Source organism: Embleya sp. AB8, assembly GCF_049739465.1.
Classification (GTDB): domain Bacteria; phylum Actinomycetota; class Actinomycetes; order Streptomycetales; family Streptomycetaceae; genus Embleya.
Map to the genome: position 1 here is coordinate 1 of NZ_JBMHHY010000027.1, position 115,343 is coordinate 115,343.

Annotated in this window: 50 protein-coding genes and 1 pseudogene (1 of these 51 running past the window's edge); 31 read left to right on the top strand and 20 right to left on the bottom strand. The window is 71.7% G+C overall.

Annotated features, from left to right (window positions below; translation table 11 throughout):
• Positions 1-578 precede the first annotated feature (578 nt).
• The 3 genes from ABIA38_RS33935 to ABIA38_RS33945 all read left to right on the top strand — a co-directional run bounded on the left by ABIA38_RS33935 (position 579) and on the right by ABIA38_RS33945 (position 3,695).
• Entirely contained in the window at positions 579-2,135 is a 1,557-nt protein-coding gene (locus ABIA38_RS33935; protein ID WP_424642760.1) for an FAD-dependent monooxygenase, read from the top strand.
• An 88-nt stretch (positions 2,136-2,223) separates the two neighbouring features.
• On the top strand, positions 2,224-3,477 hold the full coding sequence (locus ABIA38_RS33940) for a cytochrome P450 (RefSeq protein ID WP_424642761.1): 1,254 nt from the start codon (positions 2,224-2,226) through the stop codon (positions 3,475-3,477).
• A 5-nt stretch (positions 3,478-3,482) separates the two neighbouring features.
• The gene (locus ABIA38_RS33945; protein WP_424642762.1) at positions 3,483-3,695 is read left to right on the top strand and encodes a ferredoxin; all 213 of its coding nucleotides are present in this window, start codon (positions 3,483-3,485) and stop codon (positions 3,693-3,695) included.
• Between the two features lie 46 nt (positions 3,696-3,741).
• Here ABIA38_RS33945 and ABIA38_RS33950 read toward each other — a convergent pair whose 3' ends face one another.
• The 3 genes from ABIA38_RS33950 to ABIA38_RS33960 all read right to left on the bottom strand — a co-directional run bounded on the left by ABIA38_RS33950 (position 3,742) and on the right by ABIA38_RS33960 (position 10,510).
• Positions 3,742-4,518 carry an AfsR/SARP family transcriptional regulator gene (locus tag ABIA38_RS33950; protein WP_424642763.1) on the bottom strand — a complete coding sequence of 259 codons (777 nt, stop codon included), beginning with the start codon at positions 4,516-4,518 and terminating at the stop codon, positions 3,742-3,744.
• A 475-nt stretch (positions 4,519-4,993) separates the two neighbouring features.
• Positions 4,994-8,473: an AAA family ATPase gene (locus ABIA38_RS33955; protein WP_424642764.1), complete on the bottom strand. Its 3,480-nt coding sequence runs from the start codon at positions 8,471-8,473 to the stop codon at positions 4,994-4,996.
• 786 nt (positions 8,474-9,259) lie between these two features.
• Positions 9,260-10,510 carry an acyltransferase family protein gene (locus ABIA38_RS33960; RefSeq protein ID WP_424642765.1) on the bottom strand — a complete coding sequence of 417 codons (1,251 nt, stop codon included), beginning with the start codon at positions 10,508-10,510 and terminating at the stop codon, positions 9,260-9,262.
• 317 nt (positions 10,511-10,827) lie between these two features.
• On the opposite strand from ABIA38_RS33960, the gene ABIA38_RS33965 reads away from it, so the two are divergent.
• Positions 10,828-11,448 carry a TetR/AcrR family transcriptional regulator gene (locus ABIA38_RS33965; RefSeq protein ID WP_424642766.1) on the top strand — a complete coding sequence of 207 codons (621 nt, stop codon included), beginning with the start codon at positions 10,828-10,830 and terminating at the stop codon, positions 11,446-11,448.
• A gap of 366 nt (positions 11,449-11,814) precedes the next feature.
• On the opposite strand, the pseudogene ABIA38_RS33970 reads toward ABIA38_RS33965, so the two are convergent.
• From ABIA38_RS33970 to ABIA38_RS34015, 10 genes and pseudogenes are all read right to left on the bottom strand, one after another.
• A pseudogene (locus ABIA38_RS33970) lies at positions 11,815-16,374 on the bottom strand (type I polyketide synthase); the annotation flags it as partial.
• A 54-nt stretch (positions 16,375-16,428) separates the two neighbouring features.
• Positions 16,429-28,437, bottom strand: coding sequence for an SDR family NAD(P)-dependent oxidoreductase (locus ABIA38_RS33975; RefSeq protein ID WP_424642767.1), 12,009 nt, complete (start codon positions 28,435-28,437; stop codon positions 16,429-16,431).
• 93 nt (positions 28,438-28,530) lie between these two features.
• Complete coding sequence (locus ABIA38_RS33980) at positions 28,531-40,422, bottom strand: SDR family NAD(P)-dependent oxidoreductase (RefSeq protein WP_424642768.1); 11,892 nt, start codon at positions 40,420-40,422, stop codon at positions 28,531-28,533.
• A 54-nt stretch (positions 40,423-40,476) separates the two neighbouring features.
• Complete coding sequence (locus ABIA38_RS33985; RefSeq protein ID WP_424642769.1) at positions 40,477-54,462, bottom strand: SDR family NAD(P)-dependent oxidoreductase; 13,986 nt, start codon at positions 54,460-54,462, stop codon at positions 40,477-40,479.
• 240 nt (positions 54,463-54,702) lie between these two features.
• Entirely contained in the window at positions 54,703-55,578 is an 876-nt protein-coding gene (locus tag ABIA38_RS33990) for a thioesterase II family protein (RefSeq protein WP_424642770.1), read from the bottom strand.
• Positions 55,575-56,684, bottom strand: coding sequence for an alpha/beta hydrolase (locus tag ABIA38_RS33995; protein WP_424642771.1), 1,110 nt, complete (start codon positions 56,682-56,684; stop codon positions 55,575-55,577). The genes ABIA38_RS33990 and ABIA38_RS33995 overlap by 4 nt, the downstream gene beginning before the upstream one ends.
• Positions 56,681-57,622 carry a 2-oxo acid dehydrogenase subunit E2 gene (locus ABIA38_RS34000; RefSeq protein WP_424642772.1) on the bottom strand — a complete coding sequence of 314 codons (942 nt, stop codon included), beginning with the start codon at positions 57,620-57,622 and terminating at the stop codon, positions 56,681-56,683. Before ABIA38_RS34000 ends, ABIA38_RS33995 begins: the two co-directional genes overlap by 4 nt.
• Complete coding sequence (locus ABIA38_RS34005; protein WP_424642773.1) at positions 57,619-57,855, bottom strand: acyl carrier protein; 237 nt, start codon at positions 57,853-57,855, stop codon at positions 57,619-57,621. Before ABIA38_RS34005 ends, ABIA38_RS34000 begins: the two co-directional genes overlap by 4 nt.
• The gene (locus ABIA38_RS34010; RefSeq protein ID WP_424642774.1) at positions 57,852-59,777 is read right to left on the bottom strand and encodes an HAD-IIIC family phosphatase; all 1,926 of its coding nucleotides are present in this window, start codon (positions 59,775-59,777) and stop codon (positions 57,852-57,854) included. Before ABIA38_RS34010 ends, ABIA38_RS34005 begins: the two co-directional genes overlap by 4 nt.
• On the bottom strand, positions 59,774-60,805 hold the full coding sequence (locus ABIA38_RS34015; protein WP_424642775.1) for a 3-oxoacyl-ACP synthase III family protein: 1,032 nt from the start codon (positions 60,803-60,805) through the stop codon (positions 59,774-59,776). The genes ABIA38_RS34010 and ABIA38_RS34015 overlap by 4 nt, the downstream gene beginning before the upstream one ends.
• Positions 60,806-61,125: 320 nt before the next feature.
• Here ABIA38_RS34015 and ABIA38_RS34020 point away from each other — a divergent pair, with 320 nt between their 5' ends.
• The 5 genes from ABIA38_RS34020 to ABIA38_RS34040 are packed head-to-tail and all read left to right on the top strand — an operon-like array spanning position 61,126 to position 67,786.
• Complete coding sequence (locus tag ABIA38_RS34020) at positions 61,126-62,781, top strand: ABC transporter substrate-binding protein (protein WP_424642776.1); 1,656 nt, start codon at positions 61,126-61,128, stop codon at positions 62,779-62,781.
• Positions 62,782-62,783: 2 nt separating this feature from the next.
• Entirely contained in the window at positions 62,784-63,722 is a 939-nt protein-coding gene (locus ABIA38_RS34025) for an ABC transporter permease (RefSeq protein ID WP_424642777.1), read from the top strand.
• Positions 63,719-65,026 carry an amidohydrolase family protein gene (locus tag ABIA38_RS34030; RefSeq protein WP_424642778.1) on the top strand — a complete coding sequence of 436 codons (1,308 nt, stop codon included), beginning with the start codon at positions 63,719-63,721 and terminating at the stop codon, positions 65,024-65,026. The genes ABIA38_RS34025 and ABIA38_RS34030 overlap by 4 nt, the downstream gene beginning before the upstream one ends.
• Entirely contained in the window at positions 65,023-65,916 is an 894-nt protein-coding gene (locus ABIA38_RS34035; RefSeq protein ID WP_424642779.1) for an ABC transporter permease, read from the top strand. Before ABIA38_RS34030 ends, ABIA38_RS34035 begins: the two co-directional genes overlap by 4 nt.
• Positions 65,903-67,786, top strand: coding sequence for a dipeptide ABC transporter ATP-binding protein (locus ABIA38_RS34040; RefSeq protein ID WP_424642780.1), 1,884 nt, complete (start codon positions 65,903-65,905; stop codon positions 67,784-67,786). Before ABIA38_RS34035 ends, ABIA38_RS34040 begins: the two co-directional genes overlap by 14 nt.
• 75 nt (positions 67,787-67,861) lie before the next feature.
• Here the strand turns inward: ABIA38_RS34040 and ABIA38_RS34045 are convergent, their stop codons facing one another.
• The gene (locus ABIA38_RS34045) at positions 67,862-68,983 is read right to left on the bottom strand and encodes a glycerophosphodiester phosphodiesterase (RefSeq protein WP_424642781.1); all 1,122 of its coding nucleotides are present in this window, start codon (positions 68,981-68,983) and stop codon (positions 67,862-67,864) included.
• A gap of 235 nt (positions 68,984-69,218) precedes the next feature.
• Between ABIA38_RS34045 and ABIA38_RS34050 the strand changes: the two genes are divergently transcribed.
• Positions 69,219-69,371: a hypothetical protein gene (locus ABIA38_RS34050; protein ID WP_424642782.1), complete on the top strand. Its 153-nt coding sequence runs from the start codon at positions 69,219-69,221 to the stop codon at positions 69,369-69,371.
• A gap of 492 nt (positions 69,372-69,863) precedes the next feature.
• Entirely contained in the window at positions 69,864-70,403 is a 540-nt protein-coding gene (locus tag ABIA38_RS34055) for an RICIN domain-containing protein (protein ID WP_424642783.1), read from the top strand.
• A 124-nt stretch (positions 70,404-70,527) separates the two neighbouring features.
• Here ABIA38_RS34055 and ABIA38_RS34060 read toward each other — a convergent pair whose 3' ends face one another.
• Together ABIA38_RS34060 and ABIA38_RS34065 are read right to left on the bottom strand one after the other, a co-directional pair.
• Positions 70,528-70,992 (bottom strand): DUF397 domain-containing protein, encoded by a 465-nt coding sequence (locus ABIA38_RS34060; protein ID WP_424642784.1) that lies wholly within the window; start codon positions 70,990-70,992, stop codon positions 70,528-70,530.
• The gene (locus ABIA38_RS34065) at positions 70,989-71,774 is read right to left on the bottom strand and encodes a helix-turn-helix domain-containing protein (RefSeq protein WP_424642831.1); all 786 of its coding nucleotides are present in this window, start codon (positions 71,772-71,774) and stop codon (positions 70,989-70,991) included. Before ABIA38_RS34065 ends, ABIA38_RS34060 begins: the two co-directional genes overlap by 4 nt.
• A gap of 239 nt (positions 71,775-72,013) precedes the next feature.
• Here ABIA38_RS34065 and ABIA38_RS34070 point away from each other — a divergent pair, with 239 nt between their 5' ends.
• Together ABIA38_RS34070 and ABIA38_RS34075 are read left to right on the top strand one after the other, a co-directional pair.
• A complete protein-coding gene (locus ABIA38_RS34070; RefSeq protein ID WP_424642785.1) occupies positions 72,014-72,517 on the top strand; it encodes an ATP-binding protein in 504 nt (167 codons plus the stop codon).
• A gap of 259 nt (positions 72,518-72,776) precedes the next feature.
• A complete protein-coding gene (locus ABIA38_RS34075; protein ID WP_424642786.1) occupies positions 72,777-74,186 on the top strand; it encodes a M1 family metallopeptidase in 1,410 nt (469 codons plus the stop codon).
• Between the two features lie 20 nt (positions 74,187-74,206).
• Here the strand turns inward: ABIA38_RS34075 and ABIA38_RS34080 are convergent, their stop codons facing one another.
• Positions 74,207-75,130, bottom strand: a complete 924-nt coding sequence (locus ABIA38_RS34080; protein WP_424642787.1) for a LysR family transcriptional regulator — start codon at positions 75,128-75,130, stop codon at positions 74,207-74,209.
• A gap of 178 nt (positions 75,131-75,308) precedes the next feature.
• Between ABIA38_RS34080 and ABIA38_RS34085 the strand changes: the two genes are divergently transcribed.
• Positions 75,309-76,028: an SDR family oxidoreductase gene (locus ABIA38_RS34085; protein ID WP_424642788.1), complete on the top strand. Its 720-nt coding sequence runs from the start codon at positions 75,309-75,311 to the stop codon at positions 76,026-76,028.
• Between the two features lie 118 nt (positions 76,029-76,146).
• On the opposite strand, the gene ABIA38_RS34090 is transcribed toward ABIA38_RS34085, so the two are convergent.
• Entirely contained in the window at positions 76,147-76,368 is a 222-nt protein-coding gene (locus ABIA38_RS34090; protein WP_424642789.1) for an MbtH family protein, read from the bottom strand.
• Positions 76,369-76,662: 294 nt separating this feature from the next.
• On the bottom strand, positions 76,663-77,343 hold the full coding sequence (locus tag ABIA38_RS34095; protein WP_424642790.1) for a hypothetical protein: 681 nt from the start codon (positions 77,341-77,343) through the stop codon (positions 76,663-76,665).
• A gap of 67 nt (positions 77,344-77,410) precedes the next feature.
• Here ABIA38_RS34095 and ABIA38_RS34100 point away from each other — a divergent pair, with 67 nt between their 5' ends.
• Positions 77,411-77,899, top strand: coding sequence for a CGNR zinc finger domain-containing protein (locus tag ABIA38_RS34100; RefSeq protein WP_424642832.1), 489 nt, complete (start codon positions 77,411-77,413; stop codon positions 77,897-77,899).
• Between the two features lie 193 nt (positions 77,900-78,092).
• Here ABIA38_RS34100 and ABIA38_RS34105 read toward each other — a convergent pair whose 3' ends face one another.
• Positions 78,093-78,710: a TetR/AcrR family transcriptional regulator gene (locus ABIA38_RS34105; RefSeq protein ID WP_424642791.1), complete on the bottom strand. Its 618-nt coding sequence runs from the start codon at positions 78,708-78,710 to the stop codon at positions 78,093-78,095.
• A 71-nt stretch (positions 78,711-78,781) separates the two neighbouring features.
• Here ABIA38_RS34105 and ABIA38_RS34110 point away from each other — a divergent pair, with 71 nt between their 5' ends.
• The 16 genes from ABIA38_RS34110 to ABIA38_RS34185 form a co-directional block, all read left to right on the top strand.
• Positions 78,782-79,258 (top strand): DUF1453 domain-containing protein, encoded by a 477-nt coding sequence (locus tag ABIA38_RS34110; protein ID WP_424642793.1) that lies wholly within the window; start codon positions 78,782-78,784, stop codon positions 79,256-79,258.
• Positions 79,259-79,373: 115 nt separating this feature from the next.
• Entirely contained in the window at positions 79,374-80,216 is an 843-nt protein-coding gene (prcB, locus tag ABIA38_RS34115; protein WP_424642794.1) for a proteasome subunit beta, read from the top strand.
• Between the two features lie 129 nt (positions 80,217-80,345).
• A complete protein-coding gene (locus ABIA38_RS34120) occupies positions 80,346-80,855 on the top strand; it encodes a flavin reductase family protein (RefSeq protein WP_424642795.1) in 510 nt (169 codons plus the stop codon).
• 202 nt (positions 80,856-81,057) lie between these two features.
• A complete protein-coding gene (locus ABIA38_RS34125; protein ID WP_424642796.1) occupies positions 81,058-82,044 on the top strand; it encodes a LuxR C-terminal-related transcriptional regulator in 987 nt (328 codons plus the stop codon).
• A 518-nt stretch (positions 82,045-82,562) separates the two neighbouring features.
• Positions 82,563-83,423 (top strand): 3-hydroxyacyl-CoA dehydrogenase family protein, encoded by an 861-nt coding sequence (locus tag ABIA38_RS34130; protein WP_424642797.1) that lies wholly within the window; start codon positions 82,563-82,565, stop codon positions 83,421-83,423.
• Positions 83,423-84,094 carry an O-methyltransferase gene (locus ABIA38_RS34135; protein WP_424642798.1) on the top strand — a complete coding sequence of 224 codons (672 nt, stop codon included), beginning with the start codon at positions 83,423-83,425 and terminating at the stop codon, positions 84,092-84,094. The genes ABIA38_RS34130 and ABIA38_RS34135 overlap by 1 nt, the downstream gene beginning before the upstream one ends.
• Positions 84,095-84,107: 13 nt before the next feature.
• A complete protein-coding gene (locus ABIA38_RS34140) occupies positions 84,108-84,383 on the top strand; it encodes an acyl carrier protein (RefSeq protein ID WP_424642799.1) in 276 nt (91 codons plus the stop codon).
• Complete coding sequence (locus ABIA38_RS34145) at positions 84,367-85,476, top strand: acyl-CoA dehydrogenase family protein (RefSeq protein ID WP_424642800.1); 1,110 nt, start codon at positions 84,367-84,369, stop codon at positions 85,474-85,476. The genes ABIA38_RS34140 and ABIA38_RS34145 overlap by 17 nt, the downstream gene beginning before the upstream one ends.
• A gap of 26 nt (positions 85,477-85,502) precedes the next feature.
• Complete coding sequence (locus ABIA38_RS34150; protein ID WP_424642801.1) at positions 85,503-86,594, top strand: HAD-IIIC family phosphatase; 1,092 nt, start codon at positions 85,503-85,505, stop codon at positions 86,592-86,594.
• Between the two features lie 55 nt (positions 86,595-86,649).
• Positions 86,650-88,638 (top strand): BTAD domain-containing putative transcriptional regulator, encoded by a 1,989-nt coding sequence (locus tag ABIA38_RS34155; RefSeq protein WP_424642802.1) that lies wholly within the window; start codon positions 86,650-86,652, stop codon positions 88,636-88,638.
• 40 nt (positions 88,639-88,678) lie between these two features.
• Positions 88,679-94,987 carry an SDR family NAD(P)-dependent oxidoreductase gene (locus ABIA38_RS34160; protein WP_424642803.1) on the top strand — a complete coding sequence of 2,103 codons (6,309 nt, stop codon included), beginning with the start codon at positions 88,679-88,681 and terminating at the stop codon, positions 94,985-94,987.
• A gap of 34 nt (positions 94,988-95,021) precedes the next feature.
• Positions 95,022-104,498: an SDR family NAD(P)-dependent oxidoreductase gene (locus ABIA38_RS34165; RefSeq protein WP_424642804.1), complete on the top strand. Its 9,477-nt coding sequence runs from the start codon at positions 95,022-95,024 to the stop codon at positions 104,496-104,498.
• A gap of 21 nt (positions 104,499-104,519) precedes the next feature.
• A complete protein-coding gene (locus tag ABIA38_RS34170; protein ID WP_424642805.1) occupies positions 104,520-107,381 on the top strand; it encodes an aminotransferase class III-fold pyridoxal phosphate-dependent enzyme in 2,862 nt (953 codons plus the stop codon).
• 68 nt (positions 107,382-107,449) lie between these two features.
• Entirely contained in the window at positions 107,450-108,961 is a 1,512-nt protein-coding gene (locus ABIA38_RS34175; RefSeq protein WP_424642806.1) for an MFS transporter, read from the top strand.
• 193 nt (positions 108,962-109,154) lie between these two features.
• Positions 109,155-110,348, top strand: a complete 1,194-nt coding sequence (locus ABIA38_RS34180; RefSeq protein WP_424642807.1) for an acyl-CoA dehydrogenase family protein — start codon at positions 109,155-109,157, stop codon at positions 110,346-110,348.
• Between the two features lie 204 nt (positions 110,349-110,552).
• A protein-coding gene (locus ABIA38_RS34185) for an SDR family NAD(P)-dependent oxidoreductase (RefSeq protein WP_424642808.1) crosses the window boundary here: on the top strand, positions 110,553-115,343 show its 5' portion. The gene runs 3,507 nt beyond the window's last position; the window shows 4,791 of its 8,298 coding nt (coding positions 1-4,791); its start codon is at positions 110,553-110,555; its stop codon lies off the right edge, out of view.

The window sequence follows — 115,343 nt, forward strand, 5'->3', positions numbered from 1 at the left end:
CCGGACGGGCTGGATTGGCTGGGCGGCGGTGGCTGCGGTGGGGTGTTGGGTTGCGTTCGGGTGTCCTCAAGCGCCGGACGGGCTGGAGTTGGTTGCGCAGCGAGGTGGTGGCTGCGTTTGGGCGTTGGGTTGCCTTCGGGCGTCCTCAAACGCCGGACGGGATGGATTGGCTGCCATGGGCTTGGAGGTTGCGGCTTGTCTGGTGTGTTGCGTGGGCAGGTCGATGTGGTTGCGGGTGGGCGTTGGGCTGCGTTTGGGAGTTCTCAAGCGCCGGATGGGCCGGGTTGCTTGTCCTGGGCTCTGGGGTTGCCGCTTGCCTGGTGGTTCGTGGTTCGTGGCCGATGAGTCCGAGGGCGGCTGGAATCAGCCCGTCCGGCGTTTGAGGACGGTCGGAGGGACCGGGTGGCGGGCCGTTGCTGTCGGTTCGGGGGATTCGGGCGCGAGGCACGCTGATCCAGCCCGTCCGGCGTTTGAGGACCGCCAGGAGGCCCGCCGCCCCCGGAGGCCTTAAGCCCTGCCTTAGGGGGTGCGCGGAGGCTCTGGGCCGATGGTCGATGTCCAGCGCGGAGGAGAAGAGTATGAGCCGCACCGTCGTGATTGCCGGGGGAGGGCCCACCGGACTGCTGCTCGGGTGTGAACTCGCCCTGGCCGGCGCCGAACCCGTCGTGGTCGAACCCCGCACCGACGACCCCGAGTTCTCCCCGGGCATGGCCGTCCACGGCCGCACCCTGGAGATCCTGGAGCAGCGCGGGCTGGCCGACCGCATCCAGGAGCACGAGATGTTCGCCTGGCCGCGCACGCCGTTCGCCTTCCACTGGCTCGACCTCGGTTCGGTCGGCCCCACCGAGTACACCTACGCCTACCCGCAATGGCGCCTGGAACGGCTGCTCCGCGCCCGGGCCGCCGAGTTGGGTGTGCAGTTGCGCCGCGGCAGCACGGTCGTCGACTACACCCAGGACGCGGACGGCGTCGAGGTGCGGGTCCGGGCCGGGGACGGCGCCGAGGAGACCGTACGGGCCGCCTACCTCGTCGGCGCCGACGGCGCGGACAGCACCGTACGTCGCCTCGCCGGCATCGACTTCGTCGCGTCCGGCAAGGAGTACGCCGGTGTCCTGGGCGACGTGGAGCTCGAGGAAGGGGAGCACGACAACTTCGACGGCGGCCTCTACCCGGCGGGCGTGTTCGGCGCCCTGCCGCTGCAGCCGGGCCGACTGAGGCTGATGACCATCGAGTTCGGCGCCCGACCGCCGGGCCCGGACGTCCCCGTCACCACCGACGAACTCCTGGACAGCGTACGGCGCGTGCTCGGCAAGGCGCCGCGCGTGGCCAGGACGCACTACCTCGCCCGCTACGGCGGCCCCACCCGGCTGGCCGAACGTTACCGCGACGGACGGGTGTTCCTGGCCGGCGACGCCGCCCACGTGCTGTTCATCTCCGGCACCCAGGGCGTCAACACCGGTCTGCACGACGCGCTGAACCTGGGCTGGAAGCTGGCCGCCGCGCTCGACGGCCACGCCCGACCGGGCCTGCTCGACACCTACGAGAGCGAACGCCGCCCGGTCGGCGAGCGGGTCGCACTGCACTCGCGGGCCCAGATGGCGCTGATGCACCCGCTGGCCGAGATCACCCCGCTGCGCGACATGGTCGCGGAGCTCACCGCGATCGAAAGCGTCAACCGACACCTCCTGGAGATGACCACGGCGGTCGGCTACCCGCCGCCGGCCGACGCCGAGCCGGAACTCGACCCGCACCCCCTGGTCGGCCGCCGAGTCCCGGCGGTGGTACTCACCACCGGCGCGGGGGAGACCAACCTGCTGGAATTCCTGCGCACCGGCCGCGGCCTGTTGCTCGACCTCGGCAGCGGCCCGGATGCCGGCAACGACACCGCCGCCGAGGCCCTCGCCTGGGCCGACCGGGTCGACCTCGTCACCGCCGGGTCCGCCGACCCGGACCCGGCCGCGACGCGGATCCTGGTCCGCCCGGACGGCTTCGTCGCCTGGGCCGACGACGCGGCGGGCGCCCGGGCCAAGGGCCTCACCGCCGCGCTGACCACCTGGTTCGGCGACCCCGACCCGGCGGCCGAACCCGATCCGGCGCCCGCGCCCGCGCCCGAGCCCGCACCGGCCGCCGGGTGACGGCCGGCCGAGGCCGCCGCGAGTCGACGCACACCCGCCGAAGCCGCCCACCGGGCCGGCCGATCCATGACACGAGGGAGCCCACGACATGACCGACACCACCCAGACCCCGGCGCCCCCGGCGCCACCCGCGGCACCGGCCACCGTCGAGGAACGCACCCGGCAGTGGAGCCTCTACCAGCCCTGGCTCCAGCAGGACCCGATCCCCTACTGGAAGCAGATGCGCGAATCGGCGCCGATCGTGCGCTCCGAGGAAGCCGGCGGCTTTTGGATCCTCACCCGCTACGAGGACATCGAATGGGCCGCGCGCAGCCCCGAGTTGTTCTCCAACGCCGAACTGGTCATCCCACACCGGCAGATCTTCCCGACCAAGCAGATCCCGATCCAGCTCGACGGCGAAGACCACCGCAATTGGCGGCTGACGCTGGCCAGTTTGTTCAACCCCGGCGTGGTCAACCACTTCGCGCCGCGGATCCGCGAGGCCGCAGTGGATGCGATCGAGCCGATCGTGGCCGCCGGCCGCGCCGAGTTCCTGACCGACTTCGGCATCCAACTGCCCGCCGAGACCTTCCTGATCAGCTTCGGCATCGGCCGCGAACACCTGCGTACGCTGCTCGACCACAAGACCTGGCTGCGCCGCGAGGGCATCCCCAACGCGCGTACCGACGAGGACCTGCGACTGGCCAACAAGCCGCTGTGGGACTTCTTCGGCGAGGCGATCGACCAGCGCCGCGCCGAGGGGGTCGAGGGCCGGCGGGACGTGATCAGCCAGCTCGTCCAGGGCCGGTTCGACGGCCGCGAGTTGACCCGCGACGAGATGATCAACGCCGCGTTCGTCACCATGCTGGCCAGCCTGGACAGCACCACCGCGCAACTGGGCCTGATCTTCCTCTACTTGGCCCGCCACCCCGAGGTACAGGAGCTGATCAACGCGGACCCCGGGCGGATCCCGGCGGTGGTCGAGGAACTCATCCGGCACGAACCGGTTTCCTCCACCGGGCGATTGGTCACCCAGGATGTCGAACGGCACGGCGTGACGCTGCGCAAGGGCGACCGTGTACTGCTGTCCTGGGGCCTGTCGGGCCTGGACCCGGACGCGTTCGAGAACCCCGACGAGGTCGACTTCGAGCGCAACGCGACCCGGCAACTGGCCTTCGGTACCGGGCCGCACCGCTGCCTGGGCATGCACCTGGCCCGCCGGATCATCGGTATCGCGGTCGAGGAATGGCACAAGCGCATCCCGCAGTACCGCGTCGCCGAGGGCACTGTCCCGCTGCACCACTACTCGCCCGGTCGCGGTCTGCACAACCTCGATCTGGTGCTCGGCCCGGCGAAGGGGTGAGCACGATGCGGGTGCACGTGAACGGCGAGGGCTGCATGGGGCATTCCATGTGCAGCGCGCTGGCCTCGGAGGTGTACACCGTCACCGACGAGGGCTTCAACGAGATGGGCGAGTTCGAGGTCGACCCGACCCGGCGGGCCGCCGCGCTGCGCGGCGCCCGGGCCTGCCCGGAGAAGGCGATCACGATCGTGGCCGACCCGACCGACCCGGCCGAGTGACCCCGCCGTCCGTCGGCGACCCGCACGGGCCGCCGACGGACGGGGCTCAACTGGCCAGCCGGGTGTGCAACTGCTCGTCCGCGCTCAGGATCGCCACCTGCAACTCGCGCAGCGCCCGCCCCGGTTCCAGGCCCAACTCGCCGTTGAGCGTTTCCCGGGCCTGCTGATACACCCGCAGCGCGTCCGCCTGCCGCTCGGAGCGGTACAGCGCCAGCATCAACTGCCGATGGAACACCTCGCGCAGCGGATGCTCGGTGGTCAGCGCGTACAACGGCCCCACCAACTCGCGGTGCAACCCCAGCTTCAGATCCGACTCGACCAGCAACTCGACGCATTCGAGCCGGGCTTCCTCCAGCCAGGTCATGAATCCCCGGATCAGCGGCCCCTGGCCGTACGGCTCACCCAGCGCCGGCCCCCGCCACAGCGCCTGTGCGGCCCGCAACGACTCGGACGCCTGCCGATGTGCGCCCACCCGCAGATGCGCCCGCCCCTGCTGTACCTGTCGCTGGAAAATCCACAGGTCCAGGTCGTCGGGGGCCATCCGCAACAGATATCCCGGCGCCACGGTCACGATCGGGCCTTGGGGATCGTCGGGACGGCCGATCAATCGCCTGAGTTGGGACACATACACATGCAGTGCCGCGGTCACCCGGCGCGGCGGATTCTCCCCCCATATCTCGTCGATCAACTGATCTATGGACACCACCTGGTTGCCCCGGATCACCAACGCCGCCAGCAGCGTGCGCATCTTGGGCGCGCCGATCGGGGCCCCGTTGCCCGCTTCGTCGATGACGTGCAGCGGGCCCAGAATCGAATATCGCATGACGACTCCCAGTGGTTTCGGTCGAGACGGATCGGCGGGACGGGGTCGCCGCCCCGGCCCGCGCTCGGCGCGACGTCGGATGGTCGGGGCACCACGCGCCATCGGGCGACGCCCCGTCGAGATCTCGGGCACCTGCCGGACGGATGCCGGCGGCGTCTCGCGAGCTCTCGTCACGATTGTGTCGCGCCCGGTGGGGCGTCAGGGCCCCCGGGCACCCCAGCATGCCCCCAGCTCTCGGCCCAGGGGGTGCGATCGGGCCGGGGCGGCGCGGGGTCGGGGTCCGGGTCGGGTCGGCACGCCGGGAGATGGTGGCAGGCAGGCGGTGCGGGTCGGGCCGGTGCGGGCCCGGGTGGTGCGCGCCCACGCGACGGCGGCGGGCAGGACTGTGCCCCCGGCGCGCGGCGGTACGCCGAACGGCGGTCCGGGGGCCCGGTCTTCGGGACCCCCGGCCGCCGGGGAACGAGGCGCGGCCCGGTCAGGCGGTCTCGGTGCCGCCCGTCTCCAGGCTGTCCGCCAACTCGGCCCGCGAGTTGATGCCGAGCTTGCGGTAGACCTGACTCAGGTGCCACTCCACGGTCTTGACGGTGACGAACAAGGTGTGTGCGATCTCCTGATTGCGGTATCCGCTCGCGGCCAGATCGGCGACCCGGCGCTCCTGCGGGGTCAACCCGCTCTGCCCGGTCCGCCGCGGGCGACCCGTCCGCGTCCGCGTGGTGATCGCGTCCAACTCCTCCTGGGCCCGCTTGACCAGCGCGGTCGCCCCGCAACCCTCGGCCAGGTCGATCGCCTCGCGCAACCGGCAACGAGCCTGCATGCGCTGGTCGTTGAGGCGATGCGCGACGCCCAGCTCGATCAGGGTCGACGCGTGATCGAGCACCGCCGGGGTGGTCCGGACGTACTGCAGAGCCTCCTCCAGAAGCGCGACCCGCTCGGTGTCGCGCGCGGTCGACGCGCTCGCCCGCAGCGCGCCGGCGATGGTGCGCGGCGCGCCGAACGCCCGCCCGGCGGGCAGTTGGGCCGACGCCAACGCCCGGGCCTCGTCGGTGCGCCCGAGCCGGACCAGCGCGGCGACCGCGTCGATCGTGGGCAGGAACGCCGCCGGGGTCGGCGCCGTCCAGCGGTGGAACTGCGCCCTGGCGTGCAGGATGTCGTCCAACGCGTTCTCCGACTGCCCCTGGGCCAACCGCACCTGACCCCGAATCACCAACAGCGGCAACAGGGTCAACGTCTGCGGGGTGTCCAGGTCCGGCGCGTGCGCCAACAACGCCGCCGCGCCCGGCAGATCGCCCCGCACCGCCAGCGTCGCCGCCAACGCGGCGGTGGCCAGGCACAACACGCTGCCCGGGGGCGGCGGCGCATCCGCCGCGGCGTCCGGATGGATCACCCGCAACGCCGTGCGCGCGTCGGCCTCGGCCTCGGTCGACATGCCGCGCTGCAACCGCACCCACGCCCGAGTGGCCCGCGCGGCATCCGCGGCCAGCGTGAGATTCTGGTCGCGGGCGTCGGCCAGGATCCGGGTGAGCAGCGTGTCGGCCTCGGTCAACCGGCCGCAGTGGGCCAATACGGCGGCCAGCATCAGGATGGGATGCAACTCGCCGTCCGGCCCGGTGACCAACCGGCCGTACGCGAAGCAGCCCCGGTCGAGCGCGTGTTGCACCCGATCGACCACCTGCTGCGCGGGCGTACCGTCGCTCAACGCCAGCACGGTATCCGCCGAGGTCAACACCCGACGGATGTCGGCGCACACACAATCGGGCCCCCACCGGGTGGTCGGCACCGGATTGGTGGCCGAGTCGTCGCACTGGTGCTCACCCGCCCACTCGGCCAGCCCGGCCAGCTCGCGCGCGGCGACATGCCGGGTGGCGGGCATCAGTTGGGCGATCACCGTCAACGCCATGCACACCCGCAGGAAACCCTCGCCGGCCGGATCCGAACCGTCCGTCGGCAACTCCGCGGCGAGTTCCTCGCGCAACTCCTGAAGCAGGGTGAGCGCCTCGTCGTGCCGGCACGCCGCCACGAGCGCCGCGGCCAGATCGACACCCACCCGGGCCCGGGCCTCCGGGCCGGGCGCGGCGTCCAGCGCCAGCGCCAGCCGCCGGCAGGCCTGCCCGCCCCGCGCGCGCAACTCGGCCCGGCCCAGGGCCGCGGACAGCGCCGGCACCGCCCCGGCCGGCGCCGGCTCGTGCAGCGCGCGACGCAGATAGCGCACCGCCGTACCCGGATCGCCGTGCGCGAGGGCGCTGCGCCCGGCCACCGCGAGCACCTCGGCCACCCAGGCGTCACCGGCCGGCGGCACCTCCATCAGATGGTCCGCGGCCTCGCCGGCCGCCTCGCCCCGGAGGGTGCCCGCGCCGCCGGTGAGCGCCTTGGCGGCGCGTACATGGGTGCGGTGCCGCAGCCGCGGCGGCAGGTCCCGGTACAACGTCTCGCGCACGATCGGCTGGACGAAGCGCAGCGGCGAACCGGCCTGCACCATGCCCAGTTCGACCAGTACGCCGACCGCCTCGGTCGCCTCGGCCCGGCTCAACCCGGCCACCTGGCCCACCAACACCGGATCCGCGCTCAGCCCGAGCACCGCCATCGCCTCGGCGAACACCGCCACCGGCCCCGGGGACAACCGCAACCGGCGCACCACACTGCGCGAGACACTGCCCGGCGCCAACCGGGACACCCGCGCCACCACGTCCCCGCAGCGCACCGGCGCGCCACCGGCCTCGTCCCGACCGCCCGCGGCACGGCCCGGCCGCAGCGGGTCGATCGCGGCGCACACCTCGTCCGCGGCCGGCCCCGCGAAGGCCGACGCGGCGCCGCCCGGCCGAGCCGGCGGGAAGGCCGCGCCGACCCGGGCCACGAACGACGCGCCGTGCGCGCCGGCGCCACCCCCCTCGGTACGCGCCGCCGAACCCACCTCGACCAGCGTGCCGGGCGGCCGGTCCGAGCCGCCGAACCCCGACTCGGCGGCCCGCACACTCCGCGCCTCGACCGCCCGGCCGAACGACATCGCCTCCACCGCGCCGCGCCGCGCGTCCACCGGCACCGACACACACCGCCCGTCGCCGACCCGGGACAACGCCCGGACCGGATCGCCCTCGGCGGGCGCCGCCGGCTCGGCCGCCTTCGCCGCACCGGCCGCCGCCGGCGTCGCCGGCCGCCCGGTCGGCACCACCCCGTCCGCCTGCAACTCACCCAGCAACTCGCGCAGGAAGAACGGATTCCCACCGGTGGCCTCGTGGCACAACCGGGCGAACCCGGTGCCCTGATCGGCGCCCACCACACGCACCACCAACTCGCGTACACCGGTCTCGGTCAGCGGCTCCGCGCGCATCACCCGGGTCAGCGGCGAGGACGACATCGCGCGCACCACGTCCGCCTGCGCCCCCCAGCGCACCGACTCGGTGGCCACCGCCACCACCACCGGCAACTCGTCCAGCCGGGTGGCCAGATAGTGCAGGAAGCGCAACGACGCCTCGTCGCCCCATTGCACATCGTCGACCACGACCAGCAACGGCTCGCGCTCGGCGACATTCACACACAACCAATACAGCCCATGGAACAACGCCTGCCGCCGACCCGCCCCTTCGCCGTCGTCGGCGGCACCCGGCGACAACAGGCCGCCGGCGTAATCGAACAGCGGCGCCGACAATTCCGCCGCACCCGACCAGATCGCCGCGCGCTGCTCCGCCGACGCGGCGGCCAGGAAAGGCTCGAACAATTGGCGCACGATCCCGAACGGAAAACCCTCCTCGAACCGCGAACCCCGGGCCTGGAGAATTCGGAATCCACCCGCCGCGGCCTCCTCGCGCAGGCCGAGCAGAAGTGCCGATTTCCCTGCCCCGGCCGCACCCTCCACCACCAACAATCGGCCCCGACGCGCCCGGCAGGCGGTCAGCAACTCACCGAATATCGCCAACTCGCGCCCACGTTCCACCAATCCGACCCGATCCCCGTGCAGCACGGCACAACTCCATTCCCCCGCACACACCGATTACCCCGGCACCTGGCTCCGGGAAGGATTTGCCGACCTCGCCGACGTCGCGCACGGCCGCACGTTCGAACACACCCGACCCGGGTGTGGACGAATGCGACGTCGAAATACCGCGATCCGCTGCCCCGCGGGGTGTCGCCGGCCGCCAGGGCGGGCGGGTATGGGCGACTCCGGCGGATGCGGACGCGAACGAATGGCCCTACGAGCGCGGACAGCGCTCCGGACAGAAGCGGTCGGAGCCGGTGCCTACCTGGATCGCTGAGCTGGAGCGGTGTCGAATGAAGCACATCACGATGACCCCTCGAGTGCTGTCAACATCCTCGGCTGTGGGCCCTGGGCGGGCCTGTTCCGCACGGTTCGAGTGCGGGATCAGGCTAACCCGACACTCTCTCCGTTTAGCCGCGCGGTCCACCCCGGGCACGATATTCGGCCGATGACCAACGGCTCGGCCTGCTGCGCCGGGCCCGGGCGAGCCCGACATCCGGGCCGACCCGCGCACCCGGGACGACGCACTACCCGGGCACCACAAGGGCCGTTACCCAACAGGTCGTGAACGGTCACCGAGTGCAGATCTTGTCTGAAAACCGGCGCCGGCGCCATCGGCGGACCGAATGGCGGACACCCGCGGGAAACCGGACGGAAACACAAAACGCCCTCCCCGGTCGCCCGTTGCCCGCACGGGGCGACGAACGAACGAGGAGGGCGAGCGATCGATCCCGCCGACGGCGGTGGATGTGGGGCGGAAGTGACGCAGGGTCAGTCAACGGTGGACGGCTCGCCCCGAGCGGGCGCCGCGTTCGCGGCGGGCGCCGCCGTACGGTCCTCGCGTACCTCGCCGGCCCGTTCGAGGCGCGGGTCCGCCGGCGGGCCGACCGCCTCCGGACGCCGACGCGGGCGGGCCAGCCGCGCCATCGCGGGCTGCTCGACCAGCGTGTGCAACACCGCGCTCAGCACCAGGGCGACCAGGAGCAGGCCGGCCAACACCGCGAAGGCCGCCGGCGTACTCCAGGTGCGATGCAGGCCCAACCAGCGATGCCCGTAGGACAGTACGAGCTGATGCAGCAGGTAGAACGCGAACGAGATCTCACCGAGCCGGACCACGAACGTGCTGCCCAGCCACGAGCGGGCCCCGCGTACATCCGCAGCGGCCACCGAGGCGATCAGCAGCGCGATCGGCACCACCATGACCGCAACGATCGCGAACAGCGTAGGCGCATGCTTGAGCCCGACGAACGCGCCGATCGCGATCACCAGCGCGGGCAGTCGACCCAGCGGGATCCACCGGCCGGTCAGCACGATCCGCGCCATCAGCATGCCAAGCACGAACTCCAGCATCCGCACCGGCGGGAACGCGTACACGAACCAGAACCGCGGGAACGACACCGACACCGGCGGCGGGAACATCACCCCGCCCTGGATCAGCCGGGCCACCAGCGGCAACACCGCGACCAGCGCCACCACGGCCGCCGCCGTCGGCCACAGATAGCGGCCCGGGATGCGCTTGATGCCGACCAGGAGCAGCGGGAAGCAGAGATAGAAGAACAACTCGCAGGCCAGCGACCAGGTCGGCGGGTTCACCCCGAGGAAGACCTCGAGGTCGGGAATCCAGGACTGGATCAACAGCAGGTTCGGCACCAACACCCGGGTCTTGAGCGCCTGATCCGTGGTGGTCACCAACAGCGCGGCGAGCAGCACCGCGACCACGGTATTCGGATAGACCTTCGCCGCCCGACGGCGCCAGAACGCCCGCGCGGTGTCGCCGGCCCGGGCCGACCAGGTCAATACGAAACCGCTGAGTACGAAGAAGAACGCCACCCCGACATAACCGGAACCGCGCACCACGTCATTGAAGTCGGCGCTGAACCCGGCATCCCGGAAGAAGCGCTGATCCGAGGCGTGCGCGAGGAAGACAAGGAATGCGGCGAAGAACCGCATACCGGTGAGGGACGGCAGCGTACTCCGTCTTTCGAGCGGGCTCTGCTTCTGGTCGGAATCGATTCCGGTCATGGATCGCCATTCCTGTCGGCGGCCCGGCAACGGCGGGCGGTACGGGCGGGGAGCCGATCGACCGCACCGAAGGCGCCCGGCCGAGCCGGTACCACGCGGCGGTCGGTTCGAGCGTGCGGTTGTCGGCTTAAGCCGTTCTTTGCTCGCGCTAATCCCGCTTTTGGGACTCGACAATCGGCCGAAAAGCGCGCCCGCCGGCCTGCGCCGGGACCCGCCGGGCCGAGCGCCGGGTACCGTGTGCAAAGGCCGTTCGGCCCGGCGTACCCTGGACGTTCCGTTTCCAGGATTTCGGCAACCGTGTAACCAGGGGATCGGCGATGACGACTGAGCAGCCCCCGGCACGTGCGATGCGCGCGGATGCCCGGCGCAACTACGAACGGCTGATCGTCGCGGCCGGCGAAGCCTTTTCCGAACACGGACCGGACGCACCCCTGGACGACATCGTGCGCCGCGCCGGAGTCAGCCCCGGCACGCTCTACCGCAACTTCCCGACCCGACACGCGCTCCTGGAGGCGGTCTTCCACGACGGCGTCGAAGGACTGTGCGCCGAGGCACAGGCGTTGCTCGGCGCGCCGGTACCCGAGGAGGCGCTGGCCACGTGGCTGCGCTCGGTGATCGCGTACGCGACCACCTACCGGGGGCTCGCCGCGTCGTTGATGGCGACCATGCTGGAGCAGGAGTCCACCGCGTCGTCGTGTCACACCCGAATGCGTTCGGCGGGCGCCGCACTGCTGTTGCGCGCCCAGCGGGCGGGCACGGTACGCAAGGACGCGGACATCTCGGACCTGCTCAAGATCGCCAACGGGATCGCGTGGGCGATCGAACAGGCGCCCAGCGACGCGGGTCAGACGGACCGCCTGCTCGAACTGACGATGGGCGGCCTTCGGGTGCATGCGGCTGCGCCGGTGCATGCGGCTGGGCCGGTGCGGGCGGGTTGAGCGAGGTGGGCGCGGTGGGGTGGGTGGGCTGCGGTTGGGTGCTGGTTGGGTTGCGGTGTCCTCAAACGCCGGACGGGCTGGAATTGGCTGCGGTGTCGTGTCGGCGGCCTGGCCGGGTTGTCCTCAAACGCCGGACGGGCTGGATTTGACTGCCGTCGTGCGGGTTGGGTGCGGATCGGGTGGACGGGCTGCGGTTGGGTGTCGGTTGCGTTGGGGTGTCCTCAAACGCCGGACGGGCTGAAAGTGACTTGCCGTAGTGCGAGTTGGGTGCGGATCGGGTGGGCGGGCTGCGGTCCGGTGTTGGTTGGCTCATACCGCGGCGGGTTCCGGGTCCGGGTCGGTGATTTCGGTGTGTAGGAAGTGGGCGAGGGCGGTTGGGGTTGGGTTGTCGAATACGGCGACCGTGTCCAGTTCCACGCCGATCGTCGTGCTCAGCAGGTTGCGCAACTCCAGGGCGGTGAACGAGGAGAAGCCCAGCGCGACGAAGTTCTCGTCGGCGTCGATCGCTGCGCCGGACGCGTGCCCGAGCAGTGCCGCCGCGTGGTCGAGCACGATGTCCAGCAGGATCGCCTCTCGTTCGGCGTTGTCCGAAGCCGCCGCTATCCGCTGTCGCAGCTCGACCGACTGCTCACCGGTCGCCGGCGGCGTCTGGGTGGCCTCGGCCGGGATCAGGTCGCGGATCAGCGCTCCCGCCGCCGGGAAGCGAGCGGCCAGCCGATCCCATGCGACGTCGGCGACCGCCACGCATACGTCGTCCTGGGGGAGCGTGTCGAACAGGGCCGCCAATGCGGGCTGCACCGCCACCGGCCGTACCCCGTCGACCTCGACCGCCCTCGCGTCGGTCGACTCCCACGGACCCCACGCCACCACGCCGGCGGGCAACCCGCGCTGCCGGCGGGACCGGGCGAGTGCTTCGAGGTAGGCATGGGCACCGGCGGCGGCCGGGTCGGTCGCGGTGCCGAGCAGGCCGGACAGGGACGAGAAGAGCACGAAGGCCGAGAGGTGTAGGTGCTCGGTCGCCCGGGAGAGGTTCGCGGCGGCCAGGGGCGCGCCGGGCGTCGTGTGGATCACTGCGTTCAAGGGAAGCTCGGCGGGGACCCGGGCGAGGAGCCGCGCCGTGGCGGTCGCGTCGGACGGGTCGCAGACCGCCACTGTCACCAGGGCGCCCAGATCGGTCAGTTCCGTTGCCAGGGCCGTGGTGTCGGTCGGCGTGCTCTCGGTGAGCAGGAGGTGGTCGGCGCCGCGCCGGGCCAGCAGGCGGGCGGTCTGGGCGCCGAGGGACGTGGTGCCCTCGGTGATCAGCGTGGTGCCGGGCATCTTCCGGTCGACGTCGGCGGCTTCGTGACGGGCGGCGCGGACCAGGCGGCGGACGTATCCGCCGGTGGCCCGGATCGCCACCTGGTCCTCGGCGGTGCTGATGTCCGCGAGTACGCCGGGCAGCCGGGCCGTGGCTCGCTCGTCCGGGAGTTCGGGCAGGTCGATCAGGCGGACGGCGGTGCGGTCCTCGGGCCCGGTCGCCGTACGGGCCGCGCCCCACGCGAGCGCGCTTTCCGGTTGCGTGGACGGATCGTCGGCCCGTACGGCGAGCGCGCCACTCGTCACCAGCCACAGCGGCGTCGCGATCCGGCTTGCTGCCAGGATCCGGGCGAGCGGCTCCGCCGCGGCGGGCGCCAACACCAGTACGCCGGCCGGGTGGTGATGACTCGTCAGCAGGTCCGGCAGCGCGTCGAGGTCCGCCGGGAGGTCCACCCGGACGGGCTGCGCGCCGTGCCGCCGCAGTGCCGCGAACACTTCGGCGGCGGCCGGGTGTTCCGCCGGAGCCACCACGAGCCATGGGCCCGACGGCACTGCGCCCGACGGCTCGGGGAGTGGCTGCCAGACCACCCGATGCCACCAACCGCGCTGCCGACGCCAGGCACTCAGCGCCGGGAGTACCGCTCGCAGTGCGGACTGCGCGTCCTCGTTCACCACGTGCAGCGCATCGGCCAAGCCGGCGAGATCGCCGTCCTCGATCGCCGCCCAGAACCGCGCCTCGGCCGGCGCCTCCGCCGTACCGCCGAACTCCCGGCCAGTGGCCGCCTCTTCGGGTACGTCCAGCCACAACCGCTGCCGCTGGTAGGCGTAGGTGGGCAGGTCCACCACGGGCGGTGCGCCGCTCGGACCGGTGAGCACCGACGCCCAGTCGACGGACACCCCGTGCAGGTGTGCCGTGGCCAACGCCGTGGCCACGCTCCGGACCTGGGGCCGGTGGCCGCGCAGCAGCGGAATGAATACGGCCCCACCCCGGTCGCGGGGTTCGTCGCGACGGAGGTGGTGGACCGTCTCCTGGGCGAGCGTGGTGAGCGTGGTGTCGGGGCCCAACTCCAGGTAGGTGGTCACGTTTTCGTGGTGGAGTGTGGTGATGCCGTCGTGGAAGTGGACGGTGCCTCGGATGTGGTCGGTCCAGTAGGCGGGGTCGGTGAGTTGTTCGGTGGTGGCGATGGTGCCGGTGGTGTTGGAGATGAGTGGGGTGTGTGGTGCGTGGTAGGTGAGTGATGCGGCGATGGTGTGGAACTCGTCGAGGATGGGGTCCATGTGGGGTGAGTGGAAGGCGTGGCTGACGGTGAGTTCCTTGGTCTTGTGACCGGCCGCGCGGGCCTGCTCGGCGATTGCTCGGCATACTTCCCGGTCGCCGGAGATCACCGTCGCGCGCGGCGCGTTGTGGGCTGCGATCGACACCGAGTCCGGGTGTCCGGCGAGGAGTTCGGCGAGTTCCTCGGGCGCGCTGCCGATGGCGATCATCGTGCCGCCGGTGGGGGCGGTCTGCATGAGTCGGGCGCGGGCGGTGACCAGGGTTGCGGCGTCGGGGAGGGAGAGTACGCCGGCCAGGTGTGCGGCGGTGACTTCGCCGATGGAGTGGCCGATCAGGTAGTCCGGTGTGATGCCGTGGTGGGCCAGCAGGTGGTGTAGCGCGGTTTGCAGGGCGAAGAGTGCGGGTTGGGTGTAGCGGGTCTGGTTGAGCAGGTCGGGATGGTGGTCGATCACCTCGCGTAGCGGCTTCTCCAGGTGCGGATCCAACCGGGCGCAGGCCGCGTCGAAAGCCTCGGCGAACACCGGGTGGGCCGAGCGCAGTTGGGCGCCCATCCCGGCACGCTGGCTGCCCTGGCCGGTGTACATGAAGGCCACCCGACCGGCGGCGGGCGTGTGGTGATGCCGGATCGCGGTGGTGCCGACATCGCCCCGGGCCAGCGCGGCGAGCCCCGCCAGGAAGTCCTCGTGCCGGTCCGCGATCACCGCCGCGCGGTGGTCGAACACGGTTCGCCGGGTGGCCAGGGTATGCGCGACCGCAGCCGGGTCCAGTCCGGGACGCGCCTCGATGTGGGCGCGTAGGCGCTGCGCCTGGTCGCGGAGCGCCTGTGGGGTGCGCGCGGAGAGCAACCACGGGACGGCATGCGGGACGGCGTCCGTTTCGGCGTCCGTCCCGTTGTCCGTTGCCGCGTCCGTCCCGCTGTCCGTTCCGGCGTCCGGCTCGTCGGCTCCGGCAGCGGGCGGTGCCTCGATGATCAGATGGGCGTTCGTACCGCTGATCCCGAACGACGAGATGCCCGCCCGCCGGGGGTGGTCGGTCTCCGGCCACGGCCGGGCGTCGGTGAGCAACTCGACCGCACCCGTCGTCCAGTCGACGTGCGGGGACGGTTCGTCCACGTGCAGCGTCTTGGGTAGTACGCCGTGCCGCATGGCCAGGACCATCTTGATCACGCCCGCCACCCCGGCGGCGGCCTGGGTGTGGCCGATGTTGGACTTCAACGAGCCCAGGTAGAGCGGCCGTCGGCCGGGTCGTTCCTGTCCGTAGGTGGCCAGCAGGGCCTGGGCCTCGATCGGGTCGCCGAGTGTGGTCCCGGTCCCGTGCGCCTCGACCGCGTCGACCTGATCGGCCGTTAGCCCGGCGCCGGCGAGTGCCTGTCTGATCACCCGCTGCTGGGACGGGCCGTTGGGGGCGGTCAGGCCGTTGCTGGCGCCGTCCTGGTTGACCGCCGAGCCACGCAGCACGGCGAGTACCGGATGCCCGTTGCGTTCCGCGTCGGACAGCCGCTCCAGCAGCAACAGCCCCGCGCCCTCCGCGAATCCGGCGCCGTCCGCCGCCGCGGCGAACGACTTGCACCGGCCGTCGGGCGCGAGCCCGCGTTGCCGGCTGAACTCGACGAACAGACCCGGACCGGCCAGCACGGTGACCCCGCCGGCCAGGGCGAGCGTGCACTCGCCCTGACGCAGCGCGTGGGCCGCGAGATGGATCGCCACCAGGGACGACGAGCAGGCCGTGTCGATGGTCACCGCAGGGCCTTCGAGGCCGAACGTGTAGGACAACCGACCCGAAGCGATGCTGCCCGCACTGCCGTTGCCGATATAGCCCTCGAACTCCTCGGCGGCGTGCGCCTGAAGCCGCGAGCCGTAGTCGCTGTACATCACCCCGGCGAACACCCCGGTCCGGCTGCCGCGCAGCGAGGTCGGCTCGATCCCGGCCCGCTCGAAGGTCTCCCACGCGGTTTCCAGGAGCAGCCGATGTTGCGGGTCGGTGGCGATCGCCTCACGCGGGCCGATCCCGAAGAACTCGGGGTCGAAGTGGTGGGCGTCGTGCAGGAATCCGCCGTCCCTGGTGTACGAGCCGCCGAGCCGGTCCGGATCGGGGTCGTACAACTCCTCGACCCGCCACCCTCGATCGGTCGGGAACCCGCCGATCGCGTCGGTGCCCTCGGCGACCAGCCGCCACAGGTCCTCGGGCGTACGGACACCGCCCGGGTAGCGGCAGCTCATCGCGACGATCGCGATCGGCTCCCGACCCCGGTCGGCCGCCTTGGCCTCGACCTCCTGAAGCCGGCGGCGGGTCTGGTGCAGATCGTTGGTCACCCACTTGAGGTAGTCGACGAGCTTCTCTTCGTTCGTGGTCATCGGGACTTCTCCTCGACAGGGGGCGCGATCAGGGGCGGAGCGGGCGGGAGGTGGTCACTGGCCGGAGCGGCCGAGTTCGTTGTCGATGAAGCTGAAGATGTCGTCGGTGGTCGCGGTGTCGATCCGCTCCGCGGTGTCCACGTCGGCGGCGGCGTCGCCGGCCGCGGTCCAGCGGGTGAGGAGGGCCTGGAGGCGCTGGGCGATCCGGGCCCGGGTGTCCGCGTCGTCCTCGCCCTCCACCTGGGCCAGACTCGCTTCGAGGCGCTCCAGATCGGCGAGCGCGGGTACGGTCGGCGACCGACGCGGCGCCAGCCCGTCCCGCAGGTAGCCGGTCAGCGCGAGCGGCGTCGGATAGTCGAAGACCAGCGTTGCGGGCAGCCGCAATCCGGTGGCCCGATTGAGCCGATTGCGCAACTCGACGGCGGTCAGCGAGTCGAAGCCGAGATCGTTGAAACCCTGCTCGGCGATCACCGCGTCGGCACTCGCATGGCCCAGCACGGCGGCCACCTGCCCCCGGACCAGATCGAGCAGGATCTCGATCTGCTCCGCGTCCGACCGGCCGGCCAACCGCTCGGCGAGCGAGTCGGCACCGCCGCCCGTCGAGCGCCGGGCGGGCAGCCGAACCAGGTCGCGCAGGATCACCGGCAGCGTGCCGGCCGCCGCCTGTGCGCGCAGCGCGGCCGGATCGAGTCGGGCGGGCAACAACGTCGCCGCATCCAGACCGAGCGCCGCGTCGAGCAGATCGAGCCCCTCCCGGGTGCCCAGCGGGAGCAGCCCGCCCCGGGCCACCCTGGCCCGATCGGCGGGATCCAGACCGCCGGTCAGCGCACTGGTCTGGGCCCACAACCCCCACGCGAGCGACGTTCCCGGCAGGCCGAGCGCCCGACGCTGCCCGGCAAGGGCGTCGAGGAACGTGTTCGCGGCGGCGTAGTTGGCCTGTCCGGGATTGCCGAACGAGCCCGCCGCCGACGAGTACAGGACGAAGTGGCTGAGTTCGTGGTTGCGGGTCAGCTCGTGCAGATGCCAGGCCGCGTCGACCTTGGGCCGCAACACGGCGTCCAGATGTTCCCCGGTCAGACCGGTCAGCACGGAATCGCGCAGCAGGCCGGCGGTGTGGATGACGGCGGTCAAGGGGTGTGCGGCCGGGATGGCGTCCAGCACGTCGGCCAGGGCCGCCCGGTCGGCCGCATCGCACGCGGCGATCGTGACCTCGGCGCCGAGCGCGGTGAGTTCGTCGAAGAGCGCACCGGCGCCCTCGGCGGCCGGACCGCGTCGCCCGGTCAACAACACGTGCCGTGCGCCGTGTTCGGTGACCAGATGCCGGGCGGCGAGGCGACCCAGGGTGCCGGTACCGCCGGTGATCAGGACGGTGCCCTGCGGATCGAGGGCCCGGGCAGCCGACTCGGCCGAGCCGACCCTGGCCAGCCGCGGAACCAGTATCTCCCCGGCCCGCAGGGCCAGTTGCGGCTCACCGCTCCCGAGCGCGATCGGCAGCGCCCGCGTCGACTCGGCGCTGCCGTCGGTGTCGACCAGGACGAATCGTTCGGGATTCTCCGTCTGGGCCGAGCGCAGCAGACCCCACAGCGCGGCGCCGGGCAGATCGGTGCCGCCGCCATCGCCCCCGGCCGGCACGGCCCGGTTCGTCACCACCACCAGGCGCGTTTCGGCAAGTCGTTCATCCGCCAGCCACTCCTGGAGCAGGGCGAGTCCGTCGCCGACGAGCGTACGGACGGCCTTCGGCGTGTCCACGCCGGCCGACGCGGACCCGAACGGCGCGAGCACCACACTCGGGAGCACGCCCGGCGACTCGGCCAACGCCTGGCGCAGCGTGCCGAGATCGGCGTACGAGACGCCTCCGATGGCGGCGTCCGCGCCGAGGGTGACCCACGTGCCCGCCGCGACGCCCGCCTTGGCGTCGACGCGCAGTGGTGTCCAGTCCAGCCGGAACAGCGAGTCCGGACCGGAATCGCCGCGTGCCGAGGCGAGTTGCGCGCGGGAGAGCGGCCGTACGGTCAACGATTCGACGGTCACCACGGGAGCGCCGGAGCGATCGGCGACTTCGAGCGCCACGGCATTCTCCCCGACGGGGGTCAGCCGGACCCGGACCGCGGTCGACTCGGTGCGGTGCAGCCGCACGCCGTTCCAGGAGAACGGGAGCACCACCGATCGAGCCCCCTGCGCCTGCTCCTGCTCCGCGTCCCGAGTCGGGATCGTGCTCAGTCCCAGGGGGTGCAGCGCGGCGTCGAGGAGTGCGGGATGCAGGCCGAAGCGGGTGACGTCGGTGTCCTCGGGCAGGTCGACCTCGGCGTACAGCTCGTCGCCGAGCTGCCAGGCCGCCCGAAGCCCCTGGAACACCGGCCCGTAGCCGAGGCCGTGTACGGCCAACCGGTCGTAGTGATCGGACACATCCAACTCGGTGGCCCCGCCCGGTGGCCAACTGGTCGCATCGAAAGCGCGGACCGTGGCGGCGATTTCGTCGCCGGAGAGCGTCCCCGTCGCATGCCGGGTCCAGGGCTGCTCGTGGTCCGGCGTCTCGATCCGGGAATGGATGGTGATGACCCGTCGTCCGGCGTCGTCCGGCGCGGTGAGCGCGACCTGGAGTTGCACGGCACCCGTGGCGGGGATGACGAGAGGCTGCTCCAGGGTGAGTTCCTCCAGGACACGCGAGTCGGTCGACTCGACCGCGTGCAGCGCCAGATCCAGGAACGCGGTACCGGGCAACAGGATCGTGTCCAGGACGGCGTGGTCGGCCAGCCACGGGTGGGTGCGTACCGAGATCCGCCCGGTGAGCAAGTGAGTTCCCGCACCGGCCAGTTCGACGGCGGCGGTGAGCAGCGGATGCTCTACCGGGTGCAGCCCAAGGCCGGCCGCGTTGCCCTCCGAGGGGAGCGATTCGAGCCAGTAGGACTGGTGTTGGAAGGCGTAGGTGGGGAGTTCGGGATCGCGATCGGGAGTGCCGCGCTCGGGGAGGTGGCGGGCCCAGGCGGGGACGGTGCCCTGGACGTGGAGCGTGGCGAGATTGGTGGTGAAGCGGTGGTGGGTGCCGTGGTTGCGACGCAGGGTTTCGACGGCGCGGTTGCGGCCGGTTGGGTCGGTGTCGGTGATGGCGTGGGTGAGGACGGGGTGGGGGCTGGATTCGATGTAGGTGTGGTGGCCGTGTTCGGTGAGGCGTTCGATGGTGGGTTGGAGGAGGACGGGGTTGCGGAGGTTGTCGTACCAGTATTGGGCGTTGAGGGTGGTGGTGTCTTGGATGTGGGTGGTGGTGAGGGTGGAGTGGAAGGGGGTGTGGGCGGGTTGTGGGGTGATGGGGGCGAGTTGGGTCAGCAACGTGTCGCGGAGGGGTTCGACGTGGTGGGAGTGGGAGGCGTAGTCGACGGCGATGCGGCGGGCGCGGATGTTGTGGGTGTCGGTGTGTTGTTGGAGTTCGTCGAGTGCGGTGGCGTCGCCGGAGATGACGGTGGTGGTGGGGCCGTTGTGGGCGGCGATGTGGATGCGTCCGGTCCAGGGTTGGATGAGTTCGGTGGTGGCTTGTGCCGAGAGGGGGATGCTGGTCATGCCGCCGTGTCCGGCGATGCCGGTCAGGGTTTGGGAGCGGAGGGCGACGATGCGTGCTGCGTCGTTGAGGGTGAGTGCGCCTGCGACGTAGGCTGCGGCGATTTCGCCCTGTGAGTGGCCGATGACGGCGTCGGGCCTGATGCCGTGGTGTTGCCACAGGTGGGCGAGTGAGGTCATGACGGCGAAGAGGGTGGGTTGTACGACGTCGACCCGCTTGGGGTCGGGGGTGCCGGGCCTGGCGTTGAGGACGTCGATCAGATTCCAGTCGACGTAGGGTTCGAGGGCTTCGGCGCACGCGTCCAGGTGTTCGCGGAACGGTGTGGATTCGCGGTGGAGGTCCAGTGCCATGCCGTCCCATTGGCTGCCCTGGCCGGGGAACACGAAGACGGTCTTGCCGGGGTTCGAGGTCGCCGTGCCCTGGATCAGGTCCGGGGTCTCCTGCTGCCGGGCGAGGGCGTCCAGGGTGGTCGTGTGGTTCCCGATGATCACCGCGCGGTGATCGAACAGGGCCCGCCCGGCCAATACCCGAGCCACGGCGGCCGGATCCGACTCCGGCCGGGTCTCCAGGTGCTCGTAGAGCCGACGCGCCTGGTCGCGAAGGGCCTGCGGAGTACGCGCCGACAGCAGCCAGGGCAGCGGTAGTTCATCCGGCGTAGTCGGAACGTCCGTTGCCGGTCCGGCCTTTGCCGCCGCCTGCGCCACCTCCGCCGCCTCCGGTGCCTGTTCGATGATCACGTGGGCGTTCGTCCCGCTGATCCCGAAGGACGAGACGCCGGCCCGGCGCGGATGGTCCGTCTCGGGCCAGGCTTCGGCCTCGGTGAGCAGGGTGACCGCGCCGGCCGTCCAGTCGACATGTGGGGACGGCTCGTCCACGTGCAGCGTCTTGGGCAGTACGCCGTGCCGCATGGCCAGGACCATCTTGATCACGCCCGCCACCCCGGCGGCGGCCAGGGTGTGGCCGATGTTGGACTTGATCGAGCCGAGTCGCAGGGGCTGGTCGCCGGCGCGGTCGGTGCCGTATGTGGCGAGGAGGGCTTGGGCCTCGATCGGGTCGCCCAGGACCGTACCGGTGCCGTGTGCCTCGACCGCGTCCACCTGATCGGGGGTCAGGCGCGCATTGGCCAGCGCCTGGCGGATGACCCGCTGCTGGGCGGGCCCGTTGGGCGCGGTCAGGCCGTTGCTGGCGCCGTCCTGGTTGATCGCCGAGCCGCGCAACACCGCGACGACCGGGTGGCCGTTGCGTTCGGCGTCGGAGAGGCGTTCGAGCAGCAGCAGCCCGGCGCCCTCGCCCCAGCCGGTGCCGTTGGCCGACGCGGAGAACGCCTTGCAGCGGCCGTCCGGGGACAGTGCCCGCTGCCGGCTGAACTCGATGAACGAGCTGGGTGTGGCCATCACGGTGACCCCGCCGGCCAGCGCGAGTGAGCATTCACCGCTGCGCAACGACTGGGCGGCCAGGTGGATCGCGACCAGCGAGGACGAGCACGCGGTGTCCACGGTGACCGCCGGACCCTCGAAGCCGAACGTGTAGGCCACTCGGCCGGACGCGACACTCGTGGTGTTGCCCGTGGACAGGTAGCCCTCGACCCCCTCCGGCACCTTGGCCAGGCCCGAGGCATAGTCCTGGGAGATCACGCCGGCAAACACCCCCGCTCTTGTCCCGCGCAGGTCGGCCGCGTCGATCCCGGCCCGCTCGAAGAGCTCCCAGGCGGTTTCCAGGAGCAGCCGCTGCTGCGGGTCGGTGGCGAGTGCCTCACGCGGGCTGATCCCGAAGAACTCCGCGTCGAACCGGTCGGCGTCGTAGAGGAATCCGCCCTCGCGCGCGTACGACCGGCCGAGTCGGTTCGGGTCGGCGTCGTAGAGGTGGTCCAGATCCCAGCCGCGCCCGGTGGGGAATCCGCCGATCGCGTCGGTGCCGTCGGCGACCAACCGCCACAGCTGCTCCGGCGTGCGGACGTCGCCGGGGAAGCGGCAGCTCATCGCGACGATCGCGATCGCATCCTCGTCTACCGCGCCGCCGCCCGTGACCCGCGCGGCCGGTACGTCGGCCGGCGTCGCGAGTTCGCCGACGATCTCGCCGCGGACGAAGGTGGTGAGGGCGAGCGGGGTCGGGTAGTCGAAGATCAGCGTCGCGGGCAGCCGCAGACCGGTCGCGGTGTTCAGCCGGTTGCGCAGCTCGACGGCGGTGAGCGAGTCGAACCCGAGGTCGCCGAAGGCATGTTCGCGATCGACCGCCTCCGGTGTGGCATGGCCGAGTACGGCGGCCACCTGAGTGCGGATCAGGTCCAGGATCAGCTCGTCCTGTTCGGCGGCGGACCGACCGGCCAGCCGGCGGGCGAGCGAGGTACCCGACCCGGGCCCGGCCGTCCTGACGGTACGTCGGGTCCCGGACCGGACCAGGCTGCGCAGGAGCGGCGGCAGGCCGCCGGTGGCCGCCCGGTCGCGCAGCGCGCCCTGGTCCAGGTGGGCGGGGTACAGCAGCGCATCGCCGCCGGACACGGCCGCGTCGAACAGGGCCAGCCCGGTGCCGCTGTCCAGCGGCAGCAGCCCGCCCCGGGCCACCCGCGCCCGGTCGGTGGCGGCCAGGCCGTCGGTCATCGTGCCGGCCTCGGCCCACAGTCCCCATGCGAGTGCGGTGGCCACCCGGCCGTCGGCGTGGCGGTGTTGGGCGAGGGCGTCGAGGAAGGTGTTCGCGGCGGCGTAGTTGGCCTGTCCCGGATTGCCGAGGGTGCCGGCGATCGAGGAGAACAGGACGAAGTGGCCGAGCCGGTGCTCCCGGGTGAGTTCGTGCAGGTTCCAGGCGGCGTCGACCTTGGCCCGCAATACGGCGTCGAGGTGCTCGTCGGTGAGGCTACCGAGGGTGGCGTCGTGCAGGGTGCCGGCCGCGTGTACGACGGCGGTCAGGGGATGTTCGGCTGGGATGGCGGCGAGCACCGCGGCCAGCGCCGAGCGGTCGGCGGCATCGGCCGCGGTGATCGTGATGTCGGCGCCGAGGGCGGTGAGTTCGCGGCTCAGCTCGGCCGCGCCGGCGGCGTCCGGGCCGCGTCGGCTGGTCAACACCAGGTGTTTGGCGCCGTGTTCGGTGACGAGATGCCGGGCGAGCAGCCGACCCAGGGCGCCGGTACCGCCGGTGATCAGCGTGGTGCCGTTCGGGTCGAACGGGCGGGGGAGGGTGAGTACGACCTTGCCGGTGTGCCGGGCCTGGCCGAGGTGGCGGAACGCCTCCGGGGCGCGCCGGATGTCCCACGTGGTGACCGGCAGCGGGCGGAGAACCCCGCTCTCGAACAGGGCGAGGAGCGCGGCCAGCATCTCCCGGATGCGCTCGGGACCCGCCTCCATCAGGTCGAACGCCTGGTAGGTGATGCCGGGGTGGTTGGTGGCGATGGTGTGTGGGTCGCGGATATCGGTTTTGCCCATTTCGAGGAAGCGTCCGCCGGGTTGTTGGAGGCGGAGTGTGGCGTCGACGTATTCGTGGGCGAGGGAGTTGAGGACGATGTCGATGGTGTGGGGGAAGGTGTGTTGGAAGTCGAGGGTGCGGGAGTTGGCGATGTGGGTGTCGTCGAGTCCTTGGGCGCGGAGGGTGTTCCATTTGGTGGGGGATGCGGTGCCGTAGATGTCGAGGTCGAGGTGGTGGGCGAGTTGTACGGCGGCCATGCCGACGCCGCCGGTGGCGGCGTGGACGAGCAGTGTTTCGCCGGGTTGCGCGGCGGCCAGGTCGACCAGGCCGTAGTACGCGGTCAGGAAGACGATCGGGGTCGCCGCCGCCTGCTCGTCGGTCCAGTCCGCCGGGACCCGGGACAGGTAGCGTCGATCGGCGACGGTGATCGGCCCGACGCCGCCTTCGAGCAGGCCCATCACCCGGTCGCCGGGGGCCAGATCGGTGACCCCGGGGCCGACCTCCAGGACGATCCCGGCGCCCTCGCTACCGATCAGGGCCTCGCCCGGATACATGCCGAGGGTGATCATCACGTCGCGGAAGTTCAGCCCGGCCGCCCGCACCGCGAGCCGGACCTGATGCTCCGTCAAGGGGGCCTGGGCGACCGGCGACGGGAGCAGGGCAAGGTTGTCCAGAGTGCCGTGCCCGGTCACATCGAGCCGCCAGGCCGGTGTGTCGCCGGTCGGCAGGGCGAGGGTGGTGCCGGAGCGGGCGGGCCGCAGGCGCGGTACGTAGCGGGTACCCCCGCGCAGCGCGAACTGCGGTTCGCCCTCGGCCAACGCGCCGGGCAGGGCCGCGTACGACGCGGGATCCTCGTCCAGATCCGCCAGCGTGAAACGATCGGGGTGTTCGGACTCGGCGCTACGGACCAGGCCCAACAGCGGTGCGACGGCCGGGCGTACGGGTGAGTGTGCGTCGACGGCCACGGCCCGGTGGGTGAGCACCACCAGGCGGGTCGAGCCCAACTGCTCGGCAACGGCCCAGCTTTGCAGCAGCGCGAGGGCTCGGCGGGTCACGCTGTGCGCGGCGTCGGGTACGTCCTCGCCCGGGTCGGCGGCGGGCGCGGTGACCACGACACCCGGCACCGACTCGCCGGCGGCGATCGCGGCCGACAGCGCGGCCAGGTCCGGATAGACAACCTCGGCGGACCCGCCGAGCCCGGGAATCTCGGCGCCCAGGATCGCGAACGGTACGGTGGCCGGCGCGCCCTCGCGGCGCGGCGTGGTCAGCCAATCCAGGTGGAACAGCGAGTCCTGGTGGCCCGCTTCGGCGGCCTCGGCCGATGTGGTCAGCCGATCGGCGGTGATCGGGCGCAGGACCAGCGCCTCGACCGTGGCGACCGGGGCGCCCGTCTCGTCGGACACCGACACCGCGACCCGGTCTGCCCCGGACGGGGTCAGCCGTACGCGCAGTGCGGTCGCGCCGGTGGCGTGCAGGGTCACCCCGGACCAGGCGAACGGGAGCCGTACGCCGTCGGTTTCGCCTGTGCCGGGATCCGCGTCGAGGACGTCCAGCGCCAGGGGGTGCAACGCCGCGTCGAGCAGAGCCGGATGCAGACCGAAACCCTCGGCCTGGCCCTGCCCATCCTTGAGCAGCCGAGCCTTGGGCGACCCGGCCTCGGGCAGCCTGACCTCGGCGTACAGGTCGCCGTCGAGCCGCCAGGCGGCGCGTACGCCCTGGAAGGTCGGGCCGTACGTGTAACCACGCTCGGCGAGCCGCTCGTACAGGTCCGCCACGGGCAACTCCTCGGCCCCGGCGGGCGGCCAGGATTCGGCCGCCGGCGGAGCATCGGCGGCAGGCGGTGCGGCGTCCCGGCGATCGGCGAGGACGCCGGTGGCGTGCCGGGTCCAGCGGGCCGACGTCGCGCCGAGGTCCGGTACGCCGCCGGCGCCGCGCGCAACGGCGGGACGGGAATGGATGGTGACGGTGCGTCGGCCCGCGTCGTCGGGGCCCGCGATGGTCAGCTGAAGGTCCACCCCGTCCCGCGCGGGCAGCACGAGCGGTGCCTCCAGGGTGAGTTCCTCGATCGTGTCGCAACCGACCTGGTCACCCGCCTGGATCGCGAGGTCGATAAAGGCGGTGCCGGGGAGGAGGGTGGTGTAGAGGATGGTGTGGTCGGTGAGCCACGGGTGGCTGGTGCGGGAGAGGCGTCCGGTGAGGACGAGTCCGTCGGTGTCGGCGAGCGGCAGTGCGGCGGCGAGCAGGGGGTGGGTGCTCGGGTCGAGCCCGGCGGAGGCCACGTCGGTCTCCGGGCGGGCTTCGAGCCAATAGCTCTCGTGCTGGAAGGCGTAGGTCGGCAGGTCGGCCACGAGCGGTCCGTCGAGCGGAACGAGGGTGTCCCACACCGGGTTTCGGGCCAGGAGACCCGCGTGTACGACCGCCGTGGTGAGTGTGACGGCCTCGGGCTGCTTGCGGCGCAGCGTCGGGATGAAGACCTGCGGGCGGGCCTCGGGGTCGACCGCGTCGGCCGGCCGGAGGCCGTCGATCGTGTCCCGGGCGAGCGTGGTGAGCGTGGTGTCCGGGCCCAACTCGAGGTAGGTGGTCACGTTTTCGTGGTGGAGTGTGCTGATGCCGTCGTGGAAGCGGACGGCGCCCCGGATGTGCTCGGTCCAGTAGGCCGGATCGGTGAGCTGTTCGGTGCTGGCGATCGCCCCGGTGGTGTTGGAGATCAGCGGGGTGTGCGGCGTGTGATAGGTCAGGGTGGCGGCGATGGCCCGGAACTCCGCGAGTACGGGGTCCATGTGTGGTGAGTGGAAGGCGTGACTGACCGTCAGTTCCTTGGTCCGGTGGCCGGCCGCCCGGGCCTGCTCGGCGAGCTGCCGGCAGATCGCCTGATCGCCGGAGATCACCGTGGCCCGCGGGCCGTTGTGGGCCGCGATCGAGACCGAGTCCTCGTGTCCGGCGAGGAGTTCGGCGAGCCCCGAGGGGGTGCTGTCGATCGCGATCATCGCGCCGCCGGTCGGGGCGGTCTGCATGAGTCGGGCGCGGGCGGTGACCAGGGTTGCGGCGTCGGGGAGGGAGAGTACGCCGGCCAGGTGTGCGGCGGTGACTTCGCCGATGGAGTGGCCGATGAGGTAGTCCGGTGTGATGCCGTGGTGGGCGAGTAGGTGGTGTAGCGCGGTCTGGAGGGCGAACAGGGCCGGTTGGGTGTAGCGGGTCTGGTTGAGCAGCTTCGGGTGGTGGTCGATCACCTCGCGCAGCGGTCGGTCGAGGTGTGGGTCGAGGTGGCCGATCACCTCGTCGAAGGCCGCTGCGAACACCGGGTATGCGGCGCGCAGTTCGGTGCCCATGCCGGGTCGTTGGCTGCCCTGCCCGGTGTACATGAACGCCGTGCGGCCGGGCCCGGCGGGCCGGTGGCCGGTGACGGTCGTGGCGTGGCCCTCGTCCCGGCCGAGGGCGGTGAGCCCGGCCAGGAAGGCGTTCCGGTCGGCGCCGATCACGGCCGCGCGCTGGTCGAAGGTGGTCCGGCGGCCGGCGAGGGTGCCGGCGACGGCCGCGATGTCGAGGTCGGGGCGCGCGGCGACATACGCGCGCAGCCGCTCGGCCTGGTCGCGGAGCGCCTGTGGGGTGCGGGCGGACAACACCCAGGGCAGCGGGCCGGGCACGACGGCCGGGGCGCGCTCGCCGTCCGCGTCCGCGTTCGGGTCCGCGCCCCTGTCCTCGTCCGCGCTCTCGTTCGCGGCTTCCGGCACCGGGGCCTGTTCGAGGATTACATGGGCGTTGGTCCCGCTGATCCCGAAGGACGACACGCCGGCCCGGCGCGGGTGGTCGGTCTCCGGCCAGGGCTCGGCCTCGGTCAGCAGGGATACCGCGCCGGCGGTCCAGTCGACGTGCGGCGCGGGCTCGTCCACGTGCAGCGTCTTGGGCAGTACGCCGTGGCGCAGCGCGAGCACCATCTTGATCACGCCCGCGACACCCGCCGCGGCCTGCGTGTGGCCGATGTTCGACTTGATCGAGCCGAGCCGAAGGGGTGGACCGCCCTGGCGATCCCGACCGTAGGTCGCGATCAGGGCCTGCGCCTCGATCGGGTCGCCGAGCGTGGTGCCGGTGCCGTGCGCCTCCACCGCGTCCACCTGATCCGGCGTCAGGCCGGCCCCGGCCAGGGCCTGCTGGATCACCCGCTGCTGGGCGGGGCCGTTGGGCGCGGTCAGGCCGTTGCTGGCACCGTCCTGGTTGACCGCCGAGCCACGGATCACGGCGAGTACGTGGTGGCCGTTGCGCTGCGCGTCGGACAGCCGCTCGACCAGCAACAGACCGACACCCTCGGCGAATCCGGTGCCGTCCGCGCTCCCGGCGAAGGATCGGCACCGGCCGTCCGGGGACAACCCGCGCTGGCGGCTGAACTCCACGAACAACCCGGGCGTGGCCATCACCGTGACACCGCCCGCGAGGGCCAGCGAGCATTCGCCCTGACGCAGGGCCTGGATGGCCAGATGCAGCGCGACCAGCGACGACGAGCAGGCCGTGTCCACCGTCACCGCCGGCCCCTCCAACCCGAAGGTGTAGGAGACTCGGCCGGACGCCACACTCGTGGTGTTCCCGGTCAGCAGGTAGCCCTCCAGCGCCTCGGGCGCCTGGTGCAGCCGAGGTGCGTAGTCCTGCGCGATGGCGCCGACGAACACACCGGTATCGCTCCCGGCCAGCGTCGCGGGCCGGATCCCGGCCCGCTCGAAGGTCTCCCACGCGGTCTCCAGGAGCAGCCGCTGCTGTGGATCGGTTGCGGCGGCCTCGCGGGGATTGATCCCGAAGAACGCCGCGTCGAACCCGTCGGCCCGGTCCAGGAAGCCGCCGGTCCGGGCGTACGAGGTGCCCGGCCGCTCCGGATCGGGGTCGTACAGCCCCTCCAGATCCCAACCGCGCCCGGCCGGGAACTCGCCGATCGCATCGGTCCCGTCGGCGACCAACCGCCAGAGCCCCTCGGGGGTTTCCACGCCGCCCGGAAAGCGGCAGCCCATCCCGACGATCGCGATCGGCTCGTGCTTCTCGGACTCCACCTCGTGCAGTCGGCGACGGGCCTGATGCAGGTCCGTGGTCACCCGCTTGAGATAGTCGCGAAGCTTCTCCTCGTTGGCCATCTGGCGTCAACACTCCCTAACGCGAACTGACGTGAACCGACAGCGGCCGGCGTGCCCCGACGGGCCGTCATGGTGGTTGGTGGAACGGGTGGTTCAGGAGATCCCGAGCTCGTTGTCGATGAAGTCGAAGATCTCGTCGTCGGAGGCGGCGTCGATCTTCTCGGCCACCGCCGTGACTTCGTCGGGACCACCGGCGGTCCGACTCGCCGAATCGTTGAGCCGGACCAGGAAGTCCTGCAGCCGGGCCGCCAATCGCTCCCGGGTGTCATCGTCGGGCACACTCGCGGCAAGCGCCGCCTCCCAGCGGTCCACTTCGGCAAGCAACGGCAACGCCGCCGGTGTGTCGGGGACCAGTTCGGCGCGCAGGAACCCGGCCAGCACGGTCGGCGTGGGATGGTCGAACACCAACGTGGCCGGCAGGTGCAGTCCGGTCGCCGTATTGAGCCGATTACGCAGCTCGACGGCGGTCAGCGAGTCGAAACCCAGCTCCTTGAAGGCCCGTTCGGCCTCGACCGACTCCGGCGTGGCATGGCCGAGCACGGCGGACGCCTGGCTCAGGACCAGATCCAGCAACCGGTCCCGCTGCTCGTCCGCGCCCAGCCCGCGCAGCCGATCCGCGAGCGAGGCCGAGCCGCCGCCGGCCGCCCGCCGCGCCTCGACGGCGCGCCGGATCGGGGCCCGGACCAGCCCGCGCAACACCGGCGGTACACCCGAACCGGACCCGGCCGCCCGGGCACGCAGGGTGCCGAGGTCGAGGGGGAAGGGGATCAGTACGGACTGGCGCAGGGCCGCCGCCTCGTCGTAGAGCGCCATGCCCTGCTCGGAGGTGATGGGCAGGAAGCCGGTCCGGGCCAGCCGATCCACATCCGAGGTGTCCAGGTGACCGGTCATCCCGCTGCTCTCCGCCCACAACCCCCAGGCCAGCGAACTGCCGGGCAGGCCCCGGGTGTGGCGGTGCCGGGCGAGCGCGTCGAGGAACGTGTTGGCGGCGGCGTAGTTGGCCTGCCCCGGATTGCCGAGGGTGCCGGCGGCGGAGGAGTAGAGGACGAAGGCGGCGAGATCGAGGCCGCGGGTGAGTTCGTGCAGATGCCACGCCGCGTCCACCTTCGGGCGCAGCACGGTGTCGACCCGGTCGGCGGTGAGCCCGGTGAGGATGGCGTCCTGGAGGGTGCCGGCGGTGTGGATCACGGCGGTGAGCGGGTGTTCGCCGGGGATGGCGTCGAGCAGCTTGGTGAGCGCCGTGCGGTCCGCGGCGTCGCACGCGGTGATGGTGATCTGCGCGCCCAGGGCGGTGAGTTCGTGGCGCAGGTCGTCGGCGCCCGCGGCGTCCGGGCCGCGTCGGCTGGTCAACAGGACGTGTTTGGCGCCGTGTCGGGTGATCAGATGGCGGGCGGCGAGGCGACCCAGGGTGCCGGTGCCGCCGGTGATCAGGACCGTGCCGTCGGGGTCGAGCGCCCGGGGAAGGGTGAGCACGACCTTGCCGGTGTGCCGGGCCTGGCTGAGGTAACGGAACGCCTCGGGAGCACGACGGACGTCCCAGGCCGTGACCGGGAGCGGCCGAAGGGCGCCGCTGTCGCACAACTCCCGGATGGCAACCAGCATTTCCTGCACGCGGTCGAGCCCGGGATCGAGGACGTCATACGCCTGGTAGGTGATGCCGGGGTAGTTGGTGGCGATGGTGTGTGGGTCGCGGATATCGGTTTTGCCCATTTCGAGGAAGCGTCCGCCGGGTTGTTGGAGGCGGAGTGTGGCGTCGACGTATTCGTGGGCGAGGGAGTTGAGGACGATGTCGATGGTGTGGGGGAAGGTGTGTTGGAAGTCGAGGGTGCGGGAGTTGGCGATGTGGGTGTCGTCGAGTCCTTGGGCGCGGAGGGTGTTCCATTTGGTGGGGGATGCGGTGCCGTAGATGTCGAGGTCGAGGTGGTGGGCGAGTTGTACGGCGGCCATGCCGACGCCGCCGGTGGCGGCGTGGACGAGGAGTGTTTCGCCGGGTTGCGCGGCGGCCAGGTCGACCAGGCCGTAGTACGCGGTCAGGAACACCACCGGCACGGCGGCGGCCTCGGCGTAGGTCCAGCCGGCGGGCATCCGGGTGAGGACCCGCTGATCGGCGACCGTGATCGGGCCGACGCCACCGGGCAGCAGGCCCATCACCCGGTCGCCCGGGACCAGATCGGTCACGCCGGGGCCGACGGCCAGGACCACCCCGGCTCCCTCGCCGCCCGGCGGCCGGGAGTCGCCTCGGACCATGTCGAGGCCGATCAGGATGTCCCGGAAGTTCAGCCCGGCGGCCCGGACTTCAACCCGCACCTGCCCCTCGCCGAGTGGTTCGAGCGCCTCGGGGGCGGGTTCCAGGAAGAGGTCCTCGAGGGTGCCGGTATGTGCGGATGCCAACCGCCAGTTGGCGCCGTCCGCCGGCACCGCCAATACCTCGTCGGCCGAGGGCCGGGCGAGCCGAGGTAGCAGCGCCTGCCCCTGGCGCAGGGCGAGTTGGGGCTCCCCGGCGGCGAGGGCGAGCGGCAGGACCTGCCGGGACGTCTCGGTGTCGTCGGTGTCGACGAGGGTGAAGCGACCCGGGTGCTCGCTCTGCGCGGAACGCACCAGGCCCCACAGCGCGGCACCGGCCAGATCGGTCACGTCCTCGCCTGCGTGCGTGGCGACCGCGCCTCGGGTACGAACCACCAGGTGGGTGGCGGTGTGCCGGTCGTCCGCCAGCCATTCCTGGAGGAGGGAAAGAGTACGGCGGGTGGTCGATCGTACGGCTGCGGCGAGGTCGACGTGGTCCGCGTGGTCTGCGTGCGCAGCGCGCTCTGCGGCCGGTTCTGCGGCCGGATCCGCCGCTGCGTCTAGCACCAGGGTGGTCGGGTGCCGGTCGCTGTCTGAGTCGAAACGGCCGAGCCAGTCGCCGAGTTGAGTCGGCGTCAGTACGGCGGGAGTGATTGCCTCGGCGGGTTCGGCCGCCTCGTCGATCGGGAGCGACGTCCAGTCGAGACGGAACAGGGAGGCACGCCGACGATCGACGTTGCCGCCGTCGGTCGAGGCGAGCGCGGCGAGCTGCTCCGGCGAGATCGTGCGCACGGTCAAGGCGTCGACCGAGGCGACGGGAGCGCCGCTCGCGTCGGCGACTTCGAGGGACAGGACTCCCTCGCCCACGGACGACAGCCGGACCCGCAACGAGCCTGCCCCGGCCGCGTGCAGGCGAACTCCGCGCCAGGAGAAGGGCAGTCGGATCGCGGCGTTGCCGCTGTCGGCCGCCGCGAGGAGATCCCGGGCCATCGGGTGCAGCGCGGCGTCGAGCAGCGCGGGGTGGAGAGCGAACGCGGTGGCGTTGACGTCCTCGGGCAGGCTCACCTCGGCGTAGACATCGTCGCCGACATGCCACGCGGCCTGTACGCCCTGGAAGACCGGGCCGTAGCCGTAGCCTGCGGCGCCGAGAGTCTCGTAGAGGGCGTCGGCGTCGATCGGGACACCGGCGGTCGGCGGCCAGCTGGTGGCGTCGAAATCGCTTGCCACATGGGACGGTTCCCCGGGCGCGAGCGAGCCCGCTGCGTGCCTGGTCCACGAGTGCTCGCCGGACTCGGCAGGATTTGGCTCGGGGCGCGAGTGGATGGTGAGGGCGCGGCGGCCGGCGTCGTCGGGGGTCGCGAGGGCGATCTGGAGTTGCACGGCGCCGGTGGCCGGGACGATGAGCGGGTTCTCCAGGGTGAGTTCTTCGAGGACGGGCAGGTCGGCCAGGTCGGCGGCGTGCAACGCGAGGTCCACGAAGGCGGTTCCGGGCAGCAGGACGGCGTCCAGGACGGCATGATCGGCCAGCCACGGGTGGGTGCCGCGGGCGATCCGGCCGGTCAGGACGAGCGCGGCGCCGTCGGCGAGTTCGACGGTCGCGCCGAGGAACTCGTGTTGTGCCGCGCCCAGTCCGAGTCCGCCGGCGTCCTTGGCGGTGGCCGGGGTGTCGAGCCAGTAGTCCTGTCGCTGGAAGGGGTACGTCGGCAGCTGGGGATCCGGGACGGACGTGGCGGCGGACGGCGGGATGTGCGTGGCCAAGGCGCCGGGGACGCCGAGGACGTGCAGGGCGGCCAGGCCGGCGGTGAAGCGGTGGTGGGTGCCCTGGTTACGGCGCAGAGTTTCCACGGCGTGGATGTGCGCGGCCTGGGTGGTGTCGGTGATGGCATGGGTGAGGACGGGGTGGGGGCTGGACTCGACGTAGATGTGGTGGTGTTCCCGAGCCAGGCGTTCGATGGTGGGTTGGAGGAGGACGGGGTTGCGGAGGTTGTCGTACCAGTATTCGGCGTTGAGGGTGGTGGTGGTGTCTTCGATGGGCAGTGTGGTGACGGTGGAGTGGAAGGGGATTTTGGCGGGTTGTGGGGTGATGGGGGCGAGTTGGGTCAGCAGCTCGTTGCGGAGGGGTTCGACGTGGTGGGAGTGGGAGGCGTAGTCGACGGCGATGCGGCGAGCGTGGATGGTGTGGCTGTCGGCGTGCTGCTGCAACTCGTCCAGGGCCGTGGCGTCGCCGGAGACGACGGTGGAGTTGGGGCCGTTGTGGGCGGCGATGTGGATGCGGCCGGCCCAGGGTTGGATGAGTTCGCGGGTGGCCTCGGCGGGGAGGGGGATGCTGGTCATGCCGCCGTGTCCGGCGATGCCGGTCAGGGTTTGGGAGCGGAGGGCGACGATGCGTGCTGCGTCGTCGAGGGTGAGTGCGCCTGCGGTGTAGGCGGCGGCGATCTCGCCCTGTGAGTGGCCGATGACCGCGTCGGGCCTGATGCCGTGGTGTTGCCACAGGTGGGCGAGTGAGGTCATGACGGCGAAGAGGGTGGGTTGTACGACGTCGACGCGTTTGGGGTCGGGGCTGCCGGGCCGGGCGTTGAGGACGTCGATCAGGTTCCAGTCGACGTATGGCTCAAGGGCTTCGGCGCAGGCGTCCAGGTGTTCGCGGAACGGTGTGGATTCGCGGTGGAGGTCGAGGGCCATGCCGTCCCATTGGCTGCCTTGGCCGGGGAAGACGAAGACGGTCTTGCCGGGGTTGCCGCCGGTGGTGGTGCCCTGGATCAGGTCCGGGGTCTCTTGCTGCCGGGCGAGGGCGTCCAGGGTGGTCGTGTGGTTCCCGATGATCACCGCGCGGTGGTCGAACCGGGTCCGTCCGGCCAATACCCGAGCCACGGCGGCCGGGTCCGACTCCGGGTGGCCGGCCAGGTGCTCACGCAGCCGCTCGGCCTGCTCGCGGAGGGCCTGCGGGGTGCGGGCCGACAGCAGCCAGGGGACGGGAATCGGCTTGACCTCGGCGGCGTCCGGGTTCTTCGCGGCCTTCGGGGCCTGCTCGATGATCACGTGCGCGTTGGTGCCGCTGACGCCGAAGGACGAGATACCGGCGCGGCGTGGGTGGTCGGTTTCGGGCCAGGGTGTTGTCTCGGTCAGGAGCGAGACCGCGCCGGTGGTCCAGTCGATGTGCGGGGAGGGTTCGTCCACGTGCAGTGTCTTGGGGAGTACGCCGTGTTGCATGGCGAGGGCCATCTTGATGATGCCGCCGACGCCGGCGGCGGCCTGGGTGTGGCCGATGTTGGATTTCAACGAGCCGAGGTGGAGGGGTAGTTGGGCGGGTCGGTCCCGGCCATACGTGGCCAGCAGTGCCTGTGCCTCGATGGGGTCGCCCAGTGTCGTTCCGGTGCCGTGGGCCTCGACGGCGTCGATCTGGTCGGGGGTGAGGTCGGCGGCGGCCAGGGCCTGGCGGATGACACGTTCCTGGCTCGGCCCGTTGGGGGCGGTCAGGCCGTTGCTGGCGCCGTCCTGGTTGATCGCCGAGCCGCGCAGCACCGCGACGACCGGGTGGCCGTTGCGTTCCGCGTCGGAGAGGCGTTCCAGGAGCAACAGCCCGACACCCTCCGCCCAACCGGTGCCGTCCGCCGACGACGAGAACGCCTTGCAACGCCCGTCCGCCGACAGTGCCCGCTGTCGGCTGAACTCGACGAAGGTCAGCGGCGTGGCCATCACGGTGACCCCACCGGCCAGCGCCAGGGAGCACTCGTCGTTGCGAAGTGCCTGGGCCGCCAGGTGGATGGCCACCAAGGACGATGAGCAGGCCGTGTCGATCGAGACCGCGGGACCCTCGAAACCGAAGGTGTAGGACACTCGGCCGGTGGCGACGCTGCCCGCGCTGCCGTTGCCGAGGTAGCCCTCGAAGCCGTCCGGCGCGTTGAGATGCAGCCGCGAGCCGTAGTCGTTGTACATCACGCCGGCGAACACCCCGGTTCGGCTGCCGCGTACCGAGTGTGCGTCGATCCCGGCCCGTTCGAACGCCTCCCACGCCGTTTCCAGGAGCAACCGCTGCTGCGGGTCGGTGGCCAGCGCCTCACGCGGACTGATCCCGAAGAACTCGGGGTCGAACCGGGCGGCGTCGTACAGGAATCCGCCCTGCCGGGTGTAGCTGGTGTTCGGCCCGGTCAGGTCGGGGTCGTACAGGGCCTCCAGATCCCAGCCGCGTTCGGTCGGGAACTCGCCGATCGCGTCGGTGCCTTCGGCGACCAGCCGCCACAGGTCTTCCGGCGTGCGGACGCCGCCCGGGTAGCGGCAGCTCATCGCGACGATGGCGATCGGCTCGTCGGCGCGTAGGGGAGTACGGGACGCGGCCTTGGGGGTGGACGTGCCGGTTCGACCGGAGAGTTCGTGATCCAGGTGGGCGGTGAGTGCGTTCGGCGTCGGGTGGTCGAAGACTAGGGTGGCGGTCAGTCGCAGGCCGGTCGCGGCGCCGATGCGGTTGCGTAGCTCGACCGCCGTCAGTGAGTCGAAACCCAGGTCTTTGAACGGGCGTTCGGCGTCGACGGTCTCCGGGGATGGGTGGCCCAGGACACCCGCCACCTGGTTGCGGACCAGGTCCAGGAGGGTCCGGGTACGGTCGGCGGCGGACAACCCGGCCAGTCGTTCGGCCCACGTCGATCCGTCGGGGCCGCCGCCCGAGCGCAGGACACGACGCCCGGACGTACGGACCAGGCCGCGCAGGATGGCGGGCGTGGTACCGGCCGCCGCCTGGCCGCGCAGCACGCCGAGGTCGAACAGGACCGGGACGGCGGCCGGTTCGGTCAGGCGTAGGCCCTGGTCGAGCAGCGCCAAGCCCTGCTCCGTGCGCAGCGGGGCCAGACCCGAGCGGTTGAGCCGACTGTGGTCCGTGCTGTCGAGGCCGCCGGTCATCGTGCTGGTTTCGGCCCACAACCCCCAGGCGAGCGCGGTGCCGACTCGGCCGGCGGCCCGGCGGTGCTGGGCGAGGGCGTCGAGGAAGGTGTTCGCGGCGGCGTAGTTGGCCTGCCCCGGATTGCCGAGGGTGCCGGCGATCGAGGAGTAGAGGACGAAGTGGGTCAGGTCGTGGTCGAGGGTGAGTTCGTGCAGATTCCAGGCCGCGTCCACCTTGGGCCGCAGTACCGCGTCGATGTGCTCCCCGGTGAGGCCGGTCAGTACGGCGTCCCGGACGATGCCGGCGGTGTGCACGACGGCACCGAGCGGGTGTTCGGCGGGGATGCCGGCCAGGATGTCGGCGAGCGCGCCGCGATCGGCGGCATCGGCGGCGGCGATCGTGATCTCGGCGCCGAGGGTGGTGAGTTCGTCGACGAGTTCGGCCGCGCCGTCGGCTTCGATGCCGCGTCGGCTGGTCAACAGGAGGTGTTTGGCGCCGTGTTCGGTGATCAGGTGGCGGGCGGCCAGGCGGCCCAGGGTGCCGGTGCCGCCGGTGATCAGCACGGTGCGGGTCGGGTCGAGCGGACGCGCCGTCGGTGCGTCGGCCTCGCTGGTCGGGGTCGAGCGGGTGAGTCTGGGGATGAGCAATGTGTCGGCACGCAAGGCGATTTGCGGCTCCCCGGAGGCGAGAGCCGCGCCGAGCCGCGCCGGTGGTGTTGCTCCGGCGTCGAGGTCGAGCAGCGTGAATCGGTCCGGATGTTCGGCCTGCGCTGTGCGAACGAGACCCCACTGTGCGGCGGCGGCCAGACTGGGCACGTCCGCGTCGGGCGTGATGGCCACCGCGTTGCGGGTGACCAGGACCAATCGGGCGGCGGCGAACCGGTCGTCGGCCAGCCAGGATTGCAACAGTTCCAGGCTCTCCCGAGTGGTGGCATGCACCCCGGCCGGGGTGTCGTCGGCCGGTTCGATGGTGACCAGAACGGTTTCGGGGACGGGCGCACCTTCGGTTACGGCGGCCTGAAGCTCCGCAAGGCTCGGCCAAGTTGCCGTCCCCGCGAGCGAATGCGCTGCCGAACCGAGGAAGGCCCACGTCGGGACGGGCGTGCCGGTCGTGGTGATCGGCTCCCAGCTCACCCGGTGCAGCCGGTGCTCGGTGGCGGGTCCGGTCGACAACTGGCGGATGTCGACGGGCCGGAGCGTGAGGGTGTCGACGGTCGCGACGGGGGTGTCCGAGGTGTCGGTGAGCACGAGGCGTGCCGTGTGCTCGGCCGTCCTGGTGATCCGGACCCGCAGCACGGTCGCCCCGGTCGCATGCAGCCGGCTGCCCGTCCACGCGAACGGGAGGGGTACGCGGTCGGGTTCCTCGGCGAGTGTGACCAACGCGAGTGGATGGAGCGCCGCGTCGAGCAGGGCCGGGTGCAGACCGAAACCGTCGGGGGAGACCCCCTCGGGCAGCGCCACTTCGGCGTACAGGAGGTCACCGGATCGCCACGCGGCGCGAAGACCCCGGAAGACCGGGCCGTAGGACAGGCCGCGCGCAGCGAGGGACGGGTACACATCGGTGAGGTCGATCGGTTCGGCGTGCTCGGGCGGCCAGACCGCACCGATCCCGGCCGGGTCGACCGGATCGCCCGTGCCGAGTACGCCGACCGCGTGGCGCGTCCAACCCTCGGCATGGTCGATCGGCAGGCCGGCGGCCGACTCGTAGTCGGCATCGGTCCGCGAGTGGATCGTGATCGGCCGCCGACCGTCGGCGTCCGGGCCGCCGACGCCGATCTGCAGCAGTACGCCGCCGCCGTCCGGCAACCCGAGCGGCGCCTCCAGCGTGAGGTCCTCCACCACGTCCAGGCCGACCTGGTCGCCGGCCCGGATGGCCAGGTCGACGAACGCGGACCCGGGCAGCAGCGCCGTGTCCGACACCGCGTGGTCGGCCAGCCACGGATGGGTGCGGACGGACAACCGGCCGGTGAACAGCAGCCCGTCACCGTCCGCCGCCGCGATGGCCGCGCCGAGCAGCGCATGACCGGCCGAGTACAGACCGGCGGAGGTCGCCTCGCCGGTGCCGGCCGGTGCCGCCAACCAGTAGCGGTCGCGCTGGAACGGATACGTCGGCAGCCCGGTGGCCGCGGCCCCGACCGGAACCAACGACGCCCAGTTCGGGGCCTGATCCAGTAGCCGGACCTGCACGATCGCCGCCGTCAGCGTCTCGGCCTCGGGGTGCTTGCGGCGCAGGGTCGGGACGAACACGGACTCCCGGCCCGATTCCCCGGCCGGATCCCGCAGTTCGTCGACGGTCTCCTGGGCGAGGGCGGCGAGTGTGCTGTCCGGGCCCAACTCCAGGTAGGTGGTGACCCCTTCGTGGTGGAGCGTACCGATCCCGTCGTGGAACCGGACCGCATTGCGGATGTGGTCGGTCCAGTAGGCGGGGTCGGTGAGCTGCTCGGTGCCGGCGATCGTGCCGGTGGTGTTGGAGATCAGCGGGGTGTGTGGCGAGTGGTAGGTCAACTGCTGGGCCACGGACCGGAATTCGGCCAGCACGGGCTGCATGTGCGGGGAGTGGAAGGCGTGGCTGACCTTGAGTTCCTTGGTCTTGTACCCCGCCGCGCGGGCCTGCCCGGCGATGTGGTGACTCAGCACGTGATCACCGGAAATCACCGTGGCGCGCGGGGCGTTGTGCGCCGCGATCGAGACCAGGTCCTCGTGTCCGGCGAGGAAATCGGCCAGGTCCGTCGGTGCGGCGTTGATCGCGATCATCGTGCCCAGCGTGGGCGCGGCCTGCATCAACCGGGCCCGAGCGGTGATCAGCGTCGCGGCGTCGGGGAGGGAGAGTACGCCGGCCAGGTGTGCGGCGGTGACTTCGCCGATGGAGTGGCCGATGAGGTAGTCCGGTGTGATGCCGTGGTGGGCGAGTAGGTGGTGTAGCGCGGTCTGGAGGGCGAACAGGGCCGGTTGGGTGTAGCGGGTCTGGTTGAGCAGCTTCGGGTGGTGGTCGATCACCTCGCGCAGCGGTCGGTCGAGGTGTGGGTCGAGGTGGCCGATCACCTCGTCGAAGGCCGCCGCGAACACCGGGTAGGCAGCGCGGAGTTCGGTGCCCATGCCGAGCCGCTGGCTGCCCTGCCCGGTGAACATGAACGCCGTCCGACCGGCCCCCGGCGTGTAGCGGCTGCGCAACACCGACGCGCCGGTGCGGTCCTCGGCCAGGCCGAGCAGTCCGGCCAGAAGGCCGTCCCGGTCACCCGCCACCACTGCGGCTCGGTGGTCGAAGGTGGTGCGTGCGGTCGCCAAGGTGCGGGCGACCGCCACCGGGTCGAGGTCGGGGGCCGCTTCGACGTGTGCGCGCAGCCGGGCGGCCTGCTCGCGCAACGCCTGGGGAGTACGGGCGGACAACACCCACGGTACGGGGTGGTCGACTGCCTCTCCGGGGGCCGCGGGCTCGTCCTCGGCCTCCTCGATGATCACGTGGGCGTTCGTCCCGCTGATCCCGAACGACGAGACGCCGGCCCGGCGCGGATGGTCCGTCTCGGGCCATGGCTCGGCCTCGGTGAGCAGGGTGACCGCGCCGGCGGTCCAGTCGACGTGCGTGGACGGCTCGTCCACGTGCAGCGTCTTGGGCAGTACCCGATGCCGCATCGCCTGGACCATCTTGATCACGCCTGCGACGCCCGCCGCCGCCTGGGTGTGGCCGATGTTGGACTTGATCGAGCCCAGGCGCAGCGGGCGGTCCGCCGGACGGTCGACGCCGTAGGCGGCGAGCAGGGCATGTGCCTCGATCGGGTCGCCGAGCCTGGTACCCGTGCCGTGTGCCTCGACCACATCCACCTGATCCGGCGTCAGGCCCGCGTCGGCCAGCGCCCGGTTGATCACCCGCTGCTGGGACGGGCCGTTGGGCGCGGTCAGTTGGCTGCTCGCGCCGTCCTGGTTGACCGCCGAGCCGCGCAGGACGGCGAGTACGGGATGGCCGTTGCGCCGCGCGTCGGACAGTCGTTCGAGCAGCAGGAGGCCGGCTCCCTCGCTCCAGCCGGTGCCGTCGGCGGCCGACGCGAACGCCTTGCACCGGCCGTCGGCGGACAACCCGCGCTGCCGGCTGAACTCGACGAACGTGGCCGGGGTGGCCATCACGGTGACCCCGCCGGCCAGGGCGAGCGTGCATTCACCCTGCCGCAGGGCGTGTGCGGCCAGGTGCAGCGCGACCAGCGAGGACGAGCACGCGGTGTCCACGGTGACCGCGGGGCCTTCGAGGCCGAACGTGTAGGACACCCGCCCGGATGCGATGCTGCCCGCGCTGCCCGCGACCAGGTACCCCTCGAAGCCGTCCGGGACGTTGGCGTGCAGCCGAGAGCCGTAGTCGTTGTACATCACGCCCGCGAACACCCCGGTCCGGCTGCCGCGCAGCGACGTCGGCTCGATCCCGGCCCGCTCGAACGCCTCCCACGCGGTTTCCAGGAGCAGGCGGTGTTGCGGGTCGGTGGCGAGTGCCTCACGCGGACTGATCCCGAAGAACTCCGGATCGAACTCGTCCGCGTCGTGCAGGAATCCGCCCCGGTTCGTGGACGAGCTGCCGACCCGATCGGGATCCGGATCGTAGAGACCGTCCGGATCCCAGCCGCGTTCGGTGGGGAACTCACCGATCGCGTCGGTACCTTCGGCGACCAACCGCCACAGATCCTCGGGACTGCGCACGCCGCCGGGGTAGCGGCAACTCATCGCGACGATCGCGATCGGCTCCTGCTCCCGCGTCTCCAGCTCCTGGAGCCGACGGCGCGCCTGGCGCAGGTCGGTGGTCGCGCGCTTGAGATAGTCGCGAAGCTTCTGCTCGTTCGTCGTCGTCATGCGAAGTCAGCCCCCTTGAGGCAGCCAGTGGTCGTGGGACGGGCGTGGGTCTGTTCAGAGTTCGTTGTCGAGGGCTGCGAACAGCTCGTCGTCCGTCGCCGAGGCGAGATCGTCTTCGGCGTCGATGTCGTCGCCCGTCCGGGTCGCGCCGTTCCAGGTGCGGAGCAGGGCTTGGAGTCGGTGGGCCACCGCCGAGTGCTGGTCGAGCCCCTCCGCACCGGTCCTGAGGGATGCGAACACCGCGTCCAGGCGGTCGAGTTCGGCCAGCAGGGAGTCTGCACCGACGGCGGTTGTCCGGGTCGGCGCGACGCGCGTGTCCAGGTAGTCGGCGAGCGCGTTGGCCGTCGGGTAGTCGAAGACCACCGTGGTCGGCAGCCGCAATCCGGTGGCCGCGCCGAGGCGGTTGCGGAACTCGACCGCGATCAGCGAGTCGAAGCCCAGGTCCTGGAAACCGCGGGCGGCGTCGATCGGGTCGGGCGTGGAGTGCCCGAGGACACCGGCGGCCTCGGCGCGCACGAGGTCCAGGAGCAGGCGGGCCCGCTCGGCCTCGGGCAGACCGACCAGCCGCTCGCCGAGGGCCGCCGGATCGGCGCCGGTGGGCGTGCGCCGGGTGCGTTCGGCCGGTACCCGAACCAGGCCGCGCAGTACGGCGGGCGTGGTCCCGGCGGCGGCCCGGGCGCGCAGTGCGGCCGGGTCGAGCCGGACCGGGACCGCGGTGGCCCGATCGGTACGCAGTGCCGCGTCGAACAGGGCCAGCCCGGCCGCCGTGGGCAGCGGTGCGATGCCCTCCCGGGACAGCCGATCCAGCCCCGTGGCGTCGAGCCGGCCGGTGATCGTGCTGCTCTCGGCCCACAACCCCCAGCCGAGCGAGGTGGCGGGCAGTCCGCTCGCCCGCCGGTGCTGGGCGAGCGCGTCGAGGAAGGCGTTGGCCGCCGCGTAGTTGCCCTGCCCGGCGGTGCCGAGCGTCGCGGTCACCGAGGAATAGAGCACGAAGTGGGTGAGGTGGTGCCGGTCGCGGGTGAGTTCGTGCAGGTGCCAGGCGCCGTCGACCTTGGGGCGCAGGACGGTGTCCAGGTGCTCGTCGGTGAGCCCGGTGAGGATGGCGTCCCTGGTGATCCCGGCGGTGTGTATGACGGCGGTGAGTGGGTGTTCGGTGGGGATGGTGTCGAGGAGTTCGGTCAGGGCGGTGCGGTCGGTGGTGTCGCAGGCGGTGATGGTGATGTGGGCACCGAGGGTGGTGAGTTCGCGGGTGAGGTCGGTGGCGCCGTCGGCGTCGGGTCCGCTTCGGCTGGTCAACAGGAGGTGCTTGGCGCCGTGTTCGGTGATCAGGTGGCGGGCGAGCAGGGCGCCGAGGGTGCCGGTGCCGCCGGTGATCAGGACCGTGCCGTTCGGGTCCGGGGACGTGGTCGCGCCGAGCTCGGCGGTTGCCCGGACCAGCCGGGGGACCAGTACCACTCCGTCGCGCAGTGCCAGTTGCGGCTCGCCGGTGGCCAGGGCCGCGCCGAGCGCCTGCCGGGAGGCGGGGAGTTCGTCGAGGTCGAGGATGGTGAATCGGCCCGGGTGCTCGGTCTGTGCGGTGCGTACGAGCCCCCACTGGGCGGCGGCGGCCAGGTCGGTGACGTCCGCGTCGGGGTCGGTGGCGACGGCGTTGCGAGTGACCAACACGAGGCGGCTGTGCGCCGATCGCTCGTTCGTCAGCCAGTGCCGGAGCAGCGCGAGGGTGTCCCGGGTGGTGGCGGGGATGCTCGCGATCGGATCGCCCGGGTGGGGGGTCGGCACCGCCAGGACCGTGGCGGGGATCCGGTCGGCCCGAAGTGCGCTGAGATCGGGGTGGGTTGCCGTTGCCGTCGCGGCGAGTGGGTCGGTCTCGGCAGCGAGCAGTGTCCACTCGGACAGCGGTGCGTCGGTGGGTCGGGCGGCCGGGAGCCATTCGACGTGGTGGAGGTGCTCGGTGGTGGCGGATCGGGCGGTGAAGGGCCGGAGGGTGAGCGCGTCGATGTCGGCGACCGGGCGGCCGGCGGTGTCGGTGAGGGCGAGCGCGGCGGTCTGGTTGCTGATCGTGAGACGAACTCGAAGCGCGGTGTGGGTGGTTGGGGCGGGGGCATGCAGGCGGGCCCCGGTCCAGGTGAAGGGGAGCGACACGTGGGCCGGGTCGTCGGTGAGCGCGGTGAACGCCAGCGGATGCAGGGCCGCGTCGAGCAGCGCCGGGTGCAGGCCGAAGCCCGCCGGGTCGACGTGGTCGGGGAGGCTCACCTCGGCATACAGGTGGTCGTTCGTCCGCCAGGCCGCCCGGAGGCCCCGGAACGCCGGGCCGTAGTCGAGGCCGGCGGCGGCCAGGGTGTCGTACAGCACGTCGACGTCGAGCGCGGTCGCGTCGGCGGGCGGCCATACCGGCGACTCGGTGGCGGGTTCTTGGGTGTCCCACGACCCGATCACCCCGGACGCGTGGCTGGTCCAGGGCTCGGCGAGCGGGGCGTGTTCGCCGTTCGTCCCGGAACGCTCGGGCCGGGAATGCACGCTGACGGTGCGTCGGTCGGTGTCGTCCGCCTCGGAGACCGCCACCTGGAGTTGCACACTGCCCCCGTCGTCGGGCAGGACGATCGGGGCGTGCAGCGTCAGCTCCTCGACGCCGTCGTACCCGAAGTGCTCGGCGACGTGCAGCGCGAGGTCGATAACGGCGGTGCCGGGGAGGAGGGTGGTGTCGAGGATGGTGTGGTCGGTGAGCCAGGGGTGGGTGGTGCGGGAGAGGCGTCCGGTCAGGACGAGTCGGTCGGTGTCGGCCAGGGGCAGCGCGGCGGCGAGCAGAGGGTGGTCGGTGTGGTCGAGTCCGGCGGACGCTACGTCGGTCTCCGGGCGGGCCGCCAACCAGTAGCTCTCGTGTTGGAAGGCGTAGGTCGGCAGGTCGGTCACGATCGGGCCGTCGGTGGCGAGCAGGGTGTCCCATACCGGCGCGGTCGTGCGGATCAGGGCGTGTGCGACGGCACTGGTCAGGACGGGCGCTTCGGGGTGGGTGCGGCGCAGCGTCGGGATGAAGACCGGCGGGTCGTCGTGGTCCGGGGCGCCTGCGGTTTCCTGGGCGAGCGTGGTGAGCGTGGTGTCCGGGCCGAGTTCGAGATAGGTGCCGACGTTTTGTGTGCGGAGTGTGGTGATGCCGTCGTGGAAGTGGACGGTGCCCCGGATGTGCTCGGTCCAGTAGGCCGGATCGGTGAGTTGTTCGGTGGTGGCGATGGTGCCGGTGGTGTTGGAGATCAGTGGGGTGTGTGGTGCGTGGTAGGTGAGTGATGCGGCGATGGTGCGGAACTCGTCGAGGATGGGGTCCATGTGGGGTGAGTGGAAGGCGTGGCTGACGGTGAGTTCCTTGGTCTTGTGACCGGCCGCGCGGGCCTGCTCGGCGATCTGCCGACTCACCGCCCGGTCGCCGGAGATCACCGTGGCCTGCGGGGCGTTGTGCGCCGCGATCGAGACCAGGTCCTGGTGTCCGGCGAGGAACTGCGCCAACTCGTCCGGAGTCGCGGCGATGGCGATCATCGTGCCGCCGGTGGGGGCGGTCTGCATGAGTCGGGCGCGGGCGGTGACCAGGGTTGCGGCGTCGGGGAGGGAGAGTACGCCGGCCAGGTGTGCGGCGGTGACTTCGCCGATGGAGTGGCCGATCAGGTAGTCGGGTCGGATGCCGTGGTGGGTGAGCAGGTGGTGCAGTGCGGTTTGCAGGGCGAAGAGTGCGGGTTGGGTGTAGCGGGTCTGGTTGAGCAGGTCGGGGTGATGATCGAGCACATCGCGCAGCGGTCGGTCGAGGTGCGGGTCGAGGTGGGCGATCACCTCGTCGAAGGCCGCCGCGAACACGGGGAATGTGGCCCGGAGTTCGGTGCCCATGCCGGGCCGTTGGCTGCCCTGTCCGGTGTACATGAACGCCGTCCCGCCGGTGCCGGCCCGACCCCGTATCGCCGTCGGGCCGGTGCGTCCCTGGGCCAGGGTGGTGAGTCCGGTCAGGAAGTCGTCGTGGTCCGTGCCGACGACGGCCGCGCGGTGGTCGAAGGTGGTGCGTCGGGTGGCCAGCGTGCGGGCGATCGCCGTCGGGTCCGCGTCGGGGTGCGCGGTGAGGTGGGCGTGCAGCCGCTCGGCCTGGCCGCGAAGTGCCTGTGGGGTACGGGCGCTGAACAGCAGCGGCAGCGGCAGCGGCAGTGGCAACGGAGCGGGTCCGGACTCGGTGCCGGATTCCGGTATCCGATCGGTCGCCGGGTGGGTCGCCGGGTGGGTCGCCGGGTCGGGAGTCGGGTCCGGACCGGGTGTCTGTTCGGCTGCCTGGTCGGGTGCCTGCTCGATGATGAGGTGGGCGTTGGTGCCGCTGATCCCGAAGGACGACACCGCCGCGCGGCGCGGGTGATCGGTCTCGGGCCATGGCTCGGCCTCGGTCAGCAGGGCGACCGCGCCGGCGGTCCAGTCGACGTGCGGGGACGGCTCGTCCACGTGCAGCGTCTTGGGCAGCACGCCGTGCTGCATGGCCAGCACCATCTTGATCACCCCGCCGATCCCGGCGGCGGCCTGGGTGTGGCCGATGTTGGACTTCAACGAACCGAGGTAGAGCGGTGGTTCGGCGGGGCGCTGCCGTCCGTAGGTGGCCAGCAGGGCCTGGGCCTCGATCGGGTCGCCGAGCTTGGTTCCGGTGCCGTGCGCCTCCACCGCGTCGATCTGATCCGGCGTCAAACCGGCACTGGCCAACGCCTGCTGGATCACCCGCTGCTGGGACGGGCCGTTGGGGGCGGTCAGGCCGTTGCTGGCGCCGTCCTGGTTGACCGCCGAGCCACGAAGGACGGCGAGGATCGGGTGTCCGTTGCGCTCGGCATCGGAACGTCGCTCCAGCAGGGCCAGCCCGGCGCCCTCGCTCCACCCGGCGCCGTCCGCCGCTGCGGAGAACGACTTGCACCGGCCGTCCGGGGCCATCCCACGCTGCCGGCTGAACTCGATGAAGACGTTCGGCGTGGCCATCACGGTCACCCCGCCGGCCAGGGCGAGCGTGCACTCCCCCTGGCGCAGCGCCTGCGCGGCCAGATGCAGGGCGACCAACGACGACGAGCAGGCGGTATCCACGCTGACCGCGGGGCCCTCGAGGCCGAAGGTGTAGGACACCCGGCCGGACGCGACGCTGCCCGCGCTGCCGTTGCCCAGGTAGCCCTCGAAGCCCTCCGGCGCCCGGCTGAGCAGGCGCGCGCCGTAGTCGTTGTACATCACCCCGGCGAATACCCCGGTCCGGCTGCCGCGCAGCGAGGTCGGCTCGATCCCGGCCCGCTCGAAGGTCTCCCACGCGGTTTCCAGGAGCAGCCGCTGCTGCGGGTCGGTGGCCAGTGCCTCACGCGGGCTGATCCCGAAGAAGTCCGGGTCGAACCCGTCGGCGTCGTACAGGAATCCGCCTTCGCGCGAGTACGAGCGGCCCGCGTGATCGGGATCCGGGTCGTACAGTCCGGCCAGGTCCCAGCCACGCCCGGTGGGGAAGTCGCCGATGACATCGCGGCCGGCGGCGACCAGGTCCCACAGGTCGTTCGGGGTCCGGACCCCGCCCGGGTAGCGGCAGGCCATCGCGATGATCACGATCGGATCGTCGTCCTCGGCCCGAATCGGCGGAGCGGAGACGGGTGTTGCGTCGCCGGTCGGCGCACCCAGGATCTCCGCGCGCAGGAAGACGACGAGAGCCTCTGGGGTCGGGTAGTCGAAGACCAACGTCGCGGGCAGTCGGACGCCGGTCGACGCGGTGAGCCGGTTGCGCAGTTCGACGGCGGTCAGCGAGTCGAAGCCCAACTCCTTGAACGTACGCTCCGCGTCGATGACTTCGGGCGTGGCATGGCCGAGCACGACGGCCACGCCGGAGCGGATCACCTCGAGCAGTTCGGCATCGCGCCGCTCGGCGGGCAGGCCGGCCAGCCGCTCGGCCCAGGTGCCGACGGCGGGAGTGGTGGCGGCCGGTACGCGGCGGGCGGGCACCCGAACCAGGCCGCGCAGTACGGCGGGCGTCGAGCCGGCGGCGGCCCGGGCGCGCAACGCGGCCAGGTCGAGGCGGGCCGGCACCGCCGTCGGCCGACCGGCCCGCAGCGCGGCGTCGAACAGGCCGTGCCCCTCGTCGGTCGATAGCGGTGCGACGCCGCTTCGGGACATCCTGGCCAGATCGGCGTTGTCGAGGTGGCCGGTCATGCCGCTGCTCTGCGCCCACAACCCCCAGGCCAGGGACGTGGCGGGCAGCCCGCTTGCCCGACGGTGGTCGGCGAGCGCGTCGAGGAACGCGTTCGCGGCCGTGTAGTTGCCCTGGCCGGCGTTGCCGAGCGTGGCGGTGACCGAGGAGTAGAGCACGAAGTGGGAGAGGTCGAGGTCGCGGGTGAGCTCGTGCAGGTGCCAGGCGGCGTCCACCTTCGGGCGAAGGACCGTGTCGATGTGGTCGTCGGTGAGCCCGGTGAGGACGGCGTCCCGGAGGGTACCGGCGGTGTGTATGACGGCGGTGAGTGGGTGTTCGGTGGGGATGGTGTCGAGGAGCTTGGTCAGGGCGGTGCGGTCGGTGGTGTCGCAGGCGGTGATGGTGATGTGGGCACCGAGGGTGGTGAGTTCGCGGGTGAGGTCGGTGGCGCCGTCGGCGTCGGGTCCGCTTCGGCTGGTCAACAGGAGGTGCTTGGCGCCGTGTTCGGTGATCAGGTGGCGGGCGAGCAGGGCGCCGAGGGTGCCGGTGCCACCGGTGATCAGGACCGTGCCGGCCGGGTCGAGTTCCCTGGTGTCGGCGCTGGACGTGTCGGGGGCTCGGACCAACCGGGGGACGAACGCGGCGCCTTCGCGGAGGGCGAGCTGTGGTTCACCGCCGAGCAGGGCCGCTTCGAGGGCCTCGTTCGAGGTGTCGTGGTCGTCGGTGTCGATCAGCACGAAGCGGTCCGGGTATTCCGCCTGGGCGGTTCGGAGCAGGCCCCACAGCGGTGCGTCGGCCAGGCCGGGCAGTTCCTCGTCGGGCCGGGCGGCGACTGCTCGGTGGGTGAGTACGGCCAGGCGGGACGCGTCGAATCGTTCGTCGGCGAGCCAGGATTGCAGCACGTGCAGTACATGCCGTGTCCGGGCGCGGGCCTGGGTGGCCGGGTCGTTCGGCGTGGTCGCCGGGGCCGGCGGCGGGATCAGTACGACGTCGGGCACACTCGCCCCGGCGTCCACGGCGGCGGCCAGCCCGGACCAGTCGTCGAACGCGGTGCCGGGCAGGGTCGACGATCCGCCGAGCCTGGCCACCGCGGGGGCATCGGTCCCGCCGGCGATCGTGGTCGGGAGCCAGTCCAGGTGGTAGAGCGACCGGTCGTCGGGCACGGACAGACCGCCGGCGGGAATCGGGCGCAGGGCCAACGACTCGACGGTCAGCACGGGTTCGCCGGTGGCATCGGTCAGCGCGAGCGCCTGTGCATCCGAACCGATCGGGGTCAGGCGTACGCGCAGCGCGGTGGCACCGGTGCCGAACAGGCGGACGCCCCGGAAGGAGAACGGCAACCTCGGCCCGGCCGAGGACTGCGAACCGACGTCGAGGCCGGCCTCCAGGCCGGCGTGCAGCGCGGCGTCGAGCAGCGCCGGATGGATGCCGAACGTGGCCGCCCCGTCGTGCTGTTCGGGCGCCAGGGCAATCTCGGCGAAGCGCTCGTTCCCGACCCGCCAGGCGGCCTGGACGCCCTGGAAGACCGGGCCGTAACCGTAACCGACAGCAGCCAACTCGGCATACAGCTCGTCGGCGTCGATGCGGGTCGCCCCCTCCGGGGGCCAGGGTGTTGCGTCGATCGGTGCGGTGGGTGCGGTGGGTGCGGCCGGCTCGGGTGGCGCGAGGGTGCCGGCGGCGTGCCGGGTCCAGGGCTGCTCGTGGTCCGGATCCTCGGCGCGGGAGTGGATGGTGAGGGCGCGGCGGCCACTGTCGTCGGGCGCGGTGAGTGCGACCTGGAGTTGCACGGCACCGGTGGCCGGGACGACGAGCGGGTTTTCGAGGGTGAGTTCCTCGACGGCGGGCGCGTCGACGGCGTCTGCGGCGTGCAGCGCGAGGTCGACGAATGCGGTGCCGGGGAGCAGCACGGTATCCAGGACGGCATGGTCGGCGAGCCACGGGTGGGTGCGCAGCGAGATTCGGCCGGAGAAGAACCGGGCCTCGGTGTCGGCGAGTTCGGTCGCGGCGCCGAGCAGCGGGTGGGCGGAGGCGGCCAGTCCGGCGGCGGCGACGTCCGCGGTCCCGGAGGGGATGTCCAGCCAGAACGAACGGTGCTGGAAGGCGTAGGTGGGGAGTTGCGGGTCCTGGGCGCCATCGACGGCCGGCGGCGGTAGGTGCGAGGCCAGCGCGCCGTCCACGCCATGCGTATGCAGGGTGGCCAGGCTGGTGGCGAAGCGGTGGTGGGTGCCCTGGTTGCGACGCAGGGTTTCGACGGCCCTGATGCGGCCGGTTGGGTCGGTGTCGGTGATGGCGTGGGTCAGGACCGGATGCGGGCTGGATTCGAGGTAGATCCGGTGACCGTCCTCGGTGAGGCGTTCGATGGTGGGTTGGAGGAGGACGGGGTTGCGGAGGTTGTCGTACCAGTACTGGGCGTTGAGGGTGGTGGTGTCTTGGATGTGGGTGGTGGTGAGGGTGGAGTGGAAGGGGGTGTGGGCGGGTTGTGGGGTGATGGGGGCGAGTTGGGTGAGGAGTTGGTTGCGGAGGGGTTCGACGTGGTGGGAGTGGGAGGCGTAGTCGACGGCGATGCGGCGGGCGCGGATGTTGTGGGTGTCGGTGTGTTGTTGGAGTTCGTCGAGTGCGGTGGCGTCGCCGGAGATGACGGTGGTGGTGGGGCCGTTGTGGGCGGCGATGTGGATGTGGCCGGTCCAGGGTTGGATGAGTTCGGTGGTGGCTTGTGCCGAGAGGGGGATGCTGGTCATGCCGCCGTGTCCGGCGATGGTGGTGATGGTTTGGGAGCGGAGGGCGACGATGCGTGCTGCGTCGTCGAGGGTGAGTGCGCCTGCGGTGTAGGCTGCGGCGATTTCGCCCTGTGAGTGGCCGATGACGGCGTCGGGTGTGATGCCGTGGTGTTGCCACAGGTGGGCCAGCGAGGTCATGACGGCGAACAGGGTGGGTTGTACGACGTCGACCCGCTTGGGGTCGGGGGTGCCGGGCCGGGCGTTGAGGACGTCGATGAGGTTCCAGTCGACGTAGGGTTCGAGGGCTTCGGCGCAGGCGTCCAGGTGGGTGCGGAAGGCGGTCGAGGTGGCGTAGAGGTCGAGGGCCATGCCGTCCCATTGGCTGCCTTGGCCCGGGAAGACGAAGACGGTCTTGCCGGGGTTCGAGGTCGCCGTGCCCTGGATCAGGTCCGCGGTCTCCTGCTGCCGGGCGAGGGCGTCCAGGGTGGTCGTGTGGTTCCCGATGATCACCGCGCGGTGGTCGAACCGGGCCCGTCCGGCCAATACCCGAGCCACGGCGGCCGGGTCCGACTCCGGGTGGCCGGCCAGGTGCTCACGCAGCCGCTCGGCCTGGTTGCGGAGGGCCTGCGGGGTGCGGGCCGACAGCAGCCAGGGGATCGGGAGGGGATCCGCAGCGGCAGGAGGTTGCGGGGCCGGGGCCGGGACCGGGGTCGATGTTGTGGGCGCCTGCTCGATGATCACGTGTGCGTTGGTGCCGCTGATCCCGAAGGACGAAATACCGGCGCGGCGTGGGTGGTCGGTTTCGGGCCAGGGTGTTGTCTCGGTCAGGAGCGAGACCGCGCCGGTGGTCCAGTCGATGTGCGGGGAGGGTTCGTCCACGTGCAGAGTCTTGGGGAGTACGCCGTGTTGCATGGCCAGGGCCATCTTGATGATGCCGCCGACGCCGGCGGCGGCCTGCGTGTGGCCGATGTTGGATTTCAACGAGCCGAGATGGAGGGGTAGTTGGGCGGGTCGGTCCCGGCCGTAGGTGGCCAGCAGCGCCTGGGCCTCGATGGGGTCGCCCAGTGTCGTTCCGGTGCCGTGGGCCTCGACGGCGTCGATCTGGTCGGGGGTGAGGTCGGCGGCGGCCAGGGCTTGGCGGATGACACGTTCCTGGCTCGGGCCGTTGGGGGCGGTGAGGCCGTTGCTGGCGCCGTCCTGGTTGATCGCCGAACCGCGCAGCACCGCGACGACCGGGTGGCCGTTGCGTTCGGCGTCGGAGAGACGTTCCAGGAGCAACAGCCCCACACCCTCCGCCCAACCGGTGCCGTCCGCCGACGAGGAGAACGCCTTGCAACGCCCGTCGGGCGATAGACCACGCTGTCGGCTGAACTCCACGAACATCCCCGGGGTGGCCATCACGGCGGCGCCCCCGGCGAGGGCCAACGAGCATTCCCCGTGGCGCAGTGCCTGTGCGGCCAGGTGGACCGCGACCAGGGAGGACGAGCAGGCCGTGTCGACGGTCACCGCCGGGCCCTCGAAGCCGAACGTGTAGGCCACCCGGCCGGAGGCGACGCTCGCCGTATTGCCGGTGAGCAGGTAACCCTCGAAGCCGTCCGCGGGCTCGTGCAGACGCGGGCCGTAGTCCTGGCTCATCGCGCCCACGAACACCCCGGCGTCCCGGCCGCGCAGGGTCGACGCGTCGATGCCCGCCTGCTCGAACGCCTCCCACGCGGTCTCCAGCAACAGCCGCTGCTGCGGATCCATCGCGGCGGCCTCACGTGGGCTGATCCCGAAGAACTCGGCGTCGAACCCGTCGGCGTCGTGCAGGAATCCGCCCGCTCGGGCATAGGTCTTGCCCGGGACGCCCGGCTCCGGCGAGTACAACTCCTCGATCTGCCAACCCCGATTGGTCGGCAGCGGGGTGATCGCGTCCACGCCGTCCGCGACCAACCGCCACAGCTGATCCGGGGTCCGCACACCGCCCGGATAGCGGCAACTCATCGCCACGATCGCGATCGGATCGTCGTCGCGTGCCGTGACCACGGGAACCCGCCGGTCGCTCGTGGCCTGGACTCCGGAGAACCGCTCCCACAGATGCTCCGTCAGCACCCGGGGGGTCGGGTAGTCGAAGGTGAGGGTCGCGGACAGACTCAGCCCGGTCGCGGCCGCGAGCCGATCGCGGAACTCCACTGCCGTCAGCGAGTCGAACCCCGACTCCTTGAACGTCTGCCCTGAATCCACCGCGTCGGAGGTCGGATGCCCCAGCGCGATTGCGACCCGACTGCGGACCAGATCCAGGAGCACTCGCCGCTGCTCGACCTCCGGGAGGCGACCGAGGCGGCGGGGGAGCGAATCGGTGTCGTCGTGCTCCGGCTCCGCCGGTTCCGTTGGCTGCTCCGGTTCCGCCGGCTCGGCCTTCGGCGCCGCGTCGGGTACCGAGCCACTCGGCGCCGGATCCGGGAGCCAGTAGCGGCGGCGCTGGAAGGCGTAGGTGGGCAGGTCGTCCACCGTGCCACCGATACCGAGCAGCGAGGTCCAGTCGGGGTCCGCTTCGAGCAGGCGGAGTCGAGTGATCGCGGTGGTGACGGTCGTGGCCTCGGGATGCTTGCGGCGCAGCGTCGGGACGAACACCGGCGCAGGGGCCTCGGCATCATCCGTCCCGAGGGCGTCGACCGTCTCCCGGGCGAGGGCGGTGAGTGTGCCGTCCGGGCCCAACTCCAGGTAGGTGGTGACCCCTTCGTGGTGGAGCGTACCGATCCCGTCGTGGAAGCGGACGGCGCCTCGGATGTGGTCGGTCCAGTAGTCGGGATCGGCGAGCTGTGCGGCGGTGGCGAGTGTCCCCGTGGTGTTGGAGATCAGTGGGGTGTGTGGCGCGTGGTAGGTCAACTGTTCGGCCACGGCCCGGAATTCCGCCAGTACGACAGCCATGTGCGGTGAGTGGAAGGCGTGGCTGACCGTGAGTTCCTTGGTCTTGTATCCGGCCGCCCGAGCCCGCTCGGCGATCTCCCGGCCGCGCACCCGGTCGCCGGAGATCACCGTGGCGCGCGGCGCGTTGTGCGCCGCGATCGAGACCAGGTCCTCGTGTCCGGCGAGGAACTCCGCCAACTCGTCCGGCGGCGCGCCGATCGCGATCATCGTCCCGCCTGAGGGGGCGGTCTGCATCAGCCGGCCGCGGGCGGTGACCAGGGTTGCGGCGTCGGGGAGGTTGAGGACGCCGGCGAGGTGTGCGGCGGTGATCTCGCCGATGGAGTGGCCGATCAGGTAGTCCGGTGTGATGCCGTGGTGGGCCAGCAGGCGGTGTAGCGCGGTTTGCAGGGCGAAGAGTGCGGGTTGGGTGTAGCGGGTCTGGTTGAGGAGTTTGGGGTGGTGGTCGATCACGTCGCGCAGCGGTCGATCGAGGTGTGGGTCGAGGTGGCCGATCACCTCGTCGAAGGCCGCCGCGAACACCGGGTAGGCGGCGCGCAGTTCGCGGCCCATGCCGGGCCGCTGGCTGCCCTGCCCGGTGTACATGAACGCCGTCCCGCCGACGCCGGGCCGACCGCGCACCACCCCCGTGCCGCCCTGATCCTCCGTCAGCCCGGCCAGCCCCGCGAGGAATTCGGCCCGCTGCTCGGCGATCACCGCCGCGCGGTGCTCGAAGGTGGTTCGTCGGGTGGCCAGCGTTCGGGCGATCGCCGGTGCGTCGAGCTCGGGACGTGCGGCGACATACGCGTGCAGTCGGCCCGTCTGGTCCCGGAGCGCCTGGGGCGTACGAGCCGACAGCACCCACGGCACGGGTGCGCCGGTCGGTTCCGCCGGTCCTGCGGCTGCCTGCTCGACCGCACTCGCGGGCGGTTCCGCCAGCACCACATGGCAGTTCGTCCCGCCCATCCCGAACGAGCTGACCCCGGCGATCAGCGGCTGCTCGGGCCGGGGCCACGGGCCCGATTCGGTCTGCACCCGCAGGTTCAGTTCGTCGAGCGGGATGTCGGGGTTGGCCGTCTCGTGGTTGAGCGTGGCCGGGAGTACGCGGTGGTGGATGCTCAGCGCGGTCTTGAGCAGGCCGACGATGCCCGCGGCGCCCTCCAGGTGACCGACGTTCGTCTTGGCCGAGCCGACCGCGAGCGGCGGTGCGGCGGGGTCGGTGCGCCGGGTGCCCAGGGCAGCTCCGAGGGCCGCCGCCTCGATCGGGTCGCCGACCCTGGTTCCGGTGCCGTGCAGTTCGACGTATTGGACCTCGTCCGGGCGGACCCCGGCCGCCTCGTGGGCGAGCCGGATGACCGCCTCCTGGGCCTGCGCGCTGGGCACGGTCAGGCCCGGGCCGGCGCCGTCGTTGTTGATCGCGCCGCCTCGGATGACGCAGTACACCCGGTCGCCGTCGGCCAGCGCGCGGGCCAGCGGCTTGAGCACGATCGTGCCGCCGCCCTCGCCGCGTACGTAGCCGTTGGCGCGCGCGTCGAACGTGAAGCAGCGGCCGTCGGGGGACAGGCCGCCGAACTTGGCCGCGCCGATGGTGCTTTCCGGGACCAGGTTGAGGTTGACCCCGCCGGCGACGGCAAGTTCGGACTCGCCGCGCCGCACGCTCTCGTAGGCCGCGTGTACCGCGACCAGGGCGGAGGACTGGGCGGTGTCCAGGGTCAGGCTGGGGCCGTGCAGATCCAGCGTGTAGGAAACCCGGTTGGCGATGATGCCCCGGTTGACGCCGGTCAGGCTGTGTCGGGTGATCGCGTCGGGGCCATGCCGGTGCAGCAGGGTCGCGTAGTCGTCCAACGTGGCGCCGATGAACACCCCGATCGCTCTGCCGGCGAGGGTGCCGGGCACGATGCCCGCGTCCTCCAGGGCCTCCCAGCTCAGCTCCAGGATCAGCCGCTGCTGTGGGTCCATCGACACCGCCTCACGCGGCGCGATGCCGAAGAAGGCGGGATCGAATCCGTCCACCCGATCCAGGAAGCCGCCGTGCCGGGTGGACACCCGACCGGACGCGGTCGGGTCCGGGTCGTAGTAGGCGTCGATGTCCCAGCGGTCCGCCGGTACTTCGGTGATCGCGTCCACGCCGTCGCGCAGCAGCCGCCAAAAGGCCGCCGGATCGGCCGCCTTCGGCAGCCGGCAGGAGATCCCGACGATCGCGACGGCGGCGGACTCGCCGCCGGTGGGGTCGACGTCGGATGCCGCCGTGGTCGCGGCCGGCACGGGCTTACCTGTCATCGCGTGTCACTGCCCCTCGTCGTGAACAGCTCGTGGGCGCCGCGCCGGGCGGGGATGCCTGAGGACCGTTCGTGTGCTGCCGGGCTCCAAGCTCGTGGCCCGCGCTAACGCCGCCCTTTGCCTCGGCTAAAGCCGTCGGGCCGCAGGTCGGCGGGGGTGTACGGGTGGGATGGCGGGCGGTTTCGGGGCATGCCGAAGTCCGGTGGGGCCGCGCTCGCGACCCCACCGGACCGCCCTCGGTCAGCAGGGCCGGACGCCCGCCGGCACGCGCAGCAGCGGCGCCAACCACCGGGCCGGGAAGGCCGCTTCCGGGTCCTGTGCGAAGAAGTGGCCGCCCTGCGGGACGTGTACTCGGCAACTCGCCGAGGTGTAGCCGCGCCAGGCCGCCGCCTGCGCCACCGGGACCAGCGGGTCGGTGGCGCCGACGAAGACCTCGATCGGGCAGGGGAGGGGTACGAGTCGATCCGGGCCCGGGCCCCGGTCGGTGCCGGTGCCCGGTGGTGTGCGGCCCCGAATCGGGTCGGTGGCGCACAACCGCAGGTCGTCGCGGAGCAGCGCGACCGCCGCCTGTCGCCACTGCGGATAGCCGAGCACCGCCGCCGACATGCCGCCGATGTCCAGGAGCAACCGGGCCAGTTCGTCGTCCGAGCGGGTCGCCGCGGTGTCCAGCGGGGTGCGCAGATGTGGGGCCGAACACGCGCCGACCACAAGGCGTTCGGGCAGTGGGCGACCGCGCTCGAAGCGCAGTCGGGTCAGCGCGTGGGCGACCAGTGCGCCCATGCTGTGCCCGTAGAACGCGTACGGCTGATCGGTCAGCCACGGGTCCAGGTCGGCGTCCAGTTCGGCGACCAGTTCGGTCAGGTCCCGGGCGCGCGGCTCGCGGGCCCGGCCCTCACGGCCCGGCAGTTGGATCGGCAGGACGCTGATCGCCGGCCCGAGCGCACGCTGCCAGGCGCCGAACGAGGAGGCCGCGCCGCCGGCGTGGTGGAAGCAGAACAGTCGCAGCGGGGGCGTGAGTTCGTCCCGTCCGCCGAACCCGCCGACCCCGCCCGGTGCTTCGGGTGCTTCGGGTTCGCGGAGCAGGAAGCGAGGCGAGGTGGCGATCCCGGCGGTCATCCGCCGCCGCCCGGGCGGGAGAGCCGACGGCGCAGCCGGAGTACACCCAACAGGCCCTCCAGGACCGCCCGTTGGGGCGTGCGGGCGTCCATCATGCGCAGCACCGAGACGATGGTCCACAGCCGGGTCTCGGTGACATGCCGGGGGGAGCCGTGTACGTCGTCGTAGGTGTTCAGGCTCAGCTGCCGGACATGGGCGCGAAGCAACTCCGGGTCGGCGGCCGGGATGATCTCGTCGCGCAGGCTCACCGTGCAGGCCACCGGGATGTCCAGGGCGGCGAGTTGATCCGGCGTCAGCGCCCAGTCGGCCAGGTGGCCGTGCAGGTGCTCCGGCTTGGCGCCGGTCAGTCGGGCCAGCGTGTCCACGGTCACCCGGGGCAGCTTGGCCTGCCAGTCGGCGTCGGTGAAGAACGTGCTCACCGGGGCTCCTGCGGTGGCGATGCCCCGGATCCGGGGGTCCGACACCGCGCAGCGCAGCGCCAGATGGCCGCTGAAGCTGAGCGCGACGGCGTACGTCCGGGACACGTCGGCACGATCGGCCACCGCATCCAGGACGCCGGACAGGATGCGCCAGCTGTCCCCGTCGTAGGCGAGCGTGTTCTCCCCGACGCCGGGCATCTCGGTGACCACCCCGGCCAGGCCGAGCCGACGGGCCAGCAGGAGTACCGGGGCCCACTGCTCCTTGATGCTCACGATGCCGCCGGTGACCAGGAGCAGCGGCTTGCGTACCGCGTCGGGGCCGGTGGCCAGGCCGGTGGCCCAGCAGCCCACGGTGCCGCCCGGCAGGTCGAGGTCCAGGCGTTCCAGGTCGGGCTGTTCGGCGGCCCAGCGGCCGAACGTGTCCACACAGCCGGCCAGGGCCTGTTGCCGGGCCGGGCCGTCGACGTAGGGGAAGCGGGCCATGTTGTAGTCGCGGCAGGCGTCGAGCAGCTTGCCATCGCCCGCAAGGCGGGCCGCGCCCCGGGACCACTCGCGCGCCCAGGAGCCGGGCGCGCCGTCCTCGTCGTTGTCGATCCGGTCCAGGAGTTCGCCATAGTGCGCCGCCGGGATGTTCTGAGCCTTGGCGTGCACGAGGACGAACTGCTTGAGTTCGTCGATGTCGTTCACCGGCGACTGCCTTCCGGGGTGGGTGCACGGGTGGGGGTGGGAGTGGGATCCGGGCGGGCTTCCGGGTGGGCCGCTTCGGTTTCGGCTTTGGCCTCGGTTGCGGCCCCGGCTTCGGCTTCGGCCGCGGAAGCCGAGACCGCGGCCGAGACCGCGGCCGAGGCCGCGACCACCGGGCCCGGCGCGGCGAACTCCTCCAGGGCCCGTTTGATCTCGGTGAGCACGTCGGCGGCCTCCGCGCCGTCGATCACCCGGTGGTCGAAGGCCAGGTTGAGTCGCAGGATCGGGGCGATCACGATCTCCCCGTCGCGCACCACCGGGCGCTCCACGATCCGGCCCACGCCCAGCGTCACCGTGGTGCCGCCGACCGAGTGGAACCCGTCCACCGCGCGATGCCCAAGGGAGGTCACCGCGAAGGTGCCGAACCGGCGGGCGCGGTTGCCCAACGGCCGCACGGCCCGCCCGAATGCGAAAGCGCCGAGCGCCTTGGGCAGCCGGTGCAGCCGGGCCAGCGGGGCGAATTCGGGCAGTTGCGCGGGGTCGCCGTCGGCGTAGTGCCACACCTGGCGCTGGATCTCGGCCAGGCTCGCCCGGTCCAGATCGGGCAGCACCGCGGACAGCACCACCCGGCGACCGCCGAGCGTCTTGTCCAGGGTCAGCTTGCCGTGCACCGACGCGTACCGCCGCACGCGGGGTACCGCCTTGCCGCGCGCCGCCGCGTTGGCCTCGGGATGGTCGGCCAACACCCTGGCCGCGCCGTGCAGTACGTACGACACCACCGAGTACGGCCGGCCGCCCGCCCTGGTCGCCGCACGATGCGCGAGTACCGAGGTCATGTCCACCTCGGTGTCCAGGAAGACGGGCGCGAAGGCGCGGATCTCGCGCAGGAAGTACAACGTGTGCCGGCGCTCGCGCGCGACCGGGACCCCGGCGCCGCTCATCCGGACACCGCCAGTGTGTAGACCGCCTCCAGGCTGGTCGCCTCCAGCACGTCCGGCAGCGAGATCCGCCGACCGGTGTGTTTCTCCAGCGCGGTGAGCAACCACAGCAGGTGCACCGAGTCCCAGCCGGCCACCTGGTCGAAGGCCAGCCGGGCGGTCTCCGAGGTCACCGGCAGGCCCAGTTCGTCGCGGACCAGGGCGACGAAGTCGTCCAGATTGTGCAAGGTGCTCATTGTTCGGGCTCCCCTTCGAAGATCTCGGTCAGCGCGACATGGGTCGGCACGGTGACGATGTCCACCAGGTCGTGCCGGAAGGTCAGCAACTCGGTGTCGGTGTCGGTGGCGGTGTCGGTCGGCACCGGGGTGAAGCCGTATCGGGGGTAGAGGTCGCGGACCTTGCCGTTCTTGGCGGCGGGCCGGAAGGTGCCGTACACCGCCTTGGCGCCGGTGTCGCGGGCATGGCGGAGCAGCGCGGACAGCGCGGACTGCTCCACACCCCGGGCGAACACCCGGCAGCTGAGCAGCATGTTGTCCACGTGCAGCACGTCGTCCGCGCGGTGCGCGAGGATCGCGCCGACCAGGCCGTTGGCGCCGAACCGGTCGGCGGTGTGGATGGCCAGGACCAGCACGTTCGGGTCGGCGGCCAGGGTCTGTACGGCGGCCGGTTGCAGTCGGTCCGTGGTGAGGTTGAACTGATTGGTACGCAGGGTGAGTTGGGAGACCCGGGACAGGTCGGCGGGGGCGGCGGGGGCGATGCGTACGGTGACGCCCAGCTCGGCCAGGTAGTCGTCCAGCGAGGCGAACGAGTCCAGGAAGTCGCGTCGGTCGAGCTCGTCCCGGTAGCGCGAGGTGCGGGCCTGGTCCTCGGCGGTCAGCTCGCGGGTGTCGAACCAGCCGTCGGCCAACAGGCGAGCCGGGTGCAGCGCGGGTTCCGCGTCCAGCCGGATCACCGCCACCTCCGGCAACTCGCGCCGGACCAGGCCGCATTCGTAGGGGCTGTCGTCGACGAAGACGAAACTGTCCACGCCCAGATTGAGCGCGGTGGCCAGCTCGGCCAGGTTCTCGTGCTTGGGCGCCCAGTTGGCCACGACCCGGACGAAGTCCGCCTCGCGAAGCGTCATTCCGGGGTGGTCGCGCAGTGCCTCGCGGACCGGTTCGGCGTCGTTCTTGCTGACCGCGGCGAGCAGGATGCCCTGGGCGCCGAGTTGTTTGACCACCCGCTGGAAGGCGGTGAACGCCTCGCCCCGATAGCCGGAGCCGATCTCGATGCCCTCGATCCCGTCGTCGCCCAGCACGCCGCCCCACAGCGTGTTGTCCAGGTCCAGGACCAACACCTTGCGGGTCCGGCCGACCAGGTTGCGGGCCAGGTGGGCGACCTCGCGGGCGTACCCGGCCAGCAGTTCGGCGGAGAGGTGCGCCTTGGCGTAGACGTTCAGCCGGGCCTCGGTGGCCGGGATGCCGTCGGCCAGGAGCGGATCCAGGTCCAGGACGAGCACCGAGGCGTGCGCCTCGCCGATCCGCAACAGACGGGCGTTGGCCTCGCGCCACAACCCGCCGAGCCGGGCCCGGGAGCGGTGGTCGACCAGTTGCGCGGTGTACGCGCGCGGCAGCGGCAGGGTGTTGAGCACCAGGGTGCCGGTGCCGAGGTCGGCATAGCGGGCCGCGAGTTGCTCGATCAGGGCGACCTTGGCGGCCAGAGTCCGTTCGACGTCGGCCGGCGTCCACGGGACCGGTATCTCGTCGAAGACCACCGCCGCGTCCAGGACACACAACACCAGATCGGCCCGGGAGGCGTACAACTCGCTGTCCGGGTCGGATAGTTCGAAGACGTAGCTGTCGAAGTCGGTGAGCCGCGGGCGGGACACCAGGCCGTGCCGGGCCAGTTCGCCGGTGAGCGGGCCGGTGAGGGCGGACAGCGTGCCGTGTCCGGTGACGGTGATCGATACGGCCCGTACGCCCGGGTGCGCCGCGGTCACCGCCGCCGGATCCAGGCGGGACAACAGCAGCCCGGCCCGGGCCGGTTCGTCACCGGATGCCTCGGCGAGCAGCTCGCGCACCCTCGGATAGTCGGCGAGCAGCCGATCGGCCCGATGCAGGGCGAGCAGTTCGTCGACGCCGGTGGGGGCGGGCGCGGGGGTGGTGTGTGTCGTGGTCACAGCTTCTCCAGGGCGAAGCCCGCCTTGATCCACTTGCTGGACTCGACCGCGATGCCCACGGCGCGGTCGCCGGTGGCCATCTTCGGTAGCGCGCGCTCCAGTTGCAGGAAGGGCAGTGCGTTGCCGTTGTTGCCGGTCTCGTGTACGCAGGTGACCTCCTGCGCGCGGGGCACCTCGAGGGTCTGCATGATGCGCGCGGTCATCCGGCCGGAGAGTTGCGGCGGCAGTATGTAGTCGACGTCGTCCGCGGCCCAGTCGAGATCGTCCAGGAGTTCGGCGAGGATCTCGCCCGCCATCACCGGGACCGATTCCTCGATCATCTTGTAGTCCTCGCTCGCCGCCGGCCGGTCGGCGTGCCGATCGGCCAGGCCGAACCACTCGATCACCTGGCCCGGTGGTCGGCCGAGGCCGGTCAGCCGGTTGACCAGGGCGCGGATCACCACCGAGCCGGGGACCGGTTCGGTGCTCAGCACGGCGGCACCGGCGCCGTCGCCGAAGAGCACGAAGTTGACCAGCTCCTCCGGGGACAGCGCGCGCAGGTCCACGTCGAGGTCGAAGTGTTTGGCGGACATGTCGCCGCCGAGCACGAGCGCGGTGCGATGGCGGCCGCCGGCGAGCAGGGTGCCTGCCACGTCGAGCGCCTGGATCGCCCCCGCGCAGCCGGACTGGAGCTGGTAGGTGGGGAGTTCGTTGATGCCGAGGCGGTCGGCGACGATGTTCACCGTCGCGGGCATCAGTACGTCCGGGGTGGCCGTACCCATCACCACCACGTCCACGTCGCCCGCCGCGACCCCTGCGTCGGCCAGCGCGCGCTCCGCCGCCGTGGTGGCCAAGTCGGCCAGGGTGTAGCGGATTTCACCGCTGTCCAGGTCGACCGACAGGTGCCGGGTGCGGGTGCCGATGAAGACGTCGATCCACTGCTCCCACACCGCCTCCATGCCGAATCGCCGGGCCAGCGCGGCGTTGTCCACGGCCGGGCCCGGAAGGGCCGTACCGACCGCGAGGATGTGGATATCCGAGGCGTTCATCCATGCCCTTCCTTCGGGTGTACGGCTGTTGCCGTCGGCGGGGGTCGCATCGGTCAGGCTGGGCGGGGGCGCTGTGGGCTCGCTAAAACGCGGCTAAGCCCGGCCCGTCCGGCTTCCACTGCCCGCCGTCCGGCGCCGGCCCGGCGTCTGCGCGTCTTCGTCCGCCCCTCGGCCGGCTTCAGTGCGGCTTTAGCGCCGCTCCCGAGAGTGATCGATCAACGTCCCCGGGTCCGGTCCCCGGCAACCGGTTCCGCCGTCGTCGCCCCACGGGTTCCGCGTCCACCGGACGGCGGCCGGCCACACCATCGAGGAGCCCCAGCATGCACAGGATCGTTCGACGCGCGGCCCGGGGCAGACCCGGTCCGCTGGTGGCCCTCGGCGCGGCCCTGGCGCTGCTCGCCTCGGGCTGTGCGGCGAACGACGGACCCGCCGAACAGGCGGGCGCGGGCCCGCGCCCGGGCGGCACGCTGAGCTTCGCCACCGACGTCGAACCGGCCTGCATCGACCCCGCGGTCAGCCCGCTGGACGTCACCGCGCTGATCGACCGCAACATCTTCGACTCGCTGGTGAACCTGACCCCGGACGGGGCGATCCACCCGTGGCTGGCCCGGAGTTGGGACGTCTCGCCGGACGGCCTGGGCTACACCTTCCGGCTGCGCACCGGGGTGCGCTTCCACGACGGCGGCGAACTGGACGCGGCGGCGGTGAAGACGAGCCTGGACCACGTGGTCGACCCGAAGACCAAGTCCCAGGGCGCGGCCGGCCTGATGGCCGCCTACAAGGGCAGCGAGGTGGTCGACCCCACGACGATCCGCATCACCCTCTCCCGCCCCTACGCGCCGTTCCTCCAGGTGCTCAGCACCGCCTACCTGGGCATCCAGTCGCCCAGGTCGCTGACCGGCAATGCGGCGGGAGTGTGCGCGCGGCCGGTCGGCTCGGGGCCGTTCCGCTTCGAGAAGTGGACCAAGAAGCAGAGCATCTCGCTGCGCCGCAACCCCGAATACGCCTGGGCACCGCCGACCGCCGGGCACGACGGCCCGGCCCATCTGGACGGGCTGAGCATCCGGTTCATCACCGAGAACGCGGTCCGGGTCGGTGCGCTGACCAGTGGTCAGGTGGATGTGATCGGCAGCCTGCCCGCCGCGAACGTGCGCACCGTCAAGCGGGACGGCTCGTTGCAACTGCTGCGCGCGGATGCGCCCGGCGGGGTGTACAGCATCTTCCTCAACGCCAAGCGCGGACCCTTCGCGGACGAGCGGGTCCGGATCGCCTTCCAGCGCTCGGTGGACGTGGACGGGCTGATCAAGGCGATCTACTTCGGCCAGTACCACCGCGCGTGGGGACCGCTGAGCCCCAACGGTGTGGGCTACGACCCGGCGGTGGAGGGCAGTTGGCCGCGTGATCGGGCACTGGCCGATCGGCTGCTCGACGAGGCCGGCTGGACCGGGCGCGACTCGGACGGCGTGCGCACCCGCAACGGGCAACGACTGAGCCTGCGTTGGCCGGTACTCACCGCCAAGGTCCGGGAATCGCGGGACATCCTCGGCGAGGGCATCCAGGCCCAGGCCCGGCAGGTCGGCATCGACGTCGACCGGGTGGGCCAGGACACCGGCAGCTACAGCAAGGACGTCTACGCCGGCAACATGGACATCTGGGACACCAGCAATGTGCGGGCCGAACCCGACGTGCTGCGCACCCTGTTCGGCTCCGGCCAGACGCTGGCCAAGGGCGGGCTCAACGTCTTCAAGCTGGCCGATCCGCAGATCGACGGCTGGCTCGACCGGGCGGCGGCGGCCGGCGATCCGGCCGTCCGCGCGGACAACTACCGGCAGTTGCAGGAATTCCTGGTCAAGCACGCCTTGACGGTGCCGATGTATGTGCCGACCTACCTGATCGGCGCCGACAAGAAGGTGCACGGCGTGACCTTCGAGGCCGCCGCGTTCCCACTGTTCTACGACGCCTGGTTGGGGAAGTGACCATGCGCTCCACACTCTTGCGGTGGCTGGTCCGCCGCCTGCTGCTGGCCGTACTGGTTCTGCTCGGTGCGGCCACCCTGGCCTTCGGCGCGATGCGACTGACCCCCGGCGACCCGGTCCGGGTGATGCTCGGCGGCAGCACGCCCACCCCCGACGCGGTCGCGCAGATCCGCTCGGATATGGACCTGGACCGGCCGCTGATCGAGCAGTACGGCAACTTCCTCGGCCGGCTCCTGCACGGCGACCTGGGCACCTCCTACCAACTCAACGACTCCGTCGGGGACATCATCGGCAGTCAGCTGTGGCCCACCGTGCAACTGGCCCTGGCCGGCTTCCTGATCGCCATCGTGCTCGCGCTGATCCTGGCGGTGGCCACGGCGGGCCGGCGACCGGCGTTGCGCCGATTGTCCTCCGGGATCGAACTGATCCTCACCTCCAGCCCGAGCTTTTGGGTCGGCGTACTCCTGCTCACCGTGTTCTCGTTCCATCTGCGGCTGTTCCCGGCGACCGGCGGTACCAGTCTGCGCGGCCTGGTCCTGCCCGCGGTCACGCTCAGCCTGAGCATGGTCGGGGTGTTCACCCAGGTGTTGCGCGAGGGACTGGAACGGGCCCTGGAGGAACCGTTCGTGACCAGTTCCAGGGCGCGCGGCACCGGGGAGACCACGGTGCGCCTGCGGCACGCGCTGCGGCACGCCACGGTCGCGCTGATCACCCTGTCCGGCTGGGTGGTCGGCGCGCTCCTGGGCGGCGCGGTGGTGGTGGAGAGCGTCTTCAGCCGCCAGGGCCTGGGCCGCACGCTGGCCACCGCGATCTCCTCGCGGGACCTCAATGTCGTCACCGGCATCGTGGTGGTCTCCGCACTGCTGTTCACCGTGATCAACCTGGTCGTGGACTGGCTGTACCGGGTCGTGGACCCCCGACTGAAAGAGGCGAGCTGGTGACCACGAGGATCCTCAGCGCGGATGTAGTGCTGCCGGGGCCGGCGGGCGAGGCGATCGGGGACGGCGCGGTGCTGGTCCGCGACGGGGTGATCGCCGACCTCGGACCACGCGCCGAGGTGGCGGCCCGCGCCGAACCCGGCACGCCGCACCGCGAGTTCCCCGGCGCGACCATCCTGCCCGGACTGATCGACACGCACGTGCACCTGAGCCTGGACCCCGGCGCGGCGCAGGCCACCGCGGTGGCCGAGGCCGACGACGGCGAACTGCTGCTCGCGATGGCCGGACACGCCCGCCGACTCCTGGACGTCGGGGTGACCACCGTGCGCGACCTCGGCGGTCGAGGCAACCTGGCCGGCCGGCTGCGCGACGCGGTTGCCGCCGGCCACCTGCCCGGTCCGCGCGTCCTCACCGCCGGCGCGCCGATCACGGTCACCGGCGGCCACTTCTGGTTCCTCGGCGGCGAGGCGGACGGCATCCCCGAGATCCGCGCCGCGGTTCGACGCAACCTGCGGGCCGGCGTCGACGTGATCAAGCTGCTCGTCAACGGCAGCCGGCTGACCCCCGGCGGCCCGCGCGGTTGGCATCGGCAATTGACCGACGAGGAGATCGCCGCCGCCGTCGAGGAGGCCCGCCGCTTCGGCCGCCCGGTGGCCGCACACGTGCTCGGCGCGGACGCGATCGAGGCATCGCTTACGGCCGGTGTCCGGACCCTGGAGCACTGTTCGTTCGGGACACCCGCCGGGCCGGTGATCGAACCCGAGGCGCGCGACGCGCTGATCGCCACGATCGCGGCGAGCGGCGCGTTCGTGTGCCCGACCTGGAGCATCACGATGAGCGAGACCGCCGCACGAGTCGGCGAGGAACGTATGCGGCCCTGGCTGGAGGTGGCCCGGCAGCAGTACGAGAACGGGGTCAAGCTGATCGCCGGCACCGACGCGGGCACGCCGGGAGTGCCGTTCGAGCTGTATGTCGACGGCCTGGAGTGGTTCGTCCGCGCGGGCATCCCGACCGAGGCCGCGTTGGAGAGTGCCACGGTGATCGCGGCCGATGCGCTGGGTTTGGCGGAGCGTACCGGCCGGCTGGCGCCCGGCCTGGACGCGGACCTGATCGTGGTGGCCGGCGATCCGCGCGAGGACCTGGCCGTACTGCGCGACGTGCAAGTGGTGTTGGCGCGCGGGCGGGTGCACACGCCGGCCGGCAGCGGGCTTGGTGCGCGGGCCGGGTCGGTACGGGCGGGTGTGGTCGGCGAGTTCGCGGTCGGCGAGGGCGTCGGTGCCGGCGTCGCGGAACGGAGTCCGGTATGACCACCCTCGACCTCGGCACCTTCAGCGGGAAGGCGAACACCCGTAGCCGGGGCCGGCCGTGGGATCGGGCGCGGACCCTGCGTCCCGGCATCGTGGTGGCCTGGGTGGTGTTGGCCCTGATCGTGCTCGCCGCGTTGTGGCCGGGCCTGTTCGCGACCGATCCGCCGAACACGATCGACCCGGTCCACGGACTCGAAGGACCCGGCGCGGACCACCTGTTCGGCACCGATCAACTCGGCCGCGACGTATTCAGCCGGGTCGTGCACGGCGCGCGGCCCTCACTGCTGATCGGCCTGGGTTCCACGCTGGTCGCGGTGGTGGCCGGCGCGCTGCTCGGGGTGCTCGCGGCCAGTGGCGGGCGAGTACTCGACGAGGCGATCATGCGGGTGACCGACATCCTGCTCGCCTTCCCCGGGCTGCTGCTCGCACTGATCGTGGTCTCGGTGCTCGGCCCCGGAACGGGCAATGCCACCCTCGCCATCGGGATCGCCGCGACCCCCGGGTTCGTCCGCCTGTCCCGAGGCCAGGCGCTGGTGGTGCGCGACTCGGACTACGTCCGGGCCGCGGTCACCTTCGGCCGCCGGCGGGCCGGGATCCACCTCGGCCACATCCTGCCCAACGCGCTGCCGCCACTCCTGGTGTTTGCCACGGTCAACATCGGCACCGCGATCATCGCCGGCTCCTCGCTCAGCTTCCTGGGCCTGGGACCGCAGGCGCCCACCGCCGAATGGGGCGCGATGCTCGCCCAGTCCCGCGACCTCCTGGAGATCGCCTGGGCACCGGCGGTCTTCCCGGGCCTGGCGGTGACCGTGACGGTGATCGCGGTCAACGTGGTCGGCCGCAACCTGCAACGTCGATTCGAAGGGCGGCGCGTCGATGCCGGCCAGTGACACCCGTACCACCTCGGCCCCGGTGGCCCAGGCCGCTCCGCAGGCCCCCACACTCGTGGTCGACGGGCTCGATGTGGCCTTCGGACGCGGCGCCGACCGGATACCCGCCGTGCGTGGGGTGAGCTTCACCCTCGCCGCCGGGGAATGCCTGGCCATCGTCGGCGAATCCGGCTCCGGGAAGAGCGTCACCGCACGCTCCCTGGTCGGCCTGGCCGGCCCCGGTTCGACCGTGCGTGCGGATCGCCTGGAACTGGACGGCGACGACCTCACGACACTCGACAACCGCCGCTGGCGGGCGGTGCGCGGGCAGCGGATCGGCTTTGTGCTCCAGGACGCGCTGGTCTCCCTCGACCCGCTGCGCCGGGTCGGCGCGGAGATCGCCGAGACGCTGGCCAACCATCGCATCGTGCCCGGCCGGGAGCGGGCGGCCCGGGCGGTCGCACTGCTCGACGAGGCCCGGGTGCCCGAACCCGAGTTGCGGGCCCGGCAATACCCGCACCAGCTCTCCGGCGGGCTGCGCCAGCGGGCGCTGATCGCGTCGGCGCTGGCCGCCGAGCCGTCGGTGGTGATCGCGGACGAGCCGACCACGGCGCTCGATGTCACCGTGCAGGCCCGGATCCTGGACCTGCTCGCGGCGAAGAAGGCGGCGGGTACGGCGATTCTGCTGATCAGCCACGACCTGTCGGTGGTGGCGCGGCTGGCCGACCGGGTGGCGGTGATGTATCGGGGCCGGTTCCTGGAGGAGGGCCGGGTCGAGGACCTGCTGCGCGATCCGGCACACCCGTATACCCGGGCGCTGTTGGCGGCGGTGCCGTCGGCGCGTGCGCGCCGGACTCGGTTGTCGCTGCCGGTGCCGGTGCCGGCGCCCGCGTCGGGTGCGTCGGTTGCTGCGTCGGCCGAGGACCGGTGCTCGTACGCGGCGCGCTGCCCGCTGGTCACCGACGCGTGCCGGACCGAGCCGTTGCCGCGCGTGGAGATCGGGCCCGGTCACACCGCGTACTGCCGGCATCCGGCCGAGCCGTGGCCGACGGTGCCCGGGGGCGCCGCCGAACCGGTTCGCGAACGGGTGGACACCACCGCGGACTTGGTGGCGGACGTGGTGCTGGAGGTACGCGGCGTCGGGAAGAGCTATCGGGGGCCGGACCGGGTCGAGCGAGCCGCCGTGCAGGACGTCTCGTTCACCCTGCGGGCCGGCCAATCCCTGGGCGTACTGGGCGAGTCCGGCTCCGGGAAGACCACCCTCGCGCAACTGGTCCTGGGCCTGCTGCCGCCGGACACCGGGGAGATCAGCCTGCTCGGGCGGCCCTGGTCCGGCCGCCCCGAGGCGGAGCGGCGCGCGCTGCGCCGGCACATCCAACACGTCCAGCAGGACCCGCTCGGTTCGTTCGACCCGCGCTGGACGGTCGAGCGGGTGGTCGGCGAGGCATTGGGCGCGTACACCCGCCGCTCCGCCCGGGCGGCCCGGGATCGGATCGACGAACTCCTGCACCTGGTCGGCCTGGACGCCGCGGTCGCCGACCGGCGTCCCCGGCAGCTCTCCGGCGGCCAGCGGCAACGGGTCGCGATCGCCCGGGCGCTGGCACCCGAGCCGGACCTGGTGGTCTGCGACGAACCGGTCTCGGCGCTGGATGTGTCCATCCAGGCGCAGATCCTCGACCTGTTCGCCGATCTGCGCGAACGCCTCGGCGTGGCCCTGCTGTTCATCTCACACGACCTCGGCGTGATCCATCACACCAGCGATCACGTGATCGTCATGCAGTCCGGCCGGATCGTCGAATCCGGGCCGGTCGACGAGCTGTTCCGCGCGCCGAAACATCCCTATACCCAGGAACTCCTGTCCGCACTGCCACAGTTGCCGGTCCGGGCGTAGACATGGGGAAGGGCCCCGCGCCGCCGCTGTGCCGGGCGGTGCGGGGCCCTTCGGCGGTTCGGCCGGCCGGGGGCGCTACCGGCCCAGACCCGTGCGGGCCGCCACCGCGGTGTCCGCCTGGTCGGCGAAGACGCCGTCCAGGCCGAGGCCGTAGAAAAGTTCGTACTCGGACGTGATGTCACCACGCGCGTTCGGGTCGGCGCCGAGCCGGAAGTCCACCGGCAGGAACTGGTTCTCCGCACGGAACGTCCAGGCGTGCACCAGGAGTCCGGCGCGGTGCGCGTCCTTGATGATCGTGGTCGGCGGGAGCAACTTTCCGGCCGCGTCGCGGGGGACGATCATGTTCTTGTTGGTTCCGATGCCGTCCGCGTAGCCGCGGATCCACTTCAGGCCCTCGGGCTTCGCGAGATCCGCGTACGTACGCGGGTCGTTCGCCACCACGAAGTCGTACGGCCGGCCCGACGCGTCCATCAACTGGATCAGCGGGACGTCGATCATCTTGTCCAGCTTGCGCAGGCTGGTGGTCTCGAAGGACTGGATGTAGACCTTGTCCTTGCGCCCGGTGAGGTGGTTCTGCTTGAGGACCCGCACCAACGGCTCCTCCAGGCCCAGACCGATCGACCGGAAGTAGGTCGGGTGCTTGGTCTCCGGGTAGACACCGATGGTGCGGTGCACCCGGCGGCCCTCGGTCCTGGCCAGGTCCAGGATCTCCTGGAAGGTGGGCACCTCGAACTTGCCGTCGAAGGTGGTGTTGGTCGGCCGCACCTGCGGCAGCCGCTCCTTCGCGCGCAGCGTCTTGAGCTCGGCGAGGGTCAGGTCCTCGGTGAACCACCCGGTGACCGGCGTCCCGTCGATGGTCTTGGTGGTCTTGCGCGCCGCGAACTCCGGGTGCGCGGCCACATCCGTGGTGCCCGAGATGTCGTTCTCGTGCCGCGCGACCAGCACGCCGTCCTTGGTGGACACCAGGTCGGGCTCTATGTAGTCGGCGCCGAGCCGAATCGCGAGCCGGTAGCTCTCCAGGGTGTGCTCGGGGCGGTAACCACTGGCCCCTCGGTGTCCGATCACGATCGGGTGGGTCGACGGTCGCCCCGAGGCCGCGGAGGTGTCGTCCTGAGCCGCGGCGGCGGGGACCGCGATCACGGTCGCCAGCAGCACGCCGGCCACACCGAGCGCGGGAAGGATACGTCGCAAGGCCATCTCCTGTTGTCGTCCCGACACGGCCAAACACCGCGCGGGAACACGAATCGTGCAGACACGCCGAGTCAACCGCCACCAGACGACGCCCGGCCAGGACCAACCTGGCGCACGGATGAACCTAAGGAAAACGTCCGCCGTCCACCGCCGGGGCGGGCATTGCCCGAAGCAGCCGAGTGGGCCCACCCTGGAGGGTGGCACGCGATTGTGCCGTAGGGAACGGAAGGGAGTCTCGCTCATGAATCTTCGTCGCTGGGTCGCGTGTGCGTTCCTGGCCGTCGTCGCGGGAGTGGCGGGCGTGGCCACCGCGGGCGCCGCTTCGGGTGCGACGGCGATCGAGTACGGGTCGACCCACACGGTCGCCGCCACCGCCATCGAGTACGGCCTGTAGACGAGTCGAGCCCGCCCGACGGCAACCGGATCGGGCGGGCGCACACCCGGCCCTGGCGACCGGCCGCCTCCGCCGCGTCCACAGGGCCGGCCGCCGGGGCGGGCCCTGCTGATCCGAGACGAATCCGGGCTGCGGCTACGGCTGTTCGCGAGACGCGTGGACGGCGATCGGCCCGAACCACGCGGGGGCTTCGAGTGTGGTGAGCGTGGTGAATCGGCCACCGGTGAGCGTCTCGACGGCCCGTTTCCGTATCTTGCGTGCAGCGCCGGCCAGGTGCTCGTATAGGGCCGGGACCAGGTCGGCGGTGACGTCGATGGTTGTCGAATCCTTGGGCCTGGCCGAGTCGTTGCCCGAGGTAGCTACGCAGAACCGCCCCGAACAGGTCCGCTTCCACGCTTCCCCTCGCTGTACGGCCGCCCGCGCGCGTTCGACGCCACCGCACCGGTCCGGCCGGGTTCAACGCTTCCCGGACTCGATGAGGAGACGATTGTGATGATGCGCAGGAAGCTTGCCGGGATCGCCGCCGTCGCGGCGATCACCACCGCAGGACTTGCCGCCGCCACGCCGGCCGACGCCGCCACCATCAGGGGAGGGCACGTCACCGCTCCGGGCAGCCGCGTCACCACACTCGCGGCACAGAGCGGCGGCGTCGGCTACGTGAACGTGGTCCAGTACGCAACGGGGCACTGTCTGGACGGCAACGGCGCCGGCAGCGTCTACGCCTCGGCCTGTGGGCCCTCCGACAACCCGTACCAGCGGTGGAACATTTACGGGGACAACACCGGCTACTTCACCGTGGTCCAGTACGCAACGGGACGCTGCTTGGACAGCAACGGCGCCGGCAGCGTCTACACCTCGGTCTGTGGGCCCGCCGACAACCCCTACCAGCACTGGAAGGCTGGTCCCTTCACCGGGGCGAGCTTCCAGAACGTCGCGACCGGCCGACTCCTGGACGGAAACGGTTCGAGCGTCTACACGTCCGTTCCCGCCAACTCCGACAACCCGTACCAGATCTGGACCAATAGGTTCTAGCGCAGCAAGGGCCGCGCCCGTTCCCGGAAACCCGGCAGCGGGCGCGGCCCCAGGCCCGGCCACGTGACCGTCGACGGAACCGCGTCGCCACGCACCGAGACCACGAATTGCACGCGCCGTGCGGCTATGCGGTCAGGGTGGATCGATCGGAAGTCGCCCCGATGAACCGGGACCACGCGTCGGACGACATCGCAAGGACGGGTCCGATGGGCTGCTTCGAGTCTCGGACGTACACGGCTTCGGTGGTCGTGGCGGTCTCCACGCACTGGCCCCCTTCGCCGCTGCTGTGGGTGCTCTTGACCCATGCGGTCTCCACGCACTGGCCGCCTTCGGCGCCGCTGTAGCTGCTCTTGACCCATGCGGTCCCCGGTACGGCCGGATCGGCGCCGTGCCGAGCGTAAGCGACGAACCCGGACCAGGCCTCGGGCCCAAGGGTCAGGATCGGCCCTGCGACGCGCTTCGAGTCTCGGACGTGCACGGCTTCGGTGGTCGTGGCGGTCTCCACGCACTCACCACCTTCGCCGCCGCTGTAGCTGCTCTTGATCCATGCGGTCTCCGGTACGGGTGGCGTGGCGCGTTGAACGGTCATTGTTCTCCCAGCAGTTGCTCGATGAAGGCCAACGACTCACTCGGAGTGAGCGCCTGAGAGCGTAGGATGCCATAGCGGGATACGAGTTTGTGGATCTTCAGGTGCCCTGTGTGGACGCTGCTGTCGCCTTGCACTTCGGTGTACGCGATGCGCTTACCCTGTGCGGTGTCGATCAGGTTGAACGGGCCGTCAAGACCTGCGTGATCCTCGCAGTCGATGGGCATGATCTGTACCTCGACGTTGCGTTCCTGGCCGGCGAGGAGGATGTGCTCCCACTGGCCACGTAGCGTTGCCCGACCGCCGATCGGTCTGCGGAGCACGGCCTCCTCGATGACGAAGCTCATCAGCGGCGCCGGTTGCCGACTGAAGATCTGCTGTCGAGCCAGTCGTGCCGCCAACCGCTGCTCGATCACCTCGTCGTCCAGCAACGGCCGTTGCATCCGAAACACGGTCCGCGTGTAGTCCTCGGTCTGCAATAGACCCGGCACCGCCTGCGTCGCGTACACGGAGAGCGCCGCCGCCTGGGACTCCAACTGCGCCGCGTCCCGGAAGAATGCCGGGTACTGGGCGCGGACCATGTCCTCCTTGACGGCCTTGAGGACGCCCCCGGCGTCGAGTGCGTCGTCCGCCCTGTCGATGAACTTCGGCGGCGGGATGCGCCGACCTTGCTCGTATGCGGCGATCGTCGCCGCTGAATACCCCATCTGCGTGCCGAACGTGGCTCGCTCGTGTCCCGCCCTGATCCGCAACACCTTCAACTGCCGTCCGAACGCGGCGACCATGCCCGTTCCCGGCTCGTCCTCCGGTTGTTGCCCGATCGTCTCGTGCTCGGACGCTTCCTGCTCGGACGTTTCCTGCTCGTGTCGATCCACTGGCCTCACCACCTCCCCAACTCAACGCGCGACCGGGTCCGTCGGCACGGGGCGCCCCGCGTACTACGCCGCACCTCGGCGCCGACAACTCCGAAACGTCTGTGTGTTGCCCCTCGTCACGCTACGCCACCGGAGGGAGCGTTGGCGGCATGTTGATCAAGTCCGACACATCAGTTGAAAGCGCCATGCCCACCCCGCTCGCCGAGCCCGGCCGGCAATTCGCCATGCGCTTCGGGGCCGCACCACTCGGCGTACGTCTCGCCCGCCGAATGGGCGCACTTCGGCTGCACGAATGGGGCGTGGCCGACGGCAGCGACTCGCACGACGTGCTGGTGCTGATCGTGGGTGAGCTTTGCGCAAATGCCGTGCGTCATGGCCACGTTCCGGGGCAGGACTGCCGCCTGCGGTTGGCTACGGACGGTGCGATCGTCCGCGTGGAGGTCACCGACGCCCGGACCGGGCCATTGCCGAATCCCGTACCCACCACCGCTGCCGCCGAGTCGGGGCGCGGGCTGCTGCTCGTGGTTGGTTCGGCGTCCGGATGGGGTTGGTATCCGGAAGCCGGCGGCCGAGGAAAGACCGTGTGGGCCGAACTGAGTCTCGACGGCGAGGCCCTGCCTTCGTTCGGCGACTGCTTCCGGTCCGACACCTGATTCGGCGCGCATGTGCGGCAATTGGGCCGACTCGGAGGTGGCCACAGGTGTCACCCGGATGAACAGGTCGTGTCTATTCATCGTTCGCGGGTTCGATCGTAGAGTGATGGCCGGCGCGGAGCGCGGGGTCGGGGTGCAGCTCGTGGACGACGCCGGGTTTCGCTTTCGGATGTGAGTCGATCGTGCGCCATGTCGGAATCGTCGGCCCGGTGATGTGTCGTCGGGTCGGCGTCGAGCCACGACACAGGAGGCCAACACCTTGGCATCGAAGATCACTCGTCCCCTGCTCGCGCTCGTCGCGACGCCCGTGCTCGCGGCCCTCCTGGTGGGGGCCGGCACCCCGGCCCAGGCGAACGGCGGCGGTACGCCCGGTGCCCCCGGTGCGGGCGATCCGTACTTCCCCTTCTCCGGGAACGGCGGCATCCACGTCGTGCACTACGGCCTCGACCTGGACTACACGCCGGCGGCCAAGCAGCTCCAGGCCACCGCGGATCTGACCGTCACGGCCACCCAGAAGCTCAGTTCGTTCAATCTGGACCTGTCCGGACTGACCGTGGACAGCGTGCGGATCGACGGCCGGCGGGTCGAGTTCGGCCGCGCGGGCAACGAGCTGACGATCACCCCGGGCCGCGCGCTGGATCGAGGTCGCCGGTTTCACGTGGTGATCGCCTACTCGGGGGTGCCGGCGCAGGTGAGCGATCCGGACGGCTCCCCGGACGGGTGGATCATCCGGCCGGACGGCTCGGTGTTCAACGCCAACGAGCCGCAGGGCGCGATGACCTGGTTCCCGAGCAACAGCCACCCGAGCGACAAGTCGCGCTTCGATATCAAGGTCACCGTGCCCGACGGTTGGACCGCGGTGTCCAACGGCCGGTTGCGGGATCGGCGCAGCCGGGACGGGAAGACCACGTTCGTGTGGCGCGAGTCCCGGCCGATGGCCGCCTATCTGGCCACCGCCAGTATCGGCAGGTTCGAGGTCGAGCAGTACACCACCGCGAGCGGCCTGCCGGTCTACAACGCGGTGGTGCCCAGTCAGGCCGCGGCGACCAAGCCCGTACTGGACCAGCTCCCGGCCATCATCGACTGGGAGACCAAGCTCTTCGGCCGGTATCCGTTCGAGGCCGCGGGCGCCATCGTCGAGGACGCACCCGAAGTCGGCTACGCGCTGGAGTCGCAGACCAGGCCGATCTACGACCGGGCGCCCAAGATCGACACGGTCGTCCACGAGACCGCGCACCAGTGGTTCGGCGACTCGGTCACCCTGACCAAGTGGCAGGACATCTGGCTGAACGAGGGCTTCGCCACCTACGCCGAGTGGTTGTGGCACGCGGAGCACGGCGGCCTGAGCACGGCTCAGCAGTTCGCCGCCGACTACGCGCTGCCGGATACCGACAAGTTGTGGGAGTTCCCGGCCGGCGACCCGGGGGACGGCGCGCACATCTTCGGCAAGCCGCCGTACGAGCGTGGTGCCATGGTCCTGGAGAAGCTCCGACAGACCGTCGGCGACCGGGAGTTCTTCGCCATCCTCAGGTCCTGGGCGAGCGAACACCGCTACGGCCACGGCGACACCGCGCAGTTCATCGCGCTGAGCGAGTGGGTCTCCGGGCAGAACCTGGACGCCCTGTTCGCCACGTGGCTCTACGGGAAGGGCAAGCCCGCGAATCCGTGACCCGACGGGGCGGCCTTCGCCTACCCGCGCCCGACCGGAAAGCGTGGTGCGATGGCCGGCAACAGCCAGGAGCCGGCCAGGTCCGCGGTGTGGGTCGTCGCGATGGTGACGAAGTCCCGGACGAGTTCGCTGTTTGCGGTGCCGTCCCAGGCGAGGCAGACCTGGTTCGGGGCCATGTCGTCGATGAGCACGTAGGCGACGTGCGGGCGGCAGTAGAAGGTGGCGGCGGACCGGGGGAGCAGGGCGATGCCCCGGCCTGCGGCCACGTGTTCGAGTTTTTCCTCGACGGTACGGACGGTCCAGGCGCGGCGGGACCGGCCGGCATGCGACTCGCCGGCGAGGTCGCGCCATTCGGGGAAGCCGTTCGGATCCTGGAGCAGGTGTTCGTCGGCGAGTTCGGCGATGCCGATGGTGTCCCGGCCGGCCAGGCGATGGCCGGCCGGGAGTACGACCACGTACGGCTCGGTCAGCAACGGCCTTACCTGAAGCCCGCGTTGATCGATCGGCAGACGAACGTAGCCGACGTCCACGCGGCCGTCGTGGATGGTGTCGACCTGGTCGTCCCAACTGGTGCGGACCACCTCCACGGTCAGTCCCGGACGGCGGTCGATCAGCGCCCGGGTGGCGGCGGTGACCACGAGGCCGGGCATGAATCCGATGGTGAGGGTATCCGCGCAGTGGGCCGCGCGGCCGACCCGGCGGCGCAGCGCGTCGGCGTTGGCCAGCAGCGGACGCGCGTCGGCGAGCAACTGCACTCCCGCCGCCGTGAGTTGGGTGCTGCGCTTGTCGCGGACGAACAGTTGCGCGTCGAGTTCGTCCTCGAGGGCTCTGATCTGCCGGGACAACACCGGCTGCGCGATGTGCAGCGCCTCCGCCGCGCGGCCGAAGTGCAGGTGTTCGGCGACCGCGACGAAGTACCGCACCTTGCGCAGGTCCACGTCCATCGCTACCTCCTCGGCGGGCTGATGTCGCGAGGGTATTACAGGCGTGGAAAAGGGTCTTGGACGCAGTATCCGCGCCGACCGCAGAGTAATCGACATCGGGTCACCGACCTCGGGTCACCGAGATCGGGTCACCGATACCGAGCCACCGACATCGATTCGGCACTGCGGAAGGCACATCATGAACCTGCACGGACAGCGCGTCGTCGTCCTGGGCGGAACCTCCGGCATCGGACTGGCGACTGCGATGCTGGCCGCGGAGCGTGGGGCCGAGGTCACCGTCGTGTCCGGCAACCCGGTCAGCGTGGACCGGGCCCTGGCGCAGCTGCCGGCCGGCTCGCGGGGGCAGGCCGTCGACCTCACGGACACCGCGGCGGTGCGGGCGCTGTTCGAGGGGCTCGGCCCGATCGACCACCTCGTGTTCACCGCGGGTGAGCCGCCGGCCCTGATGACCATGGACACCCTGGACCCGGACCGGGCCCGGAAGTTCTTCGAAGTTCGGTTCTTCGGCGCGCTGTTCGCCGTACAGGCCGCCGCGCCGCGGCTGCGCCCGGGCGGCTCGGTCACCCTCACCACCGGCATCGCGGGCGACCGTCCCGGACCGGGCTGGTCGGTCGCGGCGAGCATCTGCGGCGCGGTCTCGGCGCTGACCCGCGCGCTGGCGGTCGAACTCGCGCCCATCCGGGTCAACGCCGTCTCGCCCGGCATGGTCCGCTCCCCGCTGTGGGACTCGATGACCGAGACCGACCGCGAGCAGATGTACCAGGACACCGCCGCGGCCATCCCGCTCGGCCGCATCGGTGAGGTCGAGGACATCGCGCAGGCGTACCTGTCCTTCATCACCCAGCCGTTCGCCACCGGCTCGGTGCTCACCCTCGACGGCGGGACGGTACTGGCCTGACGGCCGGCTCGATCGACATGCCACAGCCCCGGGTCGGAGTGGTCCGGCCCGGGGCTGTGCCGTGTCGAGCCGGCAGACCGGAGCGGAAGATTCCGCTCCTACGCGACGGTGGCGGTGCTCAGGACCGGTCGGCCGCCATGGCATCGCGCAGGCTCTTGGGGCGTAGGTCGGTCCAGTTGCTTTCCACGTAGTCCAGGCACTCCTGGCGGCCGTCCTCGCCGAAGACGATCCGCCAGCCGGCGGGGACCTCGCTGAACGACGGCCACAGGGAGTGTTGTTCCTCGTCGTTGACCAGGACGTAGAACCGGCCATCGGTGTCGTCGAACGGGTTGCTGCTCACGGTCGCCTCCAATTCGAGCAATTCGAGCAAGTCACGATTCGCTTCCCCCGACATCATCGGCCGTGCGCCACGAGCGCCGGCCCAAAACGACCGAATGTCCGGTCGGACGGGACACCCCGCGGCTTCGGTGCGCGGTGAACGTGGCCAGGTCCCGGGAGATCACCCACAATACGTCCCACTCGCCTGTCGCCGTCCGTGCTCCATGGCCCGGCCGACCTCGGCACAAGGTCGGCCCCGGCGCCCAGGCCCCTCGCGACGTGCTGCGGCTGTGTCGGGGCCGGCGCGCTCAGCGGATCAGTGTTCGGACATCAGCCAGCCGATGTGCAGTTCTTCCGCGCCAGGGTGGAAGGTCCGCATGAGTTCGGCGCGTTCGGGGTCGTTGTCGGGGAGGTTCTCGGCGAGGAGGGCCTGTGCGGCGAGGGTTTGGGGTCGGGCGCCGAGTGCGGCGCGCAGGTGGAGTGAGCGGCGCAACATCGCGAGCCGCTCGGCGGGCTCTTTGTGCGGTGCGAGGTGCCGGATGATGTACGACTCGAAGTAGCCGTCGCCGGACCTGGTTGCGATCTCGAGAGCCCTCTCGTAGCGCGGGAGGGCGCCGGCCGAGTCCTCGTCGATGTTGTCCAGCAGGACGGCCCAGTGGTACTCGGCCCAACCGCGCTGCTTCTCGTCGCCGCCCTCCACCGCCGCGCGGTAGCCGGCCTCGGCCACGGCGCGGTCGTCGGCGCGGGGGTTGTGCCGGAACAGCAGGCGGCTGTAGGCCAGTCGCGCCGTGAGCAAGTGTGCGGTCGGCGATCCGGGATCGAGCGCCGCGACCGCCTGCTCGGCCTCGTCGTGGTCCTCGATCCGGAAGAACCAGCGGTCGACGGCGATTTCCGCGCGCAGCTCGGGATCGGCGTCCGGGCCCAGGACGGCGAGTGCGACGTCCCATTCCCCGAGCAGCCACAGGCTGCGGGCTATGTAGGTGTCATCAGATAGCATGGCGCCTACATTAAGAAGCGGCGATGTAGGTGGTCAAGTGCAATACGGTGACTACATTGGGAATGTGATGCGGTTGGCCGTCGAGCTGGCCAATACCGGCACGCTCGACCAACACGGCGAACTGGTCGCCGAGTTCCTCGCGGAGCACGAGGTCACTCCGCCGCCGGGCGGCGACTACGGCGAGCTGCCGGACCTGGTGCGCGCGGCCCTGGCGCAGTGGGTCGACGGCGCCGCCCCCGAGGCCGTGCACCGGCTGCTGCGCGATTACCCGCCGGATATGCACCTGTCCGACCACGACGGCCAGGGCGGCTGGCACGTCCACTTCGGCCGCAACGGCACCCCGGCCGAGCAGTGGGTCGGCCGGCTGATCGCCGCCCAACTCGCCCTGGTCGTGGCCGGGGATCGGGCAGTGACGCTGGGGCGGTGCGCCGCGGCCGGGTGCGGAAACTACTTCGTGGACCAGTCCCGGAACCGGACCCGCCGATTCTGCTCCAACGCATGCGCGAGCCGGACGACGGTCGCGGCTCATCGGGCCCGGGCGGCGAAAGACTCGTAGAGGAGCGGAGGAGCGGAAGACTCGTGGCAGCGTCCGTCGGGGAGTCGTCGCCCGCAGCCAATCGTGCGGCGCGGCCAAGGGCGGCGAGGGTCGGGTGGATGTCGTCGTGAATCTCCCGGCGAACGTGCAGCCGGCGGAACCGGTGCGCCGGCGACAGCGGTTCGTGGTCCCGTCGAAGGCCGCGGGCCGGAGGTCAGCTACCGGTTTTGAGGGCATCCAGGTGTCGCCGAAGTACCTGGCGGAGCAGTTGTGCCGGGTAGCGGTCCGGGAGCAGCGTCGCCTGGACGGCGAGTCCGTCGAGGAGTGCGGCCAGTCGGGTGCTCTCCAGGTCGATGTCCAGGTCGTCCGGCAGCCCGCCGGCGCTCCGGGCCTCGTGCAACACGCGTGCGATCAGGGTGTGCAGGTCGTTCTGCAACTCGGCTGCGCAGGGCCGCAGTTCGGGACGGGTGTACGCGGCGGCCGTGAAGACTAGCCATAGTCCGGTCTCCTGGCGGCGGGCCTCGTCCAGGGGGAGGAACTCGGCCAGGAGCTCTTCCGTCGCGGCCGGGCGGTCGAGGTGGGCATCGGGAGTCAGGAGCCGGTCGGCGTGGGCGCGGATGCGGTCGCCGATGCGCCGGCTCAGCTCCCGCATCGTGAAGGTCATCAACTCGTCGTGGTCGGCGAAGTAGTGCCGGATCGAGCCGACGGCGAGTCCGGCCTCGTCGGCGACGTTGCGCAGCGACGCCTGTTCGAACCCCTGCCGGGCGACGACGGACAGGACGGCTCGGGCCACTGCCCTGCGGCGGGTGACGGGATCCACGATCTTTGGCACGTTGCTGTTATAGCACGGTCGGGCTAAAATCTTTGTAGCTCAGTCGTGCCATAAAGATCGGTGGTATTCGCGTGAACCCCTGGCTGCTCGCCGCACTCATCGCGGTGGTCGTGATCGCGGCCGTGATCAAACGCATGATCGGTGAGCCGGTCAACGCGAGGGACCTCTTCGCGGCCCCGGTGATCCTCATCGGGTTCGGGATCATGTCCCTGGTCAAGACGACGGACCTGACCGGCGCCGACCTCACCTGGCTGATCGCGGGCGCGGTGCTCGGGGTGGCACTCGGCGCACTGCGCGGCTCCACCGTGCGACTCGTCGACAGGCGGGGCTTCCTGTGGCAGCGATACACCGGCCGCACCTTCCTCGCTGTGCTCGGTTCCCTGGCGGTCATGGCCGGCTTCGGTGTCCTGGCGGTGAAGATGGGCATGCACGAGTACGCACGCCCCCTCCAGCTCTCCATCGGCGTGAACTTCCTCGGTGAGTCCCTCGTGGTGGGTCTCCGCGGCATGGCCTCGGGCATCCCCTTCGCCCCGGCGCGCGCTCGCTGACTCCCTAGGCCCGCCCGCGCGCCCGCCTGCCCGCGCGCCCGCGCTCAACCTCGTTTCCGCTGCGCACACACCTGGTAGTACTTGGTGGTACTCGGTGACCCGCGTGAGGAGAGACATGACCTGGAACGAGGCCGGCGGTCGGTTGGGGGCGGAGTTCTTCGCCCCGGGGAGTTCTTCGTTCATCGAGTTCGTGGCGGCGCACCGCCCGCAGATGTTGCCGACGAGCGCGCCGCTGCCGGCGGCGGCCGATCGATTCCCGCACGGCACCACGGTGTTGGCCCTGACCTACCGGGACGGGGTGATGATCGCCGGCGACCGCAGGGCCACGATGGGGAATCTGATCGCGCAACGCGACCTGGAGAAGGTGCACCCGACCGACGACTACACGGCACTCGCGTTCGCCGGCACGGTCGGGGTCGCGCTGGACATGATCCGGCTCTACCAGGTCGAGTTGACGCACTTCGAAAAGATCGAGGGCGCGCCGATGACCCTCGACGCGAAGGCGAACCGGTTGGCGACGATGATTCGGCAAAACCTCGGCCAGGCGATGCAGGGCCTGGTGGTGGTGCCGCTGCTGGTGGGCTACGACGTCACCGCGCCCGCCGGGCGCCGGGGGCGGATCTTCAGCTACGACGTCACGGGTGGCCCGTACGAGAAGGCCGACTTCCATGCGGAGGGCTCCGGTTCGCCCTACGCCCGCGGTTCGCTGAAGAAGTTGTTCCGTGCCGACCTGTCCCGCCGCGAGGCCGCGCTGGCCGCGCTCCAGGCGCTGTACGACGCCGCCGACGACGACTCCGCCACCGGCGGCCCCGACCTCACCCGCGGCATCTACCCGATCGTCTCGGTGCTCACCGAGGAGGGCTTCGAACGCCTCTCCGACGCCGAAACCGAAGCCCTGGCCCGGGAGATGGTCGCGCAACGAGCCACCCGCCCCGACGGCCCGCAGGCCCGCGCGTGAGCCGCGGGCTCGGCCGGCCGGCGACTGGGCCGGCGGGCCAAATCCGACCGGAGGTCTTGGTGGCCGGTGCCAATGCGCGGCGCGGGACGCCGATTAGGCTTCGGGGAGTGGCCGATTGAGGAGGCGGTTGTGGTTGCCCCGTTCGACGCGACGGAATTCCGGCGCACCCTCGGATGCCTGCCGACCGGGGTAACGGTGATCACCACCAACATGCCGGGCGGCGAACCCGCGGGCATGGCGTGCAATTCCTTCATGTCGGTCTCGTTGGATCCCCCATTGATCATGCTCTGTGTCGGGCACGCGTCGTCGACACTGATCGAGCTGCGGCAGAGCGGCGCATTCTGCGTCAACATCTTGGGCAGCGACCAGGGGCGGTTGTGCCGGCAGTTCTCGGTCAAGGACATCGACCGGTTCGCCGGTGTCTCGTGGACCGAGTCGGCGGCCGGCCCGGAACTGTGCGACGCGCTCGCCTGGATGTCGTGCTCGATCGAGACCGAGCAGGTCGCCGGGGATCACGTCATCATCGTCGCCGCGGTGACCGCACTGCGGGTGAACCGGGACGAGCCCGCGCCGCTGGTGTTCCACCGCGGCAGGTTCGGATCGTTCCGGGAGGCCACCGCAGAACCGCTCGCCCGCTAGGGCCGCGCCCGGCAACGCTAACCCCGGCACGGCGCCCGGCCCGGCACCAGGCGCCTCGATTCGCGTATATCGCTCGCCATGGCAGGAAATTGGGCATTGCCGACGAATTCTATCAATTGGCATATTGGTGGCAACCTCGAACAGCGCTCGGGTACCCTCCGGGAAGTAAGCGGAAGGAACGCTCGGTTCGCTAGGGGTGCCCTTGTTTCCCAAGCCGGTTGCCGGAATTTTCGAAGTCTATGAATGGAGTTTAGGCAGGGACGGCTTCGCCGTCGAGGACCTCGCACACGAGTTCGGCTGCAAGATTCCCGACGAGACCGACACGATCGTTGCCAAACTCCTGGAACTCCAGCTCATTCAGCCGTCCCGTCACCGGGACACCTGGTTCGTCCCGGCCGACCCGGCAGTTGCCTCCTCGCGACTGTTGACCCGGAACGAACGGGAGTTGCTGGAGCGGATATTGGCCACGGATCATCTCCGAAACGACCTGTCCCGGCTTTCGCTGCTCTTTCGGTCGAGCAGATTCGGGGCACCGGAGAACAATTCGTTCGACCTCGAGACGGTGCCCGAACGGGCCGCATTGCAGCTTTGCGATGCGGCCGCGAACAGTTCCCGCGAGGTTGTCTGTATGCAGCCCGGGAGCGGCTGGCCGGCCGAGGAATTGATCGAGGCCGAGACCCGCTGTCGCCAGGTGCTCGGTCGCGGCGTGCGCATGCGCGTCCTGTATCAACATGCCGCCCGATTCGACACCCCGATCCGCGAACATGCGGCACGGCTGGTCGAATCCGGTGCCGAGGTCCGGACCGCCGGAGCGCTTTCCGGCGAGATGTTCATCATCGATCGCACGGCCGCGTACATCCTGGCGAACGGCGCGGACGGGGGCGCCGTGGTCGTCCGCGAGCGCCTGCTCATCGACTTTCTGTATTCCTGTTTCGAACACGCCTGGGCCACCGCGAAGGAATTCGACACCCGGCGCACCGAAACCGACGTGGTCAGCAACGACATGAAGATCGAGATCGTCCGGATGTTGATCGCCGGAGCCAAGGACGAGGCCATTGCCCGCCGGCTCGGCGTGTCCGTGCGCACCTGCCGCAAACACATCGGCCAGGTCATGGCAATGTTCGGCGCGACCAGCCGGTTCCAGTTCGGCTACCTGGTCAAAGAGGCGAACGTGGAGGACGACGTCTAGTCGACCGACGCCTTCCTTAGCCCGGCGATTCGCTCTCCCGGCCCGGCGATTCGCTCTCCCCGGCCCGGCGACTCGCCTTCCCCGGCCCGGCGATTCGCCCTCCCGGCCCGGTGGCTCACCCGTCCCGGCCCCCTCGGGCATCGCTCGAGAGCGGGACGGGTGAGCTTCATCAAGTGGAAGTGCAGCTTGCTGAACGGGTCGCGGGGTGGAATCGGGGGTTCTTCCGGCACAGACTTGATTGGCTGTTGTCGCGGCGCAAGTTTTTGCGCACAGGCAACCCGCCGGAAACGTGTTCGGGTTATCGTCCTGGGAAACGGAAAACGGGTGTCGTCGAAGTCGTCGTAACAGACGGCCTGGCAGTCCGCGTCGCGCCGGATGCGATGCGGTCGACCCGACGATCCATTTTTCATGTCCGCGTGCGTCGAGCGCGCTCTTCTAGCGCGCTCTTCTTGAATTCCGAACGTGAAGCCGAGGTGGATTATGAGCGGGTCGGTCGTTCATGAAATCGGGCGGGGCCGATGACCGGAAACGGGGTCGCGCCGCAGCTGGCGGTATTCGGCGCGGGAGTCATGGGCATCGGTATCACCACCCTGGCCGTCGGCCGAGGAGTGCCGGTCACCCTCGTGGACGTGGACTCGGCGCGGCTGGACGAGGCCCGCGCGCGGGTCCGCAACGAGCTTCGGCTGGCGCACATGATGGGCGCCCTCCCGCGCACCGGGCCGATCGGCGAATTACGGCTCGCCGCATCCGCGTCGGCGGCGGCGGACGCGACCTGGGTGATCGAGGCGATCACCGAGGTGGCCGAACTCAAGGCCAAGGTGCACGGGGACATCGCCGGCGCGGTCGCGCCGGGGACGTTGCGCATCACCAACACCTCCTCCATTCCGGTCGACGAACTCGCCGACCGGGTCCCTGCCCCCGAGGACCTGGTCGGCGTGCACTTCATGAATCCGCCCTACCTGATCCGCACCCTCGAGGTGATTCGCGGTCCGCGCACCGGGGACCCGGCGATGTCCGCCGTGGACGCGCTCCTGGCCACCCTGGACCGCAAGGGGATCGTGGTCGGTGACGGCCCCGGCTTCGTCACCAGCCGCGTGCTGCACCGGATGATCAACGACGCGGCGAACGTGGTCGAGGAGGGCCGGGCCACCGTCGAGGACGTCGACGCGCTGATGGAGGGCTGCCTCGGGCACCCCACGGGTCCGCTGCGCACCGCCGACCTGATCGGCATCGACAACCTCGTCGACTCCCTGTGGGTGCTGCACGAGCGCACCGGGGACGAGGGATGCCGGCCCAGCGAACTGCTCCTGCGCAAGGTCGCCGAGGGCAACCACGGCCGCAAGACCGGGCGCGGCTTCTACGAATACGGCGCGCGCTGATGGCCGGCCAGGTGGAAGTCAGCGAGCGCCTGCTCGACTACGTACGCTCGGTGTCCCTGCGCGACGACGAGATCCTGCGCGACCTGGTCGCCGAGACCGCGTTCATGCCCGCGCTCAACGCCATGGTGACCATGCCCGAGGAAGGGCAACTGCTCGCCATGCTGGTCGGGTTGACCGGCGCGCACCGAGTCCTGGAGATCGGCACGTTCACCGGCTACGGCACGCTGTGCATGGCCCGCGCGCTGCCGCCCGAAGGGCGGATCGTCACCTGCGACATCAACGAGCGCTGGACCAGGGTCGCCCGCCGGTACTGGGAGCGCGCCGAGGTGTCCGACCGGATCGAACTGCGCCTGGGCGACGGCTCGGCGACGATGACCGACCTGCTCGCCGAGCTCGGCCCGGAGACCTTCGACCTGGTCTTCATCGACGCCGACAAGACCGGCTACGCGCGCTACTACGAACAGGCGCTGACCCACGTGCGGCCCGGCGGCCTGATCGTGCTCGACAACACGCTCTACTTCGGGCGGGTCGCCGACCCGGAGGCGGACGATCCCGACACCAAGGCCATCCGGGAACTCAACGCCTCGCTCCTGGTGGACGACAGGGTCGAGCTGTCCCTGCTCGTGATGGCCGACGGAATCACCCTGGCGCGCAAGAACAAGCGGCAATGAGAAGGGACTTCCCATGACGGACGCGACAACAGAGCTGCCGGTCGCCGGCATCGAGCAGCGACTCGGCGAGTTTCTCGAGGCCAAGACCAAGACCACCTGGGACCCGGAGGTGGACCTGTTCGCCTCGGGCGCGGTCTCCTCGCTCTTCGCGATGGAACTGGTGGTGTTCGTGGAGAGCACCTTCGACGTCGCCGTGGAGGGCCCCGACCTGGCGATGGACAACTTCCGCACGGTGCGCAGGATGAGCTCGCTGGTGACCCGGCTACGCGGCGGTGGTGACGGTGCTTGACACGCTGACCGCGGCGGTGACCGAGGCGGTCGCCGACGCCGCGAGCGGGTGGGACGTGGCCGGGGAGATCCCGATCGACGTGCTGCGTGGACTGGGCGCCAAGGGTGTGTTGTGCGCCGAGGCCAAGGCGGAGTTCGGCGGTCTCGCCCTGTCCGGCACCGACAACGGGCAACTCACCGCGCACACCGGCGCGTTGTGCAGCTCGCTGCGCAGCGTGATGACCTCGCAGGGGATGGCCGCGTGGACCGTCCAGCGCTTCGGCGACCGGGCCCAACGACGCGAGTACATCGGCCGACTCACCGGCGGCGAGCTGGCCGCGGTCGCGTTCAGCGAACCGGGCGCGGGCAGCGATCTGGCCGCGATGACCACCGAGATCCGCCGCGACGGCGAAGAGATCGTCGTGCACGGCACCAAGACGTGGATCACCGTCGCCGGCTACGCCGACTGGATCCTGGTCTTCGGCCGCCATGCGGGCGGCGGCGCGGTCGCCGTGGTGCCGGCCTCGGCACCCGGTGTCCGGGTGACCCGGGTGGCCGACCCGCTGGGCTGCCGCGCGGCCGGACACGCCACCGTGGAACTGGACCAGGTGCGGTTGCCCGAGGAGAACCTGCTCGTGGTGGCCGGCCAGCCGGTGCTCATGCTGACCACCATCGCGCTGACCTACGGCCGGTTGTCGGTGGCCTGGGGCTGCGTCGGCATCCTGCGGGCCTGCCTGACCGCCGTCGCCCGGCATGCCGGCAACCGTGAGCAGTTCGGCCAACCCCTGATCCGACACCAGCTCGTGGCCCGGCACCTGGCCGAGCTCTACGCCGCGGAACGCACCGCGACGTTCGCCTGCGAGCAGGCCGGCCGCGCCTGGGACCAGGGTTCGCCCGAGCAGGTACCGGCGTCCGTGCTGGCCAAGCACGTCGCGGCCGGGAACGCCGCGCGCGGCGCGGCGGCGGCGCTGCAGGTCCTCGCCTCGGCCGGAGCCGGCGGCGGGCATGTGGTGGAACGGGCGTACCGCGACGCGAAGTTGATGGAAATCATCGAGGGCAGCAACGAGATCTGTCAGCTGATCCTCGCCGAGCACGCGGCCTCGACGGCCGGTTGAACGCTCGCACGAAACGGGGAGCGAACATGTCCGAAGCACAACCGGTCGTGAAGTGCCTGATCTGGGATCTCGACAACACGCTGTGGCACGGCACGCTGGTCGAGGACGGCCACGTCGAGGTCGACGACGTGATCCGCAAGGTGATCGTCGAACTCGACGCGCGCGGGGTGTTGCAGGCGGTGTCCAGCCGCAATGACCACGACGAGGCCTGGGTGCGGCTCGAAGAACTGGGCCTGGCCGAGTACTTCGTACTGCCGCAGATCAACTGGGGGCCGAAGTCGGAGTCGGTGCGCCGGATCGCCGAGCGATTGAACTTCGCCTTGACGACGATCGCCTTCATCGACGACCTGCCCACCGAACGCGCCGAGGTCGCCTACCACCTGCCGGACGTGCGCTGCTACCCGGCCGAGCAGGCCGGCGCGCTGCTCGGCCTGCCCGAGTTCAGCCCGCCCGTGGTCACCGTCGACGCGCGCCGGCGCCGGCAGATGTACCGCGCCGGATTCGAACGGGACCAGGAGCGCGAGCAATACCAGGGCGCCGACGAGGAGTTCCTGCGCTCGCTCGACCTGGAGATGCGGATCGGCAGGGCCCGGGACGAGGAGATCACCCGGGTCGAAGAACTGACGCTGCGCACCAGCCAGATGAACGCGACCGGCGTGCACTACTCGGACGCCGCGCTGCGCGCGCTCCTCGACGACGAGCGGCACGACGTGCTCGTGGTCTCGATGAGCGACCGCTTCGGGCCGCACGGCGCGGTCGGGGTGATGCTGATCGAGAAGACCCCGCAGGTCTGGCGCATCAAGCTGCTCGCCACCTCGTGTCGGGTCGTCTCGTTCGGCGCGGGCGCGGTACTGCTGCGCTGGCTCACCGACGCCGCCGCCCGCGCCGGCGCCCACCTGGTGGCCGACTTCCGGCGCACCGAACGCAACCGGATGATGGAAGTGGCCTACCGCTTCGCCGGATTCACCACCACCGACTGCGCCTGTCTCGCCTCGTTCGCGCCGCCCGAGGGAACCGAGTGCCTGCACCTGGAGCCGGTCCGGCAGGACCCGCCGACCACCATGCGGGTGATCGCTCCCGATCCGCACGTCCGCGCCCGCGAGGTGGAGTGGCGGTAGGCCCGGGATTCATCGCACGGTTGACACTGACCACGAACGATCCACGGGGGATCTCTTGCAGTTCTTGGTTCTGGGCCCGTTGAAGCTGATGGACGACGAGAAGCCGATCGCTCTGGGCGGCGACCGGCGGCGGGCCACGCTCGGCCTGCTGCTGCTCAACGCCAACCGGGAAGTGGCGACCAGCAAACTCCTCGAAGGACTGTGGGACACCGAGGAGACACCGCCGACCGCACGCAAGATCCTGCAGAACGCGGTGCGCGGCCTGCGGGTGATGTTCGCCGAGCACGCACACGGCGACACCCGTGCGCCCGCCCTGCTGACCTGTACGCACGGATACCAGTTACGCGTCGACCCGGAACAGGTCGACATGTACCGCTTCCACCGCCTGGCCCAGGCCGGCCGCGCCGAACTCGCGGCCGGCCGGCCCGAGATCGCGGCGGCCACGCTGCGTGAGGTGCTCGCGTTGTGGCGCGGGCAGGCACTGGCCGACCTGGTGGAGACCGGGCACTCGTGGGCCGAGCTGACCGCGCTGCAACACGCCCGGCTGGACGTGATGGAGGACTACTACGAGGCCGAGTTGGCCAACGGGCGACACCAGGCGGTGCTCGGCGAGCTGGAGGCGATGGTCGAGGCCGAGCCGCTGCGCGAGCGGGCCTGCCACCAGCTGATGCTCGCGATGTATCGCAGCGGCCGCCAGGCCGACGCGCTCGCGGTCTACCGCAAGGCGCGGCTGCGCCTTGCCGAGCAGTTCGGCCTGGAACCCGGCCGCGAGCTACGGCTGTTGCAACACTCGATTCTCGTCCACGACCCGGCCATCGCGGCCCCCACCCGGCCGACGCCGGCGGTGGTGCTCGCCCGCCCGGCGCGGGCGCCGCGCGAACAACCGTTTCTCCGGCCGGACCGGTCGATCCCGCCACAACCGGCGGTCGGCGCACCGGGCACGGTCAGCGCGGTGCTGATCCGCGCCGACTTCGGGGCCGACACCCGGGTCACCGACGTCGGCGAGGCCCTGGAGCGCACCGCGACCACCGTGCGCGAGGAGGTGGAGCGGCTCGGCGGCGTGGTCGCCGGCTCGACCGGCTCGGTCACCCTCGCCCTGTTCCGCCCCGCCGGCCGCTCGGCGGAGATCACCGACCTGGCCGCCGAGCGGGCGATCCGCGCCGCGATCGCGCTGCGCCGGCGGATCTGCTTCGACGTACCCGACGGCGAACGGCCCGCACTGCGGGTCGCGGTGTCCACGGGCGGGATCCCGATCCGTCCCGGCGAGAAGTACCTGGAACCGCTGCCGGTCAACGGCGCGCTCCTGGTCGACTGCGAGTCCCTGCTGCAGGTCGCCGAGGACACCGAGATCGTCGCGTGCGAGCGCACCAGGCGACTGACCGGCTCGGCGATCCGCTACGGCCGCGAGGGCGGCCTGCGACCGCGCTGGACGGTCGAGGGCCGCTGCCACGACCGCTCGAACAAAACCGAGACCTTCGACCGCGAACCCGAACTCAACGTATTGAGCAGCCTGTTGGAGCGGGTCCGGCGGCGCGCCCGGCCGCACCTGGTGCTGGTCCTGGGCACCCCGGGAATCGGCAAGACGCCGCTGCTGGCCGCATTCGAACGGCGCGTGGCGAACGCGGCGACCGTACGACTGGACCCCGGCGGGCCGGCGATCACCCCGAACGTGGCCAAACTCGCCGAACACCGCCCGCTCGTCCTGTTCGTCGACGACCTGCACCTGGCCGACAACGCCGTACTGGAACTGGTCGAGGACCTGCTCGACCTGCCCGAACCGATGCCGCTCCTGGTCGTCGCCGCGGCCCGCCCCGAGCTGTTCCGCCGCCGCCCGGGGTGGGGCGACGGACAACGGCACGCCAGCCGGATGACCCTCGAACCGCTGACGTCCGATCCCGTCGTGGACGCCCCCGAGGGACGCGAACTGCCCAGGCCCCGACACGCACCCGGGCGAACCCGGACCCGTCCCTTGGTCCGGGGAACCAGATTCGCCGCCCGATCTGGGGTCCTCGAACCCGGCTGCCCACCGCCCCTGCAGGGTTGACTGGCCGAGTTGACTACTCGGCCGGAGGAGTGACGAGACGATGGAGAACGAGGGCAGGCTGCGGAATTACCTCAAGCAGGCGGTCGGCGAACTGCAGGACACGCGCGAGCGCCTGCAGGAGCTGGAGCGGGCGGCCGGCGAGCCGATCGCGATCGTCGGCATGGCCTGCCGCTTCCCGGGCGGCGTCGTCTCGCCCGACGGGTTGTGGGAACTGGTCGTCGAAGGCCGCGACGCCATCGGCGACTTCCCCACCGACCGCGGCTGGGACGTCGCCGGTCGTTACGACCCGAACCCGGGCGTGCCGGGCAGCTACTACGCGCGCGGCGGCGGATTCCTCTACGACGCGGCCGAGTTCGACGCCGACTTCTTCGGGATCTCGCCGCGCGAGGCACTGGCGATGGACCCGCAGCAGCGACTGCTCCTGGAAACCTCCTGGGAGGCACTGGAACGCACCGGGATGGACCCCCAGTCGTTGCGGGGCAGCCACACCGGCGTGTTCGTCGGACTGATGGGCCACGGCGGCCAGCGCTACGGGCTCGGCGCCGAGGAGGCCGGCCAAGGCGGTGACGGGTTCGGCGGCACCGGCAGCGCGGCCAGCGTCGCCTCCGGTCGGATCGCCTACCTGCTCGGCCTGGAAGGACCCGCGCTGACCGTCGACACCGCGTGCTCGTCGTCGCTGGCCACGATGCACCTGGCGAGCCGGGCACTGCGGATCGGGGAGTGCTCCCTCGCGCTGGCCGGCGGCGCGTCGGTGATGGCGAGCCTGGACACCTTCGTGGACTTCTCGCGCCAGCGCGGACTGGCCGAGGACGGCCGCTGCAAGGCGTTCGCGGCCACCGCCGACGGCACCGGATGGTCCGAGGGCGTCGGCATGCTCGTCCTGGAACGACTCTCCGACGCGCACCGACTCGGACACCGCGTCCTCGCGGTGATCCGCGGCAGTGCGGTCAACTCCGACGGCGCCTCCAACGGCCTGACCGCGCCGAACGGGCCGTCCCAGCAGCGGGTCATCCGCCAGGCCCTGGCCGACGCCAAGCTCACCCCCGCCGATGTCGACGTCGTGGACGCGCACGGCACCGGCACCCGGCTCGGCGACCCGATCGAGGCCCAGGCCCTGCTGGCCACCTACGGTCGGGAACGACCCGCGGGCCGGCCACTGTGGCTGGGATCGCTGAAATCCAACATCGGCCACACCCAGGCCGCCGCCGGAGTCGGCGGCGTGATCAAGATGGTGCAGGCCCTGCGCCACGGCCTGTTGCCCAGGACGCTGCACGTCGACGCGCCGACCCCCGCCGTGGACTGGGCCTCGGGCGCGGTGGAACTGCTCACCCAAGCGCGCGCCTGGCCCGAGGTCGACCGGCCGCGCCGCGCCGCCGTCTCGGCCTTCGGGATCAGCGGCACCAACGCCCACCTGATCATCGAACAGGCCCCACCCGAGCCCGAGTCGGACCAGGACCGCGAACCACGACCGGCAGCGCAGCCCGCCGCCGTACCGCTGCTCCTGTCCGCCGCGACGAGTACGGCACTCGCGGCCCGGGCCCGGCAACTGCACACCCACGTGAGCACCCACCCGGACCCGCCCGCGGCTGCCGCGCTGGCCACCCGCGCCCCCCGGCTGACGCACCGCGCCGCCGTACTCGGCGAGGACCCGCTGCCGGGACTCGCCGCCCTCGCCGACGGCCGGCCCGCCCCCGACGTGCTGCTCGGCCTCGCCCGCCCGCGCGGCAAGACGGTGTTCGTCTTCCCCGGCCAGGGCTCCCAATGGTCCGGCATGGCCCTGGACCTGTACCGCGAATCGGCGGTCTTCCGCACCCGACTGGACGACTGCGCCGCCGCCCTCGAACCCCACCTCGACTGGCACCTGCTCGACGCGCTCGCCGGGCCGCTGGACCGGGTCGACGTGGTGCAACCGGCCCTGTGGGCCGTGATGATCTCGCTCGCCGCGCTGTGGGAACACCACGGCGTGGCCCCCGACGCGGTACTGGGCCACTCCCAGGGCGAGATCGCCGCCGCCCACGTCGCCGGCGCACTGTCCCTCGCGGACTCCGCGGCCGTGGTCACCGCGCGCAGCAAGGCCATCACGAAACTGGCCGGCACCGGCGGCATGGCCTCCGTACAACTCCCGGCGGCCGAGACGGCGCACCGGATCGAGCGCTACGCCGGCGCCGTGGAGATCGCCGCGATCAACGGGCCCGGCAGCACGGTCGTCTCCGGCACCCCCACCGAACTGGCCGACCTGGTCGCGACCTGCCAGGCCGAGGGGATCCGGGCCCGCACCATCCCGGTCGACTACGCCTCACACTCCGCGCACGTCGAGACCCTGCGCGAGGAGATCCTCACCACCCTGGCCGGCATCCAACCCCGGCCCACCCGGATACCGTTCCACTCCACGGTCACCGACGAAATCCTCACCGGCCCGGAGCTGGACGCCGAGTACTGGTACCGCAACCTGCGCCGAACCGTCGGCTTCGCCGCCGGCACCCGGGCGCTCCTGGACCAGGGACACCGGGTGTTCGTCGAGGTCAGCGCCCACCCCGTGCTGACCACCGCGATCGGCGAGACGATCGAGCAGGCGGAGACGGCCGACGCGCTCGTGCTCGAGTCGCTGCGCCGGGACGAGGCCGGCCCGGCCCGATTTCGCGCCGGACTGGCCAAGGCGTACGTACACGGCGTCGACATCGACTGGCGGATCGCGGCCGGCCCGGTGGAGTTGCCGACCTACCCGTTCCAGCGTCGCCGCTACTGGCTGGCAGAGCCCGCCCCGGTCGGGGACACCGCCGTGCTCGGCCTGCGCCGCGCCGACCACCCGCTGCTCGGCGCGGCACTGCGCCCGGCGGACGCGGAAACCCTGGTCCTCACCGGCCGGTTGTCCCGCACCACCCAGCCGTGGCTGGCCGACCACACGATCGGCGACTCGATACTGCTGCCGGGCACCGCGATGGTCGAACTGGCCCTGCACGCCGGGGACCGGATCGGTCGCGCCCATCTGGCCGAACTGACCATGCACGCACCGGTCGTCCTCGACACCGACCTGGACCTACAGGTCCTGGTCGGCCCGGACACCGACGCCGGCCGGCCGGTGAGCGTACACACCAGCCCGAGCGGACGCGACGAGTGGACCCGGCATGCGAACGGCCTGCTGACCACCGAAGTACCGGCCGAGCCCGGCGAGTTGACCACCTGGCCGCCGGCCGGCGCGGTCGCCGTGTCGGTGGAGGGGTTCTACGCCTCCCTGGCCGATCGCGGCTACCACTACGGCCCGGCCTTCCAAGGGATCCGGGCGGCGTGGCGGGACGGCGAGGTGACCTACGCCTCGGTCGCGCTGCCGGAAGAGCAGGACGTGGCCGGCTTCGGGCTGCACCCCGCGCTGTTGGACGCCGCGCTGCACGCGGCCGGCCTGGCCGGGACGGACGACCTGCGGCTGCCGTTCGGCTGGACCGACGTACACCTGCACGCCACCGGCGCCAGGGCACTCCGGGTGCGGCTGTCCCCGGTCGGACCCGGCTCGATCGCCCTGCTCGTGACCGACGAGGCCGGACAAGTCGTGGCCTCCGTGGGCGAGTTGGCACTTCGACCGGTGGACCCGGGCGCGTTCGGGCAAACGCGCGTCGCCGACACGGCACTGTTCGGCCTGGACCTGCTGCCGGTCGAGCTGCCGGCGCCACCCGCGACGCCGGACTGGGTCACCCTCGCCGCGAACGGCGACGATCGCCCGGCCGCACCGGCATCGGCGACCGCCGCGCTGTGGGCCTGCCCCACCGGCGAACTCGACGACGTCCTCGCCGAGACGCTGCGCGTGCTGCGCCAATGGCTCGCCGAGCCGGACCGGGAAGACGTCCCGCTGGTCGTACTCACCCGGGCGGACGAACTCGCGCACCGCGCGGTGACCGGCCTGCTGCGCACCGCGCGGACCGAACACCCGGGCCGGTTCCGCCACCTCGACCTCGACGAACACCCCTCCAGCCAGGCCCTGTTACCCGCCGCGATGGCCGCCGACCAGGCGGAACTGAGCATCCGCGCGGGCATCGCCGCAGTGCCCCGCCTGGTCCGGGCGGCCACGTCCCCGGCGCTGCCGGCCCCGGCGGACCAACCCTGGCGACTGGCGCTGACCTATCGCGGCGAACTCGACGCACTCTCGCTCACCGCGTGCCCCGAGGTGCTGCGCCCGCTGGACGCGGGCGAGGTACGGATCGCGGTGCGCGCGGGTGGGCTGAACTTCAAGGCCGTACTCCTGGAACTGGGCATGGTGGCGCAGGACGGCTGGTCGTCGCTGGGCGAAGGCGCGGGAATCGTCCTCGAAGTCGGCGCCGAGGTCACCGGACTGGCGCCCGGCGACCGGGTGATGGGCCTGTTCACCGGCGGTCTGGGCACCGTCACGATCTCCGATCGCCGGCTCGTGGTGCCGATGCCCAAACGCCTGTCGTTCGCGCAGGCCGCCGGGGTCCCGGTGGTGTACCTGACCGCGTACTACGGCCTCGCCGACCTGGCCGGGCTGCGCGCGGGCGAGTCGTTGCTGCTGCACGCGGCCACCGGCGGGGTGGGCTTCGCCGCCCTGCAACTCGCCCGGCACTGGGGCGCCGAACTGTTCGGCACCGCCAGTGCCGGCAAGCGCGACGTGCTGCGCGCGTGGGGCTTCGCCGACGACCACCTCGCCGACTCGCGCAGCCTGGGCTACGCCGCGAAGTTCGCCACCACCACCGGCGGACGCGGGGTGGACGTGGTGCTCAACGCGCTCGCCCACGAGCACGTCGAGGAGTCCCTTGCCCTGCTGCCGCGCGGCGGACGGTTCGTGGAGATGGGCAAGACCGACATCCGCGACCCCGAGGAGATCGCCGAGCGCCATCCCGGAGTGTCCTACCGGGCGTTCGACGTGATGGAGGCCGGCTTCGAGCGCATCGCCGAGATGCTGGAGGAGATCCGGATCCTGTTCGACGAGGGCGCACTGCAACCGATGCCGCTCACCGCGTTCAGTGTGCACCGCGCGCCCGAGGCGTTTCGATACCTCAGCCAGGCCCGGCACATCGGCAAGATCGTGCTCACCGTGCCCGCCCCGCTCGACCCCGACGGGACCGTGCTGATCACCGGCGGCACGGGGGCGCTCGGCGGCCTGGTCGCCCGGCACCTGGTCGCCGAACACGGCGTACGGCGGCTGCTGCTCGCCAACCGGCGCGGCCCCACCGGCGACGGCGTCCCCGAACTGGTCGCCGACCTGCGCGCGGCGGGCGCCGAGGTGACCGTGGTGGCCTGCGATGTCGCGGACCGGGAATCGGTCGCCGAACTGATTCGTTCCGCCCACCGGCTGACCGGGGTGATCCACGCCGCCGGGGCACTGTCCGACGGGGTGCTGGCCGCGCTGACCCGGGCGGACCTGGACACCGTACTGCGGGCGAAGGCACGGTCGGCGTGGCACCTGCACGAGCTGACCCGAGACCACGACCTCGCCCTGTTCGTCCTGTTCTCCTCGGCCGCCGGCATCCTGGGCAACGCCGGTCAGGGCGGCTACGCCGCGGCGAACACCTTCCTCGACGGCCTCGCCGAACACCGGCGCGACCTCGGCCTGCCCGGCACGTCGATCGCGTGGGGTCTGTGGGCCCAGGAGAGCGCGATGACCGGCCACCTGAGCGACACCGACCGGGAACGGTTGGCCCGGATGGGCCTGGGCGCGATCACCGACGAGCAGGGCCCGGCCCTGTTCGACGCCGCACTCGCCCTGCACCGCCCGGTCGCGGTCGCGGTGCCGATCGACCCGGCCCGACTGCACGACAGCGGCCGGCCGGTGCCCGAGATATTGTCCGCACTGGACTCCGCCGCACCGACCCGACGCCGCGTCGTCGAACCGGTCGGCGCCACCACCCGGGCGGACCGCCTCGTCGAACTCCCCGAACGGCAACGCCGCAAGGAACTGTTGGAACTGGTCCGCGACTCCGCCGCGCTGGTGCTCGGGCACGACACGGCCGCGGCGGTCGACGCGGACAGCGCGTTCAAGGAACTCGGCTTCGACTCGCTGACCGCGGTGGAACTGCGCAACCGACTCGGCAACGGCACCGGGCTACGGCTGCCACCGACGGTCGTCTTCGACCACCCGACACCGGCCGAACTCGCCGGGTACCTGGACGAACTGCTCGTACCCACCGAGGAGACGACCGTACGGTCCGTCGTCACCGAACTCGACCGGCTGGCCGTGGCGCAACTCGACGAAAACGAGCGGGACCTGCTCGCCGCACGACTGCAGGAGGCGCTGCGCCGGCTGTCCGCGCCCGCCGACGCGGACGACGCGGAGCGGGATCTCAGCACGGCCTCCGACGACGAACTTTTCGACTTTATCGACGGCGAACTCGATACCGCATGAACTCGCCCGTCCGAACGAAAGGGGGCTGCCCGGGATGTCCAACGAGCAGAAGCTTCGAGAGTATCTGAGGCGGGTCACCACCGACCTGCAGCGCGCCCAGCGCGAACTGCGCGACGCCGAGGCCGCCGCCCGCGAGCCGATCGCGATCGTCGGCATGGCCGGTCGTTTCCCCGGCGCCGCGCACACCCCCGAGCAGCTGTGGGAACTGGTCCGCGACGGCGAGGAAGCCCTCACCGACTTCCCCACCGACCGCGGCTGGGACCTCGACCGCCTGTCCGACCCCGATCCCGCGACACCGGGCACCACCTACCTCACCCGCGGCGGCTTCCTGGCCGACGCCGGCCGGTTCGACGCCGAGTTCTTCGGCATCTCGCCGCGCGAGGCACTGGCCATGGACCCACAGCAGCGGGTGCTCCTGGAAGCCTCGTGGGAGGCCCTCGAACACGCCCGGATCGACCCGGCGTCGCTGCGCGGCAGCTCGACCGGCGTCTTCGTCGGCGTGATCCCGCAGGAGTACATGCCGCGCGCCGGAGAGACACCCGGCGAACTGGAGGGCTTCGTCCTCACCGGCGGCACCACGAGCGTTGCGTCCGGCCGCATCTCGTACGTACTGGGCCTGGTGGGCCCGGCCGTGACACTGGACACCGCGTGCTCGTCGTCCCTGGTGTCGATCCACCTGGCGGAGCAGTCCCTGCGCAGCGGGGAATGTGACCTGGCGATCGCGGGCGGAGCCACCGTGATGGCCGGCCCGAGCGTGTTCGTCGAGTTCTCCCGACAGCGCGGACTGGCGCCGGACGGCCACTGCAAGGCCTTCGCGGCGGCGGCGGACGGCACCGGATTCTCCGAAGGCGTCGGGGTGTTGGTGCTGGCCCGACTGTCGGTGGCGCAGCGCCGTGGGTTGCCGGTGCTGGCGGTGATCCGGGGCAGCGCGGTGAACTCCGACGGTGCCTCCAACGGCCTGACCGCGCCGAACGGCCCGTCCCAGGAACGGGTGATCCGCCAGGCACTGAGCAACGCCGGCCTGTCCCCGGCCGAGGTGGACGTGGTCGAGGGGCACGGCACCGGCACCCGGTTGGGCGACCCGATCGAGGCCCGGGCGCTGCTGGCCACCTACGGGCAGGCACGCTCGGCCGAGTCGGACCAGGCACCGCTGTTGTTGGGCTCGGTGAAGTCCAACATCGGACACACGCAGGCCGCCGCGGGGGTGGCCGGCGTGATCAAGCTGATCCACGCGATGCGATACGGCGTGGTGCCGAAGACGTTGCATGTGGACGCGCCGACGCCGGCGGTGGACTGGTCCGCCGGGTCGATGGAGTTGGTGACCGAGTCGCGGCCGTGGCCGGAGACCGGGCGACCGAGGCGGGCCGCGGTGTCCTCGTTCGGGATCAGCGGCACGAACGCCCACGTCATCCTCGAACAGGCGCCCACGGATGTCGTGGAGCCGGCCTCGGTGCCGACCGAGCCGCAAGTGGCCGCGACGTCGACGGAGTTGCCCGTCGTGCCGGTGGTGGTTTCGGCCCGGTCGGCCGGGGCGTTGCGGGCGCAGGCGGGGCGGTTGGCGTCGGTGGTCGGTGAGCTGTCGTTGCCGGATGTGGGTTTGTCGGCGGCGGCTTCTCGGTCGGCGTTCGAGCATCGTGGTGTCGTGCTGGCGGGTGATCGCGACGAACTCGTGGCTGGGCTGCGGGCGTTGGCTGCCGGTGAGTCCGGTCCCGGGGTGGTGTCGGGGGTGGCGGGTGAGGGTCGTACGGCGTTCCTGTTCACCGGTCAGGGTGCGCAGCGGGCGGGGATGGGTCGGGAGTTGTACGAGGCGTTCCCGGTGTTCGCGTCGGTGTTCGACGAGGTCTGTGGCCACTTCGATGCGGTCCTGCCCGGGCTGCTCAAGGATGTCGTGTTCGGCGGCGAGGGTCTGGATCAGACCGGGTGGACGCAGCCGGCCCTGTTCGCGGTCGAGGTGGCGTTGTTCCGGCTGCTCGAATCGTGGGGTGTGCGGCCGGACTTCGTCACCGGTCACTCGATCGGCGAGTTGGCGGCGGCGCATGTCGCCGGGGTGTTGTCCCTGGCGGACGCATGCCGCGTGGTCGCCGCCCGGGGCCGGTTGATGCAGGCCCTGCCCGCCGGCGGTGCGATGGTCGCGGTCCAGGCGACCGAGGACGAGGTCCTGGACCTGTTGAGCGGGCATGAAGAAGAGGCGGGGATCGCGGCGGTCAACGGGCCCTCCTCGGTGGTGATTTCCGGTGTCGAGGACGTCGTCACACAGATCGCCGACACGTTGCGCGAGCAGGGTCGCAAGACCCGACGGCTGGTTGTCAGCCACGCCTTCCACTCCCCGCTGATGGACCCGATCCTGGACGAGTTCGCCGCCGTCGTGGACGACGTCGAGTTCACCGCGCCGGTTATCCCGATGGCTGCGGACACCGAGGATGTGTGTTCGGCCCTGTACTGGGTGGATCACATCCGTGAGCCGGTCCGGTTCGCCGACCATCTCACCCGGCTGCGGGAGCACGGCGTCACCCGGTTCCTGGAGATCGGCCCCGACGGTGTCCTCACCGCGATGGGCCCGGACAACGTCGCCGACGCGTCCTTCACCGCCCTGCAACGCCGCGACCGACCGCAGATCCGGACCGCGCTCACCGCCCTCGCCCACCTGCACACCACCGGCCACCCCGTCGACTGGCCCCACCTGTTCACCGACACCACCGCCACCCTGATCGACCTCCCGACCTACCCCTTCCAACGCGAGAACTACTGGCTGGCCCAGGCGACTTCGGGTGACGTCGGCTCGGCGGGGCTGGTGGCCGCGAGCCACCCGATGCTGGACGCCGTGGTGCGCGTGGCCGGTGGCGACGACGTGGTGTTCACCGGTCGGCTCTCGGCCCGCACGCATGCCTGGCTCACCGAGCACGAGCTGGGCGGCCGGGTCGTGGTGCCGGGTACCGCGCTGCTCGACATGGCGATCTGGGCCGGCGACGAGGTCGGCTGCGCCGGCGTGGACGAGATGGTGGTCATCGCGCCGCTGCTCCTCCCCGAGACGGGCGGGGTGCGCGTGCAACTCGTGGTGGGGGAGCGGCAGGACGCCGGGGAGCGGTCGTTCGCGATCCACTCCTGCCCCGAGGGTGACGAGTTCGACGAGCAGTGGACCTGCCACGCCACCGGCGTGTTGGCCGCCCGGGCCCCGGAGCCGGACTTCGAACTGGGCGACTGGCCGCCGGCCGGCGCCGAACCGATGGCGACGGACGGGTTCTACGAGCGGCTCGCGGAGCACGGCTACGTCTACGGCCCGATGTTCCGTGGACTGCACACGCTGTGGCGCCGCGACGGGGCCGGCGATGTCGAGTTCTTCGCCGAGGTGGCGCTGCCGGCCGGCGTGGACACGGCACGATTCGGCATCCATCCCGCGTTGTTCGACGCGGCCATCCATCCGCGGGTCGTCGCCGCGATCGCCGACGCGGGCGAGGACTTCACCCTGCTCCTGCCGTTCGTCTGGAACGGGATCAGCCTCTACGCCACCGGGGCGAGCAAGCTGCGGGTACGGGTGGTCATCGACGGGGCGAGTGAGGGCGGCACCTCCTGCCGGGTCCAGCTCGCCGACGAGCTGGGCCAACCGGTCGCCGAGGTGCGGTCGGTGGAGGCACGCCCGCTGTCGGCCGAGCAACCGGCCGCGCGGGACGATTCGGCCGGCTCGCTGCTCGGGGTGAACTGGATTCCGGTCGAGGTGGGTTCGAGCGAGCAGCGCGGGAGTTGGGCCCTGCTCGGCACGCCCGATCGGGCGCTCGGTGCGGCGCTCGCGGTCGACCGGCACGAGACGTTGTCGGACGCGGCCGGGGCCGATGTGCTGGTCGCCTGCTACCCCGGCCCGCCCGGCGGCGAGATCGTCGCGGCGGTGCACAACACGGTCGTGGACGTGTTGGGCCTGCTGCGGGAGTGGCTGGCCGACGACCGGTTCGGGTCGAGCCGCCTGCTTGTGGTCACCCGTGGTGCGGTGGTGACCGGTCCGGACGACGGCGCCCCGGACCTGGTGGGTGCCGCGGTGTGGGGCCTGGTGCGCTCCGCCCAGTCGGAACACCCCGACCGGATCGTGCTGGTGGACCTCGACGACGACCCGGCCTCGCTCGCGCTCCTTCGGGCGCTGCCGGCGGCGGGCCACGACCAGGTCGCGGTGCGGGCCGGCACGGCGACCGTGCCCCGGCTGGCCGCGCTGCCCGAAACCGACGCCGTCAGGCCGGAGTTGGCGCCCGAGGGTACGGTTCTGGTCACCGGTGGTACGGGGGCGTTGGGCGCGTTGTTCGCCCGGCACCTGGTCACCGCATACGGCGTCCGGCACCTCGTACTCGCCGGCCGCCGCGGCCCCCAGGCCCCCGGCGCCACCGAGCTGACCGACGAACTCACCGCGCTCGGCGCCACCGTACGAACAGTGGCCTGCGACGTCGCCGACCGCACCGCACTCGCCGCCCTCCTGGACACCATCCCCACCGAACACCCCCTCACCGGCATCGTGCACACCGCCGGCATCATCGACGACGGCATCCTCACCGCACTCACCCCCGACCGCACCACCCCCGTCCTGCGCCCCAAAATCGACGCCGCCTGGCACCTCCACGAACTCACCCACCACCAACCCCTCGCCATGTTCGTGCTGTTCTCGTCACTGGCCGGCACGCTGGGCAACGCGGGGCAGGCCAACTACTCGGCGGCCAACCACTTCCTGGACGCGTTCGCGCACTATCGCCGCGCCCAGGGCCTCCCCGCGATCTCGCTGGGCTGGGGTCTGTGGGCCGCCGAGGGCGGCCTACAGGCCGGGGTCACCGGCGGCGGCGACCGGTTGCGGCACACCGGCCTGCGGCCGATCTCGCCGGAGGACGGGACGGGACTGTTCGACCGGGCCCTCGCGGCGAACCGCCCGGTGACGCTGCCGGTGCGGCTCGATCCGCGGGCGCTGCGCGGCGGTTCGGCTTCGGTCCCGGCGCTGCTGCGCGCACTGGTGGGTCGGCCGGCGCGCCGGGTGGTTCGGCAGGGTGCGGGCGATCGGCGCTCGTTGGCCGACCGGCTGGCCGCGTTGCCCCGGCGCGAGCGGCACGAGCAGGTCGCCGACCTGGTGCGGACCGAGGTGGCCGCGGTGCTCGGCTTCGGCGCCGGCGAACGGATCGGGGAGAGTGTGCCGTTCCGGGACCTGGGCTTCGACTCGCTGACCGCGGTCGAGCTGCGCAACCGGTTGGCCGAGGTCACCGGTCTGCGGCTGTCGCCCGGCGTGGTGTTCGACTATCCGACGGTCTCGGCGCTGGCCGAATACGTACTGTCCGAGCTGAGCGGCGACCTGCCGGCCTCGGCCGTGGCCGTCGCCGCGTCGGTCCCGGGGACCGACGGTGCGCACGATCCGGTCGCGATCGTCGGGATGGCGTGCCGCTTCCCCGGCGGGGCGGGCACGCCCGAGGCGCTGTGGCGGCTGGTCGCCGACGGGGTGGACGCGATCTCCGACATGCCGGACGACCGCGGCTGGGACATCGAGCGGCTGTGGGACCCGGATCCGGACAAGCCGGGCACGTTCTATCCGCGCGCGGGCGGATTCATCGACGCCCCCGCCGAGTTCGACGCCGGCTTCTTCGGAATCTCGCCGCGCGAGGCGCTCGCGATGGACCCGCAGCAGCGGTTGCTCCTGGAGACCTCGTGGGAGGCCCTGGAGGGCGGCGGAATCGATCCGCAGGCGTTGCGCGGCAGCAACACCGGCGTCTACACCGGGTTGACCGCGCAGGGCTACGGGGAGGGCGCCGACGGGATCGGCGAGGGTGCCGAGGGGTATCGGCTGACCGGCTCCACGACGTCGTTCGGCTCCGGCCGGATCTCCTACGTGCTCGGCCTCGAGGGCCCGACGATGTCCATCGACACGGCGTGCTCGTCGGTCCTGGTGTCGGTGCATCTCGCGGCGAACGCGGTGCGCAGCGGGGAGTGCACCCTGGCCCTCGCGGGCGGTGCCACGGTGATGGCCCAGCCGATCGGGTTCGTCGAATTCTCCCGGCAGCGCACCCTGTCCCCGGACGGCCGGGCCAAGGCGTTCGACGAATCCGCCGACGGCACCGGATGGTCCGAAGGCGTGGGCATGTTCGTGCTCGAACGGCTCTCCGACGCCCGGCGCAACGGACACCCGGTACTCGCCCTGCTCCAGGGCAGCGCGGTCAACTCCGACGGCGCGTCCAACGGCATGACCGCGCCCAACGGCCCGTCACAACAGCGGGTGATTCGCCAGGCGTTGGCCAATGCCGGCCTGGCACCGGCCGAGGTGGACCTCCTGGAGGCACACGGGACCGGCACCCGGCTCGGCGATCCGATCGAGGCACAGGCCCTGTTGGCGACCTACGGCCGGGACCGGCCGGCGGACCGCCCGCTGTGGCTGGGGTCGGTGAAGTCGAACATCGGACACACCCAGCACGCCGCCGGGGCCGGCGGGCTGATCAAGGCGGTCATGGCGATGCGGCACGGCGTGTTGCCGAAGACGCTGCATGTGGCCGAGCCGACCTCCGCCGTGGACTGGTCCTCCGGTGCGCTGGAGCTGCTCACCGAGGCCCGTCCGTGGCCGGAGCTGGGCCGGCCGCGCCGGGCCGCGGTGTCCGCGTTCGGGATGAGCGGGACCAACGCGCATGTCGTGCTCGAACAGGCGCCCGAGGAGCCGGCCGAGGTCGCGACCCCCGCCGAGGTGTCCCTGCCCGCCGTGCCGTGGGTGTTGTCGGCCAAGTCGCCGCAGGCGCTGCGCGCGCTGGCCGACCGGCTGCGCTCCCTGCTCGACTCCGATGCCGCGCCGAACCCGCTCGACATCGGATTCTCGCTGGCTGCCCGGTCGGTGTTCGACCACCGCGCGGTGCTCGTCACCGAGGGCGGCGCGGACGCGGTGGCCGCACTGCGGGCGATCGCCGAGGGTGACGCGCCCGGCGCCGGGGACGGGCGGACCGCGTTCGTGTTCACCGGGCGGTCCGCGGACGCTGCGGACCGCGATCTGTACGAGACGTTCCCGGTATACGCCAGGGCCTACGACAAGATCCTCGCCGAGCTGGGCGAACAGGGCGCGGACTCGACCCGGTTCGCCGCCGAGGTGGCGTTGTTCCGGCTGATCGAGTCCTGGGGCGTGGTGTTCGGCGCGGTCGCCGGGACCGGGGTCGGCGAGGTCGCCGCCGCGCACGTCGCCGGCGCGCTGTCGCTCGCCGACGCCGCACGGCTGGTGACCGGCGGCGACCCGACCGGGGTGACGCTCGGCGAACCGCGGATCCCGGTGGTGTCGTTGCACACCGGCCGGCCGCTCGCCGCCGGCGACGCGCCGACCCGGGCGGGCACCGAGGGGATCGCCGCCGCCGAGCGGTGGTTGGCCGAGCAGCGGGTGACCCGGTTCGTCGAGTCGGGCCCCGAGCGGGTGTCGGCGGGTTCGGTACTCCTGTGCCCGGACGGCCGGTCGCGGGTACGCACCGTGCTCGACGGCGTGGGCGAGCTGTTCGTGGCCGGGGCGGCCGTCGACTGGCCGGCCGTGTTCGCCGGCACCGGGGCCCGCCGGACGACGCTGCCCACCTATCCGTTCCAGCGCGAGCGGTACTGGCCGGCCGGCTCCGCGGGCGCCGGGAGCCCGAACGGCGATGCCCCGGAGCACGGCCCGCTGTTCGAACTGCGCTGGACCCCGGTCCCGTTGCCGGCCGAGGACGAGTCGGAAAGCCTGCTCGCGCTGCTCGGCGACGACCCCGGCGGCCTCGCCGAGGTCGCGCCGCTGCGGTTCGCCGACATCGACGAGGCGGCGGCCTCGTACACCCCGTGGGACGTACTGCTCGCACAACCCTCGGAGCCGGGCCCGACCGGCGACCGGCCGGCCGCGGTACACCGGGCGGTCGAACGTGCGCTCGGCGTGGCGCAGTCCTGGCTGGCCCAGGAGGACCTGCCGGACAACCGCCTGGTCGTGGTGACCAGGGGAGCGATGGCCGTCGACGACTCGGACCGGGTCCGGGACCCGGCCGGCGCCGCGGTGTGGGGCCTGCTGCGCTCGGCCCAGGCCGAACATCCCGACCGGATCGTGCTGGTCGACCTGGACGACGACCCGGCCTCGACCGACCTGCTGTACGCGGTCGCGCAGGCGGGGGAGCCGCAACTGGCCGTCCGAGCCGGGCGGCTGCTCGCCCCGCGACTGGTATCGGCCACCGCCTCGGACGCGCCCACACCGATGCCGGCGGCCGGCGGGACCGTACTGGTCACCGGCGCCGATGCGCCGATGGGCGCGCTGTTCGCCCGGCATCTGGTCACCGCGTACGGCGTCGAGCACCTGGTGCTCGCCGACCCGCACGGACCCGACTCGCCCGCCGAGCGGCTGCGCGCGGAACTGGTCGGCCTCGGCGCGACGGTCACCGTGGTGGCCTGCGATCTCGCCGACCGGGCCGCGGTCCGAAAGCTGCTCGCGGACATCCCGGCCGAGCACCCGCTGACCGGCATCGTGCACACGGAAAACGTGCTGGACGACGGGGTGTTCAGCGCGTTGACCGCCGAACGTGTGGCGCACGTACTGCGGCCCAAGGTGGACGGGGCCTGGCAGCTGCACGAGCTGACGGCGGACGCCCCACCCGCGCTGTTCGTGCTGTGCTCCTCGGTGGTCGGCATGCTCGGCAGCCCGGGACAGGCCAACTTCGCCTCGGCGAACGCCTACCTGGACGCGCTCGCCACGCGCCGCCGGGCCGCCGGACTGCCCGCGGTGGCGCTGGCCTGGGGTCGGATGGTCGACGGTGGTGGCCAGTCCGGACTGCGGGTGATCGGCCGGGGCGAGGCGGGCGAACTCTTCGACGCCGCGCTCGCCACCGGGCGGGCCGTGGTCGCGCCGGCCCCGCTGGACGTGGCCGCGCTGCGCCGGGAAACCACGCAGGTCCCGGTGGTACTGCGCGACCTGGTGCCGCGCGAGGCCCGCCCCGAGGCGAGCGAGGAGCGGCCCGCCGACCGGTTCGCGCGGATGGGCAGGGCCGAGGTCGAGACCCACCTGCGCGACCTGGTGCGCGCCGAGGCGGCCGGGGTGCTCGGCCACGCGACACCGGAGAACCTGCGGTGGGAGGTGTCCTTCCGCGACTCCGGCTTCGACTCGCTCTCCGCCGTGCAGTTCCGCAACCGACTGGCCGAACGGACCGGCCTGTCCCTGCCGACCACGCTGGTCTTCGACTACGCCTCACCCGGCGTACTGGTGGAGCACCTGCTGGAGCGGCTCGCCGTCACCGACGGCGTCAGCCGCAGCTCCGCACTGGCCGAACTCGACAAGCTGGAGGCCGTGTTGATGGCCGTCCCGGTCGACCCGGCGGACGACGACGGGACCGGGCAGACCGAGATCGCCACCCGGCTGGGCGCCATCCTCTCCCGCTGGAACAAGGCCTGGACCGACGCGCGGCCCGACGCGGTCCCCGGCACCGGCGCACTCGACCCGGCCGCCGCGATCGAGACCGCGACCGAGGACGAGGTCTTCGACTTCATCGACCGCGAACTGGGCCGCTCCGCCGCCAACCCCAACCGCTGACCACGCCGACCACTAGGAGAAATGGTGAATGCACCCACCCGCTACGCCGAAGCGCTGCTGACCGGAATGCTCGGCACCTTCGGTCTGGACGTCGAGTACGTCCGGGCGGAGAAGAACACCCTGTACTACCTGGACGAGGCCGGTGTCGAGGTACCGGTCCTCGACCTGGTCGGCGGTTGGGGCTCGTTGATGCTCGGGCACAACCACCCGGAGATCGTGGCGTACGCGAAGGAACTGCTCGACACCGGCTGGCCGGTGCACTCGCAACACTCCGCGCATCCGGTCGCCGACCGGGTCGGCGCGGTGCTGAACGAGATCCTCGGCCGCGAGTTCCCCGGCGCCGAGCCGTACTCGATCAGCTTCGCCAACACCGGCGCGGAGGGCGTCGAAGCGGCGGTCAAACACTGCGAGTTCGACCGCGTGTTGCGGATCAAGAGCCTGTTCGAGGAGATCGAGTGGCACGCCGACGTGGCGCTGACCGCGGTGCGCGAGGGCACCGCGGCGCTTCCCGACGACACCTCGCTGCTGCCCGGTGACATCCCGGCGCCGACGACGATCGAGGAGTTCGCGGGGCTGCTCGGCGCGGTGGCCGGGCACAACGTCGGGCAGGCGGGCACCGGCCCGGTGTTCTTCGCACTGGAGCGGGCCTTCCACGGAAAGCTGGTCGGCAGCACCCAGTTCACCTACAACCCGCTGTTCCGGGCGGCGTTCGCGGGGCTCGGATTGACGGTGACGTTCGTCCCGCCGAACGACGCGGCGGCGTTCGAGGCGATCGTCGCCGAGCACGCGGTCACCGTGCTCGATGTGCGGGTCGTGGACGGCCGGGTCACCCTCGTCGAGCGGGACTTCCCGGTCGTCGCCGGACTGATCGTCGAGCCGATCCAGGGCGAGGGCGGCATCCACGAACTGACCCCCGAGTTCGCGGCCGGCATCCGACGGGTCTGCGACGGGGTCGGCTGCCCGATCGTGGTCGACGAGATCCAGTCCGGGATGGGGCGGACCGGGAAGTTCTTCGCGAGCAGCCACATCGGCCTGCTCGGCGACTACTACGTGCTGGGCAAGTCGCTCGGCGGCGGCCTGGGCAAGGCGTCCGCCATGCTGATCCGCCAGTCGCGCTACCGCCCCGAGTTCGAGCTGGTGCACAGCTCCACCTTCGCCAAGGACGGCTTCTCCACGGCGCTCGCGCTGCGCACCCTCGAACTCCTCGAAGCCGAGGACGGCGCCGCCTACCGGCGGGCCGCCGAACGCGGCGAGCGGATCCTCGCCATGTTGCGCGAACTGGCCGAGGAATACCCGGACGTGGTGGTCGACGTGCGCGGGCGCGGGCTGCTGATCGGCGTGGAATTCGCCGACCAGAGCCGGGCATCGTCGCCGATCATCCGGCAGAAGGCGCTCGCCGGCCTGCTCGTCTTCCAACTGGGCAGCTACCTGCAGGCGGCCCACCACATCCGCACCGGCCCGACCGCGAGTGTGCCGACCATGTTGCGGATCGAGCCGTCGATCCAGATCGGCGACGCGGAGATCGAGCAGCTGCGGACCGGCCTGACCCAGGTCTGCCGAATCCTGCGCCACCAGGACGCGTTGCCGCTGGTGCACCCGCTGACCGATGCCGCACACCGGCAGCCGCCGCGCGTGGAGATCGCGGACTTCTCGCCGGCGGCCGGCGAGGCGGTCGAGCCGAGCGAGCCGGCCACCCACCGGGTCGGGCTGGTCGGCTACCCGCTGACCCCGGACCGGCTGCGCGAGTTCGACCCCTCGCTCGCCGATCTGGACGACGAGCGGCTGCTGTCCTACGCCCGGCGCAGCGAACTGCTCAAGGACCTGCCGGCGTCGGCGCCGATCCGGCTCCAGTCGCCGCAGGGCACCTCGGTGGACCTCACCGTCTACCCGCTGCTGGTCACCCAGGAACAACTGCGCGAGTACCGGGTCTCCGGGCAGACCTTCCTGATCGGCCTGGACCTGGACCGCCGGGTGCGCGAGGCGAAGGCGAACGGCTGCGCCACCGTCGCCCTCGGCTTCGGCCTCGGCGCGGTCGCCGACCACGGTCGTGCACTGCGCGTCCCCGGAGTCACGGTGACCTCGGGCAGCGCGCTCGCGGTCGGCTCGGCGCTGATCGCCGCCGAGCGGGCCGCGATCGAACGGATCGGCGGACTCGACGGATCGACGCTGGCGATCGTCGGCGGCGGTGGGCACATCGGCTCGGCGCTCGCCGCGCTGAGCGTGGACAAGGTCGCCCGGATCATCCTGGTGGGCAGCGGTCGGGCCGGTTCGGCCGAACGACTGCGGGCCGCGGAGCTGCGGATCTACCAGGAGGCCTGGGCGCGGATCGTCGCCGGCGGCGAGCTGACCGGCATCTCGGCGGCGTTGTCCGCCGAGCCGCTGATCACCGGCTGGCTGGCCGAGGGACGCGCCGGCGACGAGCCGAGCGGCGAGGCCATCGCGGCGTATCTCGCCGACGCGCACGAGGGTGACCCATTCGTCGTGACGACCGACGATCTTTTGTCGGTGCGGAATGCGCAGGTGGTGTTCTCGGCGCATTCGAGCCCGGTTCCGGTGCTGGCCGAGAAGCATCTCGCGGACGACGCCATAGTCTGCGATTTGTCCTTTTTCGGCACCGGTGCGGAAGCTGCCGCAGCGGCTTCTCGTGGCGATATACATTACGTGCGCGGGGGTATACTTTCCGTGCCCGACAATGGAATTCCGCCACGTGGTATCAGCGCCTCACCGGGCGCCGGCGAATTGTTTGCGGGGGTGGCGGAGGCGATCACGCTCGCGTGGTCCGGAGCCGGCCGATCGACGGGCGCCGGCGACCTTACCCGCGAGCGGGTGCAGGCCATTGTCGAACTCGCGAAGCAGCACGGATTCGAGACGATCTCCACCTGAAGTCTGCCGAACACCGGTTCGCCGGACCATCGGCCGATGGTCCGGCCTGAGCAACAGAGGTAAATGGAATGTCAGAGTCAGCAGATTCCGAGTCGAAGACCGCGGTGGAGGGCGCGCCCGACCCCCATTACGTCAACCGCTGGTTGATCCTGGCGGTGATCGGTATTGCGCAGATGACGATCTTCCTGGATACGACGGTGGTCAATATCGCGCTGCCGTCGGCCCAGGCGGACCTCGGCTTCAGCGACGGGAACCGGCAGTGGGTCGTCACCGCCTACGCGCTGGCCTTCGGCAGCTTATTGCTGCTCGGGGGTCGGATCGTCGACCTGGTCGGCGCCAAGCGCTCGCTGATGATCTCGATCGTCGGCTTCGGGGCCATGTCGGTGCTCGGCGGCGCGGCCAACGGCTTCCCCATGCTGGTCACCGCCCGCGCGCTGCAGGGCGGGTTCGCCGCGCTCGTCGCGCCGGCCGCGCTGTCCTTTCTGCTGACCGTGTTCAAGGACCCGAAGGAACGGGTCACCGCGTTCGGCGTCTACGGCGCACTGGGCAGCGGCGGGCTCGCGCTCGGCCTGATCCTGGGCGGCGCGTTGACCGACTGGCTGGACTGGCGTTGGTGCCTGTACGTCAACGTGATCCTGACCGCGGTCGTCTTCGTCGGCGCGCTGCTGACGATGCAGAACCGGCAGGCCGAACACCGCCCGGAAAAGCTCGACCTGCCCGGCACGGTGACCGCCTCGGTCGGCCTGTTCTGCCTCGCCTACGGTTTGTCCAACGCCGCCGACGGCTCGTGGAGCGGCGCCGACGTGTGGGGCTACCTGGTCGGCAGCGGCATCCTCCTGGTCGCCTTCGTACTGTTCGAACTCCGGTCGAGCACCCCGCTGTTGCCCATCCGGATCGTGCTGCACCGCAATCGCGGCAGTGCGTATCTGGCGATGTTCCTGTTGGGGATCGGGCTGTTCGTCCAGTTCCTGTTCCTGACCTACTACCTCCAGCTGATCCTGGACTTCTCGGCGATCAAGAGCGGCCTGGCCTTCCTGCCGATGATCGTCGGGATCGCGATCGGCGCGACCACCATCCCGCCGATCCTCGAACCCAAGCTCGGGTCGCGCATCCTGATCCCGGCCGGCCTGTTGCTCGCCGCGGCAGGATCGTTCTGGCTCAGCCGGCTCACCACGGACAGCTCCTACGTCGGCGGCGTGCTGGCGCCGACCCTGATCGCCGGCATCGGCTTCGGGCTGGTCGTCTCGCTCGGCGCGGCCGTCGCCACCGTCGGCGTCGAACCGCAGGACGCGGGTGCCGCGTCGGCGCTGGTCAATACCGTGCAGCAGGTGGGTGGTTCGATCGGCACCGCGCTGCTGAGCACGCTGGCGATCACCGCCGCGGACAAGTTCGTCGAAGGCAAGCAGCCGACGACACAGCTGGCCGCGGAGGCCTCCGTGGAGAGCTACACGACGGCGTTCTTCTGGGGCGCGATGGTCTTCCTCGGCGGCGCGATCGTGTGTGGTCTGCTGTTCGACCGCTTCGTGACGGCGCAGACCGGCCCGGAGGTCGCCGACCCGGCGACCGTGGTCGGCGCCTGATCCGTTCGGGCGGCATCCGACCGGAAACCGGTCGTCGGCGGTACTGGTTCCCAGTACCAGCGCGGCGGCCGGTTTTTGGGTTCCGGGCGCTGGGATTGCCCGGTCGAAGTGGATTGACTTGACCGCATTACGCGGTGCGGTGAGCCCGCCCCGATCGGGGCGGGCCGGCCGGCCACAATCGAAGGAGGGCTTCGTGACAGCAGTGGCCGATGAGCGGGCGAACGAGACGACGGTCGACCCGGCCGAGCTCATCGCACGTGCCCGCGCGCTTGCTCCGCTGATTCGCGAGCAGGCCCCGAAGACCGAGCAGGACCGCAGGCTCACCGAGGAGGTCGTGGTCGCGCTGCGCGAGGCGGGCCTGTTCCGGCTCAGCACGCCGACCCGATTCGGCGGCTACGACCTGAAGATGTCGGACCTGCTGTCGATCGTCGCGGAGGTCGGCAAGGCGTGCGGGTCGGCCGGCTGGAACGTGTCCATCGACACCGCGTCCACCCGGTTCGCCCTCAACGGGATGCCGGAGAGCGCGCTGGCGGAGGTGTTCGCGGACAACCCCGACGCGTACGTGATCTCCACGGCCCACCTGAGCACCACCAAGGCGTGGCGCGTCGAGGGCGGGTTCAAGATCACCGGGACGTTCCCGTGGAGTTCGGGCTGTGAGATCGCGGACTGGGCCTACATCCCGGTCGTGCCGGTCTTCGACGGCGAGGAGCCGACCACCGGCCTGGTCGGTGCCGTGGTGCCGATGGGCGACCTGAAGATCGAGCGCACCTGGCACGTGGCCGGGCTGGCCGGCTCCGGCACGCACACCGTGGTGGCCGAGGAGGTGTTCGTCCCCGAGCACCGCGCGGTCGCGTTCGACCTGTCCGCCCTGGTCGGCGAGGACGAGCGGGACAGCATGCTCATCCAGGGCAGCGCCCAGTCGCTCGCCGCGATCGTGGGTGCGGCGGAGGGTGCCCTGGAGGTCACCCGCCAGGCGCTGGCCAAGAAGCGGCCGATCACCTACGTCAACTACGAGGCGGCCGTCGACGCGCCGTCGGTGCAGATGTGGTTCGGCGAGGCCGCGCACCTGATCGAGACCGCCCGGCTGCACCTGACCGAAATCGGCGCGGCGCTCGACGGAATTCCGGAGACCCAGCCGATGCCGTGGGAGGAGCGTGCCCGCCTGCGTATGCACCAGCGCTCCGCGCACGAGAAGTCGCGGGCGGGCGTGGAGAAGTTGCTCGACGTGGTCGGCGGCAGCGCGTTCGCCCTGTCGAACCCGCTGCAGCGGCTGTGGCGGGACATCTCGGTGATGAGCCGGCACACCGCGCTGAACTCCCCGATCATTCTCGAGGACTACAGCCGCGCGACGCTGGACATCCACCCGTCGGTGACCCTCCTGTACTGAGCATTTTTGCCCGACCAAAGCAGCACCCGCATCGGTATTGCTCGGCAGCCGCAATGATTCGCCGGCCGCCGAGCAATACCGATGCGCCGTTTTTTCGGGCGGTCGGCGAATCGACCCCGATTGGTATCCGCCACCAGAATTGCGCGCGCATTCTGGGTCGGTGAGACAAGCCGGCTCACCGATACCCGGCGTTGACTCCTTGGTATGAGACGGATCGCCGTGGTCGGGTTGGCTTGTCGGTTGCCTGGGGCCGGCGACGGCCACGAATTCTGGCGGTTGCTGAGAGACGGTACGGACGCCATTCGCGAGGCCCCCGAGGACCGCTGGCGCGGCGCCGAACTGCCGCACCGGCTCGGTGGGTTCGTCGAGGGCATCGACCGGTTCGACGCGGCGTTCTTCGGCATCTCGCCGCGCGAGGCCGCGGCGATGGACCCGCAGCAGCGGATGATGCTGGAACTGGCCTGGGAGGCCCTGGAGGACGCACGGATCCTCCCCGCCGCACTCGGCGGCGGCGACGCCGGGGTGTTCGTCGGCGTCATGTGGGACGACTACGCGGCCCTGCAGGACCGGCTCGGCGCGGACGGGGTCGGCCGGCACACGATGACCGGCACCCGCCGAGCAATCATCGCCAACCGGATCTCCCACTTCCTGGGCCTGCGCGGCCCGAGCCTGACCGTGGACACCGCCCAGTCCTCCTCGCTCGTCGCGGTGCACCTGGCCTGCGAGAGCCTGCGGCGCGGCGACTGCACCACGGCCGTCGCCGGCGGCGTGAACCTGAACATCCTGGCCGAACCCACGCTCGGCGCGGTGCACTTCGGCGGCCTGTCACCCGACGGCCGGTGCTTCACCTTCGACGCCCGGGCCAACGGGTTCGTGCGCGGCGAGGGCGGCGGCGCCGTGGTGCTCAAACCGTTGGCGAACGCGGTCGCCGACGGCGACGACATCTACTGCGTGCTGACCGGCGGCGCGGTCAACAACGACGGCGCGGGCGAGGGCGAGCACACCGGCCTCACCGTGCCCAGCCGCAGCGCACAGGAGGAGGTCCTCCGCCAGGCGTACCGGCGGGCCGGGGTCGCACTGCGCGACGTGCAATACGTCGAACTGCACGGCAGCGGCACCCCGGTCGGCGACCCGATCGAGGCCGCCGCGCTCGGTGCCGCGCTCGGCCGCGCCCGGCGGACGGGCCCGCCGCTGCCGGTGGGCTCGGTCAAGACCAACATCGGGCACCTCGAAGGCGCGGGCGGGATCGCCGGGTTGCTCAAGGTGGCACTGAGCATCCGGCACCGGATGTTGCCGCCGAGCCTGAACTTCGACACACCGCACCCGGACATCCCCCTCGACGAACTCGGCCTGCGGGTACAGACCGAGCCGACGCCGTGGCCGCGGCCGGATCGGCCGCTGCTGGCCGGGGTGAGTTCGTTCGGAATGGGCGGTACCAACTGCCACCTCGTGGTCGGCGAGCCCCCGGCGACCGGCTCGACGGCCCTCCCGCCGGCCGGCTCGCCCACCCGCGAGCCCGAGTCGGCCGGCGCGTGTGTGTGGCCCATCGCCGGCCGGACCGGCGAGGCGCTGCGCGCCCAGGCCGCCCGATTGTCCTCCTTCGTGGACGAAACAGACCAGGCGACGGCGTCCGCCGCGGACATCGGCCTGTCCCTGGCCACCACCCGGACCGCGTTTCGGCACCGGGCCGTCGTGGTCGGCCGCGACCGGGAGCAACTGCGGGAGCGTCTCGCCGAGTTCGCCGCCGGCGCGGCCGTCGCCGGGGTGGTCGAGGGCCAGGCCGCGGCGCCCGGCAAGGCGGTGTTCGTCTTCCCCGGCCAGGGCGCGCAGTGGGCCGGCATGGCCCTCGAACTGATGGCCTCCGTACCGGAGTTCGCCGCCTCGATGCGGGCCTGCGAGGACGCGTTCGCGGCGCACGTCGACTGGTCGCTCACCGACGTGCTCGGCGACCCGGCCGCGCTGGAGCGGGTCGACGTGGTCCAGCCCGCGCTGTTCGCGGTGATGGTGTCGCTGGCCGCGCTGTGGCGCTCCTGCGGCGTCGAGCCGGCCGCAGTGGTCGGGCACAGCCAGGGGGAGATCGCCGCCGCGTGTGTGGCAGGCGCCCTGACCCTCGAAGACGCCGCGAAAGTGGTCACGTTGCGCAGCCGGGCCCTGTCGGCGCTGTCCGGCCGCGGTGCGATGGTGTCGGTGCTGCGCCCGGCCGACGAGATCCGCGAGCGGATCGCCGAATGCGCCGGCACGGTGTCGATCGCCGCCGCGAACGGCCCGTCCTCGGTGGTGCTCTCCGGCGACCCCGACACCCTGGACGAACTCGTCGCCCGCTGGACCGAGGAAGGCGTCGAGACCCGGCGGATCGCGGTCGACTACGCGTCCCACTCGGCCCAGGTGGAGCAGATCCGCGAGCGGCTGCACACCGTCCTGGACGGGATCCGGCCCGGGACCGCGGCGGTGCCGTTCTACTCCACGGTGACCGGCGACCTGCTGGCGGGCGCCGAACTGGACGCCGCCTACTGGTACCGCAACCTGCGGCAGACCGTGGACCTCGAGCGGGCCACCGGGGCACTGATCCGAGACGGACACACCGTGTTCGTCGAATGCAGCCCGCACCCGGTACTCCTGCCCGCCCTGCGGGACACCATCGAGCGGACCGCGGCGGCGCCCGCCGTGGTCACCGGCTCGCTGCGCCGAGGCGACGGCGGCCCGGAGCGATTCCTCACCTCGCTCGCCGAGTTGCACGTACACGGGGTGCAGGTGCACTGGTCGCGCGCATTCGCCCTGCGCGGTGCCCGGCCGCTGCGCCTGCCCACCTACGCGTTCCAACGCGAGCGCCACTGGCTCACCGAGACCGCGCGTCGGGCCGTCGTCCCCGCCGCGCAGCCCTCGGTGGCGGCGGCCGGCCCGACCGGGGGCACGGCCGTGCTCCCGGCCGGGCCCGAGCTGCTCGCCCTGGTGCGGTCCACCGTCGCGGTCGTGCTCGGCCACTCGGGCGGCGACGCGGTCGAGCCCGGCACGACGTTCAAGGACCTCGGCTTCGACTCGCTGTCCTCCGTGGAACTGCGGGACCGGTTGACCGCGGCGACCGGACTCGCACTGCCCGCCGGGCTGTTGTACGGCCACCCCACCCCGGCCGAACTCGCGGACCACCTGGGCGCGTTGGCAACCGGCGGCGAGGCGCCCGGCGACCTCGCCGCAGAGCCCGAGAGCGACGAGCCGATCGCGATCGTCGGGATGGCCTGCCGACTCCCCGGCGGCGTCGCCTCCCCCGAGGACCTGTGGCGGCTGGTGATCGAGGGGACCGACGCGATCTCGGAATTCCCCACCAACCGGGGCTGGGACCTGGACCGGCTGCACGACGCCGACCCCGACCGGCCGGGCACCTCCTACACCAACAACGGCGGCTTCCTGCACGACGCCGACCGGTTCGACCCGGAATTCTTCGGCATCTCGCCGCGCGAGGCGCTGGCCATGGACCCGCAGCAGCGACTGCTGCTCGAAACATCCTGGGAGGCGCTGGAGCGGGCCGGGATCGATCCCGCCGGCCGACGCGGCACACCCGTGGGGGTCTTCGTCGGGGCGATGGCCCAGGACTACGGCCCCCCGCTGCACGCCGCACACGCCGAGTCCGACGGCTACCGGCTGACCGGCAACACGATCAGCGTCGCGTCCGGCCGGATCGCCTACACCCTCGGCCTCCAAGGCCCCGCCGTCACCGTGGACACCGCGTGCTCCTCGTCGCTGGTCGCCCTGCACCTCGCGGCCCAGGCACTGCGAGCCGGGGACTGCTCCCTGGCGCTGGCCGGGGGCGTTGCGGTGATGTCCGGGCCGGGGATGTTCGTGGAGTTCAGCCGGCAGCGCGGGCTGGCCCGGGACGGCCGGTGCAAGGCGTTCTCCGCCGCCGCGGACGGCACCGGATGGGCCGAGGGCGCCGGCATCGTGGTCCTGGAGCGGCTCGCCGACGCGCGACGTGCCGGACACCGCGTACTGGCCGTGCTGCGCGGCAGCGCGATCAACCAGGACGGCGCCTCGAACGGGCTCACCGCGCCGAACGGGGTCGCCCAGGAACGGGTGATCCGCCGGGCCCTTGCCGGCGCCGGGCTGTCCACCGCGGATGTCGACGTGGTCGAGGCGCACGGCACCGGCACCACACTCGGCGACCCGATCGAGGCCGACGCGCTCGCCGCCACCTACGGCCGCGACCGGGCGCCGGACCGCCCGCTGCTGCTCGGCTCGCTGAAGTCCAACATCGGCCACGCCCAGGCCGCCGCCGGCGTGGCCGGCGTGATCAAGATGGTCCAGGCGCTGCGCCACGAGCAGGTGCCCGCGACCCTGCACGCCGACGAGCCGACCCCGCACGTCGATTGGGCCGCCGCCGGCCTCGAACTGGTGACCGAGGCACGGGCGTGGCCGCCGGTCGACCGGGCCCGCCGGGCCGCGGTGTCCTCGTTCGGGATCAGCGGCACAAACGCGCACGTGATCCTCGAACAGGCCCCACCGGAGCCGCGGTTGCCGGCGTCACCGCCCGCCGCCCCGGTCGATCCGGTGCTGCCGTGGGTGTTCTCCGCGAGCAGCCCGGACGCGCTGGCCGACCAGGCCGGCGCACTGCTGGCCCGGGTCGACGCGGATCCCGGCGCCGACCCGGCGGACATCGGATTCGCCCTGGCCGCCGCCCGGTCCGGACTGCCGCACCGGGCCGCCGTCGTCGGCGCCGACCCGGCCGCGCGGCGCCGGGGGCTGACCGCGCTCGCCGCCGGCGCCGAGGCACCCGAAGTGTTGCGCGGCACCGCACGGCGGGCCGACGGCGTGGTGTTCGTCTTCCCCGGCCAGGGCTCGCAGTGGGTCGGCATGGCCGTGGAACTGCTCGACTCGGCACCGGTGTTCGCCGAATCGATGCGGGCCTGTGCGAGCGCGCTCGCCGCGCACGTCGACTGGGACCTGTTCGAGGTGCTCCGCGACCCCGCCGCGCTGGAGCGGGTCGACGTGGTCCAGCCGGCGCTG

Coding starts and splice junctions, on each gene's coding strand:
- ABIA38_RS33935 (WP_424642760.1), top strand. CDS start 579: ATGAGCCGCACCGTCGTGATTGCCGGGGGAGGGCCCACCGGACTGCTG.
- ABIA38_RS33940 (WP_424642761.1), top strand. CDS start 2,224: ATGACCGACACCACCCAGACCCCGGCGCCCCCGGCGCCACCCGCGGCA.
- ABIA38_RS33945 (WP_424642762.1), top strand. CDS start 3,483: ATGCGGGTGCACGTGAACGGCGAGGGCTGCATGGGGCATTCCATGTGC.
- ABIA38_RS33950 (WP_424642763.1), bottom strand. CDS start 4,518: ATGCGATATTCGATTCTGGGCCCGCTGCACGTCATCGACGAAGCGGGC.
- ABIA38_RS33960 (WP_424642765.1), bottom strand. CDS start 10,510: ATGACCGGAATCGATTCCGACCAGAAGCAGAGCCCGCTCGAAAGACGG.
- ABIA38_RS33965 (WP_424642766.1), top strand. CDS start 10,828: ATGACGACTGAGCAGCCCCCGGCACGTGCGATGCGCGCGGATGCCCGG.
- ABIA38_RS33975 (WP_424642767.1), bottom strand. CDS start 28,437: ATGGCCAACGAGGAGAAGCTTCGCGACTATCTCAAGCGGGTGACCACG.
- ABIA38_RS33980 (WP_424642768.1), bottom strand. CDS start 40,422: ATGACGACGACGAACGAGCAGAAGCTTCGCGACTATCTCAAGCGCGCG.
- ABIA38_RS33985 (WP_424642769.1), bottom strand. CDS start 54,462: ATGACAGGTAAGCCCGTGCCGGCCGCGACCACGGCGGCATCCGACGTC.
- ABIA38_RS33990 (WP_424642770.1), bottom strand. CDS start 55,578: ATGACCGCCGGGATCGCCACCTCGCCTCGCTTCCTGCTCCGCGAACCC.
- ABIA38_RS34000 (WP_424642772.1), bottom strand. CDS start 57,622: ATGAGCGGCGCCGGGGTCCCGGTCGCGCGCGAGCGCCGGCACACGTTG.
- ABIA38_RS34005 (WP_424642773.1), bottom strand. CDS start 57,855: ATGAGCACCTTGCACAATCTGGACGACTTCGTCGCCCTGGTCCGCGAC.
- ABIA38_RS34015 (WP_424642775.1), bottom strand. CDS start 60,805: ATGAACGCCTCGGATATCCACATCCTCGCGGTCGGTACGGCCCTTCCG.
- ABIA38_RS34020 (WP_424642776.1), top strand. CDS start 61,126: ATGCACAGGATCGTTCGACGCGCGGCCCGGGGCAGACCCGGTCCGCTG.
- ABIA38_RS34025 (WP_424642777.1), top strand. CDS start 62,784: ATGCGCTCCACACTCTTGCGGTGGCTGGTCCGCCGCCTGCTGCTGGCC.
- ABIA38_RS34035 (WP_424642779.1), top strand. CDS start 65,023: ATGACCACCCTCGACCTCGGCACCTTCAGCGGGAAGGCGAACACCCGT.
- ABIA38_RS34040 (WP_424642780.1), top strand. CDS start 65,903: ATGCCGGCCAGTGACACCCGTACCACCTCGGCCCCGGTGGCCCAGGCC.
- ABIA38_RS34045 (WP_424642781.1), bottom strand. CDS start 68,983: ATGGCCTTGCGACGTATCCTTCCCGCGCTCGGTGTGGCCGGCGTGCTG.
- ABIA38_RS34050 (WP_424642782.1), top strand. CDS start 69,219: ATGAATCTTCGTCGCTGGGTCGCGTGTGCGTTCCTGGCCGTCGTCGCG.
- ABIA38_RS34055 (WP_424642783.1), top strand. CDS start 69,864: ATGATGCGCAGGAAGCTTGCCGGGATCGCCGCCGTCGCGGCGATCACC.
- ABIA38_RS34060 (WP_424642784.1), bottom strand. CDS start 70,992: ATGACCGTTCAACGCGCCACGCCACCCGTACCGGAGACCGCATGGATC.
- ABIA38_RS34065 (WP_424642831.1), bottom strand. CDS start 71,774: ATGGTCGCCGCGTTCGGACGGCAGTTGAAGGTGTTGCGGATCAGGGCG.
- ABIA38_RS34070 (WP_424642785.1), top strand. CDS start 72,014: ATGTTGATCAAGTCCGACACATCAGTTGAAAGCGCCATGCCCACCCCG.
- ABIA38_RS34080 (WP_424642787.1), bottom strand. CDS start 75,130: ATGGACGTGGACCTGCGCAAGGTGCGGTACTTCGTCGCGGTCGCCGAA.
- ABIA38_RS34085 (WP_424642788.1), top strand. CDS start 75,309: ATGAACCTGCACGGACAGCGCGTCGTCGTCCTGGGCGGAACCTCCGGC.
- ABIA38_RS34095 (WP_424642790.1), bottom strand. CDS start 77,343: ATGCTATCTGATGACACCTACATAGCCCGCAGCCTGTGGCTGCTCGGG.
- ABIA38_RS34100 (WP_424642832.1), top strand. CDS start 77,411: ATGCGGTTGGCCGTCGAGCTGGCCAATACCGGCACGCTCGACCAACAC.
- prcB (WP_424642794.1), top strand. CDS start 79,374: ATGACCTGGAACGAGGCCGGCGGTCGGTTGGGGGCGGAGTTCTTCGCC.
- ABIA38_RS34130 (WP_424642797.1), top strand. CDS start 82,563: ATGACCGGAAACGGGGTCGCGCCGCAGCTGGCGGTATTCGGCGCGGGA.
- ABIA38_RS34135 (WP_424642798.1), top strand. CDS start 83,423: ATGGCCGGCCAGGTGGAAGTCAGCGAGCGCCTGCTCGACTACGTACGC.
- ABIA38_RS34140 (WP_424642799.1), top strand. CDS start 84,108: ATGACGGACGCGACAACAGAGCTGCCGGTCGCCGGCATCGAGCAGCGA.
- ABIA38_RS34150 (WP_424642801.1), top strand. CDS start 85,503: ATGTCCGAAGCACAACCGGTCGTGAAGTGCCTGATCTGGGATCTCGAC.
- ABIA38_RS34160 (WP_424642803.1), top strand. CDS start 88,679: ATGGAGAACGAGGGCAGGCTGCGGAATTACCTCAAGCAGGCGGTCGGC.
- ABIA38_RS34165 (WP_424642804.1), top strand. CDS start 95,022: ATGTCCAACGAGCAGAAGCTTCGAGAGTATCTGAGGCGGGTCACCACC.
- ABIA38_RS34170 (WP_424642805.1), top strand. CDS start 104,520: ATGGTGAATGCACCCACCCGCTACGCCGAAGCGCTGCTGACCGGAATG.
- ABIA38_RS34175 (WP_424642806.1), top strand. CDS start 107,450: ATGTCAGAGTCAGCAGATTCCGAGTCGAAGACCGCGGTGGAGGGCGCG.